Raw genomic sequence first — 111,469 nt, forward strand, 5'->3', positions numbered from 1 at the left:
CACACCAGGTACTGGCCCCACAGGTAGAGCCCGGTGGTGTAGCCCCAGCCGCCCAGCGTGCCGGGCGTGTGTCCGGCCATGGTCGAGTCGACCACGGCCCGCGACCAGTCGATGGCCGAGGTGCCGCTCTCGTCTGAGGTGGTGGCGGCGGGGGCGGAGGGAAGAAGAAGCGCCCCGGCGGCGACGACGGCGACCGCCCTGTGTCGGATTCTGAACGGCACGGTCTTCTCCTTCTGCCGAAGCGTGTCGAGCACAGGTCCGATCTCATTCCCCCTTATAGCCATACATCGGCGGCAAACATCTGTCCATCGCGGCTGTACATCCGATGTCTCTTCGCCATGTACCAGACCGACTCCGACGCGCGGCAGGACGGCGCGGCGTTCCGACGCCACCCGTGCTCACCGCTTGGGCGGCCTGCGGCAGATGATCGACTCGTCCCCCTTCCCGGAGAACGCCATGATCAGCAGACGTTGGCCGCCCTCGTGCTGTCCCTTCCATCTGAACCAGTCGTAGTGCACGCGGATCCGCTAGTGACCCGCTCGGCCGTCGAGTGACAGGTCGGGGAACTCCGTCCCGCTCCTGTCGTCCCTGAGCACGATCCCGCCGGTGCGGCTTTTGTGGCCGACCTCGGCGACGTGGTCCCAGCCCTTGGTCTCCACCGCCGGTCGGCCGGCTCAGCGGACCCGGTCGTACACCATGGCGATCTCGCCCAGCTCGCCGGTCTCGTGGTGGGTGAGCGTCCACTTCGAGGCCGGCAGGCCGTCGTCGAACAGGCGCTGACCGCCTCCGGTGATCTCGGGGCAGATCATGAGGTACAGCCGGTCGAGCAGGTCCGCCGACAGGAGCGGCTTGATGACGCTCGGGCTGCTGTTGACGAGGATGTCGCCCGTACCGGTGGCCTTGAGGTCGGTGACGACGTCCGCGGCGGGGGCGTTCACAACGCGGGTGTGTTCCCACGGGGCTTCGGTCAAGGTGGTCGAGAGGACCACCTTCTCCGTGTCGACCAGCCACTTGGCGTATCCGCGATCACGCGGATCGGCGTTCTCGTCCGCGGCGACCGACGGCCAGAACCCCATGAATCCCTCGGCATTGATCCGGCCGAGCAGCGCCGTCGTCGCGCCCTCCCAGATGCGGGTCATGTGGTTCCGCGCGACCTCGGTGACCACGTAGGGGGCGAACGCCCCGAAGTCGCTGGGCCCGCCGGGGCCGTGGTAGCGCCCGTCGAGGGAGAGGCTGAGGTTCGCGGTCACCCTGCGACCGGTCGGGTTCGTCATCTCGTGCTCCTTGTATCAGTGTCGTGCTCGGGGTCGTGCAGGTTCGCGGCGAGGGTCGCCGCGAGCTTGTCGAGGCTCTGGCCGAAGCCGATCTCGATGCCCGCGATGAAGTCCGCGGAGCCGACGGTGCTGTCGGTGATCCGCCAGTGGACGTCGAGGTCTGTGCCCGTGCCGGTGGGCCGGAGGCCGAGGTCGACGTGAGAGGTGAAGGCGAGGCTCCCGTCGGGAAGCAACGGGGAGAGCCGGTACGTGAGGCGCTCCCCCGGGCGTACGTCGTCGACGACGCCCTCCGCGCGGCCGGCGACCACGTCGGAGCCGTCGGCGTCCTCGGCGTCGCGGTACTCGTGGATGATCCGCCCACCTGGTCGAGCCTCGAACACGAGCTCGGAGACGCGCAGGTCGTCAGGCGTCCACCAGCGGACGAGCAGGGGCTCCTCGGTGAGGTGGCGCCAGACCAGCTCGGGGCGCCCCGGCAGCGACCGGGAGAACCTGAACGAGCGGCCGTCGGCCCACCCCGGCTCCTTCGCGGCGAACCGCTCCGCGTCGAGGCTGAGCCCGTAGCGGTCGTACGTCTCGCGTGGGCCGCCGGCCTGGTCGGCGGTGTCGGCGAGCCGTCCGAGTGCGGCTGCCAGGTCTCGCAGGGGGGCGGACTGCAGCGCGTAGACGCGGCGCTGGCCGGTGCGGTGGGAGGTGACGAGGCCGGCGCGCTCAAGGGTCTGCAGGTGCTTGGTCGTCTGCGGCTGGCGCGCCTGGGCGAGCTGGGCGAGGACGCCGACCGGCCGGGGTCGCTCGGCCAGCAGGCTCACGAGCCGCCAGCGGGCCGGATCGGCCAGTGCGGTGAGGAGTGCGTCCATGGAGAGAAGTATTCTCCACAACGAATATTCGTGTCAAGGAATATCTGTGGCCGTTCCTCCGCGGGGGGAGCGTGACCTCCACCGCCCTCGTCGGTCAGGCGCGGCCGGCCAGGTCGTCGGTGGGACGGGGGGCCACGAGCAGGGCGGCGACCAGGCAGGCCGCGGCCGCGGCGAGGGCGATGATCAGTCCGGTGCGTTCCGCCGGAGCGGTGAGCAGAAGCCAGCCGAAGACGGCGGTGCCGAGGGAGCCGCCGAGTTGGCGGGCGAAGGTCAGCGTGCCCATGGTGGCGCCGATCTGGTCCGGCCGGGCGCGCCCCTGGGCGATCAGCGTGTACGCCTGCATGGAAAGACCGAGCGCCGCACCGGCCAGAGCCATCCCCGCGGTGGCGACCACAAGACCGAGAGGGCGCGGAGCGCCGTGAAGCGCCGGCAGGACGGCCAGGGCCGTCATGCCGGCGGCGCCCATCGCGAGGGCGAGGTAGCCCCAGCGCGGCATGGCGGGACGGCGGCGGGCCAGCACCGAGAACGTGATCGTGGCGGCCAGTTGGCCGCCGGTGAGCGCCAGCAGCAACAGGCCGGTCGTGCCGCTGTCCGCTCCGGTCCCTTCCTGGACGGCCAGAGGGATGAACGGGAACGTGCCGAACAGCGCGATCCCAGCCAGGCCGGTCGAGGCGATGCTGCGGGCGACCCCGCGGTCACGGAAGAGCGAGGGCGGGATCAGTGGCGCGGCGGCGCGGCGCTCGACCCTGAGGAAGGCGCCCGCGCAACCCGCGACGGCCACGAGCACGGCCGCCGCGCCCGGGGCGTTGTGAGCCAGGGACTCGGAGGCGCCGAGGGCGACCACGCCGCTGCCCCCCGCGGTGATGAGCAGGGTGCCGGTCCGGTCGAAGGTGACGCCGGCCTGATGTCGCGGCTTTCCGGGGACTCCAGGCGAGAGGAGCGCGGCGGCGGCGCACAGCGGGAGGTTGACCAGGAAGATCCAGCGCCAGCCGGGACCGGCGGCCAGCAGGCCGCCGAGCGGAGGTCCGGCCAGTGCGGACAGCGCGAGGACGCCGGTCAGATATCCCTGGCGTCGCACCATCTCCTCGCGGGCGAACAGCTGCGCCAGGGCGCTGATCGCGGTGACCACCAGACCGCCCCCGCCGATGCCCTGGACCGCCCGGGCAGCGACGAGCATCGGCATGGACGGTGCCAGGGCGCAGCCCAGGGAGCCCAGGGCGAACAGCGCGAGAGTCCCGCGGAAGAGGGCGCGGCGGCCCAGCAGGTCGCCGAGCCTTCCGTGGACAGGGGTGGAGACGGTGACGGTGAGCAGGTAGACAGCGGTGACGCCGGCGACGGCACTGCCGGCTTCCAGGTCGGAGGTGATGCTCGGCAGCGCGGCGACCACGATGGTGGTGTCGAGCTGGGCCATGAGCATGCCCAGAAGCAGAGCGGCGAAGGCGAGCCGTGTTCCGCGCGACGGCCGGGCTGTGACCGTCCGAGTAGACGTGTGCATATCGCACACGTTAAAGTGCTTGCGTATCGCACGCAACTAGGAGTGGTCATGCCCGAACCCCCGGCCCAGGACGATCACGCCACCGACCCGGAAGATCCCTCCCGCGCCCACCTCGGCCGGTCGGCGAGAGTGACCAGGCGCGCGCTGAGCCGCGATGCCGCCTTTGGAACTGCCGGTGGCGGCAGTGCCTCGGAGCGTACGGCTGGGGGAGCCGGTGGGAGGTGGGGCAGCGGCGGCAGGTCCGGGAACAGATGGGCGCGGCGGGCAGGTCGAGGTAACGCTTCATCCGCGGCGGGTACGGCTGCTCTTTGCCCGGATAGATGCTATGCATATCGACCAGCTGGACCAGGCGATCGCCGACCCACAACGTGTCGTAGCCAAGCTCCTCGATCCCATGGCAGAACGCGCTCAGGCCAGCGGAGCTGCTGATAGCGGGCCCGACCATGGGAAGCGTGAAACCAAGCTTCATTGGCCAGATTTTCGGTGATCCGTCGACCGTCCGCTCAGACGGGAAGTCCGGTGATGCTGAGGGCGAAGTCCAAGTTCCCCACCCCATGGTTGGCGAGGCCCACCGTGACCACGCCCGCTCCTTCCAGCCAGTGCGCCATTTTCAGGCCACCGACGTCCAGCGGGCGCAGCCCGAGGCTCTCGATGAACGCCTCCACACTTGCCTTGGCCTGCGCATTGTCGCCGGCGATGAAGACGTCGGGCCGACCCTTCTCCAGGACATGACGGAAGATGGTGTTGAACGCCTTCACCACGCTGGCGCTGGCCGGGGCCGCCTTGGCGACTTCCTGCGCGATCGAGGTCTCCTCGCGGTGCGCCAGCCCGTCGAACGTGGAATTGAAGGGATTGCTGATGTCGACGATGACCTTGCCCGCGAGGGCGTCTCCGTACTGGGCGACGACCGGCACGACGCCGTCGTACAACAGGGCCACGATGACGATGTCCCCGGCCGGGGCGGTGCCCCATTCTCCCGTCGTGGCGCCGCCGCCGAGAGCCTTGGCCAGGTCAGCGGCCTTGGACTGATCGCGGCCCATGACCTCGACGGTGTTGCCGCCCGCTACCGCCCGCGCGCCGATGGTGCGGGCCATGTTCCGGTGCCGATGATGCTGATGTTGCTCATGAGATGTCCTGCCCTGGTGGTGGTTGTTCGGTTCAGATGGCGGTGGTGCCGCCGTCGGCGACGAGTTCCATGCCGTTGACGTAGCTGGAGTCGTCGGAGGCGAGGAAGAGGGCGGCGGTGGCGATTTCGTCGGGGCGGCCCATCTGGCCGCGGGGGATGAGGGACTCGAACTGACGCTTGGTGGCCTCGTCGAAGAGTTCTTCCTGCTTGGCGGTGGCGACCTGGCCGGGGGTCAGGACGTTGACGCGGATGCGGCGGTCCTTGAGCTCGTTGAGCCAGACGCGAGCCCAGGCCTGCTGGACGGCCTTGCTGCCGGCGTAGACGCTCCAGCCGGGGAAGGCGCCGAGGGAGGCGTTGGAGCCGGTCATGAGGATGGAGCCGCCGTCGTTGAAGAGCGGGAGGGCCTTCTGGACGGTGAACAGGGTGCCGCGGGCATTGAGCCCGAACCAGGTGTCGAACTGGGCCTCGGTGATCTCGCCGAGCGGGGCGGGCTCGCCCCCGCCTGCGCTGGCCCACAGCACGTCGAGGCTGCCCTTCTCCCGCTTGACGGTGTCGTACAGGCGGTCCAGGTCGTCCAGGTCGGCGGCGTCGCCCTGGACGCCGGTGACGTTGCGGCCGATCTGCTTCACGGCCTCGTCCAGGGCGTCCTGGCGGCGACCGGTGATGAAGACGTGCGCTCCCTCGTCGACGAACAGCTTCGCGCCGGCCAGCGCCATGCCGGTGGTGCCGCCGGTGATGACCGCCACCTTGCCGTCAAGCTTTCCCATGTTGCTCCTTCAGGTCGATGGTGCCGTGCGCACCTGGGATGACGGAGTTATGTACACCGTCCTGTGTGCTTACGGTACGGGGCGTGCGGCCGGAGCGCAAACTATGTACACCGATCGTTACCCAGATCGGATACCATGGACCCATGTCGGAGTTGGAGAAGGGCCCCCAGGGCCGCCGCCGCGGCCGGGGCGCCCGCGAGCGCATCCTCGGCGCGTCCCAGCAACTGTTCCGCGAGCAGGGCATCAACCGCACCGGCATGGACCAGCTCTGCGCGGCGGCCCAGGTGTCCAAGCGGACGGCCTACCAGCACTTCACCGGCAAGGACGAACTCGTCGCCGAGTACCTGCGCCGGTTCGACCCCTCCGTTCTGTCCGGCGTGTTCGACCGCACCGACCTCACTCCCCGCGAACGGCTCCTCGCCGCCTTCGACATACCCCCCACCACTCCCCTGTGCCCCTACATCGCCGCCGCCGTCGAACTCCACGACCCCCAGCACCCCGCATCCCAGTACGCACGCGACTACAAGAAAGCGGTCGCCGCGCGGCTCGCCGACACCGCCCGCGAAGCCGGCGCCGCCGACCCTGAACAGCTCGGCGAGCAGCTCGCACTGCTCATCGACGGCGCCGCGGCCCGCACCCGGGTCCTCAACGCCGACGCCTTCCCCACCGCCGCCGCCATCGCCGCCGTCCTCATCGACAACGCCATCCCCGCCACAGCCGGCGATGACCGGCGACGGGAGGAAGTGTCAAGTTGACTTGGCACTCCGCGACCGGGCTGGACGCGCTGCCGGTCGCGCGGCTGCACCCCTGGTACGCGACACCAGCCGCCAGGCACCCGGCCCGGACCCGCTGGGGCCGATCTGCTCGCTGATCGACGCCGGGTCCGAACGCCGGTTGCACGCGTTTCAGGCCGTCCTCGCCGACATGGGTCTAAACGTCTCGTCTGAGCTGTCCGGCAGAGCGCTGAGGCTGTTCAGTACGCTGACCCTTCTGCGCGACCCCGCCGGCGCCCGGGCCCGGCGGGGCTTCTTCTACCCCGAAACACGAGGACCGATGGTGGAGATGCCGATCGGAAGAGCAAGACCTCCGGGCCGTTCAACAAGCCCGTCGATCCCATCGTCGGCCAGCTCATCGAGGCGTGGAAGCTCGCCCGCCCACTCCAGCCTGACATCGAGGACTGCAAGACCCGGCGGCGCCGCCAGCACCCGTTCACCTACCGCGGCCGGCTGATCGGGTCTTCCTACCTCAACGAAAAGATCCTTCCCGCGCTGTGCCGCAAGGCCGGAATCCCGGAACAAGACTCCCGCGGAGCCCTCACCAGCCACCGTGCGCGAACCACCATCGCCACCCAACTGCTCGACGCACGCGAACCGCTGTCTCTAGCCGACGTGCGGCAGTGGCTCGGGCACAAACACCCCGCCACCACCCGGCGGAACGCCGCGATCCTGCAGCGCACCCTGGCCGCCGCCTAGCGACTACTTCGCCCGCAATGTCCGGACTATCGAAGTCCTCATCGACCGCGAGAGCATCCTGTGCGGCGCCGCCGACGCACCGCCTGGCCTGCGCCCGTTGTCACTTCTACCTGCCCAGGCAGTCCCACGCCGGGCAGTTGCTGGCGGTCAAGGAAGACATCGAGCAGATTCTGGAACAGCTCGACCTCACCGACGACGAACGCCAAGCCCTCGAGGGCGACCGCCCACCGGGGTGGCCTTCATCTCGCTGACGACTCCACGCGACAGTCTCCCCGGAGGATCGTCATGAGCCCCGTCGTGCGGAGGTTGCCTCAGTCATCCTGGCGAAAGATGATCGCGGCGCCCAGGGCGGCATCGGCGGGCACGAACATCTCTCCGGTACCGGTGTGGGTGACCGGGATGTCGTTGTCGCGCAGGAGCCGCTCGGTGGCGGCGATGTCGCGTACGGACACCGTGTAGGCGACGAACGCCGGCAGGGCCGCCGGGCGTTCACCTGGCAGCAGGCCGGCGAGCGCCGATGCGGCCACGATGGTGATGTTCGCCCGGTCGAAACGCGTCACCTGGCCGTCCCGTGCCTGGCCGAAGTAGGTGCCGTAGCGGTGCTCAAGCTCGGGCAACGCCGAGTCGGCGACGCACAGCACGCATTCGACCAGCCCGATGGCGCCGTTGGGATGGTCGGTGTGCTGCTCGCCCTCCAGTGCCTCGACCGGAGTGTTCTCGGCGAATCCGATCCTGCCTTCCGGCACCCGCCCAGCAGGCAGATGGGGATGGGAGATCTCCAGGTAGCGGGCGGGCTCCATCTTGGTCCCGGTGCTGGTCTCGACGGGTCGCTGGATGGCGTGCACGCCGCCGTGGCTGACGTCAGCGGCGGTCAGCCGCGCGGCGACGCTGTCGATGTCTGGCGTATCGGCGATCATGATGTGAATGCCCTGGAAACGCTGGAGCAAGAACGTGATGTTGGCGGCGGTGGCACGGATGGCCGCTGTCAGCCCCGGCAGTTTGTCATCGGGCACCTGCAACGGGATGGGTCGGGCTTCGTCGGGCATGCGGCCGGTGTCGTCGATGACGGCTACCAGTTCGATGAAGTTGCGGGGGAAATACACATGGGTGTTGGCCACGCCGAACGGTTCGGCGTGGCCTCCCGCGACGCGCGGGAGGACGGGATAGGCGGGTGCCGGCATGGTGAAGCCGAGCCGGCGGTACCGCTCCATCGCCTGGTCCATGTCTTGCACGATGTGCCCGACGTGATGCAGGCCGTTGATGTCGTCGCCCATGACGGGCCACCTCCGCACCTTAGATAATTTGAGAGATCACTATCTTCTGAGAGTACACCATCATTTGCGTGGGCGGTAAAATGATCGCTTTCCGCCTCTCGTCGAGGCTCTGGCCGCCCAGCCGCCAGGTTCGCCGTCCTGTCCGCCGAAGAGATCGCCGCAGGGCACGCACGAGAGGTGTTCGCGGTCACCGTGCCGGAACTGCTGGTGGCCAACCTGCGGAAGAGTCCGGGCGCGATCCGCGAGGTCGGCGAAATCGTGGCGGACAAGGCCGGATGGAGGCAGCTCTCGCCCAGGCCCTCGCATATCGAGCTCTACCCCGCCGAAGGGGCGCTGCCGCTGGCACTGGAAGAGGCCGCCTTCCGCCTCAACCCCACGCAGGGACTGGCCGGCATGAAACTTGCGGGGTGTGGTGTCGAGCGCGGCGAAGGCGAGCCGTGTTCCGCGCGACGGCCGGGCTGTGACAGTCTGAGTAGACGTGTGCATATCGCACGCGTTAAGCTGCTTGCGAATCGCACGCAACTAGGAGTGGTCATGCTTTCCGAACCCCCGGCCCAGGACGATTTCGCCACCGAGCCGGAAGATCCGTCCCGCGCCCACCTCGCCGGAGCGGGCCCGGCCCTCTTCCGGCTGGTCCGCTTCTGGTCGCGCCGATGGGTGGCGGCCACCGCGGGAGAGACGACCGGAGACATGTCCCGCGTCCAGGACATCCTCGTGCTGGAGGCGGTCGACGCCGCCTCGGCGCGGCTGGGCGAGGTGTCCGTCACCGATGTCGCGCACGAACTCGGCCTCGACCGCTCGGGCGCCAGCCGCATGATCAGCGCGGCCGTCGACCACGGCTACCTCGCACGCGCCTCCTCCGAGCAGGACGCACGCCGGGCGACGCTGACCGTCACCCCCGCCGGCGCGGAGGTTCTGACCGGGGCGCACGCCTTCCAGGAAGAAGTGTTCGCCCGCCTCACCGCCACCTGGGATCCCGACGAGGTCGCGAGCTTCGCGAGCGGCCTGCGCCGCCTGGCCGGCGAGACCGCCGCGACTTGAGCCGGACCGCCAGGCCGCGGCGACGCGGGGGCTGGCAGCTCCGCCACGCGGGTGGCGATCCGGCCGAACAAGTCACCGACCGTGGTCAGGGCGGCGGCGCGCAGCATGTCAGCCGGGATCGGCGTGCCGTCCGGGCCCACCAGGGGCACATCCGTTCCGCGAGCGGCTCGTCGGTGACGGGAAAGCCGTCGGCAGCCGGCCGCGCGCGCACGGCCGCTCCGCCGTCGCCGTCAGGCGTACTCCGCGGGGATGTCGAGGATGCGCAGGACGGCGCAGGCCAGGGTCTTGCCGGCACCCACCCCGATGAGCAGCACGTAGTCGCCGGGGGCCAGCGCCCCGTCGGCCAGCAGATGGTCGAGGGCGACGAACTGGTCGCTGACCCCGAGGTGCCCGATACCGGCACCGTAGTCCCAGGTGGTGTCGGCCAGGGTCAGCCCGAACCAGCTCGCCCGCTCCTCCACGTTGTCCCAGCGCCCGTGCGGGAACGCCACGCGCTCCACCTCGTCGAGGGTGATCCCCGCCTCCTTGAGGGTCCGCTCCACCAGCTCCACCAGCGTCCTCTGCATCGCCAGCATGACGCCGGCGCCGTCGCGGGCCAGCAGTCGCTCGCGGAACTCACGGTGGCGGGCGGCGAAGTCGAGCGGCCGGCCCACGGTCGCGTCGGGCGGGAACAACGGCACGCCGCCGTCGTTGACCGCGTCGGCCTCCGGCAGCACGGTCACGTTGACCGACCGCAACTGCGCGAAGCCCGGGTCCGTGGTGACCAGCAGCGCGCACCCGGCGTCACCCACCACGTAGCCCTCGATCATGCGCCACCGGTCCACCAGCGGGCTGCCGTGGTTGTCGGCCCCGACCAGCAGCGCCCTGCCGCCCGGCCGCAGGTACCCGGCGGCGAGCTGCAGCGCGCCGAACATCCCGCAGCATCCCTGCCGCAGCTCGGCGGCCAGGACGTCGCCGCCGACCAGGTGCTGTTGCAGGTAGTACTGCGGCTGCCAGCCCTCCGGCCCCTGGTGCCAGACGTCGGCGTACAGCATGAGGTCCAGGTCGCGCGGCGACATCCCGCCGGAGCGCTCGAACGCGTGCCGGGCCGCGCGCAGCGCGAGCTCCGGAGCCGGTACGTCACCGGCCACCGCCGCACCGCGCAGGCGGAAGTACTCCATCTCGCCGGCCGGATAGCGGCCCTCGGCGACGGCCGTCTCGATGCTGACCACCGGTGGCAGATGGACGCCGATACTGCGCAGGTAGATGTCGGATGTACGCATCCGTGCTCCTTCAGCGCGGCAGGCCGCGGCGCGGGACGTGGTGGAACGAACAAGCCTCTGGTGGGGAGGGGGAAAGAGCCTGCTGGAAGAGCTGTCGGGTTGCCGATCACAGGCCGGCGACACGTATGACGGCCTCGCAACCTGGACGTCGGAAGATGTGTCCGGGGCGGTCAGCGCCGATGGTAATCGGGAAGATCCATCCATGACTAGTGGTGTCATTCCTCGGACGAACCATGGATAATCTTCACCTCCGATGATCACCGGCGTGCCGACGCAGGGGTGCCACTTCTCGGCCCGGAAAGCAGCTCACCCCATGTCCCAGAACCAGGCTCCGGCCACCGGTCAGAAGCGCACCGGCCGGCTCATCCTCGTGCTCGCGGGCCTCACCGCGGTCGCTCCGCTGGCCGTCGACATGTACGTGCCCGGCTTCCCCGGCCTGGCCAGATCCTTCGGCACCGCGGCCTCCTCGGTCCAGCTGTCCCTGACGGCCTTTCTCGTCGGGCTCGCCGCGGGGCAGCTGCTCCTGGGCCCGGTCAGCGACGCGGTGGGCCGCCGCCGCGTCCTGCTGGCCGGCGCCGCGCTGTTCACGGTGCTGTCGCTGGCCTGCGCCGTCTCCCCCAGCATCGAGATCCTCGACGCCGCGCGGCTGTTACAGGGCGTCGCAGGGGCGGCGGGCATGGTGGTCGCCCGGGCCGTGCTCACCGACCGCTTCCACGGCACCCCGGAGGCGGGTCGTCACTTCGCGACCCTGTCCGCGATCGTGTTCATGGCCCCCGTGGCCGCGCCGGTGCTCGGCGGGGCCATCCTCGGCATCGGCTCCTGGCGCCTCGTCTTCACCGCGCTGGCGGGCTTCGGCGTCCTGCTGATCGCGGGACTCCTCGCCTGGGTGCCGGAGAGCCTGCCCGCCGCCCGCAGGCAGTCGGGCGGGGTGGCCGGCGTGGCCAAGGCCATCGCGATGCTCGCCCGGCGGCCCGCCCTCGTGGGGTACGTGCTCGCCGCGTCCTTCACCGGGGCCGCGCTCTTCACCTACATCGCCGGCTCGACGTTCGTCTTCCAGGACGTCTACGGCCTCTCGGCCACGCGGTACAGCCTCGTCTTCGCCGTCAACGCCCTCGGCATGCTGGCCTCCAGCGTCCTGTTCGGCCGCCTGTCCGCCCGCGTCCGGGCGGACACCCTGCTCGTCGCGGGGCTGACCGTGTCCGGCACCGGTACGGCGGCCCTCGTCGCGTCGCTGGCCACGACCGGCGGCTCCTTCGCCGCCACCTGGGCCTGCCTGTTCGTCACCGTCGCCGGCCTCGGCACGGCGCTGCCCGCCACCACGACCATCGTCCAGTCACTCGGCCACGACGCTCCAGGAGCGGCCTCCGGCCTGCTCGGCGGCAGCCAGTTCATCCTCGGCGCGGCCGCCTCACCCCTGTCGGGTCTCCTCGGCAACGGCCGCACGGTCTCCATGGCCGTCATCATGCTGGCCGCCTTCGGCCTCGCCGCGCTGTCCCTCGGCCTGGTGCGCCGGGCTGGGGGACGTGCGGCGGCTTGACACTTCTTTTGGAATGTGGGCGTAATGGCTGCCGCGTCGCGTGTCGCCGCCGGGAGGACGGACGGAGGCATGGAGGCGCCGAATCAAAGGGGATGACACCGTGGCCACTCACACCGTCGGTCGTGCCTGAGCACACCGCGCCCGCGCGTCGTCCCATGCCTCTTGCGGTGTCGTAGAACCCGCTCGCTTCGGCATGCCCGTGCGGGTTTCCCATGTCATCGACACCCGCCGCAAGGAGCCAGACCCAGCATGCCCATGAACTTCAACCAGCAGATCATCGACGAATACCGCGCCAACAAGGGCCAGGTCGGCGGCCCCTTCGAAGGAGCCCGGCTGCTCCTGCTGACCACCGTGGGCGCCAGGACCGGCGCCGAGCACACCACGCCGCTCGGCTGCCTGCCCGACGGCGACCGCATACTCGTCATCGCCTCGGCCGGCGGCGCGCCCCGGCATCCGGCCTGGTATCACAACCTGCTCGCCAACCCGCAGGTCACCGTGGAGGACGGCGTCTGGACGTACCAGGCCAAGGCGGTCGTGCTCGAGGGCGAGGAACGCGAGCGCCTGTTCGCCCGCGCCGTCGAGGCGGACCCGGGTTGGGGCAGGTACCAGGAACAGTCGGGCCGCGTCCTGCCGGTGGTGGCGCTGATGCCGATCGCGTTCCGGCCGCCCGCCGGCGCTCTCGGCGACGCGCTGGTCACCATGCACGACGGTTTCCGCCGCGAGCTTGCCCTCATCCGCGCGGAGGTGGCCCGGTCGGGGCCCCGCGTGGCCGCGCAGCTGCGGGTCAACTGCCTGACCATGTGCCAGGGCCTGCACGGTCACCACTCGAAGGAGGACACGTTCATGTTCCCGGAGCTGGAGAGCCGTCATCCGGAGCTGGCCGCGGTGATGGCACGGCTGCGGGCCGAGCACGAGGTGATCGCGCGGCTGCTCGACGAGCTCAAGACGCTGCTGGCCGCCGACGATGTCGCCCCCGAGACCCTGCTGAGCGAGGTGAACCGGCTCACCCAGGAGCTGGAGGCCCACCTCGACTATGAGGAGGAGCAGCTCGTACCGCTGCTGAACTGATCTGCCGCGGGAGGCCGACGGGTTCGGCTCGGCGATGCCGGCGATGGGGTCGAGACTCTCCACCTGGTGGACCGGAGAGTCTCCTCGCCGCTCCGGCAACGCACCCCTCACCGTCGCGCCATATCACTGTCAGTGACCATCAGGTTACGTTCGGCGTGCGACGCGGTGGTGATCTCCGTGGGAGGAGCGGACCGCGGCAGGGATCCGCACCGTTGGTGACCCCGGGACGACCCCCGGCATAGAGCGAAGGTGGGGTGGCCGAGATTCATCTGACTCCGCACGAACAGGAACGCCTGCTGATCCATGTGGCCGCGGATGTGGCCCGCAGGCGGAAGGAGCGGGGAGTTCTCCTCAACTACCCGGAGGCGGTCGCGCTGATCACGGCGCACGTGCTTGAGGCGGCCCGGGACGGCAAGTCCGTTCACGAGCTCATGACCGCCGAAGAGAAGATCCTCTCCCGTGACGACGTCATGGAGGGCGTCCCCGAGATGATCACCGACATCCAGGTCGAGGCGACGTTCCGCGACGGCACCAAGCTGGTCACCATCCGTGCCCCCTTCGCGGAACCGGAAGCGGAGACGCTGGTCGATCCGGGGAAGATCGACCATCCTGAGGGCGCCGCACAGGTGGCCTTCAACGAGGGCCGCGAGATCACGATGGTGACTGTCACCAACAGTGACGACCGTCCCATCCAGGTGGGCTCCCACTACCACTTCTACGAGGCCAATCCCCGCCTCAGCTTCGACCGCTCCGCCGCCTACGGCAAGCGCCTGCACATTCCCGCCGGCAGTTCCGTCCGGTTCGAGCCCCGGTGCACCCGGACGGTGGGGCTCGTGCCCATCGAGGGCAGGCGCATCGTCGCCGGCCTGCGCGGCGAGGTCGGAGGGCAGCTCGATGGATGAGTCCCTGACGGACACCCCGGCGGACCCGCCCGCCGAGCCGGTGGCGGAGGCGTCGTCACGGGATGGCGTGCCGGACCCGGAGATCCCGCCGGTCGAGCAGCCTCTCACCCGCACGCAGTACGCCGACCGGTTCGGCCCGACCGCCGGGGATCGCATCCGGCTGGCGGACACCAACCTGCGGATCGAGATCAGCGAGGACTGGTCGGGTGGTCCGGGACGCAGCGGCAACGAAGTCATCTTCGGCGGCGGCAAGGTGATCCGCGAGTCGATGGGGCAGTCGTGCGCGCCGCGCGACTCGGCGAAGTTCGGCGCCCCGCAGCCACCTGACACCGTCATCACCGGCGCGGTCGTCCTGGACCATTGGGGCGTCGTCAAGGCCGACGTCGCCATCCGCGACGGCCGGATCGTCGCGCTCGGCAAGGCCTACAACGACGAGACCATGGACCGGCTGCACGACGGGCACGAGCGGGCCACGGACTTCCTGATCGGTCCCGAGACCGAGGTCATCGCGGGCAACGGCAAGATCCTCACCGCGGGCGGAATCGACACCCACGTGCACTTCATCTGCCCCGAGCAGGTCCACGAGGCCCTCGCCGCGGGCGTCACCACCCTCATCGGCGGCGGCACGGGCCCCGCCGAAGGCAGCACCGCCACCACCGTCACGCCCGGCTCCTGGCACATCACCCGGCTGTTCGAGGCGCTGGACGCCTTCCCGGTCAACATCGGGCTGCTCGGCAAGGGCAGCACCATGTCCACCGAATCCCTCTACAACCAGGTGGAGGCGGGCGTCCTCGGGTTCAAGATCCACGAGGACTGGGGGGCCACCCCGGCCGTCCTGCGCCGCTGCCTGGAGGTATGCCGGGCGACCGGCGTCCAGCTGGCCCTGCACGCCGACTCGCTGAACGAGGCGGGCGCGGTCGCCGACACCATCGAGGCCATCGGCGACCACCCGATCCACGTCTTCCACGTCGAGGGCGCCGGCGGCGGCCACGCCCCCGACATGATCACCATGGCCGGCCTGCCGAACGTGCTGCCGGCCTCCACCAACCCCACCCGTCCCTTCACCGTCAACACGGTCAAGGAGCACATCGACATGGTGATAGTCTGCCATCACCTCAACCCGCTGGTGGAGGAGGACCTGGCCTTCGCCGAGTCGCGGATCCGGCCCTCCACGATGGCCGCCGAGGACATCCTGCACGACCTCGGCGCCATCTCGATCATGTCGTCGGACGCCCAGGCGATGGGCCGCATCGGCGAGATGATCATCCGGACGTGGCAGACCGCGCACGTGATGAAGGCCAGGCGCGGCCCGCTGGAGGGCGACCGGGCCGGCGACGCCGGGGCCGACAACCACCGGGCCCGCCGCTACGTCGCCAAGTACACGATCAACCCGGCCATCGCGCACGGCATCGATCACGAAGTCGGCTCGGTCGAGGTGGGCAAGCTCGCCGACCTGGTGCTGTGGGAGCCGAAGTTCTTCGGCGTCAAGCCGCATCGGGTCATCAAGGGCGGCCAGATCTCCTACGCGCAGGTGGGCGACGCCAACGCCTCCATCACCACCCCGCAGCCGGTCCTGCCCAGGCCCATGTGGGGGGCGACGGGGCGGGCGCCCGGCGCCAACGCGGTCAACTTCGTCACCGAACGCGCCATCAGGGCGGGCTTGGCCGAACGGGTCAAGGTGAGCAAGGAGTTCAGGGCCATCCGCGACACCCGCAAGGTCTTCAAGGCCGACATGCGGGAGAACAACGCCCGCCCGGCCATCCGCGTCGATCCCGACACCTTCGAGGTGGAGATCGGCGGAGCGGAGGCCAAGGACGTCAAGACGGAGATCGACGACCAGCTCGTCGACGGCAATCAGTTCGCCGACACACTGCCCATGGCTCAGCGGTACTTCCTCTTCTGATCGCCGCCACCTGATCGACCCGCCGTGACGGCCCCCCGGTGGCCGACCCACCAGGATCGACCGACGTGAACGACCGACGTGAACGAAAGGTGAGCCACGCACGATGAACCGTGCCGCCCTGCTCGTCCTGGCCGACGGCCGTTTCCCCGCCGGAGGGCACGCCCATTCCGGTGGGGCCGAGGCGGCCGTCACCGCGGGACGCGTGCGTGACGTGGCGAGCCTGGAGGAGTTCTGCCGCGGCCGGCTGCACACCAGCGGCCTGGTCGCGGCAGGGCTCGCGGCCGCGGCCGCCGCCGGGTACGACCCGCTGCTGCTGGAGGAGGCGGCCGACGCCCGCACCGCCGCCCCCGCCCTGCGGCGGACGTCGCGCAGGCTCGGGCGGCAACTGCTGCGGGCCTGCCGGGCCGCCTGGCCCTGCTCCGAGCTCGATGCCCTCGCCGCGGCGTGGCCGCGGGGCGCCCACCAGCCCGTGGTCCTCGGCGTGGCGGCCCGCCGCGCCGGGCTGACCCCGCTGGACGCCGCGTACGTGGCGGCGTACGAGAGCATCGGCGGCCCGGTCACCGCGACCGTCCGCCTGCTGCGGCTGGACCCCTTCGACGCCGCCGCCGTCCTGGCCCGCCTGGCCGCCGACCTCGACCACGTCGCGGCCCTGGCGGCCGACGCCGCACAGCGCGTCCACACCGACGGACCCGCCGCGCTGCCGGCCGTCTCGGCGCCGCTGCTCGACATCGCCGCCGAGCAGCACGCCGCCCGCCCCGTCCGTCTGTTCGCCTCCTGACCACGCCTTCGACCCTCCCGGGAGCAGCCATGCATCTCCACCACAGCGGTACCTTCCCCGAGGGCCACGTCCACGGCCCCGGCGGCTCCTTCGAGCGTCCCGGTGGCCGCCGTCGCGCCATGCGCATCGGCCTCGGCGGGCCGGTCGGCTCCGGCAAGACCGCCACCGTCGCCGCCCTGTGCCGGGCGCTGCGCGAGGAGTTGTCCATCGCCGTGGTGACCAACGACATCTACACCCGCGAGGACGCCGAGTTCCTGCTGCGCGAGGCCGTCCTGCCCGCCGAGCGCATCACCGCGGTCGAGACCGGCGCCTGCCCGCACACCGCCATCCGCGACGACATCTCCGCCAACCTCGAAGCCGTCGAGGACCTGGAGGACCATCTCGGCTCGCTCGATGTGATCCTCGTCGAATCGGGCGGCGACAACCTCACCGCGACCTTCTCCAAGGGCCTGGCCGACGCGCAGATCTTCGTCATCGACGTCGCCGGCGGCGACGACATTCCCCGCAAGGGCGGCCCCGGCCTCACCTCCTCCGACCTGCTCGTCATCAACAAGACCGACCTCGCCCCCCACGTCGGCGCGGACCTGGCGGCCATGGCCCGCGACGCCAAGGCCCAGCGCGGCGACCTGCCCACCGTCCTGACGGCGGTCAAGACCCCGGGCGGCATCACACCCGTGGCCGACTGGGTCCGCCGGCGCCTGGCCGACTGGACCGGCGGCCCCGCATGACCCTCGCGCCCTCTCCGGCCGGACCGGCCCGGCGCACCGGGCTCGGCGTGCGCGCCACCGCCCGCATCCGGGCGGCCCGCGCGCACAACGCCACCGTCCTGCCTGTCCTCGCCGGTGACGGCCCCTTCGACCTGCGCCGCGGCCGCCCGCACGGCGACCAGGCACGGGTGTGCATCGTCGGCGCCATGAGCGCCCCCCTCGGCGGCGACCGGCTGCGCATCGAGGCCATCGCCGAACACGACGCCCACCTGCGCATCACCACCGCCGCCGCCACCATCGCCCTGCGCGGCCCCACCACCGACCACGCCACCTACGACGTGCACCTGACCGCGGCCGAGCGGGCCGGCCTGCACTGGCTGCCCCAGCCGCTCATCTCCGCCGCCCGCAGCAACCTGCGCCAGAGCTGCACCATCGACCTCGCCCCGACCGCCCGACTCCTTCTGCGTGAAGAGATCGTCCTCGGCCGTGCCGGCGAGCCGCCGGGCCGGCTCGCCACCCGCCTCACCGTCCGCCGCGACGGACGGTCCCTCCTGGACCAGCAGACGATGTACGGCGCCGGCGCACCGGGCTGGGACGGTCCCGCCGTCGTCGCCGGCCACCGCGCCGTCGGCCAGATCCTCATCGTCGACCCGGCACTGGAACGGCAACCGGCCCACGCCCGGCTGCTCGGCGACGACCCGGCGACCGGCCAGGCCGTGCTGGCGCCCCTGGCGGGCCCCGCCATGCTCATCACGGCTCTGGCCCCCGACACCCTGCACCTGCGCCGCCTGCTGGACGCGGCGCAGCAGGTCGCAAGTCCACCGGCGCTCCCCGGACCGCCTGGCGCCGGGATGCGGCCTTCCTGACTCGGGTCCGGTCACGGAGCGGCGACGTCGATGTTCTTGGCTCGCATGTCCTTGTTGTCGAACATTCTGCGGCCCATGGCCCTGCCCACGCCCGGCATCCGCATCATGCGCATCATCCCCGCGCGCAGGAGATGCTCTTTGCGGTCGTGCGGAGTGAAGATGCGGCGTCCGGGCAGGGCGCTGTCCTGCTGGAGGTGGATGAAGGGCCTCATCCGTGTCTCCCAGGCCCGTAGCGCGCCGGGCACGTCGCCGGGGTGACGTTGCAGCATGGTGCCCAGCAGTTCGCCGCCGGCAAGGCCGCTGGAGGCGCCCATGCCCGCGTACAGGGTGACGCACCAGGCGGAGTCGCCGATCAGCACGACCCGGCCCCGGTGCCAGCGTGGCATCTTGACCTGCTGCACCGAGTCGAACAGCGCGTCGGGGGCCCGCTCGTAGCGCGTCAGCAGGTAGCCGCCTGAGCGGCGCGCGGGCGCCCGTTCCACCACCACCGGCTCCCATCCGGCCTGGCACAGCCGCAACGCGGTGGCGATGCCGGCGACCCCGAGCCCGACCACCAGCGCCCGCCCGCCCTTGCCCGCCTCTGTCATGACGGCTCCTCTCCTGGGCTCCCCGCCATGCTATCGACAAACTGACCGAAACGGTTCAATTGGTCAGTCAGCCCATGACTCGTACTATCGGGCATAGTTGTCAGGAGCGGATGCCTGTGACGGATGGTCGGTTTCTCGAACACCGGCAGTGGCGGCGGGAGGAGGGGCACATGGGCGGATGGGCCCGGCATCTACCTCGGAAGCTGGAGAAGGCCGAAGGCGCCGCCTTCGACAAGCAGTTCCTCCACATGATGATCCAGCACCACACCGGGGCGATCGAGATGGCACGCACCGAGCAGTCGCAGGGTTCCAACCCGGAGGCGAAGGAGCCCGCCAAGACCATCGAGACCGCCCAGCAGGCCGAAGTCGAGCAGATGAGGAAGATCCTCGACCGGCTCCAGGCGTGGATGTCGGCTGCCCGGGACTGCTCCCGGGCAGCCGATGGGCGTGTCGCCGCAGGAGAAGGAGCAGGTCAGAGCGTGAGCAGCGAATGGCAGTGATGGGCGAGGAAGGAGCTGAACCCGGGCACCAGCGCGACCATCGCCGGGCCTGCCAGCAGCATCGCCACCGTCAGCAGCCCGGCGACGCGCTGGCGGTGGTCGAGCGGCGCTTCGGGGTTCAGCATGCGGCGCACGCGTGTGAGCGCCGTCTCGCCGCCCGCGCCGAGCGTGGAGGCGGGCACCCGGCCGGTGGCCAGGCGGACCAGCGCGGCGGCGATCTGCGCGCGGGGATGACGGCGGGCGGCGACGTCGTCGGCCAGCAGCTCGATCAGCCGGGCGATCTCCGTCCTGCCCCGCTCGAACAGCGGCACGCCGGGAAACGCCCTGGCCAGGATCTCGGCACCGGCGAGCGCGAGATGATGGCGGCCACGCAGATGCGCCCGCTCGTGCTCCAGCACCGCGGCGACCTGCTCGGGCGCCAGCGTGCGCAGCGCACCGGTGGTGATGACCGCCTGGGCGCGCCTACCGGGCACGCAGTACGCCAGCCTCTCCTCGTGGTCGATCACGATCGCGCCGAGGCCGGCGTCGCGCCGGCCCAGCAGAGCGGGCAGCGCCGCGTGCTCGCGACGCTCCATCCCGGCTCTGAACAGGACAGCCGCTTCGCAGTAAGCCACCCTTGCCGGCGCCGCACCCGCCACGAGCAGGACCACGACGCCCGCCGCGCTCAGCCCGGAGCCGTCGTTCAGCATGGCGGCGCAGACCTCGAACAGCCCGGCCAAGCCGTGCCCCACGATGTCGGCGGGAACGGCGAACGCCAGCGCGGCGAGCACGGCGGACGCCACCACCGACGCGCCCGCCGCCTGCCACAACGAGATCGCCAGCCGCGGCGCCCGGTCGGCCCAGCTCGCGACCCAGCGCGGCCTGGGCAGCCAGATCGCGGCCACGATCGTGTAGAGCGTCAGGACGACGGCGGCGATCACGTCGGCCTCCCCTTGGGCGGGAAGACCTGCAGCGCCGCCTCCAGCGCCGCGGCCTCCTCGGGCGTGAGCCGTTCGAGGAAGTGCACGAGCGTGGCGGCCTGGTTGCCGCCGCCCGCCAGGACGGTGCGCATCAGGTCGGCGGTGTACGCCTCCTTGGAGGCGACCGGCTCATAGACGTAGGCCCGGCCGACCGGCCGGCGCTTGAGCAGCCCCTTGGTGTGCAGCTTGTCCATCACGGTCATCACGGTGGTGTACGCGATCGTCCGTTCCTGCTTGAGGTCCTCGAACACCTCCCGGACGGAGGCCGGCCGGCGTCGGGCCCACATCCGATCCATGATCGCGGACTCGAGCTCGCCAAGGCCTCGTATCATGCCGCCGATGCTACCGGGGATCGTAGACGGAGCGGTTCACGAGCGGCGATACCACACTTGAGCGTGATCAAGCCCCAGGGGCCGATGGTTGCCATGTTCGTCTCCTGGGTCGGCGCGGCGAGAAGGCCGGTCTCGGCCCCGACGCCGATGTGCGCCGCTACTACGCCCTATAGGAAATTCATACCCCGCACTCGTATAATCCTGGCTCCGCTACTAAGGAGCCTCATCGTGGACCACAGTGGTCACCATCATCCATCCCAGGAACCCGATCTCCCGGCGGAGCACGAACACGAGCACCACAGCCCGCCCATGGCCACCTGGGCGATGGCCGCGCAGGCGACGCTGCACTGCCTGACGGGTTGTGCCATCGGCGAGGTTCTGGGCATGGTCATCGGCACCGCCGCGAGCCTTTCCAATCTCGCCACCGTGGCTCTGTCCGTGGCGCTGGCCTTCGTGTTCGGCTACGCACTGACCATGCGCGGCGTGCTGCGGGCCGGAGTCGACTTCCGCAGCGCGTTGAAGGTGGCGCTGGCCGCGGACACCATCTCCATCGCGATGATGGAGATCCTGGACAACGCGGTGATGCTGATCGTGCCCGGGGCCATGGACGCGGGCCTTGCCAGCTGGCTGTTCTGGGTGGCACTGGCCGGGTCGTTGCTGGTGGCCTTCGTGCTGACCACACCGGTGAACAAGTGGCTGATCTCCCGCGGCAAGGGTCACGCGGTGACACACCAGTACCACCACGGCCACTGAGGACCGCCTCCGACACCGCGCCTTGGGTGACGGCGAGTCGGGTCGCCGTCACCCGGGCGTCGGGATGCTACGTGGGCGGCTGGAGGACGGTGACCACGTGGGTGGCGCTCGCAGACTCGATGGTCGAGTTGCCGAGCAAGTTGACGGTGTACGTGTGTTCGCCGGCCGTGGTCGGCGTATCGGAGAAACTGAACGACCCGTCGGCGGCGGCGGCCGACTTCACCAGGCCCTTCGAGGTGACAGTGCCATCCGGGCTGACGACCTTGCGCGAGACGGTGATGATCGTCCGCGGGAAGGTGATGCCGTCGGCGCCGAAGGTGCCGCTGAAGTCGAGTCGCTCGCCGACGTTGCCCGTCGCCGGTCCGGTCACGGTGAGCGCCGGCTCGTACAAGGCCACCGTGACGGTCACCGAGGAGCCGCTACCCCGGAACCATGAGTTGCCCGGCCAGTACACCTGATACTTGAACGCCCCGATGGACGGCGGGGCGTCGGTGAACTGGTAGGTCCCGTCCGCCGCCGTGGTGATCTCCTGGAACGGCCTGGAGGTGCCGTCAGGGAGCCAGCGGTACAGTTCGAGCGTCTGTACGCCGGGTGGCAGTCCGCTGCTCAGCGTGAGCCGTCCGCTGAGGGTCGACTGCTTGAGCGCGGTCATCCCGCCGCGTCGCCCGCGGAGGAGTTCCAGCCACCCACGACGTAGTCGTCGTTCGGGCTGGCCCACGCTCGCTGTCGACCGTCGGCAACCACGAGCGCTTCTGGGCTCCGCCACGTTGACGTGACCGATACAGCACCATGCCAGCGGTAGGCGGTGGGGCCGGACCGGGTGAGGGTGGTCGGGCCGGCCCCGGAAAGGTCAGCTGCGGCCGAGCATGTCGGCGGTGAGGATGTTGCCGCCCAGCCCCCAGCCGCCGTCCGGGACCTCCTCCAGGAGGACGAGGGTGGTGGCCCGAGCTCGTTCTCCGTAGACGTCGGCGTAGGCGTCGGTGACGGCGTCGATGAGCTTCTTCCTGGATTCCGGGGTCAGGGTGTCGGCGGGCACCTTGAGGTTGGCGAATGGCATGTTGACTTCCTGATCAGTTCCGGGAGTGAGCCATCCGGCAGACTCCTTGGTGGCGGCCGACGGCAGGTGAGCACTCCGGGTTCCTGGACGTCGAGTCCTGACGGAAGACCGTGTGCCGCCGTGGGCCGAGAGGTGATCGCTGAATGGGATGTCGTGCCTGCCCGGGTGGGCGTGAGCACTGACTGATGACAACCGCGGTGCGGTCCTCACCGGGGTCGATGTGGCCCGGGTGACACGGTGACCTGGCGCGGGGCGGGCATCAGATGATCCCGCCGTTCGCGCGTACGACCTGCCCGTTGATCCAGTGCCCGGCTGGGCTGGACAGGAAGGCGACGACCTCGGCGATGTCCTGTGGGGTGCCGAGCCGCTCCAGCGGCGGCTGCTTGGCGAGTCCTTCGATGGTGGCCTCGTCCTTGCCGTCGAGGAACAGCTCGGTGGCGGTCGGGCCGGGCGCGACCGCGTTGACCGTGATGTCCCGCCCGCGCAGCTCGCGGGCGAGCACCAGCGTCATCGCCTCGACGGCGCCCTTGCTCGCGGCGTACGCCCCGTAGGTGGGGAACTGCAGGCCGACCACCGAGGTGGACAGGCTGACGATCGCGCCCCCGTCGCGCACGCGGCGCGCGGCTTCGCGCGCCATGACGAAGGCGCCGCGGATGTTGGTGCGGTGCAGTGCGTCCAACTCGTCGAGGTCGAGGTCGGCGATCGGGGACAGCGACATCCGTCCCGCCGAGTTGACGACCACGTCGACGCCGCCGAAGGACTTCTCCGCCGTGTCGAACATCCTCGCCACGGCGCCCTCATCGGCCACGTCTGCCTGGACCGTAACAGCCCGGCCACCGGACGCCGTGATCTGCTCGACCACCTGCGCCGCGGCGGAGGCGCTCCCTTGGAACCCCACCGCGACCGCACAGCCCCGTGCCGCCAGCGCCACCGCGATCGCCTTGCCTATCCCGCGGGAACCGCCGCTGACGACGGCCACACGCTGATCAGTCATGGAAGGCTCCTTTGCTCTTAGCGTCGATACGGGTTGGCCATATCGGCGTTACGTCATGACGGTAGCACAGATTCGTATCGTCGCTAACTCCTAGCGGTATCATTGATTGCATGGCAGAGAACGACCCGCTTCGCGCGGCGATGATCGAGGCCGCGGAGCGGCAACTGGCGTCGTCCTCGGACCATGAGGTCGCCACGCGGGCGGTCTGCGAGGCGGTCGGCGTGAGCCAGCCCGTGCTCTATCGGTTGTTCGGTGACAAGCGCGGACTGCTGGACGCCGTCGCCGACCACGGGTACGAGCGCTACGCCGCACTCAAGGCCGCCCAGGAGCAGACCGACGACCCGGTCGCCGATCTGCACGCCGGCTGGGACGGCCACATGGCGTTCGCGAGGGCCAACCCGGCCCTCTACCAGCTTATGTTCACTCCGCGGCCGTGGTCACACTCGACGGCGCGAGATCGCGTGATGGACCTGCTGGTGGCGGCGCTCACGCGGTGCGCGGCGGCGGGCGCGTTGAGGGTCGAGCCGCGGACCGCCGCTCAGCTCATCCTGGCGGCGAACGTCGGGACCGCCCTTGACCACATCGCCAGACCGGCCCTGTTCGACGACCCCGCGCTGTCCCACCGCATGCGCGACGCCGTGTTCTCGCACGTACTGACCACGACGACCGCGCAGAACGACGCCGACCCGCTGCACACCGCCGCACTGCGCCTGCACGCGCAACTCGATCTCACCGGGACGGAGGCCCTCGAACCGGCCGAGACCGCCCTTCTGCGGCGATGGCTCGAACGCATCACGCAACCCGGCCGAGGCTGACAGCCGCCCGCGCCAGCCTGCGCTCGGCCCGATGGGCGGGCGAGCACGGCATGAAGGAACACGCCGGCAAGCGCCTGCCCCGCACCGCCACGCCCCAGGGACCGGCCCGCATGATGTTCGCGCCCGACATCGTCGGCAGCTCCGCCGAGATCGCCGAGCAGCTCTACGCGCACGCCGCCTTCCGGGAGATCGACGAGGTCGCGTTCGCGCTGCCGTTCACCTTCGACCACGAGGGCTACACCCAGATCCTCGCCGGCATCGCGACCAGGCTGGGGCCCGAGGGTGGCGCATCGGCATGGCTCCGGTTGACCGGACCCGAGCGCCAGGGAATGGCAGACTGTGAGCATGCGGCCACTCCGAGCGAGATACTTCAACACCACCGGCCCGTGCGGCCCCGAGCGCCACTACATGCTGCCCCCCACGCAACGGCTCCCCCAGGCGCGCGAGCTCATCGACATGGACCGCTACTTTGTGCTGCACGCGCCCCGGCAGACCGGCAAGACGACCGCGCTGCGCACCCTGGCCTCAGAGCTGACCGCCGAGGGCGACACCGCCGCCCTGATGTTCTCCTGCGAGCGTGCCAAATCGGCCGGCGACGACTACGCCGCCGCGGAGTCGCTTCTGCTGGATTCCCTCCGCCAAGCCGCCGAGTGGTCGGGCTGGCCACAGGAGCTGCTGCCACCGGATCCCTGGCCGCAGGTCACACCGGGCAGTCGATTCAGCGCGGCACTGACCGAATGGTGCCACCGCAGCCCACGCAGGATCGTGCTGTTCCTCGACGAGATCGATGCCCTGCAGGGCAACAGCATGGTCAGCATCCTCAGTCAGCTCCGCGACGGTCACAACACGCGGCCGGCGGGCCAACCGTTCCCCACGTCCGTGGTGCTGTGCGGGCTGCGTGACCTGCGTGACTACAAGGTCGCCTCAGGCGGCGAACCCGGCCGGTCCAACCCGGCCAGCCCGTTCAACATCGTCACCGAGTCGCTACGCCTGGGCGACTTCACCGCCGACGAGATCGCCGAGCTGTACGACCAGCACACGCAGGCGACCGGCCAGGAGTTCACCAAGGACGCGGTGGACCGGGTCTTCGAGCTGACCCAGGGACAACCGTGGCTGGTCAACGCCCTCGCCTTTGAGATCATCCTCCAGATGGGGGTGACCGATGCCATCACCGTCGGGCAGGTGGAAGACGCCAAGGAGCGGCTGATCCGGAAACGGGCCACCCATCTGGACGCGCTGGTTGCCCGGCTGCGCGAGCCCCGTGTGGAACGGGTGATCGAGCCGATCCTGGCGGGAACGTGGCCGGACACGGACACTTCCTTCGACGAAGATGTCTCCTACGTTCACGACCTGGGCCTCATCCGGGGAACCCGGGAGCTGGAGATCGCCAACCCGATCTACCGGGAGGTCCTCCTACGGGTCCTGGGCCGGCGCACGGAGCGGTTCGTGATGGCCGATCCGCACAGCTTCGTGCTGCCGGACGGCCGGTTCGACCTGCCGCGCCTGCTGGAGGAGTTCGTCGTGTTCTGGCGCGAGCACGGCGAGGTGCTCATCCGGCAGGAGGGCTACCACGAGGCCGCCTGTCAGATCATCCTCATGGCCTTCCTGCACCGCCTGGTCAACGGCGGAGGCCAGCTCGACCGGGAGTACGCCGCGGGCACCAAACGCCTGGACGTACTGGTCCGCTGGCCCTACACCGGCCCGGAGGGCGAGCGGCTGGTGCAGCGGGAGGCCATGGAGCTGAAGGTCTGGCGAGCAGGCGAAACCGACCCGACGCCCGACGGACTCGCCCAGCTCGACCGATACCTGGACCGCCTCACCCTGCACACCGGCGCGCTTGTGATCTTCGACCGGCGCCCCGAGGCCCCAACCTGGAAGGAACGAGGCGGCTTCGAGCGCGCGACCACCCCGTCCGGCCGCCAGGTCACCGTCCTGCGGGTGTGACGGGTGCCCTGGATCAGCAGGCTCGCCAGCAGGCCGACGAGCACGACATGAGTGATGCCATGCTGCTTGAGCTGGAAGTCGAGGTCGGTGTTGGCGAATCCGCTCTGCGCCCAGTGTTCCGGGCCACGACGTCGCCGGGCTGCGGCTGAAAGTCGGGGTGGAACTCTCCGCCCCAGGTCCCGCGGGCAAAACTGTGCCGCTGCATGATGGAGCGTTGGGTGGGATTGGGGTGCTCCCATGTCTCGTAGCCGCCCGGCTCCCAGCGACGGTGCGGGACGAACGCCACACGTACGCCGGCTTCTCGCGCGGATGCGATGACCGAGCGCAGGTGGCTGGACGGGTGGTCCGGTCGCTGCGATCTTGTCGTGCAGGCCCTTGAGCGCGGCGACGTAGATCTCCGAGAAGGTGGGGAACGGTGGGATGGTGTCGCGCAGCCTCATGACGGCAGTTCAGTTCCAGCCTGTTCGCGCACCATGTAGTCGGCGTACCAGTCCGGCCAGTTCGGGTCCTCGGCGCCGGTGCGCGCCTCGTGCTCGCCGTGTGCGGCGGCGGCGCGGCGCAGCGCGGCCGCGACGTCCGCGGTGGAGGCGAACGTGGTGACCGACGGGTCAAGCCGTCCCGGGAGCCGGGTGGTGACCTCCTGCAACACCCAGCCGTTGCCATCGGGGTCGCTGAACGACAGGTACGAGCCGTAGCTGGTGCGCCGCGGATCCGGTCCGGGCACCCTGGCGTCGGTCCCGGCGTGGTGGAAGACGCCGCCGGCGTCGTGGAACACCTGGCTCGGGTCGGCGCCGAGCCTCTTGAGCTCGTCGTGGGCGGCGGCGATGTCGTTGACGATCAGGTGCAGGCCCTGGGCCGAGCCCGGCGTCTGGGAGGTGACCGACGTACCGAAGATGACCGACGCCGGCGAACCGGGCGGGGTCACCTGCACCACCCGGAAGTCCTCCCCGGTGGCGACGTCGGCGTCGAGCCGCCAGCCCAGCGCCGTGTAGAAGTCCTTGGCACGGTCGACGTCCGCGACCGGCACCACGACGACTTCGAGTTTCATGTCCATGACCCTGCGCCTCCTGCGCTCGTACGACAGCGAACGCGAGGGGATCCGTGCAGTCTGCCCGTGGGTGGCTTCGGGCAAACTCGCTGGTCGCCCAAGGCTCGCGAGCCGAGTCGTCGGTCGCTCACGCCACCCGGCGCGCGTAAGGGGCACGAAGAGGTCGTGCCCGTCGTCAGGAGCCTACGCGCTGCCATTCCGGCCAGGCTCGGGCGAGCGTGGCCAGCCCCTCGGGGAACAGCGCCCTGCCCATGCCGAACCGCAGGTGCTGTCCGGCATGGTCGAACATCACGTCAGGAGCCAGCAGCACACCGTGACGGTCGACCAGCCACTCGGAGAACGCCCGCGCCTCCGTCGCCGTCAGCCACGGGTACGCGCAGGTCCCACCTGCCGGAGGCACCCATTCCCAGCCAGGCGTGGACTCCACGAACGAGGCCAGCGCACCTGCGTTGGCGCGGACCAGGCTGTTGGCGCGATCCAGGAGAGCGGGAGCCGCCTGCAGGCCCGCGACGGCGAGGACCTCGCTCGGCGCGCTCGTGGCCAGCGTTGTCCAGTAGCGGTAGTCCAGCAGGCGCGCCGTCACCGCTGCGTTCTGCGTGACCGTCCAGCCGATCCGGACCCCGGCCATGCCCAGTACCTTGGACACGCCCGTGACCGAGATCGCGTTCGGCGTCAGCGCCGCCGCGGACGGGAGCCGGCGCCGCGGCTCCAGTTCGATGCCTCGGTAGATCTCGTCGCTCACCAGGAGGGCCTCGGTGCCGTCCACCAGGCCCACAAGCTCCTCGAAGACCGGCCTTTCCGGCAACGCTCCTGTGGGGTTGTGGGGGAAGTTCGCCACGATCAGCCGGGTGTCCGGCCGCAGAGCGCGCCTGACCTCGTCCACGTCCAAGCGCCAACCGTCCTCCCGCCGGAGGCGGATCTCGGTCACCTCCGCCCCGATCGCACGGGGCACATCGATCAGCAGCTGGTATGTGGGGCCGATGACCACCACGTGGTCATCGGCGCTGAGGATGGCGTTGAGGAGTACGAACACCGCCTCGGTGGCGCCGGCGAAGACCTGCACCGCCGACCCCGACGGGAGACCGGAGGACTGGGCGGCCAGTTCCCTCAGCAGCGGGTGGCCCGGGGATTCGGTGTAGCCCAGTGTCAGGGACTCGTACCACTCGCGCGTGTCCTCGGGGGCGACCTCCCACAGCGCATCCAGCGACATTCCTTCGGTGTCTGACCCGGTCAGGTTCACCCGGCACGTGAACTCGTGCTCGGCGAACATGCGCTCGATCAAGAACGGAGGCAGTTGCACGTCGCGATCCCGTCTGCTGGTAGGTGTGTCGACCTGGCGGCTGGTCCTGGGCCGTTGCGATCGACGAGCTCAGCCCTTCCCTTGCGGCGCACGATGTCACCATGGGTGTAGCCGGCGTGACTCATGCGCCGGATGCGCGGTGGGACGCAACCTCCGCAGGCGCTTCCTCCACGCTCTGGACACAACGCCCGGCGCCTACCGCCGGGCGTTCCGGGCCGAGCCCCGACGACCACCCGCTGGTCCGACGACGCCCGCCCCGCCTCCCGCTCGGGGTCCGCTCCTGGTCGGTCAGGGTCGTACGTAGCGCCGGAACATGATTCCTGAGGCGAAGGAACGGTGCTCGACCAGGCGCAGCCGCAGTATTTCTCTCACGGGCAGGTACGGCTTGCCGCCCCCGACGATCACGGGGAACGCGTACACCCAGAACTCGTCGATGAGGTCCAGCAGGGAGACGGCCAGCTCGGAGCCGCCGAGCTGGAAGGTGCCGTCGCTCTCCTGCTTGAGTCGCGTCACCACGGACACGGCGTCCTTGCGGCGGACGATCGTGAGTCCTTCGGGGACGGTCTGGAGCGTGTCGGAGAAGACGTACCGCGGCGTCTCCTTGTAGAGCTGGGCGAACTCCCGCTCGACGGCCGGGGCGCCTTCCTTGCCGAGGTCCTGCGTCCAGGGCTTTTCCATCGCCTCGTACAGCCGCCGCCCGAACAGGAACGCCGCGGTCCGGCGAACATGGTCGTTGGCCGCCTGGTGAAAGTCCTCGCCCGGGTCCATAAAGTCCATGCCACCGTCGGGACCCTCGATGTAACCGTCGATCGAGGTGTTCATCCAGTAGATGACCTTGCCCATAGAACTCCTCCTTGGTGGTGGCGGTCGTCCGGAGTGGAGACCCGGTGGAGCGCCGGAACTCATCGCAGACGGGACGGCCGAACGGCGCTCTTCCGAATGGACCGATCAGCTGTTACCGCTGCTGAGTCGCGCGGCCTTCGGTCCGCTCCTCGGGCTCGCGCCCCGGACGGTGCTGTCGCTGCCGAGACCGGACTGTAGTGATCGTCGCGGTGGCGTCGTATTCACGTCCGGTGAACAGGCGGAGTGCGGTCTCGGCCCGGCTGGACGTTCGGGGCCGGCGACGGGCTCGGGGCCGGACCTCGGATCACTGAGGCGGTGCCCGTGCGTCGGCTCCTTCGTCATCGGCCGCGTGCTGTCGTGATCACCACTGGGACGACGGCCAGCGCCAGGATTCCGCCGCCCAAGGTCAGGAGAGGGTAGCCGGCGGTGGCCATGACGAGACCAGAGGCCATGCCGCCGGTCGCGCCCGCGACGGCGATGGAGACGTCGACCAGGCCCTGAGTCCTGGCGCGGGTGGCCGGCGGTACGGTCTCGGTGATGATCGCGGTGCCGGTGACGAGGCCGAGATTCCAGCCCAGGCCCAGCAGGGCCAGGGCGACCGCGTACGGGGCGACGGATTCGCCCGGGGCGGTGGCCGCGACGATTCCGGCGGCGAGCATGGCCAGCGCCGAGGCGGTGGCCGCCATGAGGCGGCCGTGACGGTCGACGAGCCAGCCCGTCATGGGTGAGGGCAGGTACATCGCGCCGATGTGGATGGCGATGACGAGGCCGGAGGCGGCGGCGCCGTGGCCGTTGCCGTGCATGTGCACGGGTGTCATCGTCATGATCGCGACCATGACGAGCTGGGTGAAGACCATGACCAGCGTGCCGGCCAGCACGCCGGAACCGCGCACTTCCGGGTGCGGCCGGTCCGGTTCCGCGGGCGGCGTGGCGGCGCGGGACAGGAGCAGCGGGTCGGGGCGCAGCCAGACGATCAGGATCAGGGCGGCGGTCGCGTATGCGGCGCCGGCGAGCAGGAAGGGCCCCGCCAGGTAGGGGATGCCGAGGAAGCGAGCGAGGTCGCCGGTGGCGGAGGCGAGGTTGGGGCCGGCCACCCCGCCCACAGTGGTGGCGACCAGCACGGTGGACACGGCACGGGCACGGTGGGCGGGGGCCGCCAGGTCGGCTCCGGCGTAGCGGGCCTGCAGGTTGGTGGCGGTGCCCGCGCCGTAGACGAACATCGCGGCGAACAGCAGTACGGGCTCGCCCGCGACGGCTGCGGCGATGACGCCCGCGCTGCCGACCGCGCCGGCCAGGTAGCCGGCGGCGAGGCCGGGGCGCCGGCCGCGCGCGTCGGAGAGGCGCCCCACGGCGACGGCCGCCAGCGCGGAGCCGACCGTGGACAGCGCGCTCAGCATGCCGGCGAGGCTGGTGGAGCCGAGCATGTCCTGCGCGAGCAGGGCGCCGACGGTCACGCCCGCCGCCAGCCCGGCCCCGCTGAGGACCTGGGCGGCGACCAGGACGGTCAGGACGCGGCGCTGCGGCTGAAGGCGCGGGGGGTCCGCGGTCCGGGCAGGCAGGCTGTTCCTCATGTGAGGTCGCCCAGGTCCAGGTGGCCGGCCAGGCCGGCGGCGGTGAAGGCGGCCACCAGCTCGTCCCGGCCCTCGGTGAAGTGGGCCCAGCCGTCGTAATGGACGGGGACGACGCGGCGGGCGCCGAGGATCGTGCACGCTTCGGCGGCCTGCGCGCTGTCGAGGACGATCAGCGCGCCGTCGAACAGGACGGAGAAGCGGGGAGCCCCGGCGAAGAGGATCGCGGTGTCGACCGGGCCGAAGCGTTCGGCGATCTGCCTGACCGCGTCGAGCGAGGCGTTGTCGCCGCTGACGTAGACCGTGGGCAGGCCCTCACCGGTCAGGACGAATCCGACGACCTGGCCGGTGATCTGCTCGACCTCCTCCCGGGCGCCGGGCCCGTGGACGGCGGGTACGCCGGTGACGGTGACCGTGCCGCCTCCTGGGCGGTCCACGGTGATCGGCTCCCAGTCGGCCAGGCCCCTGGCCCCGTTCCCCAGGCGTCGCCCGCCGCCGGGCGTGGTGAGGGTGAGGGGGATGTCGGCGAGCAGGGCCCGGCCGGAGCGGTCGAGGTTGTCGGGGTGCTCGTCGTGCGAGAGCAGGACCACATCGACGCGGCCGAGGTCGGCCGGCACGGCGGCGGGAGGCGCCGTCTTCGTCAGCCCGCCGCCGGGCACCTGGTAGTCGCCGGGGGCGTCGAAGGTCGGATCGGTCAGGAAGCGCAGCCCGCCGTACTCGAACAGGGCGGTCGGGCCGCCGAGGACGCGGACGGGGATGTGGGCGGCGGTGGTGCCGGGCATAGGAATGACCTCACGGATGAGAAGGGGTTTATCCGTGAATGACGGTAGTGGTGTCTCACGGATGAATGCAAGCCGTACCATGAGAGCTATGAGCGAGCCCCTGACCGTCGAGTCTGTGCTGCCGCCCGCGCCCGGCGCGGACGACTACCTCGCCCTCGACTTCGTCAACAGCGCGATCGCGCTGCCCGGAGGGCACTTCGTCGACCTCCTCGGCACACCGGGGGCGACCAACCGGTGGCTCACGGAGCGCGGCCTCGCCCCCGAGGATGCCGGGGTCCAGGAGATGTGCGCGGCGCAGTTGCGCTCGCTGCGCGAGCACCTCAGGGTCCTGTTCGCCGCCCGGGCCGGTGGCCTGCCCGTCTTGCCCGCGGCCTTGTCCGCCGTCAACGACGCGCTGAGCAGGGCTCCTTCCGCCGCCCTGCTGTACTGGGACGACAAACGCGGCCCCTATCGCACCGCGCCGTGCCCCACGAACGAGATCCTCGACCGCGCGCTCGCGACACTCGCGGCCAACGCGGCCGACCTGCTCACCGGCCCCGACGCCGACCGCCTGACCCCGTGCGGTTCCACCCCCTGCAACCGTTACCTGCTGCGCCACGGCCGCCGCCATTGGTGCTCCGTCCGCTGCGGCGACCGCGCCCGCGCCGCGCGCGCCTACGCCCGCCGCACCCGGCCGGAGGCGGACTGACCCGGCACGGGTGCGAGCCGTTCGTCGATCACGGCCTGGAAGTGCCGGCAGCCGGCGAGATCCTCGTGGTCGCACTCCAGCGCGCAGTCGATCAGCTCCAGCGACGCCTGTGCCTGGGCGATGCGTCTCACCAAATCGGCGCGCCGACGCCTGAAGACCTCCCGCCGGGCCGCCGCATCGCTCGTGGTCGTCATCTCCCTGATGTCCTCGAGGCTGAAGCCGGCCTCCTTGGCGCGCAGTATCACGGCGATCCGATAGAGGTCCGACCGGTCGTAACGACGGCGCTCACCCTCCACGCGGGCGGGCGACAGGAGCCCCATCGACTCCCAGTGCCTGAGGACATGCGTGGCCAGGCCGAACCGGGCCGCGACCGTCCCGATGGTCATCGACGCGCTTGACTTCATGCCGACATTAAGTCGGATGCTGGGCCGCATGTCGAACACCACCGAGCTCATCAGGCTGCTGGACGCCGCCGACACCCTTCCCGGAGCGCGTGCCCTGCGCTCCCGCTCGTACGACCTCCTGCGCGTCGAGCCGGGAGCCATCGCCGTCGACGTGGGATGCGGGGCCGGCCGGGCCGTCGCCGAGCTGATCGAGCGGAAGGCCGTAGCGATCGGCGTCGACATGGACCCCGAAATGGTCGCCGCGGCGCGAGATCGATGGCCAGGAGCGGACTTCCGGGTCGGAGACGCCTACGACCTGCCTCTGAAGGCGGGCGAAGTGGCCGCGTACCGGGCGGACAAGGTCTTCCACGACCTGGCCGATGCCGAACGCGCTCTACGCGAGGCCGCCCGCGTACTCGCCACCGGGGGCCGGATCGTCCTCGTCGGCCAGGACTGGGACACCTTCGTCATCGACTCGGACGATCCACAGCTGACCCGGACCATCGTGCGGACGCGTGCCGACCTGACGGCCAACCCCCGCGCCGCCCGCCGCTACCGCAACCTCCTGCTGGACACCGGCTACCAGGACGTCGAAGTCGAGGTGCACACCGGAGTCTTCACCGAAGGCACGATGCTTCCCATGCTCACGGGCATCGCCCATGCGGCCCGGACCGCGGGAGCCATCTCACCGGAGCAGCACGATGCCTGGGTGGCCGAGCAGTCGCAACGGGCCCGCCAGGGGCGGCTGTTTCTCGCCCTCCCCCTCTTCATGGCCTCGGCCACCTGGACCGGGAACAGCGTCGGCGGCTGACCCTGCTCAAGGACTACGGGCTGAACCTGGTCACCCGCGTCATGGGCCTGCTCGCCGCCGCCATGGCCGTACAGCGCGTCGCGGGCGCACTCCAGCACCGGGCTCACCGGGGCCTCGCCTGACCTCCTGTGCTGTGCGCTGTCGCGAGGGCGCGGCGTCTCCGAGGGAGACGAGGTGATCCGCCCGGGCATCGTCCACGGGCGTGGCGGCGGGATTTCGGCGCTTGCAGTGCCTGGCATCCCGGCGGAGCCGGTCCGCAGGGGGCGGCCCGGCTCCGGGGTTCGGGCGTCACATCGGGGTCAGACGCGGCTCCACTTCTGGTTGGCGCCGCCGTTGCACGTCCAGATCTGGACCTTGGTGCCGTTGGCCGTGCCGGCGCCGGCGACGTCCAGGCACTTGTTCGCCCCGAGAGCGGTGATGGTGCCGTCGGCGTTGAGACGCCACTTCTGGTTGTTCTGCCCGTTGCAGTCCCAGATGATCACCGCCGTGCCGTCCGCCGTACCGGCACCGTTCACGTCCAGGCACTTGCCGCCGTACACCCGCAGCTCACCGGCACCGGTCGACGTCCACTGCTGGCTGGACCGGCCGTCGCAGTCCCAGATCTGCGCCTGCGCGCCGTTCGCCTGGGAGGCACCGGTGACATTCAGACAGCGGCCCGATCCCACCCCGCGCAGCGCGCTCGTGCTGCCCGAGGGGCCGCCCTGCCCGACTCCCTTGCCCGCGAAGGTGAGGGAGTCGACGTCGAAGGCGTTCGCCGACGGCGCCTTGAAGACGACGAAGACGTCGCGGGTGCCACCGGGGTCGGTGACCCGCACCGCGGGCAGGGACACGTAGGTGTTCCATCCCCCGGTCGCCGGCACGGGGCTGGAGGCGATGAGCGCCCCGGTCGGCGAGCCGGCGCGCAGCTCGATGGACGCCCCGGTGTTGGACGGCGCCGAGACGCGGAAGGACACCGTGTCGATTCCGGACAGGTTGACCGGGGTGAAGGAGACCCAGTCGTTGTTCGAGATGTCACCGATCCGCCTGCCGCCCTCGGCACCGGGCTCGTCGACGACGCGGATCCCGGACGAGCCGGTGAAGTGCTCGGCCTGCTTGTGCTTGGGCTGCAGGGTGACGCCGGTGCTGCCCTTCAGGCCGCCCTGGTCGGTGTAGTCGGCGGACAGGACGTAATAGACGTTGGCGGCCTCGTCATGGCCGGACGCGGTGGTCGTGACCGTGCCGGAGCAACCGGTGTACTGACCGGTGTCATGGGCGTGCTGGTCGTGGCCGAGCGCGGTGATCACGTTGACCTTGGTGCAGTCGACGGCGCCGTCCTCGGGATCGGTGACGTTCACCGTGTAGGCCACCTGGTCGCCGAAGTCGATGAACCCGCCGTCGGGCGGAGCCGAGAAAACGACCTTGGGACGGGTGTTGCCGACGCTGACGGCCAGAGTGGTGCCGCCCGTCTTCCCGCCGGAGTCGCGTACGGTCAGCTTGACGGTGTAGGTGCCGTTGGCGGTGTAGGTGTGGGACGGGTTGGCGCTGGTGGAGGTGCCGCCGTCGCCGAAGTCCCACGCGTAGGTGATCGCGTCGCCGTCCGGGTCGGACGACCCCGCCGAGGAGAACGTCACGGCCAGCGGCGCGGCGCCCGAGTCGGGGGCGGCGCTCGCCCTGGCGACGGGAGCGCGGTTCCCGGCCACGTAGTCGACCCGGTAGACGCCGTCGTCGGTGTTGTCGTGGCCGAAGCCGTTGCCCCAGTCGGCGTAGTACAGGGCCCCGTCGGGGCCGAACTTCATGTCGATGGGCGCGTGCGGAGCCAGCTGCGCGACGAACGGATTGATCTTCAGGAGGTTGCCGGAGCCGTCGAGGCGGAACTCCTTGACGACGTTGCGGCTCCACTCGTAGAAGAACGGCGTCTTGTCGAAGTACTCCGGGAACCTGCGGTCCGAGGTGCCGGCCGCGTCGTAGTGGTAGAACGGCCCGCCCATCGGGGCCGCGCCGCCGCAGCAGTCGATCTCCGGGAACTCGGCCGAGGCGTGGTAGTTGTACCAGACCGTTGCGGGCTTGGCCGCGGGCAGGCTGGTCAGCCCGGTGTTGTTGGGCGAGTCGTTGACCGGCGCCGAGCAGCTGAACTTCGCGCCGGAGGTGTTGGTGGCGAAGTTGAAGTCGTTGAACGGGATGTTGTTGCCGACGCAGTACGGCCAGCCGTAGAAGCCCGGCTGCTTGATCAGGTTCCATTCCACGGTGCCCTCCGGGCCGCGGTTGGGGTTCGCGCCGCCCGCGTCGGGGCCGTAGTCACCCACCGAGATCCAGCCGGTGTCCTTGTCGACCGCGAAGCGGAACGGGTTGCGGAAGCCCATCGCGTAGATCTCGGGACGCGTCTTGGCGGTGCCGGACGGGAAGAGGTTGCCCGGCGGGATCGTGTAGGTACCGTCGGATTCGGGATGGATGCGGAGGATCTTGCCGCGCAGGTCGTTGGTGTTGGCCGCGGAACGCTGGGCGTCGTAGTGCTCCCTGCCGGGCCGTTCGTCGATCGGTGCGTAACCGCTGGAGCCGTTCGGATTGGTGTCGTCGCCGGGCCCGATGTACAGGTTGCCGCCCGGACCGAAGGCGAGATAACCGCCGGTGTGGCCCGGCTCGTCGACGTTGCGGTACGCCGGAACTTCGATGATCTTCTTCTCGCTGGCCAGGTCGAGGCCGGTGCCGTTGAAGGTGAACCGCGACACCCGGTTCACCTCACCCCCGTTGGACGGCGAGTAGTTGAGGTAGACCCAGCCGTTCGTGGCGAAGCCGGGATCCAGCGCCAGCCCGACCCCGCCGTCCTCGCCGCCGTCGTACACCGGCAGCGTGCCGATGACCCGCCTGGCCCCGCCGTTGGCGGGGATCATGTTCACCTTGCCCGACCGCGAGATGTAGAAGACCCTGCCGTCGGCGGCCACGTCCAGCTCCATCGGCTGGTCCGGCGCCCCGTCGAGCGTCACCTTCTGGAACCGGGCCGCGACCGTGCCGCCGCAGTCGCCCTGCGCCGCGCCCGCCGCCCACGTCACCGCGCCCAGCAGGTGCTGCTTGAACAGCGGCTCCGAATAGGAGGACGCCTGGTGGCCCATCGCGGTGGCCCACACCCGGCCGCCCTCCGGGTTGTGACACCAGGAGATCGGGTGGTCGGCGCCCATCCTGTTCGGCCCCGCGTCATAGGTCGTCTCGTCCGCGGTGACCAGCACGTGCACCGAGCCGCGCAGGTTCTTGTCGAAGTTGTACCACTCCTCCGTACGGACCCACCGATCCGGTAGCCCCTTCGTGGAGGGGTGCGCCTTGTCGGCCACCTTGGCGGTGCCCTGCAGCGTCGCCGAATGGGCGGTCATGTGCGCTCCGGCCAGCACGACCTGGTCCCACCAGGGGAACTGCGCCTCGATGTTCATGTCGGTGGCGTTGTGGACGGCGACGACGCCGTGGCCGCCGCGCACGTACGCCTGGAAGGCCTGACGCTGGGCGTCGTTGTCCCACACCATGCCGTTGGTCTGGAACATGATCACCGCGTCGTAGGTGTCGAGGGTGGCGGTCGTGAAGACGGCCGAGTCCTCGCTGCGGTCGAGCTGGAAGTCGTTGTCGGCCGCCAGCTGCTGGAACATCGCGACACCGGCGGCGATGGAGTCGTGCCGGTAGGCGCCGCCCGCGGTCTCGGTGAACAGCAGCACCTTGAACTGCGCGGCGGCGGCGTGCGCCGCCGGCGGTGGCGCACCGAGCCACGTCAGCCATAACAGGGCCGCGGCCAGGGCGGGGAGTAGACGTGATCTTCGCATGGAGGGTCTCCTGGGGGTTTACCGGTGACGGTCGGAGGTGGAGTGCGAAGGCGTGAGCCGTCTCGGCTCGGAGGGGAATCGGTCGGTCAGGTCATGAGGGCGCGGAGGAAGGCGAGACCATCGGTGGCGAGGGCGTCCTGGCTCGGGGCGAGGGGACGCCAGACGGACGCGGCGGTGGCGATGGTCGTGTTGTCGGCGGTGAAGGACTCGATCACGAGCGGGCCGCGGTAGCCCACGTCACGGACGGCCGCGGCGAAGCCCGGCCAGTCGAAGTGGTCGCCGCCGGGGGCGCCGCGGTCGGTCCCGCACACCTGCAGGTGCTCGATCCTGGCGCCCGCCAGCCGTACGGCCCTGAGCGGATCCTTCTCCTCGATGTTCAGGTGGTAGGTGTCGAGGGCGAGCCCGCAGTCCTCCGGAAGGGCTTCGAGCGCCTGCTCGACGGTGTTGATGACGCTGGTCTCGTACCGGTTGAGCGGTTCGACACCGATCCGGATCCCGCGTTCGGCCGCGTAGGCGACGACCGGTTTCAGGTTCTCCCTCAGTTCGGTGTAGACCGCGCGCCGCTCGTCCGGGCTCATCGGCCAGGCCCGGCCGACGGAGGCGTAGGCGGGTCCGCTGACCGCCGGCGCGCCGACGGTCGCCGCCACGTCCACGCAGTGCCGGAGGTACTCCTGGGTCTCCTGGACGAGCCGGGGCGAGGCGCCGACGAGCTCGCGTCCCGGTGGCATCGTGAGCACGACCGACGCGCCGAGGCCGAGCCCGTCCAGGAGGGCGGCCGCCCTGCCCGGGTCCCAGTCGCCGGGGTGCTCGACCGGCAGCTCCACGACGTCGAATCCCCAGGCCGCGATCCGCGGCGCGAGGTCCGCCAGGGACTCGTCGGTGAGCGGCGAGACCCAGACCCACGTGTTGACGCCGATCATGACGTGCCGCCCCACTTCCCGGGGTAGCCGGGCAGATCCTCACAGCCGCACAGGGCGTAGTGCAGGGGCGGCATGCCGGGCTTGAGGTAGGTGGCGAGGTTCTCCTGGGTGACCGTCGGTTGCGGAAGGTTCCAGGCTTTGGGCACCTGCTCACCCTTGAGGATCTTGAGCGCCGCGATGACGGGGGTGCGCCACTGGTACGTCGGGTAGGTCGGGGCGATCGCGGTCAGCTTCGCGTCGTTCCACTTCTTCAGGAAGTCCTGCTGGTCCTCGCCGTTGATCGGCGGCACGGGCAGGCCCGCGTCCTCGAACGCCTCGACGGCCGCGACCGCGGTGGCGCCCGCGTCCATCCAGACTCCGTCGATCCTGCCGTGACGCTGGATGTAGTCGCTGACGATGCTCTTGGTCTTGGCGGCGTCGCCGTCGGTGAACTCCACGCCGACGATGTCCAGGTCGCTCCTGTCGAACGCGACCTTCGCCGCCGACCACCGGGTCTCCAGCACGTCCACGCCGGGCAGGATGCGCAGCGCGAGGATCTTCCCGCCGGACGGCACCTTGTCGATGAGGAACTCGGCCGCCTCGGCGCCGAAGGCGTAGCCGCCGATCGGCTTGATGAAGGTGACCGGGCAGTCGGTCCGGACTCCCCGGTCGAACACGATGACGGGCACCTTCGCGCAGGCCGCGGACACCGCGGGGGTCAGCGTCGCGGTGGTGTTGGGCGAGACGATCAGCACGTCGCAGCCCTTGTCCTGCAGCTCGGCGATGTCGGAGATCTGCTTGTCGTCCTTGCCCTCGGCATCCAGCGCGGTGAAGCGCGTGATCTCCTTGTGCAGGGCGACCTCCGCCTGCATGGTCTTCCAGCCGACCTGCCGCCAGGGGTTGTCGACGGCGGCGTTGGAGAAGCACAGGTGGTACGGCGCGGCCTTCCTGTACCTGGCGGTGTCGACGAGCTGCGGGGCTATGCTCTGCTCCCACGGCCTGGCCGGCGAACCGGCCGGCTGCGCCCGGCGCATCGCCATCTGGGCGTCGAAGTCGGCCCGCACGAAAAACTTCGACTGCGCTCCGGTGCCGCTGTCCCGCGGACGGCTGGACCCAGCCGGCGCGGCGGAGGCGGAGGGTGGGGGCCGGTCGCTCGTGCACGCGGCCGCCGGCAGTGTCAGCACGGCCAGCGCGGCGGAGGCGAGGAGCCGCCGCGGAGATGAACGCATGGTCTTCCTTCCGTCATGAGGCGGCCACGGCTCTTCGGCGCGGGAGGCTCATGCCGCCCAGCGCCACCGCGGCGATGATGATCACACCCTGTACGGCCGGCTCCAGCGCCCCAGAGACGCCGTACAGATTGAGCAGGGTGAACAGCGCCTCCAGGGTGAAGGCGCCCGCCATCGCGGCGACGACGGAGCCGCGGCCTCCCCCGAGGGCCACGCCGCCCAGCACGACAGCGGTGATGGCCTGGAATTCCAGGCCCTGGCCGACCTGCGCGGACACCCCGGCGAAGCCACCGAGCAGGATCGCGGCGACCGCCGCGGACACTCCGGAGACCATGAACGCCACCGTCCGCACCCGGGCGACGCGGACGCCGGACAGAGCCGCGGCCCGATCGTTGTCACCGGCCGCGATCAGCGTGTGACCGAAGCCGGCCCGCATCGCGCGGATCGCGCAGGCCGCCACCGCGACAAGGACCAGGACCGACCAGGGCACCGGGCCGAGACTCCCCCGGCCCAGCTCCCGGAACTGCGGGGAAAGGGCGCCCCGGGGCGCGCCGCCCGTCCACAGGAAGATCGCCCCGGACAGGATCAGCAGCATGCCGAGTGTCGAGATGAACGACGGGACCCGGAGCAGCGTGGTGACGACCCCGTTGACCAGCCCGACGAGCAGCCCGAGCACGACCAGCAGGACCAGCACGGGCCAGGTCGCCTCCGCCGACCCGTCGAGCAGCCGGGCGGCGATCACCACCTCGGCCGTGACGAGCGAGCCGACCGACAGGTCGAACTCGCCGGACACGATGACGAAGTACTGCCCGGCGGCGAGGATCACCAGCGGCGCGGCCCTCTTGACGAAGGCGAGGAGGGCGGGCGGCTCCAGGAAATACGGGTGGGCCACCGCGATCGCCCCCAGCAGCCCGGCCAGCACCACGAAGATCGGCAGCGCGCGTCTCATGCGGTCCGCCTCCTGAGCGCGTGGATGGCCAAGGCCGCCACCAGGACCACGCCCCGCACGACGTCCTTGGCGAAGGAGTTGACCTCGAGCTGGTTGAAGATGCTGTCGAGGACGGCCAGGAGCAGGACCCCGCCGACGGTCCCGGCGACCCCGCCGCGGCCTCCGGCCAGAGCCGTCCCGCCGATCACGACCGCGGCGATCGACTCCAGGTCGTATCCGCCGTCGGTCCCGACGGTCGGCGCGCCGGCTCCGAGCCGGGAGGAGAGCAGCAGCCCCGCGATCCCGGCGCAGAGCGAGCAGAGCACGTGGGCGGCGACCACCACCCGCTCGGTACGGACTCCCGACTGCCGCGCGACCTCGGCGTCCCCGCCCACCGCGTAGATCCGGTACCCCAGGCGCGTCCGGCTGAGCAGGAACCAGGCCGACGCCGCCACCGCGGCCCACAGCAGCGCCGACACCGGCAGCGGCCCGATGCGGTCGTACCCGAGATGCTGGAAGGACTCGGGCACGCTGCCCGCCGGCCCGTCGTACCGACTGTCCAGCGCCCCTCTGATGATCAGCGCGACGCCGAGCGTGGCGATGAAGGCATGCACCCGGAGCCGCGTGACGATCAGGCCGTTCACCAGTCCGGCCGTCGCGCTGACCACCAGCACCGCGGCGACCGCGACCGGAACGCCCGCGTCGGCGCCCCCCATGGTCTCGGCGGCGACGAGTGAGGTCAGGCTGATCAGGTAGGCCACCGAGAGGTCCAGGCTCCCGGCCAGGATCACCAGGGTCTGACCGACCGCGACGATGCCCAGGGCCGCCGATCGCTGCTGGATGCCGACGATGTTCTCCTGGCTGAGGAACCGGCCGCCGTCCAGGGCGAACAGCAGCCAGCCCAGCACGATGAGCAGGGCCAGCGCCACGTAGACGGCACGCGCGGGCCGGTCTGCCGACAGGCGCCGCAGGAACGAGCCGCCGGCCGGGACACGCCGCAGCTTCAGCTGCTGGGTCATGACGCGGCCGCCAGCCGCATGACGGCCTCCTCGGTGGAGCCGGCGGGCAGCTCTCCGGCGATGCGGCCGTCCCGCAGCACCACGATGCGATCGCTCATGCCGATGAGCTCGGGGAGCTCGGAAGAGATCATCAGGACGGCCGTCCCGCCGCGGGCGAGTTCGCGGGTCAGTTCGTGGATGGCGGCCTTGGCGCCGACGTCGACGCCACGGGTGGGCTCGTCCAGCAGCAGGACGCGCGGCGCGACCGCCACCCATTTGGCCAGCACGACCTTCTGCTGGTTGCCCCCGGACAGCAGCCGGACCTCCTGCGTGGGCCGGGGCGGACTGAGCCGTACCCGCTCCAGCAGCCGCTCGATCCCAGGCCGGCGCATCCGGGTGGCCCTGGTGACGAGCAGGGCGTTGTCGCGCACCGGCTGGTTCAGCAGCAGCCCTTCGGCCTTGCGGTCCTCGGTGACCAGGCCGATCCCCGCGGCGATCCCCTCGCGGACCGAGCGGGGACGGCAGGGCGTCATCCGGCCGCTGGTGAAGGGCTCCGCGCCGAACAGCGCCTTGGCCAGCTCGGTGCGGCCCGAGCCCTGCAGCCCGGCCACCCCGACGATCTCCCCCGCCCGCAGGTCGAGTTCGATGCCGCGCAGCCTGGCGTTGCCGCCGCCGCGCACGCTCACCATCACCTCTCCGGGCGGTTCCGCCGCACGCGGAGGGTAGTAGGCGTCCAGCTCCCTGCCGACCATCAGGCGGACCAGCGTCGGGCCGTCCACGCTCGAGGCGTCCACGGTGGTGACCCGGGCGCCGTCCTTCAGCACGGTGATCCGGTCGGCGAGATCGAGGATCTCGCGGAGCCGGTGCGAGACGTACAGGACCGCGATGCCGCGCGCGGTGAGCCGCCGCACCAGTGCGTGGAGCAGCTCCGCCTCGTGGTCCGCCAGGGCGGCTGTCGGCTCGTCCATCACCACGATGCGGGCGTTCAGCGACAGCGCCTTGGCGACCTCGACGACCTGCTGTCGCGCGACCGAGAGCCGCCGGACGAGCTCGCGCGGCCCGAACGACTCCTCTCCGAGGGAGTCCAGCAGCTCAGCGGTCGCCGACTCCATCGCGGCCCGGTCGACGAGCCCCCGTCGGACGGGTTCGCGCCCGAGGAGGACGTTCTCGGCGACCGTCCGCTCCGGCAGCAGGCTGAGCTCCTGGTGGATGATCGCCACCCCGGCCCGCTGCGCCTGGCTGGGGTGCCCGAAGACCACGTTGCGACCGTCGATCTCCATGCTCCCCTCGTCCGGCGCGTGCACGCCGGCGAGGATCTTCATGAGCGTCGACTTGCCCGCGCCGTTCTCCCCCACCACCGCGTGCACCTCGCCGGCGGACGCCTCCAGGTCGACTCCGTCGAGGACGCGGACGCCCAGGAAGCTCTTGCCGATGCCGGTCATCTTCAGCACGCGGCCCGCCGGTCGAGAGGTGAGCCCGAGGCTGGGACGGCGGGCGGCATCTCGGTGGTGGAGCCGGCCCGGACGAGTCCGCGCGCCGTCGGAGGTGAGAAGTCGTGCACGGGATCTCCTGACAGGTGGTTGGAGCCCTGATTCGCGCAACGAATCGAATCGATTCGCCATGAAACTAGGTCTGCCCGGCATGGCTGTCAAGCCTGCTTATCGAGGCACATGGGCGACGGCTCTTGCGACTCAGCGGATGGCCTTCTCGCCCGCTTCTCGCAGGAAAGTGCGTCTCCTGGTGCTGGTTATAGAGCTCTCGCCGCTTCGAGCCGGCCAGAATCAGCCGGTCTCGTCTTATGGTCGTGGCAAGAATGAGTATGAAACTTTCAGGCGGGGCGCCGGACGCGGCGGGCACGGCGACGCGCGGCGCGGCACCGATCGGACCGCGCCGCGCGTCACGCCTCAGACGCGGGTCCACCTCTGGTTGTTCTGGCCGTTGCACGTCCAGATCTGGACCCTGGTGCCGTTGGCCGTGCCGGCGCCGGCCACGTCCAGGCACTTGTTCGCCCCCACCGCCGTGACCGTGCCGTCGGCGTTGAGACGCCACTTCTGGTTGTTCTGCCCGTTGCAGTCCCAGATGATCACCGCCGTGCCGTCCGCCGTACCGGCACCGTTCACGTCCAGGCACTTGCCGCCGTACACCCGCAGCTCACCGGTACTGGTGGACGTCCACTGCTGGCTGGGCTGCCCGTTGCAGTCCCAGATCCGCACCTGCGCGCCGTTCGACGGGGAAGCCCCGCTGACGTCCAGGCACCGCCCCGACCCCACACCCTTCACCGCGCCGGCGGGCGGTGTGCCGGTCAGCTCCCTGATACGGACGTTGCGGAACGACACCACGTCGCCGGACCCGTGGTTCTGGATGCCGACGTAGCCCTGCTGGAGCGAGCGGACCGGGTCGGTGTTGGTGAAATCGTTGATCTTGGTGCCGTTCAGGAACACCTGGAGCCGCTCACCCTCCACCAGCAGCTCATAGGTGTTCCACTGACCCGGCGGATTCAGCGCCGCGTCCCGTGCGGCGATGTCCGCCGTCTTGAACCCGTAGATGGCCCCCGTCGTCCTGTCCGGGGTGTCGGTCGCGTCGATCTGCACCTCGTACCCGGTGTCGAGGGCCGCGTTCGGGTCGCTCGTGGCCGGGAACCCGACGATCACCCCTGAGTTGGAGTCGCCGGTCAGCTTCCAGTCGAGCTTCAGCGAGTAGGAACGCAGCTCCTTGGCGCTGTACCACAGCATGCCCATGCCGCCCTGGGAGGTCAGCGTGGCCTCGCTGTTGACGAACGACCCCGGCCCCGCCTGCGACCAGCCCGTCGTCGTCCCGTTGTACAACGTCGTGTACCCGGTCTCCGGGCGGCAGTCGGCGTTGACCGCCTTGGCCGCGTACCGGATGCCGCCCAGCAGCATGGTGCGGAAGTTCGGGTCGGCGTACGACTCCTGGGTGTGCCCCAGGCCGGTGTAGAAGGCGCGCCCGGAGGACTGGGGATGGCACCAGGTGATCGGATGGTCCCCCATGCCCCCGCCGCTGTAGCTGCTCTCGTCCAGGCTCTGCAGCACCCGCACGTTGGAGCGCGGGTTGGTGCGGTAGTTGTACCACTCGTCGACGCGTGGCCAGGTGGCCCCCAGATGGGCGGTCGCGGCGTGCGCCCTGTCCTCGTTCCGCACGGTGGCCTGCTGGATCGCCGGGTGGTTGTTGAACCAGGCTCCCATCAGCTGCCCGTAATAGGGCCAGCCGTACTCGGTGTCGGCGGCCGAATGCACCCCGACGTAACCGCCCCCGCCGTCCACGTACGTCTGGAAGGCAGACTGCTGGGTGTCGTTCAGCACGTCACCGGTGGTGCTGAGGAACACCACCGCCTTGTACTGGGCGAGGTTGGCCGTGGTGAAGGCGTTCGCGTCCTCGGTGGCGTCGACGGCGAAGTCGTTGGCGGCCCCCAGGTCGCGGACGGCCTGGATTCCGCTGGGGATCGAGTCGTGCCGGAACCCGGCGGTCTTGGAGAACACCAGCACCTTGAAGGAGGCGGCCTGGGCGGGAATGGCGGGGATCATCGTCGCGGCGGCGGTGATCGCCGCCACCGTCACTGACAGGCGTCGCAGCATGGGTGTCCTTTCAGACCCGGGTCCAGCGCTGGTTGGTTTCTCCGGTGCAGGTCCAGATGCGCAGCTTGGTGCCGTTGGCCGTGCCGGAGCCGGTGACGTCCAGGCACTTGTTCGCCCCGACCGCCGTGATCGTGCCGTCGGCGTTGAGGCGCCACTTCTGATTGCTCTGGCCGTTGCAGTCCCAGATGATCACCGCGGTGCCGTCCGCCGTCCCGGCCCCGTTCACGTCCAGGCACTTGCCGCCGTAGACCCGCAGCTCTCCTGTGGCGGTCGAAGTCCACTGCTGGTTGGACTGGCCGTTGCAGTCCCAGATCTGCGCCTGCGCGCCGTTGGCCTGCGAGGCGCCGCTGATGTCCAGGCACCGACCAGATCCCACACCCTTGAAGGCACTCGTGCTACCCGGGGGCGACGTGCCGGTGTCGAGGGTGAAGGCGTCGACGTCGAACAGGTAGCCCTGTCCGGTCGGTCCGCGGAAGACGAGGTACAGCGTCGTGGCGCCGGACGGCGCGCCGGCGAGGTTCGCCGAGACGTCGGTGAAGGTGTCCCACCCGCCGGTGCTCGTGACGTTCACCGTTCCCAGCAGCGTGCCCGTGGCCGAGCCCGCCCGCACCTCGATCCGGCCGCCCGCGCCCGCCGACGACACCCGAGCGGTGATCCTCGTCGCGTCGCCCAGGCTGTACGGCTGGAAGGAGATCCAGTCGCCGTCGTCGGTGAAGCCGACCGTCCTGCCGCCTTCGGCCGTGCCGTGGTCGGCCGTCTGTACGCCCTGCTGGGCGCCGAAGTGCTCGGCCTGCCGGTGACGCGGCTGGAGCGTACGGGCGCTGGTGGAGGTCAGGCCGCCCTCGTCGGTGTAGGAGGCCTCGAAGACGCCGTAGATGTTGGCCGCGGCGTCGTGCTCACCGTCGACCGGCACCGAGAGGGAGCCCGAGCAGCCGGTCGTGGAGGTGATCTGGTGACGGTGGCTGTCATGGCCGAGGTAGTAGGCGACGGTGACCTTGGTGCAGTCGATCGTGCCGTCCTCCGGGTCGCTGACGGTGACCTGGAAGGGCACGGTGTCTCCGAAGGAGAACAGTCGCCCGTCGGCCGGGGAGGTCAGCGTCACCGCCGGGGCGGTGTTGCCGACGGTCACGATCACGCTCGCGCTTCCGGTGAGCCCCTGCGGGTCGCGAACGGTGAGGGTGGCGGTGTAGGTGCCGTTCGCGGTGTAGGTCCTGCTCGGGTTCGCCGCGGTGGACGTGGTGCCGTCGCCGAAGTTCCAGGAGTACGTCAGGGCGCCGCCCTCGGGGTCGGAGCTGCCCGCGGACGAGAAGGTCACCGTCAGCGGAGCCGGTCCCGAGGTCCTGTCGGCGGAGGCCTTGGCGATCGGGTTGCGGTTGGCCTTGCCGATGTACTCGATCCGGTACAGCGCCTGGTTGTTGTTCCCGTCGCCGTAGTCGAGGACGTAGAGGGCTCCGTCAGGGCCGAAGGCCATGTCCATCACCTGGGTGCCGGTCCAGGGGAACGCGGAGATCTCCCCGTGGTTCCCGTCGGCCTTGACCTCGACGGCCTTGATCCAGCGGCGGCCGTACTCACCGGCGAAGTAACGCCCGTCCAGGACCTGCGGGAACTTGACGGCCGAGTTCAGGTCGGGGTCGTAGCGGTAGACCGGGCCGCCCATCGGCGACTCCGACCCGGAGCCGAACTCCGGCGGGGATCCGGCGTCCCCGGCGTATCGGATCCACGCCGGCCTGGCCTGAGGCAGCGTGGCCTGGCCGGTGTTGCGGAAGGAGTTGTTGGTCGGACCGCCCCCGCAGCTGTACTTCGGGCCGGTGCTGTTGGAGGCGAAGTTCCACTCGTTGTAGGTCTCGCCGGCGGTGTTCGTTCCGGTGCAGTACGGCCAGCCGTAGTTGCCCGCACCGGTGACGCGGTCGAACTCCACCTGCCCGCTGGGGCCCCGGTTGGGGTCGGTCACGCCCGCGTCCGGCCCGTAGTCGCCCAGGTAGACGATGCCGGTCGCCTTGTCCACGCTCATCCGGAACGGGTTGCGGAACCCCATCGCGTAGATCTCCGGCCTCGTCCTCGCCGTGCCGGGCGGGAACAGGTTGCCGGTGGGGACCGTGTAGGTGCCGTCCGGCTGCGGCTTGATCCGCAGGACCTTGCCGCGCAGGTCGTTGGTGTTGGCGGCGGAGCGCTGGGCGTCGTACTGCGGGTTGCGGTTGGTCCGCTCGTCCAGCGGGGAGTAGCCGCCCGACTCGAAGGGGTTGCTGTCGTCGCCGGTCGTCAGATACAGGTTGCCGGCCGCGTCGAAGTCGATGTCGCCGCCGACGTGGCAGCACATCCCCCGGTCGTTCGGCACCTCCAGCACGATTTTCTCACTGGCCAGGTCGAGCGTGTCGTCGGGTTTCAAGGTGAAGCGGGACAGGTTCAGGTGCCCCTTCCACTGGTCGAACTGGGCCTGCGTGCCGTTGCTCGGCGCGTCACCGTTCGGGGTGCTCAGCCGGGGCGAGTAGTAGAGCCAGACGTACCGGTTCGACGCGAAGCCCGGGTCGACCGCCACGCCCTGCAGGCCCTCCTCGTCGTGCGTGTAGACGTTGAGCCTGCCGGCCACCTTCGTGCTGCCGTTGGCATCGGTGACGCGCACCGTGCCGTCGCGCGCCGTGTGCAGCACCGACCGGTTCGGCATCACGGCCAGCGACATCGCCTCACCCAGCTCCGCGCCGCCCGAGGCGAGCGACACCTGCTGGTAGTCGGACGCCGGGATGGTCAGCGCGCTCGCCGGGGACGCGGTGAGCGCGAGGGCCCCGGGAGTGATCAGCGCCATCGTGGTCAGCAAGGTGAGCCACGGACGTCGGGACATGGGTATTCCTTCCTGACACATGACGATCAGGGCAAAGGGCGCGCCATCGCGCCGTTGTCAGAGCCGTGTTCGCGCGGGAGAGGAGCCGCGGCGTCAGGCGTGGGTCCACTTCTGGTTGGCGCCGCCGTGGCAGGTCCAGATCTGGACCTTGGTGCCGTTGGCGGTGCCCGATCCGCTGACGTCCAGGCACTTGTTCGCCCCGACGGCGGTGATGGTGCCGTCGTTGTTGAGGCGCCATTTCTGGTTGTTCTGGCCGTTGCAGTCCCAGATGATCACGGTTGTGCCGTCGGCGGTGCCGGCGCCGTTGACGTCCAGGCACTTGCCGCCGTACACGCGCAGCTCACCGGAGCCGGTCGGCGTCCACTGCTGGTTGGGCCGGCCGTTGCAGTCCCAGATCTGCGCCTGCGCGCCGTTGGCCTGGGAGGCTCCGCTGACGTCCAGGCACCGGCCCGACCCCACACCCTTGAACGCGCTCGCGCTCCCCGAAGGCTGACCCTGCGGACCGGCGGACGCCATCACGGCCTGGGCGCCCGCCGGCCAGGAGCCGTTGGTGACGGTGACATTGTTGTTCACCACATTGCCGCGGTCGCCGTTGGTCACGTTGGTGCTGCCGTTGGTCGACCAGTTGCCGGTGACGGTGAAGTTCCCCATGTTCTCGCCACCCCAGTAGTTGGCGGTGGCCCAGGTGCCGGTGTTCGAGAGCACGTTATCGGTGACGGTGTAGTACTTGGAGCCCTCGTCGAAGTAGATCCCGAACCAGCCGTTGGTCCGCAGGCAGTAGTTGCCGCTGATCACCGCGTTCGGGTTCCACGACAGCGTGTAGATACAGCCCCCGTCGGTCGTCTGCTGCATGACGTCATGCACGTAGTTGCCGATGAGCTTGTTGCCGGACGCGGTGGTGGGAGTGGTGTAGCGCGGCTGGTAGTCGTACAGGCCGCGGTTGGCGTAGTTGTTGCTGCCGCCCGGCTCGTTGGCGCCCCAGCCGTACCCGATCGACATGCCGGTGTACGGCAGGTTGTAGACCTCGTTGTGTGACACGTCGGTGTTGGTGACGTAGGTGGTCAGGACCGAGACGATGCCCCGGTAGTCCAGGCCGAGGTCGTGGATGCGGTTGTTGCTGACGGTGATGTTCCGGTTGACCATCCGCTGGTCACTGGGGTGGTGCGCGTCGGCGCGCACGCCGCCGACCACGATGCCGCCGGCCGAGCTCTGGGCGATCTCGGACCGGGTGACCGTGATGTCGCCGGCGCCCAGGCCGACACCGCCGGCGTGCGCGTTGGCGTCGTTGCCGATGCCCACGGCCGTCTGACCGAGGTTGACGAACCGGGAGTCGGTGAAGGTGATGTTGTTGGCCGCGGACACCTGTACGGCTGCCGGCATCTGGTACCAGTGCGGCCGCACGGCCTCGAACTGCCGGCAGCCCTCCTGGCAGGAGGTCAGCCTGTCGGCGGGCCAGTTCCAGGTGCCCGCGATGTAGGCGCCGGTCTGCTGGTCCGCGTAGCCCTGCGCGCTGCTGGGCCCGAGCCAGCTCGTGCCGGTGAAGGTGATCCCGCTGAAGGTGATGTGGTGCGCGGGCGCGTCGTAGGTGCCCCCGACGTTCACCAGAGACTGCAGCACGGGCAGCTCGACGCTGACGTCGCCCATGTTCTGACCGGCCGTCGGGATGTAGGACAGGACGCCGGTCCCGGGGTTGATGTGCCACTCACCCGGCGTGTCGAGGAACTCGTAGGCGTTCTCGAGGTACAGCGGCCCCGCCCGGTGCGGCTGCGTGAAGGTGTCGTACCCGAAGGTGTTGTTGTTCCAGCCGGGCTGCTGCATCGTGATGGCGTTGCCGCTGATGCTCTGCACCCTCACGTACCGGTCGGTGAAGGAGCCGACGCTCTCCATCTCGACCCGGTCCTGGTCGGCCAGGTTGTTCAGGTAGCTCAGCGCGCCGCTGCCGAACCTCAGACCGGTGCTGGTCGCGGTGAAGTCCGCCCGGTTGACCTGGGTGCGGGCCCGCGTGGCGACAGCGCCGTCGACGTACAGCTGGCGGGTGTCGATCCCGGTGCCGACAGCGGCGCGCCAGATGTTCTTCCCGGGGTCGGCCAGTGACCAGCCGGTGACCGCCCGGGCTCCGCTGATGACGGGACGGGCGCCCGCCGCCGCCTGCCACCTGACTGTGTAGCCGTTGTTTCCGGAGTCGGCGGCGGTCAGCCGGAGCGGCGCCGAGAGCCGGTACACCCCATCGGCCAGCTCGACGACGATGTCGCCGGACATGGCGCCGTTCAGCGACCGCACCGCTGTCTGCGCCGCGGACAGCGAGCACGGCTGGGCGGAGGTGCAGGCGTTGCCGGTGCCGGAGGGTGACGCGTACAGGGTCGTGGTGGCCGCGAGGGCCGGGGCGGCCGGGACGACGAGGGCGAACGCCGCGGCCAGCACCGCGGCGACGACGCCGGTCAGGACCGGTCTCAGCGCCCGGACGGGCGAGGATGATGGCACGGTGGTTCCTCTGGGGGGTGGAGGGGTGCTCAGGTCACGATCCAGCCGTGGAGGTTCCGGAAGGGAGCGCGTCCCCGGACCTCGCTCCTTATTACGATCTGGGGGCTGATGTCCGTCAAGTCCTTAAGCCCACTTATTTCGCCTTGCGCACCCCGGAAATGTCCCCATGGTGATGCTGGGCGTTCGCTTGACCAGCGAAAATCCATGCCTTTTGTGGCGATACAGGTCGATCTTTTTCGCATGAATCATTCAGATGAGTCCTACTGATCGAGCGTCGCTCCATCTTCCGGCCCGGCGACCACGATCAGTCATACTCTTGCAGGGGAACGGCAAGGAGGGAGCACGGTGACCGACACCCCGCGGGAGAGCGGATACCGGCCGGGCTACGAAGTGGCCGCGGAGCAGTTGCTCGAGTTGATCGTCCGGATGCGCCTGCGCCCGGGAGATCGCCTGCCGACCGAGAACGAGCTCGCCCGGCAGCTGGGCACCAGCCGCACCGTCGTCCGCGAGGCGGTGAAGATCCTCTCCGCGCTGGGCCGGGTGCGCGCCCAGAAGGGCCGCGGCCTGTACGTGGCCGACGACGAGGGGATGCTCGGCACCGGGCGCTGGGCGTCCTTCTTCCTCCCCACCGACCTGGACCACGTCTACATGCTGTTCGAGTTCCGCCGGGCGCAGGAGATGGAGACCAGCCGGCTGGCCGCCCGACGCGCCACCCCCACGGAGCTGAGGGCCATCGAGGAGGCGGCCGCCATGTGCCGCCATGGCTTCGAGACCGGACGCGAAGACCTGTTCAACGAGGGCGACGACACGTTCCACACCGCCATCGCCACCGCCGCGCACAACATGTTCCTCCAGATCGCCGTGCGGGAGGCCCGGCGGCTGCAGGCGCAGTCCAGCCTCATCGGGCTGCGCGGCTCGGTGGGCGGGCACGCCGCCGAGGCCGTCGAGGAACACGAGGCGATCTACCAGGCCATCCGCGCCGGTGACCCCGAAGCGGCCGCCCAGGCCGCCGCCACGCACATCGACAACACTCTCGACGACTACCGCCGGGAGATCCAGCAGCGCCTGTTCTCATCCCATTGACCCCCCGGGTGAACCGGTCGTGCGGATGAACGTTTCATCGGAGGTCTCCCCGGGCGGAGCGCGCGCCGGGCCGATGAGCGCCACCGGGCGAGCCTCCCGCGGACCACGGACAGGGCGGAGCCTTGACAGGGGCCCGCCGGTCGTATGTGCTTCGCCGTACACCGCCGTCTTCCCCTCCTCGGCCGGCCCCGTGCCCTTGTCGAATCGATTCGCACGAGTGGCCCCCACCCTCCAAGGAGTACGCCCATGCAACTCCCTTCCGTTCCCTTACCGGACCGTGCGCCGCGGGTGCGGCGCCGTCGGGCGGCCGTCGTCGCGACTGTCGCGGCGGCGCTCCTGGCCATAGCCGTGACATGGTCGGTGCCGGCCTCGGCGGCGACCACGCCCCTGGTGGGCGTGGGGTCGGGCCGGTGCCTGGACGTCGCCGGCGCCTCCCAGGCGAACGGCGCGCAGGCGCAGATCTGGGACTGCAACGGCCGGCCCAACCAGCAGTGGACCTCGACCGGCTCCGGTGAGCTGCGGGTGTACGGCGGCAAGTGCCTGGACGTCAACGGCGCCGGCACCGCCGACGGCACAACCGTGATCATCTGGGACTGCAACGGCCAGAACAACCAGAAATGGCGCCTCAACAACGACGGCACCATCACCGCCGCCGGGGCGAACAAGTGCCTCGACGTTTCAGGCGCCGGCACCGCCAACGGCACCAAGGTCCAGATCTGGACCTGCCACGGCGGCGCCAACCAGAAGTGGACCGCCGGAGCCGGGCCCGGCCCGACGCCGACCCCGCCGCCGCCCGGCGCGCGCCCGTGCGACATCTACGCCTCGGGCGGTACGCCGTGCGTGGCCGCGCACAGCACGACCCGGGCGCTCCTCGGCTCGTACAGCGGCAACCTGTACCAGGTCAGGCGCTCCTCCGACAGCACCACCCGCAACATCGGCGTCCTGACCGCGGGCGGCGTCGCCGACGCCGCGGCGCAGGACTCCTTCTGCACCGGCACCACGTGCGTCATCACGGTCGTCTACGACCAGTCCGGGCGGGGCAACGACCTGTGGTACCAGGGCTCCAGCATGGTCCCCGGCTCCCCTCAGAGCAGGCCCGCGATCGCGACGACCGAGTCGCTCACCGTCGGCGGCAACAAGGCATACTCCCTCTACATCAATCCCGGAAACAGCTACTGGCGGGACGGTCACCTGACCGGCGTCCCCACGGGCAGCGCGCCGGAGGGCATGTACATGGTGACCAGCGGCACCCACGTCAACGGCGGCTGCTGCTTCGACTACGGCAACAGCGAAACCAGCAGGAAGGCCGACGCCGCCGGGGCCATGGACGCCATCAACTTCAGCACCCAATGCTGGTTCGGCGGCTGCCAGGGAGGCGGCCCCTGGGTCCAGGCCGACCTCGAATGGGGGCTCTACCCCGGCGGCAGCCAGTCGTGGAACCCCAACCAGCGGGCCCTCCCCCACAAGTTCGTCACGGCCACGCTGAAGAACAACGGCACGACCCGGTTCGCCATCAAGGGCAGCAACGCCCAGTCCGGCAGCCTGTACACCCTGTACGACGGCCCGCTCCCCAACGGCTACAGCCCGATGAAGAAGCAGGGGGCCATCATCCTGGGCAGCGGCGGCGACTGCTGCAAGCCCGACGGCGGCGCCAACCTCAGCGCGGGCACCTTCTACGAGGGGGCCATGATCGCCGGCTACCCGACCGACGCCGTGGAGAACGCCGTCCAGGCCGAGGTCATCGCCGCCGGCTACCGGTGACCCGGTCCCAGGACGCGACCCTCACCGGACCACGGAACGCCGTCGGGCCGGGAGGCGCTCACCTGCATCATCCCTGTTCAGTCGCCGACCTGTCCGGTCAGTCGCGTGCCGTCCAGTCCGGCGAGCAGTTCGCGCAGCAGGTCGGCGAGCTGGTCGCGGCGTTCGGGTGCGAGATGGCCGATGAGGCGGTCCTCGGCGGTGAGCAGGCCCGCGACGACGCGGTCGAGCAGGGCGTTTCCCGCGTCGGTGAGGGTGACGGCGCGCGCGTGGTAGCCCGACCCGGCGGTGGTCCGTTCAACCAGCCCGGCGTTGGCCGCTCGCTCCACACGCTGGGTGATCGCGCCGCGCGTCACCATGCAGGCGTCGGCCAGCTCGCCGGGGCTCATCCGGTACGGCGGGCCGGAGCGCCGCAGCGTGGAGAGCAGATCGAGTGTCGCCACGTCCACGCCCAGCTTCGCCAGGAGGCGGCGGCGCTCGTCGCCGAAGGCCTTGGCGGCCCACCAGATCCGGGTGATGACTCCGATCGACTCCACCGGGACGCCGGGCAGCTCGTGCCGCCAGGCGTCCTGGATGGCGTCGGCGCCGTCGCGCGGCGGGTCAGCGGCCACGTTCGGCGCCGCCGTTCACCTGGATGATCTGCGCCGTGATGTGACCGCTGTCGGGCGAGGCGAGCCAGTGCACGGTGTCGGCGACGTCCCGCGGCGTCCCGGCGCGTCCGGTGTGGGTCTGCGCGACGAGCGTCGCGCGGCGTTCGTCGTCCAGCGTGTCGCCGAAGAACTCGGTGTCCTCGATGAACCCCGGGGCGACCACGTTCACCGTGATGCCGCGCGGTCCGAGGGCGGCCGCGAGGTCGAACGCGTACGGATGCAGGGCCGCCTTCATCGGGCCGTACGAGGTGCCGCCCGAGCCCCGGAAGGCCGCGATCGAGCTGATGAACACGATCCGTCCGGATGGGTTCAGCAGCTCGCGGAACGCCTCGGTCGGCAGTACCGCGGTCAGCACGTTGGCCCGGAAGTTGCTCGTCCACCGTTCCGCGACGCCGGCGGAGCCGCCGTGCATGTCGACGTTGCCGCCCGCGTTGTTGACCAGCACGTCTATGGCGCCGAAGCGCTCGGCCAGCGCGGCGCGAACGCGCTCGACCTCGGCGGGCTCGCTCAGGTCGGCCGGCAGCGCGATTCCGCCGATCTCCCGGGCCGCCTTCTCCAGCGTGTCGGCACGGCGGCCGATGATCACCACCCGGCCACCGTGGGCCGCGAAGCGCGCCGCCACCGCCTTGCCGATGCCGGTGCCACCGCCAGTGACCACTGTCGTGCGCGTCATGTTCACCCTCCTTGAGTTTAGGCCTAAAGTCAGGCTACCCCGGAGAGCCGGATGGTGTTGACGTGCGGCCGCGGGGCGGCCCGGCCGGGGAGGCGCGCACCTCCACCACCACGCTTCAGTCGCGGAAGGCGCCGTCCTGTCCCGATGACCGCTCGGGATGGAATCCGTCGGCCACTGCCAGCAGCCGTCGTCCGGCGTGCTCCGGCCGGATGTGGGGCCCCTCGGCCGGCCTGGCGTCCGGCCGCCGGGTGCAGGTGTTGATCACGTGCTCGTCGAGGGCGATGCCGAGGCCCGGCGTGTCGCCGAGAACGAAGGCACCGTCCTCGACGTACAGGTCGAGCGACATCCCGAGCGGCGGGCGCAGGTCCTGCAGCTCGCTGGCCATGTGGTTCGGCACCGACGTCGCGGCGTGCAGCAGCGCGACGGGCGTGGTGCCGATCGGGCTCACCGGCAGGTCATGGGCGTGCGCCAGGGCGGACACCCGGAGGAAGTGGGACACCCCCCACACCACGGCCGTCTGCACGACGTCGACGGCCCCCGCGGCCAGCAGCGGACGGAACTGCTCGAGCCCGGTGAGGTTCTCCCCGGTGGCGACCGAGGCGCGGACACCACGGCCGACGGCGGCCAGGCCTTCGGCGTCCCACCGCCGGACCGGCTCCTCGATCCAGGTGAGATCCAGGGTGCGCTCCAGCTCGCAGACGTGCCGGACCGCCTGCTTGCGCGTCCATGCCTCGTTCACGTCGAGCATGAGTCCCGGCCGCGATCCGTGCCCGGCCTCGGTCAGGACATCGCGTACCAGCGTCAGCCGGTGCCGGTCGCGTTCGATGTCGAGGCCGCCCTTGAGCTTGGCCGCGCGCAGGCCGTGCTGGGCATAGTCCTGGTACACGAAGACGAGTTCGTCGTCGGTCAGGGCGATGTCCAGGCCCGAGGCGTAGGCGGGAACTCTTCTGTCGCGTCCGCCCAGCAGGCGCCAGAGCGGTTCGCCGGCCGCCTGTGCCTTGATGTCCCAGAGGGCGGTGTCGAGTGCGCCGATCGTGCCGAACACGGCGCCGACGTGGCCCGCCTTGAAGGTCTGCCGCAGCATGCGGTCGTAGAGCGCCGTCACGCCGCGTGGATCCTCGCCCTCGATCGCGGCGAACACGGCGTCGATCTCCACGTGCGGCCCGAGGCCGACGCCGGTGATCCCCTCGTCGGTGTCCACCATGACGATCGGCACCGGGACGGCCCCGTCGGCGAAGACGCCGTTGGCGTCGCCCACCGGGCGGCCCCATTCCTGGACCGTCGTCGTGGTCCGATACCCCGTGATCCGCATGTCAGCCCTTCGTGGAACCAGCGGTGACGCCTTCGGCGATCTGGCGCTGGAGGAACAGATAGATCATCAGCACGGGCACCGCCGCGATCAGGACTCCCGAGGCGAAGGTGGGGATGTCGTCGGAGTACTGTCCGCGCAGCGAGTTGACCCCGATCATGAGGGTGCGATGCTCGGGCGACGGCATCACCAGCAGGGGGATGAGCACGTCGTTCCAGCAGAACAGCATGTCGAGGATGCCGACCGACAGCAGCGCCGGCACGCCCAGCGGCACCATGATCCGCCGGTACACGCCGTACACCGTGTTCCCGTCGATCCTGGCCGCGTCGACGATCTCCGACGGGATGGTCCTGTAGTGGCTCGTCATCAGGAAGACGGTGAACGGGAGGAACTGCGCCACGTAGGCCAGGACCAGACCCGGATAGGTGTCGACGAGACCGCTGTCCGCCATGATCCTGGTGAGCGGCACCATGATCACCTGGAACGGGACGAACAGCCCGGCGAGACAGCCCAGGAAGATCGCAGAAGAACCGCGGAACCGCAACTGGCTCAGCGCGAAGCCCGCCATCGAGCCCAGCAGGAGCAGCAGGGCCACGGCGAACGCCACGACGACGAAGGAGTTGGCGAAGTACCGTGCCATTCCGGCACCGGCCCACGCCTCCGCGAGGTTGTCCCAGCGCAGGGAACCCGCCGGGGAGAACCGGTCGAGGACGTAGTCGCGCCTGGTCTTCATCGCGACGTTGGCGGTGAACACGAGCGGATAGATCGTCACCAGCGCGAGAACGGCCATCGGAACGGCGGCCACCCACCTGGCCAGACGCATGCCCGGCATCAGTCCTGCCTCCCCGTGCGGCGCAGCAGGGTGATCTGCAGGAGCCCGACCACCAGCATGACGACGAAGAGAACCGTCGAGGCGGCAGAGGCGAGCGCCGGCCGGTTCATCTGTCCCTGCTGGTGCCAGATGTAGTACTCCGGCAGGTAGGTCGCCCCTTCCGGCCCCCCGCTGGTCATGACGAAGAGCAGGCCGAACATGGACGTCAGCATCCCGATCATCGTGGTCACGAAGACGAACTGAATGGTGCGCGTCAGACTCGGGATGATCACATGTCCGATCACCTGGCGGAGCGACGCGCCGTCCACGCGGGCGGCGTCCAGCAGCGACGCGTCCAGGGTGCTGAATCCGGCGAGGAACACCACGAGGGCCATCCCGAACGTCGCCCATATGTGCACGCCGACAACCGTGAACATGGCGATGCCCGGATCGCCGAGCCAGTCGACCGGGCCGAGGCCGATCGTCCCGAGGACGGCGTTCACCGGACCGTCGAACCCGAGCATGAGGTTGACGATCGCGCCGACGATCACCGGTGAGAGCACAGCCGGGAAGAAGTAGACGCTGCGGTAGACCCGGTGTCCCGGCACGCGCAGGTAGATGAAGGTCGCGAGCAGGCCGGGAATCGCCACCGCCACGGGGAGCAGCAGAACCAGCAGCCCGACGTTGCGCAGCGAGGTGCGGAACAACGGGTCGCCGGCCAGCTCCAGGTAGTTGCTCAGCCCGACCGCGGTCCCGTTGGACGCGCCGTCACCCGTGAAGGAGTAGTTGACTCCCAGGACGAGCGGCCACAGCCGCAGCGTCACGAGGATCAGTACGGCCGGGGCCACCAGGACGTAGGGCGCGAGGCGTTCGGCGCGCGCCCCGCGGGAGGCCGCCCGGGTGGCCGTGCGGCCGTCCGGGCGGCGTCCCCCCGGCTTCGTCGTCGCGCCATCGGCTCGTCCGGAGCCGGCTGGGCGGACCGACGGCGACGAACCTCGGAGCGGCACGCGATCAGCCCGCCCGGTCGGAGGCGGCCAGCTGCTCCACGGCCTTGTCCACGGTGGCCGACCCGCTCAGGAGCTGCTGGGACAGTCTTCCCATCAGGTCCAGGGTCTTGGAGGACAGCGCGACGTGCAGGGCGGGCCTGCCGGTCCTGATCTCGGGCACGATCGCGGCGACGACCGGGCCCGCCCGCGAGACGTCGACCGTCGTGTCGGAGGCGATCGCGCCGGCCCCGGAGGAGAACGCGGTCAGGGCGTCGGTCGAGGTCAGGGAGCGCACCAGATCGGCGGCCAGCTTCGGATCCTTCGTCCACCTCGCGACCGCGTAGCCGATGCCGCCGTCGTACGGGAGGCTCGGGGTGGCCCCGTCGGTCACGACGGGGGCCCGCATGACGCCGATCTTGTCGGGCGGCAGGAACTCGCCGAAGTCCTTCCAGTGCCCGATGTCCGACATCAGGCCGATGATGTGGGCGGCCTTGCCGCTCTCGAAGACCCTGAAGACATCCGTGAACATCGCGGTGGAGTTGGCGCCGTCGCTGTTCAGCCCTTTGTCGCCGGCGTCCTTCCACAATTCGAAGATCCGCCGCACGTGGGGAGAGGTCCAGTCGCGCTTCCCGGCGATCCAGTCGTCGTACTCCTGCGGCGTCAGGATGCCGGACCCGAGGCCCGACATGAAGAACTGGATTCCGATGCCTTCCTTGTTGCCGAGCGCGAAGCACGCGGCCCCGGTCGCCTTCTTGACGGCGGAGCAGGTGCGGACCAGCTCGTCCCATGTCCTGGGCGGGTTCGCGGGGTCGAGCCCGGCCTTCTCGTAGAGCGTCTTGTTGTAGTAGATCGGGTGTCCCTGCAGGGTCACCGGCGCGGCGTAGACCTTGCCGTCCTTGGTGAACGCGTCCCAGCCCGCCAACCGGCTCCTGTCCTGTGCCACGTACTGGTCCAGCGCAAGGAGCGCGTCGACCCGGTCGCGGATCTGCCCGCCGCCGTTGAACAGCATGACGTCGGGCCCCTTCCCTGACTGGGCGGCCGTGCCGAGCAAGGTGTAGTACTGGTCGAACGGCTGGGCGACGAACTCGACGGTGACGCCGGGATGCCGCTCGGCGAAGTCGGCCTTCACCTTCTCGACGTACGTGGCGGCCGCCGATTCACCGGACTTCCAGTCCCAGACCACGAGCTTCTGCTGTCTCTGCTGGAAGTCTCCGGACGGGGACCCCGTCCGTGACGCGCTCCCGCAGCCGGCCAGGACCAGTCCCGCGACCATCACCGCCGACCACAACACTCGCTGCTGCATAGCTGCTCACCTTCCGAGAGCGGCCGAAGGGCCCGCCAATCACCGGCGAAACGTAACTCGTATGACGTCTTACGTCAACAAGAGGCACGTATACTGACGCGGTGGCGCTGTCCTCGCAGGCCACCGGAGGGGAACATGACGGCATCGCAGGAAACGGCCGCCGGCGTCCCGGCACCGCCGGCCTGGGCACGACGCCCGGCCACTCTTGCGCGAGCGGTGACGGCCGAGCTGGTGGAGCGCATCGTCCGCGGCGTGCACCCGCCGGGGACGCCGCTGCCCCCCGAGCCCGCGCTCTGCGAAGCCTTCTCCGTGAGCCGCACCGTCGTCCGGGAAGCCGTGAAAGTCCTGCAGGAGAAGGGGCTGGTCCAGGTCCGCCAAGGCGCCGGCACCATGGTGAACCCCCCGGCGAGGTGGGACATGCTCGACGAGCTCGTCCTCGCCGCGACGATCGCCGAGGACGAGAGCCTGGCGATCCTCGACGACCTCGTCGTCACGCGGCGCGTGCTGGAGTCCGACATGGCCAACGTCGCCGCCCGCCTGGCCGGCCCGGACACGGTGGAGCGGCTGCGCGAGCTGGTGGACCGCATGGACGAGCTGGTGGACGATCCCGTCACGTACGCCGACAGCGACCGCGCCTTCCACGACACGATCATGCAGACGTCGGGGAACCGTATCGCTCGTGGCGTCGTACGGGCCCTGGAGAGCCAGGTCATCAACACCGCGCGGTACATGGGCCGGACCGAGCGGGCCCTGTGCGTGGCGTCGAACCTCGGCCACCGCCGCATCTACGAACGCATCGCCGCCCACGACCCCGACGGCGCCGCCGAGGCGATGTTCCATCACATCACCGAGGCCTGGCTGGTCCGCCGCACAGGACCGGCCGACCCCGTACGGCTGAGGCGCTGACCTCGGACAGATCCGCACAGTCGGTGCACCCCGCCGCCCCACGGCAAGGGCCACCGGCCGGCTCGATCACAGCGAAACGATTCGACCCGCGGGCGATGAAAGTTTCATCGCGGCGCGTCAACGGTGACCACGGCGCCTCCCCTGGCCGGGCGTGGCAGCGGCGGGCCGTCTCGGGCGAGGGCCGGTGAACCTCGCAAGGGCGGCGGCTTGACAGGTCCGGTCACGGTCATATTTGCTCCGCTGCACCGTCGCCCCCGCCGGCCACGAGAAAGGAGACATCCGATCATCGCGGCGTTGTGAGCGCTAACAAAAGCTGATCGATACGCCTTGCGCCGGCAAAGGTCCCGGCACTCGAACGCCTCGCGCCGCGGCACACCGGCATTCATCCGTCAGCGACCAGAAATGCCGACCGGCCCACGCCACCATCCCCCGAAAAGGCGGCAGAAATGGCTTCTCCATCGACCTGCGTCACCATGAGGACGACAAAGGAACGCGCGTGATGTCGCGGCACAAAGCGCTCTTCGCCGCTGTCGCGACCGCGGCACTGCTCGTCCTGGGCGCGACACAGGCTGCGCTGGGCGACAGCGCGACCACGTCACCCGCCGGAACGAGCGCAGCCGCGGGCACCGCGGGATGCGGCAAGTCTCCGACGTTGAGAAGCGGTCCCCAGTCGATCACGACGAGCGGTAAGAACCGCAACTTCATCCTGCGAATCCCCGACAACTACACCAACACCACCCCCTACCGGTTGGTCTTCGGGTTCCACTGGAACGGCGGCACCGCCAACGACGTCGACTCGGGCGGGACCAGTGGATATCCGTGGTCCTACTACGGGCTCAGGGCCTTGTCGAACAACACCGCGATCTTCGTCGCGCCTCAAGGCGTCAACAACGGCTGGGCCAACTCCGGCGGTGAGGACCTCACCTTCGTCGACGACATGATCCGGCGGATCGAGGCGGACCTCTGCGTCGACACCTCCCAGCGCTTCGCCATGGGCTTCAGTTACGGCGGCGGCATGAGCTACGCGCTCGCGTGTGCCCGGGCGACGGTCTTCCGCGCGGTGGCGGTCTACTCCGGCGGGCAGCTCAGCGGGTGCAGCGGCGGCACCGAGCCCATCGCGTACATCGGGCTGCACGGCCTCAGGGACCCGGTGCTCAACATCTCCGCGGGTCGATCGCTGCGTGACAGGTTCGTCAGGAACAACGGCTGCACCCCGCAGAGCCCGCCGGAGCCGGCGCAGGGCAGCCTGACGCACGTCGTCACCTCCTACTCCGGGTGCCGGGCCGGGTACCCGGTCGCATGGGCGGCGTTCGACGCGGGTCACACCCCCAATCCGGTGGACGGGAAGCCCGGCGACTACGAGCCCGGCGAGAACTCCTGGACCAGGGCGGTGGTGTGGAACTTCTTCGCGCAGTTCGGAGGCACCGATCCGACGCCGACTCCGACGCCTCCTGGAGACACGAGTGCGCTGAAGGCTGTGGGGTCGGGCCGATGCCTGGACGTCAGCGGCGCCTCCCAGGCCAACGGCGCGCAGGCGCAGATCTGGGACTGCAACGGCCGGCCCAACCAGCAGTGGACGCCGACCGGCTCCGGTGAGCTGCGCGTGTACGGCGGCAAGTGCCTGGACGTCAACGGCGCCGGCACCGCCGACGGCACAACCGTGATCACCTGGGACTGCAACGGCCAGAACAACCAGAAATGGCGCCTCAACAACGACGGCACCATCACCGCCGTCGGAGCGAACAAGTGCCTCGACGTTTCAGGCGCCGGCACCGCCAACGGCACCAAAGTCCAGATCTGGACCTGCCACGCCGGCGCCAACCAGAAGTGGACCCGCGCCTGACGCTGACGATCCGCACCCTCGTGATCGCCTGAAAGAATACGACTTATTTTCATTCACCGTCGCACTCCCGGGCACGCATGCGCACGCCTCAGTCCAGGGAATGCGACGGTGACGTCAGGCGAATAGTGAGGTCACGGCCTCGGACGGAGAGCCGGCAGCCGACCAGCATGCGAAGCGTCGTGCGTGGAGCCTGAATAAGCCCACTCATATCTTGACAGCTCCCGCTGACTGAGTCGTAATCAAAGACTCCCACCCCTGATCGTCCGGACACCGAAGGAAGCTGCGTGACGTGAAGCACAAAACCTTATGCACCGCCATCGTCGTGGCGGCGCTCATCGTCCTGGGAGCGGCGGGTACGGCCTTCGGCGGAGCGAGGTCCGCCACGCGCGGCCCCGTCGCCGCCGCGGCGACCGCGGGCTGCGGGAAGGCCCCGGCGCTGGCGAGCGGTACGCATTCACTGGTGAGCAGTGGCCAGAACCGCAGCTACATCCTGCGCGTTCCCGCCAACTACGACAGCAACCACGCCTACCGGTTGATCTTCGGGTTCCACTGGGTGGGCGGCACCGCCAACGATGTCGACTCCGGCGGAACCGACGGATACAACTGGTCGTACTACGGACTCCGGCGGCTGGCGGACAGCGCGAACAACAGCACGATCTTCGTCGCGCCCCAGGGCGTCAACAACGGCTGGGCCAACTCCGGCGGCCAGGACGTCACCTTCGTCGACGACATGATCAGGCAGATCGAGGCGGGGCTGTGCGTCGACACGACGCAGATCTTCTCCTCGGGATTCAGCTACGGCGGGGCGATGACGTACGCGCTCGCCTGTGCCCGGCCGACGGTCTTCCGCGCGGTCGCGGTCTATTCCGGCGCGAACCTCAGCGGGTGCGGCGGCGGCACACAGCCCGTCGCCTACATGGGACTCCACGGCATCAGGGACAACGTGCTGTCCGTCTCATCCGGACGGTCGCTGCGTGACACGTTCGTCAGGAACAACGGCTGCACCCCGCAGAGCCCGCCGGAGCCGGCGCAGGGCAGCCTGACGCACGTCGTCACCTCCTACTCGGGGTGCCGGGCCGGCTATCCGGTGGTCTGGGCCGCGTTCGACGGCGGTCACGACCCCGGTCCGATCGACGGGTGTACCTGTGGCGGCTGGAGGACCTGGACCTCCGGGGAGGTGTGGAGGTTCTTCACCCAGTTCGACGGCAACCCCTCCCCCTCGCCGACCCCGACCACCTCGCCCACACCCGAGCCCACGAGCGCGATCCGGGGTGCGGCGTCGGGCCGGTGCCTCGACGTCGCCGGCGCCTCCCAGGCGAACGGCGCGCAGGCGCAGATCTGGGACTGCAACGGCCGGCCCAACCAGCAGTGGACCTCGACCGGCTCCGGTGAGCTGCGGGTGTACGGCGGCAAGTGCCTGGACGTCAACGGCGCCGGCACCGCCGACGGCACAACCGTGATCACCTGGGACTGCAACGGCCAGAACAACCAGAAATGGCGCCTCAACAACGACGGCACCATCACCGCCCTCGGGGCGAACAAGTGCCTGGACGTCAGCGGATCGGGCACCGCCAACGGCACCAAGGTCCAGATCTGGACCTGCCACGGCGGCGCCAACCAGAAGTGGACCCGCGCCTGAGGAACCGATCCCCGAGACCGCCCTGTCCGGCAATGTCCGAATCCGTACGATGGCCAGCATCAGGAGACAGCATGCCCCCCATCAAGCTGTCAGCACTCCGCAGACGCGCCGCCCTCGCCGGCGCCGCCCTCGCCGGCGCCCCCCTGCTCGCCGGAGCCCTCCTCACGGCGCCCGCCCTGGCCGGCACCGCCACGGCCGCCCCCTCGGTGTACGAGCCCACGTGGGCGTCGGTGGACCAGCACCCGGCCGCGCCGGAATGGTTCCAGGACGCGAAGTTCGGCATCTACTTCCACTGGGGCGCCTTCGCCACGCCCGCCTTCGGCAGCGAGTGGTACCCGCGCAACATGTACGTCGGCGGCTCCGCGGAGAACAACCGTCACCGGAGCGTATACGGCGACCCCTCGGCGTGGCCGTACCACAACTTCATCGACGGCTCGCGCGACAAGGCCGGCAACTGGGTCCAGTTCGCGCCCAAGCTCAAGTCCGCGGGCGGCAACTTCGACCCCGACGAGTGGGCGCAGCTGTTCGCCGACTCAGGGGCCAGGTTCGCCGGCCCGGTCGCCGAACACCACGACGGCTTCTCCATGTGGGACAGCCAGGTCAACGAGTGGAACTCGGCCGGCCGAGGTCCCAAGCTCGACCTGCTGCGGCTCTTCGCCGACGCGATCCGCGCCAAGAACATGAAGCTGCTGGTCGCGATGCACCACGCGTACAACTTCACCGGCTACTACGACCACGTGCCGACGCAGCCCACCACCTCGCTGAAGAAGCTCTATGGACAGCTCGGCCCGGCCGCGCAGAACCAACTCTGGTACGACAAGCTGAAGGAGGTCGTCGACAAGGCCCAGCCCGACATCCTCTGGCAGGACTTCAACCTCACCCGCGTCGACGAGTCCAGGCGGCTCGCCTTCCTGTCGTACTACTACAACCAGGCCAACGCGTGGGGCAAGGAGGTCGTGGCCACCTACAAGGACGGCTTCAACAACAAGGGCGAGGTCTTCGACTACGAGCGCGGCGGCCCCGCCGACATCCAGCACCCCTACTGGCTGACCGACGACGCCATCAGCAGCTCGAGCTGGTCCTACACCAACGGGATCGGCTACTACAGCGCCCCCGCGATGCTCCACTCGCTGATCGACCGGGTGAGCAAGAACGGCAACATGCTGCTCAACATCTCCCCCATGATCGACGGCACCATCCCGCAGGGGCAGAAGGACATCCTGAACGCCCTCGGGACCCACCTCAAGCGCAACGGCGAGTCGATCTACTCCACCCGCGCCTGGACCACCTACGGCGAAGGTCCCACCAAGATGGGCGGCGGCTCGTTCACCACCCCGCGTGCCGGAACGGCGCAGGACATCCGCTACACCCGCAGCAAGGACAACACCGTCCTGTACGCGACCGTGCTCGGCTGGCCCGGCAACGGCGCCGCCCTCAACCTCGCGTCGCTGGCGAGCGGCAGGGTCGACCTGTCCAACCTGAGCAAGGCCGAGATGATCGGCGACACCGCCGGCACGTACATCGACCTGCCGACGCGCAGCCAGGACTCCAACGGCCTGCACATCACCCTGCCCGGTCAGCCGTACTCCGCGCTCGCGTACGTGGTGAAGCTGACCTTCAGCGGGCCGATCAAGACCACCCCCGGGGCGAACGGCGCCCTACGTAACGTCAACGCCGGCAGGTGCCTGGACGTCCCATCTCTTTCCCAGACGAACGGCACCCAGGTGGCGCTGTGGGACTGCAACGGCGGCGCCAACCAGCAGTGGACGCCGACCCCCGCCGGGGAGCTCCGGGTCTACGGCACCAAGTGTCTGGACGTCAACGGCGCCGGCACCGCCGACGGCGCCGCAGTGATCATCTGGGACTGCAACGGCCAGAACAACCAGAAGTGGCGCCTCAACACCGACGGCACCATCACCGCGGTCGGGGCCAACAAGTGCCTGGACGTCAGCGGATCGGGCACCGCCAACGGCACCAAGGTCCAGATCTGGACCTGTCACGGCGGCGCCAACCAGAAGTGGACCCGCGCCTGATCCCACCCGGAGTCCGTGCCCGTCTCCCTGAGCCCCCACCATCACGTTCCCGAAACCGAACACCGACGCGAGGAGGATCGGGCGATGACGCCACCGATCATGATGTCCACCGGTCAACGCCACCGCCCCACCCGCCGCCTCCCGCTCCACCGGCGGCTGAGGAGCTGCGGATGACGACCGGAGTATGGCTCGTCGGAGGCCGCGGCTCGGTCGCGGTGACCGGTGTCGTCGGCGCGCTGGCCATCCGGGCCGGGCTGGCCGAGCCGACCGGCTGCGTCACCGAACTGCCCCGGCTCGCCGGAGCGCCCCTGCCCGCCCTGGGCGAGCTGACCTTCGGCGGGCACGACGTCGCCTCGGTGCCGCTGGTGAAGAAGGCGCAGGAGCTGGCCGATACGGGTGTGCTCCCGGCCGGACCGGTGCGGGCGCTGGAGGAGGAGCTGGCGGCGGTCGAGCGGGAGGTACGGCCGCTGCCCTCGGCGCGCGACCTGGCCGAGGCGGCGGCGCTGATGGCGGCCGACCTGGCGGCCTTCCGGGAGCGTCACCGTCTCCGGCGGGTCGTCGTCGTCAACGTCGCGACGACCGAACCGGCGCCCGCCCCGCATCCCGCGCACGCCGACCTGGAAGCGCTGGAGGAGGCGTTGCGGGAGCCGCTCCGCGCGGCCTGGCCGGAGCCGCGGCCGGGCGGCGGCCGGGCGGTGCTGCCGCCCAGCTCACTGGCCGCCTACGCCGCGTTCCGTGCGGGCTGCCCGTTCGTCGACTTCACCCCCTCCACCGGCGCCCGGCTGCCCGCGCTGCACCAACTGGCGGAGCGGCAGGGCGTGCCGTACGGCGGGCACGACGGCAAGACCGGCGAGACGCTGGTGAAGTCGGTGCTGGCGCCCATGTTCGCGATGCGCAACCTGCGGGTGCGCACCTGGTCGGGAACCAACCTGCTCGGCGGCGGTGACGGCGCCAACCTGGCGCGTCCGGGCCCGAACGCCGCCAAGGCGGCCAGCAAGAGCAAGGTGCTGGGCGAGACGCTCGGATACGTTCCCCAGGGCGAGACCCGCATCGACTACCTGGAGGATGCCGGCGACTTCAAGACGGCCTGGGATCTGGTGACGTTCGAGGGTTTCCTGAGGCGGCGCATGCGCGTGGACTTCACCTGGCACGGATGCGACTCGGCGCTGGCCGCGCCGCTGGTCCTCGACCTGGCCCGGCTCACCGCCGCCGCGCACGAGCACGGCCGCCGCGGCGCGCTGACCGAGCTGGCGTTCTTCTTCAAGGATCCGCTCGGGCCGGCACCCCACGGCCTGGCCGACCAGTGGCGCCTGCTGTGCGACTTCGCCGACGGCCTGCGCTCAGGACCCGGGCCGGTCACCGGCGGGCCACGATGAGCGCCGTGATCCGCCGGGCGGCGCGGCCCTTGCGATCGAGACGCCCCGCGATCCGGGATCTCGTCGAGCTGGTGCGGATGCCCGCGGCGCTGTCGGTGCCCGGCGACGTGGTCGCCGGTGCCGCGGCGGCCGGCGTGCTCGACCGCCGTACGGCCGGGCTGGCCTGCGCGTCGGTCTGCCTGTACTGGGCGGGGATGGCCGCCAACGACTGGGCCGACCGCCATGTGGACGCCGTCGAACGCCCGGAGCGCCCCATCCCGTCCGGCCGCGTCTCCCCCGGCGTGGCGCTGACCGTCGCCGCCGGGCTCACCGCGGGCGGCGTGTCGGCGGCGGCACTGATCGGGGGACCGCGAGCGGGTGCGCTCGCGACGGCGCTGGCGGCGGCGGTGTGGGCCTACGACGTCACGGCCAAGGACACTCCGGCCGGTCCGGCGGCGATGGCCCTGTGCCGGGTGCTCGACGTGCTGCTCGGCGCCGGCCCGCGCGGGCGGGCGGGCGGAGCCCTCCCCGAGGCGCTGCCCGCCGCCCTGACGGTGGGCGCTCACACCTACCTGCTCACCCTGCTGTCCCGGCGCGAGGTGTCGGGCGCCGGCCCGCACCTGCCCGCCGGGACCCTGGTCGCCACCCTCGCCCTGGCCGCGACCGTCTGCCGCCGCGCCGGACGGACGCAGAACGCGCTCGCCGCCTGGTACGCAGCACGCTTCGGCCTCGCCCAGGCCCGCGCCGCCGCCGACCCCTCCGCCGCCGGCATCCGGTCAGCCGTCGGCAGCGGGATCACCGCGCTGCCCGCGCTGCAGGGTGCGCTCACCGCACACGCCGGCGCGCGGGGCGCCGGACTGGCCGTGGCCGCGGCCGCGCCGCTGGGCAGGGTCCTCGCCACGAAGGTCGCACCGACATGACGGGCACCCCCGCGGGCGACGCGACCGCGCCGCCGGGGCTCCGGTTCGGGTACGGCACCAACGGGTTCGCCGACCACCGGCTCCAGGACGCGCTGGACGTCATCGCCGGGCTCGGGTACGACGGCGTTGCCCTGACCCTCGACCACGACCGCCTGGACCCGTACGCGCCCGGAGCGGCCCGGCGGGTCGCGGCCGTCGCCGACCGGCTGCGCGACCTCCGGCTCGGCGTGGTCGTCGAGACCGGCGCCCGCTACCTGCTCGACCCCTGGCACAAGCACGCCCCGACCCTGCTGCACGACGACGGCCGGATGCGGCTGGACTTCCTGCGACGGGCCGCCGCCATCGCCGCCGACCTCGGCGCCGAGGCGCTCTCGCTGTGGGCCGGGGTACGGCCCGCCTCCGTCCCGCATCACCTGGCCTGGGAACGGCTCGTGGACGGCTGCGCGCGCCTGCTGGACGCGGCGACGGTACCGCTCGGCTTCGAGCCGGAGCCCGGGATGCTGGTGGCGACCATCGCGGACTGGCGAGCGCTGCGCGACGCGCTCGGCCGCCCCCGGGGATTCAGGCTCACCCTCGACATCGGGCACTGCCGCTGCCTGGAGCCGGACCCCGTGCCGGACTGTGTGGAGTCCGTCGCCGAGCACCTGGTGAACGTGCAGATCGACGACATGCGCCGAGGTGTGCACGAGCATCTGGAGTTCGGCACGGGCGAGATCGACTTCCCGCCCGTCCTGGCCGCTCTCGCCGCCCGCGGCTACACCGGGCTGGTGGCGGTCGAACTGCCTCGGCACTCGCACGCGGCGCCTGAGGTCGCCGCCCGCTCCATCGCGTTCCTCCGTTCGGCGGAACGCGCCGCTGTGGGAGGGAGCCGGTGATGGACGCTCAGGAGCTGCTGACCGTCCTCGATCACGACTGGGTCGTGGCGGCCTGCGCGGAGGTGAGGCGGCGGCCGGAGGCGGTCGGGCGGCGGTTCGCGTCCGCCGGGCGCCGCGTGGGCCGGGCACCGCTGGCCGGGGCGCCGGGCTGGCGGGCCGACGAGGCGGCCCGGGCGCTGCTGCTGGCCGCCCTGCCCCCGGAGGAGCTGTCCGAACGGCTCTCCGTCCTGTACGCCGAGGGAACCACCGCCGAGAAGCTGGCCGTGCTCAAGGCGCTGCCGCTGCTGCCGGTCGGGGCGAAGGCCGTTCCACTGCTGGAGGACGCGATCCGCGCCAACGACGTCCGGCTTCTCGCCGCCGCGCTCGGTCCGTCCGCCCGGCACCTGGACCAGGCGAGCTGGCGGCAGGCCGTGCTCAAGTGCGTGTTCACCGGGGTGCCGCTCGACGGCGTGGACGATCTCGGCGGGCGGGCCGACGCGGGACTGGCCGCCATGCTCGCCGGGCTCGCCGCCGAACGCGCCGCCGCGGGCCGCACCATGCCCGCCGACGCCACCGCCCTCCTCGACCGCCTCACCCCTTCCACCGCAGGCCGTCCGATCCGGCAGGAGGAGGCGTGATGCGCGTCTTCGACCCGCACATCCACATGACGTCGCGCACCACCGACGACTACCGGAGGATGGCGGCGGCGGGCGTCCGAGCCGTGGTCGAGCCGGCCTTCTGGCTGGGCCAGCCGCGCACGAATCCCGGCTCGTTCGTCGACTACTTCGACTCCCTGCTCGGCTGGGAGCCGTACCGGGCCGGGTTGTTCGGCATCCGCCACCACGCCGCGATCGCGCTGAACCCCAAGGAGGCCGGCGATCCCCGCTGCCGGCCGGTGCTCGACCTGCTCCCCCGCTACCTGGACAAGGACGGTGTGGTCGCGGTCGGCGAGATCGGCTACGACTCGATGACACCCGAAGAGGACGACGCGTTCGCCCGGCAGCTCGCCCTCGCCGTCGAGCACGGCCTGCCGGCCCTCGTGCACACCCCCCACCGCGACAAGGCCCGGGGCACCCGGCGGACCCTGGACGTGGTGGCCGCCTCCGGCATCCCGCCGGGCCGGGTGCTCGTCGACCACCTCAACGAGCTCACCGTCGGCCCGGTGCAGGACTCCGGCTGCTGGATGGGGTTCTCCCTCTACCCCGAGACCAAGATGTCGCCGCCCCGGATGGTCGAGATCCTGCGTCGGCACGGGCTGGAGCGGATGCTGGTCAACTCCGCGGCCGACTGGGGCAACTCCGACCCGCTGCTCACGGTGGAGACCGCGCACGCCATGGTGGCGGCGGGCTTTGACGAGGACGACGTCGACAAGGTGATGTGGCGCAACCCCGTGGAGTTCTTCGGCCAGTCGGGACGGCTCGTCCTGTCCGGGACCGGCCAGGACGAGCCGGCGTTCCGGGGCAACTCGATCCTGCGCGGAGGAAGCTGATGCGCCTGCGCGATCCGGCCGGGCGCGTCCTGCATCTCGGCTACTGCACCAACGTCCACCCCGCCGAGGACGTCCATGGCGTCGTCGCGCAACTGGACGAGTTCGCCGTGCCCGTCCGCGAACGGCTGGACGCGCCCGTGCTCGGGCTGGGCCTGTGGCTGGCGGCGCCCATGGCGGCCGGGCTGGCCGCCGATCCCGCGGGCCGCCGGCGGCTGCGCCGCGAGCTGGACGCCCGGGGGCTGGAGGTCGTGACGCTCAACGGCTTCCCCTACCGGTCGTTCCAGGACCCGGTCGTCAAGCACGCGGTCTACCGGCCGGACTGGACCACCCGGGAGCGGCTGTCGTACACGCTCGACCTGGCCCGCGTCCTGGCCGACCTGCTGCCCGACGACGCCGTGCGCGGCTCGATCTCGACGCTGCCGCTGGCCTGGCGCGAGCCGTGGGACGCCGGCATGGCCGAGCGGGCCGCCCGGAGGCTCGACGAGCTGGCCGAGCGGCTGGCCGGGGTCGAGGCGGCGACCGGGCGCGTCATCAGGGTGGGGTTCGAGCCGGAGCCCGGCTGTGTCGTGGAGACGACGGCGCAGGCGGCGGCCCGCCTCGCCGGCGTGGACACCGACCGGCTCGGGATCTGCCTCGACCTGGCCCACCTGGCGTGTGCCTGGGAGCGGCCGGCCGATGCCCTCCGCACGCTGCGGCAGGCGGGGCTGCCGGTGGTGAAGGTCCAGCTCTCGGCCGCCCTGGAGACCGCCGAGCCCGCGGCGCTGCGGGAGTACGCCGAGCCGCGCTTCCTGCACCAGACCCGCAACCCGGGCGGCGGGACGGCCGACGACCTCGCCGAGGCGCTGGCGGCCGGCCTCCCGGCTCCCTGGCGGGTGCACTACCACGTGCCCCTGCACCTGCGGCCCGAGCCGCCGCTGTCGGCCACGACATGCGTTCTCCGCGAAGCCTTGGCCGAGCTGGTCGCCCACGGGGCGTGCGACCACTACGACGTGGAGACCTACACCTGGAACGTGCTGCCGCCGGCGCACCGTCCCCGCACCTCGCAGGAGCTCGCGGCGGGGATCGCCGCCGAGCTGGCCTTCGCCCGCGACCAACTCCACCGTCTGGGAGCCCGGCCATGACCTCACCACGGGGAAGCACGCGCACTACCTCGCACCTCGTCCTCGACGTCGTCGGGCTCACCCCCCGCCTGCTGGCCCACATGCCCCGCCTGCGGGCCATGGCCGGCACGGGCTTCCAGGCCCGGCTCGGCACCGTCCTGCCCGCCGTCACCTGCCCCGTCCAGTCGACGTTCCTGACCGGCCTGCCCCCCTCCGCGCACGGCATCGTGGGCAACGGCTGGTACTTCCGCGACCTGGGCGAGGTGCTGCTGTGGCGCCAGCACAACGCCCTCGTCCGGGGCGAGAAGGTCTGGCAGGCCGCCCGCCGGCACAAGCCCGGCTTCACCGTGGCCAACATCTGCTGGTGGTACGCCATGGGCGCCGACGTGGACTGGACCGTCACCCCTCGGCCGATCTACCACGCCGACGGCCGCAAGGAACCCGACTGCTACACCCACCCGCCGGAACTGCACGACGAGCTGACCGCGCGACTCGGCCCGTTCCCGCTGTTCTCCTACTGGGGGCCGAGGGCGGGCATCGCCTCCTCCGCCTGGATCTGCGCGGCCACCCTGCACGTCATGACGACCCGCGACCCCGACCTGACCCTCGCCTACGTGCCGCACCTCGACTACGATCTCCAGCGGTACGGGCCCGGCGAACCCCGTTCCGCCGCGGCCGCGGCCGAGCTGGACCGGGTGCTGGCGCCGCTGCTGGACGCCGCCCTCGACCGGGGCGCGACGGTGACCGTGCTGTCGGAGTACGGCATCACCGACGTGTCCCGGCCGGTCGACGTCAACCGGCTGCTGCGCGCCGAGGGACTGCTCCATGTCCACACGCAGGCCGGCATGGAGTACCTGGACCCGTGGACCTCCCGCGCCTTCGCCGTGGCCGACCACCAGGTGGCCCACGTCTACGTACGGGACCCGGCCGACGTGCCGGCCGTGGCGAAGCTCTGCGCCGCCCTGCCCGGGGTCGCGGAGGTGCTCGACGAGGAGGGCAAGGCGGCCCGCGGCCTCGGCCACCCGCGCGCGGGCGAGCTGGTGCTGCTGGCCGACCCCCACGCCTGGTTCACCTATTACTACTGGCTCGACGGCGCCCGGGCGCCGGACTTCGCCCGCCTGGTCGAGATCCACCGCAAGCCCGGCTACGATCCGGCCGAGTTGTTCTTCGACCCGGCCGACCCGGGAGGGGCCAGGCGGCGGGCGGCCCTGGCGCTGCTCAGGAAGAAGGCCGGCATGCGCTACCTGATGGACGTCGTCGGCCTCGACGCCGGCGCGGGCGCCGTCCGCGGCTCCCACGGTCTGCTCCCCCGCGATCCGGAGGACGGGCCCGTGCTGTTGTGCTCCGACCGGTCCGCCGCCCGCGACCACCTCGCGGCGACGGAGGTGAAGGACTTCCTTCTCGGCCGCACACCTTGAGACCCGGCCGCCGGTCACCGGGTCAGCTCCTGGTCCATCTCTGGCTGCTCGTGCCGGTGCAGGACCACAGCTGCACCTTGGTTCCGTTGCCGGTCCCGAAGTTGCTCGCCTCCATGCACAGGCCGGACTGCACGCCGGTGACGGTGCCGTCGCCGTTGACGTTCCACTGCTGGTTGGTCTGGCCGTTGCAGTCCCAGATGATCACCTGGGTGCCGTTGGCGGTGCCCTGTCCGCTGGCGTCCAGGCACTTGTCGCCGTACACCTGCAGTTGCTTGGAGGAGGTCAGGGTCCACCGCTGGTTGTCGCCGGTGCCGCAGTCCCAGAGCTGGAGCTGCGTGCCGTTGGTGGTGGTCGCGTTCGGGACGTCCAGGCACCGGCCGGCGTTGACGTTGCGCAACACCGACGTCGACCCGTTGCCGGGGTCGGAGGAGGGGGGCAGCAGCGTGATGGTGTAGGAGTCGTCGATGGCGGTGTGCGGGAGGTTGACCGTCGTGCCATTGCCGGACAGGGTCACCACGGAGTTCTGGACGGTGACCGGGCCCTGGACGGCGCCGCCGCCGTTGTAGGGGATGCGCTCGGCGACGACTCTCACCTGGTTGTTCTGCACGAGACCGCTCGTGGTGTCCAGGCGCCGCAGGTTGACGGCGATGTTGCCGGTCGTGGTGCCGCCGCCGACCAGGATCCTGGCCGCCCCGGCTGTCTTGGTGGCGAACGCGTCGTACGAGGAGCTGGGGGTGACGGACACGATCTGGCCGGTCTGAGAGCCGTAGAAGCGGTAGGCCCACCATTCGCCCTTCGGCTGGTACTGGCCGGAAGAGTTGCGGATGAGCAGGTTGCCGAGATCGTTGTGCAGGTTTCCGCCGCCCGCCCAGTTGGCGCGCAGGCCGTCGGCGCCGGCCCGCTCGAGGCGTGCGATGTACCAGGCGCCGTCCGCGGGGTTCTGCTCGTTGGACGCCCCGTACTCGTTGATCTGGTATGGACGCGTGTGCGGAATGCCGCGGGAGTTCAGCGTGGCGTCGGCCGCCGCCACGTTGGCGACCGGGTCGCCGGGCAGGGAGTGCCAGCTGACGATGTCGGGGGCCACGTTGTTGGCCTTGACGTAGTCCAGGTACTGGTTCCAGAACGAGTTCGTGGTCGAAGGTACGCACGCGCAGCTCGGTCCGACGATGAGATGGGCCGGGAACGCGGCCCGGATGCGCTGGTAGGTGCGTCGCCACAGCTCGAAGTACTGGGACTGGGGGCGGTTCCAGAACAACGTGATGTTGGGCTCGTTCCACAGGTCCCACTGCACCGGGGCGCCGGTGGCCCGCACGTCGTTGATCAGGCGGGTGAGGAAGGCGTCGTAGTCCGTCCAGTTGCCGTTGTCGCCGGGAAAGCGCGAGATCGGATAGCCGTCGGCGCCCCAGAGATCATGGACGAGCAGGATGAACTCCCCGCCCAGTGACCGGGTGCGCAGCAGTTGGGCGCGGGTGGCGTTCCACCGGCGGTCGTACTTGCCCGACACCCAGCCGCCCGGACTGTCGAGCTGTGCCCCACCGGCCCGCATGTACCGGAACTTCACGTCGGTGAAGAACTGATCCGGCGGGCCCGACGCGTTCTCGGTCATGCCGTAGATCCAGCCGGAGGCCCGGTAGGTCGGAGTGCCCCCGCCTGCGGAGAAGTCCACGGCGATGGACTGGTCCGCGGCCTGGGCCGGCGTGGCCGACGTCACGACGGGACCCGCGACGAGTGCGCAGACGGCGAGAAAGGCGATCGTGTGGCGGCTCCTGCGCCGCCTGCCGGGCGCGATGCCCGCACCTGACTCCTCGGACGCCCGGGGGCCGGGCGGGTGGGCCGGGAGCGATGCTGTGGGACGCCACAGTCGGACTCGGCGGACGAGGTCTCCAACGTTCATCGTGGACCCTCCTCACTCGTGGGCGCTGTGCGCACATGCGAGCGGAACGACTTCGGGGGAGGTGGCGCGAAAACCAGAAGGCCTATATCGAATCGATTCGACCGCAGCCTAGATCTCGCTATCAGCGATGTCAACAAGGTGTGGAGCGGAGGTGAACGAATGGTTTCGAGTGCTTGCTCGCATCTCGGGCTCCACCGGTGGTTGGCCTGGCCGTTGCCAGGCGCAACGTCGAGGCCGGCGCCTTCGCCGGCCTCGACCCGTTCTGGGCCCGCCCGCCCCCGCGAGGTTTTCTCTACCCTGCTTCCAGGATCGGCTCGCCGGCGTCGGAGAGCTTCTGCAGCGCGGCGAAATGGTCGTCGGGCAGGTTGAGCGACTCCACTGCGATGAGACGTCTTCCCTGGTAGAGCTGATGAGAGAAGACGCCGCCGGCTGATTCGTGCAGTTCCGACGCGGTGTGGCCGTCCGGATGGCCGGCGATCTGCAGGGTCCAGTCGAACTGTTCGGTCCAGAACCAAGGGATCTTGCCGTACGGCTGGCGCGACCCGGTCAACCGTGCCGCGACGAGACCCGCGTGGTCGAGGGCGTTCTGGACCGACTCCCGCCGGATGCGCCGCCCCTCGTGCGGGAACGCGGCACAGTCGCCGATCGCCGAGATGTGCGGGTCGGAGGTGAGGAGGTACTCGTCCACGACGACCCCGTCGGCCACGTCGAGTCCGGCGGCGCGGGCCAGCCCGGTCTCGGGCGTGACGCCGACCGCGACGAGCACCAGATCGGCGGGCAGCCGGGTGCCATCGTCGAGTTCCACGGCGCGGACCCGCCCTTCGGGATCGCCGTGGAGGCGGACCACGCCGTTCCCGAAGATCAGGCGGTTGCCGTTCAGCTCGTGCAGGGTGGTGAAGCGCCGTCCGGACTGCGGCGACACGAGCCTGGCCATGGGGCGGTCGAGCGTCTCGACGATGGTGACGCGGTGCCCGAGCCTGTTGGCGGTGGACGCGAACTCCATCCCGATGAAGCCGGCGCCCACGACGACGATGTCCTTCGCGGTGGCGAGGGCGCCCCGTAGCGCGGCGGCCTCCTGCCGGGTCCGCAGGGACAGTACCCCGCGCAGGTCGTCTCCGGCCACACCGAGCCTGCGGTTGCGTGCCCCGGTGGCCAGGACGAGGTGGTCGTAGCCGAGCGCCTGGCCATCGGCGAGGCGGACGGCACGGCCGGCCCGGTCGATCCCCGCGACGCGCTGGTTGATCAACTCGATGCCGTTGTCACGGTAGAACGTGGCCGGGTGGAAGTGCAGCTCGTCCTCTTCGAGCTCTCCCCCGAGGTAGTTCTTGGTCAGCGGCGGATGGCGGTAGGGCAGGCCGGGCTCCTCCCCGGCCAGGACGAGCCTGGCGGAGTACCCGCTTTCCCGTAGTGCGGCGGCGAGCCGGGTGCCGGCATGACCGGCCCCGGCGACAACGATCGTGTCCATGGCTCACGACCATATGAACGACAAGTTCATGCCGTCCAAGACCAGTGAGGCAATGATCTGATGCCACCTAGGCTATGAATGACGCCATCAGGTGGTCGCGGAAGAGGCGCGCGGCCGCCGACAGGTAGGCCCGTTCCCGCCAGACGAGCCGCAGCACCCGTTCGCAGTCCGGGGCGTCCAGATGGAGCCAGGAGATGGGCGCGCGGGTCTCGGCGAGCGGCGAGGAGACATACCAGGCCGGCACGAATCCCACGCCGAGCCCGGCGCTGACCAGCTCGATGGCGACGGTGGCCTCGTCGGTCTCGCAGGCGATGATCAGCTCCAGCCCGGCATCGGTGAACAGCCGCTGGGTCAGGCTGCGCTGCCATGTGCCGGGCCGGGTGGTGACCACGGCTTCGCCGGCGAGATCGGCCACGGTCGCTCGTTCCTGGCGGGCCAGCCGGTGGGTGAGCGGCACGGCCAGCAGCACCTCTTCCCGCGCGAGCTCGACGTGGCGCAGGCCTGGCCCGTCGAGCGGCTGCGACGCCAGACACAGGTCGACCTCTCCCTTACGGAGGCGCTCGGCCATCCCGTCCGAGATGTCCTGATAGAGCCGCACGCCGACGCCCGGATGCTCGATGATGAAGGCCTTCACGGGCTCGGTGAGGGTGAGCAGGGTCTCCGAGGCGATCGACACGCTGCCGTGCTGGAGCCCGGCGGCGTCGGCGAGCTCGCGCCGCGCGTCGTCCAGCTCGCCGAGCGCCCGGTTCACCCGAGCCAGGAACGCGGCTCCGAACCGGTTGAGCCGCACCCGGCGGCCCTGGCGATCGAACAGGGGGACACCGAGATCGGACTCGAGCCGGGCGATCGTCCGGCTGAGAGAGGGCTGGGCGATGCGGAGCTCGTCGGCGGCCCGGCTGATGTGCTCATGCCTGGCCACGACTTGGAAATAGCGGAGCGGCAGCAGATCCATTATGCCCCGGAAGCTATGAGTTGATGGATGAATCGGACTTGGACATCATAAGCTCGTGGTGTCTACGGTCGGCGCCGTGAACACTTTGGATCTGGCTCGCCTGCAGTTCGCCGTCACCACCGGGGTGCACTGGCTGTTCGTCATCCTCACCCTGGGCCTTGTCCCGCTCATTGCGATCATGCACACTCAGGCGGCACGGACCCGCGACCACGACCGACTGCGGATGTCCCGCTTCTGGGGCCGGCTGTATGTGATCAATTACGCGCTCGGGATCGTGACCGGCATGGTGATGGAGTTCCAGTTCGGTCTGTCCTGGAGCGGGTTGAGCAAGGTCACAGGCAACGTCTTCGGCGCGCCACTCGCCCTGGAGACGCTCATCGCCTTCTTCGCCGAGTCCACGTTCCTCGGCATGTGGATCTTCGGGTGGGGCAAGCTGCGGCCCTGGCTGCACGTCACCCTGATCTGGCTGGTGGCCCTCACCGCGTACGCCTCGGCGTACTGGGTGCTGGTCACCAACGGCTTCATGCAGGCGCCCGTCGGATATGTGATGCGGGACGGCGTCGCCTACCTCACCGACTTCGCCGCGATCATGACCAATCCCAGCGCCCTGGTCGCTCTCGGCCACATCGTGATGGCGGCGATGCTCACCGGCGGCCTGTTCGTCGCCGGGGTAGCCGCCTACCACCTGCTGCGGGGCCGGGAGGAGTTCCGCGCCTCGATGCGGACCGGCGTGCTGCTCGCCGCGCTGGCCACCTTCCCCGTCTACCTGATGGGCGGCCTGCAGTACCCGCTCATCGCACAGACGCAGCCGATGAAGATGGCGGTGATCTCCGGCGGCGCCGGCGTCCCCGAACTGCAGAAGGCGATGGTGGCCGCGCATGGCCCCGGCGATTACGTCCCGCCGGACTGGATGCTCCGGGGCCAGTACCTGATGCTCGGGCTCGGTTACCTCCTCGGCGTCATCGCCTTGGCGGCCTTCCTGATCACCTTCAGGGAGCGCCTGATGCGGCGCAAGCTCGCCGCCGCCCTGGCGGTCCTGTTGGTCGCCTTTCCGGCCGGCGAGTTCACCGGCGCCTTCCTCTTCAACGAGGCGGGCCCTTACCGCGGCGCGCTCTACGTGGCCTGGGTGGCGGCCATGGCGGCGATCATGCTCGCCGGAGATCGGCTCGCCCGACCGCTCCGTCATCTGCTGACCGTGGTGATCCCGCTGCCGTTCCTGGCATCGGTGGGTGGCTGGGTGTCCCGCGAGGTCGGCCGCCAGCCGTGGGTCGTCTACGGCGAGCTCACTACCGGCCAGGCGCTCTCCGCCGGGGTGAGCCAGGCCACGATGCTCGCCTCACTGCTGAGCTTCGCCGCCGTCCTCGGCGCACTGGCCGTCGCCAACTGGACATTGATCATCCGCACCGCGCGCCGCGGACTCGAACCCGCCCAGCCGGGTGTGCCGGCCGAGCCGCTGCCGACATTCTGAGAGGAAGCTCAATGACCAGGTCAAGCGGCAAGCGCCGTGACCCGCTGCGGCGCGCATCTGCCGCCGGCTGTCAGCGACCTTGACCCCCTTCGCACAGGACCCATGGACGACCCCGTCAGCAGGTCCCTGAACAGCGACGATTCGCATCAGATCTCAATCAGCGGCCAGGGCGACGAGGCGGCTGTTCCTCCCACGCCACAACCGCGGCGACACACCATCAGCCACACCCCGTCGCTCTGGGCATCCAGAGCGACCGAACTCCAGACATTTCGATCTTAGGGAACGCTCCATGGAGATCCTCTGGCTTGCCGTCCTCGGCTTCCTGCTCACCGGGTACTTCGTGCTCGGCGGCTACGACTACGGCGTGCAGATGCTGTTTCCGCTGGCAGGGCGGGACAGGCGCGTTCTTGCGGCGCTCGGCCCCTTCTTCTTCGGCAACGAGGTCTGGCTGATCGCCTTCGGCGGCGTCCTGTTCGGCGCGTTCCCCTTCCTCGAGGGAACGCTGCTGTCCGGCCTGTATCCGCTCATCGTCACGTTGCTGCTCGGGCTGGCCGCCGGAAAGGCCGCCGTCCAGCTCCGCGGCCGGACGCAGAGCCGGACCGGCCGCGCGATCTGGGGCGTCCTCATCGCCTCCGGCGGCCTGATCCCCGCGCTCGTACTGGGCTCGCTGATCGCGCTGCTGCTGACAGGGGTGCGGCTGCGCGGCGGCCACACCTTCGACCTGCCGCCGGCCGACCTGTTCCACCCCTTCGTGTTGCTGTCGGGACTCACCATGGTCCTGGTCCTGGCCGGCCACGGCGGCGCCTTCCTCGCCCTGCGCGCCACCGGCGACCTGGCCGCCTTCGCCCGCACCGCCACCGGCCGGGCACTCGCGGGGGCAGCGGCGGGCGTGGCCGTCACGTACGCCGCCGGAGTGCTGCTGGGCATCCGGCCGCCGAATCCAGGACCGGCGTCCGTGACGGCGGCACTCATGGCGGCACTGTTGCTGGCAGGACGCTCGGCGCTGCGCGCCGGCCGATCCGGACTCGCCTTCGCCGCCACCTCGGCGGCTGCCGGGGCGCCTGTGCTGCTCGCCGGGCTGGCAACCCATCCGTACGTGCTCGCCTCCAGCATCGCCGACCACCACGGCATCACGGTGACCGAGGCGGCTGCTGACGGCGCCACCCTCCAGGTGCTGACCGCATTCGGCATCGTGATCATCCCGGTCATGCTCGCCTACCAGGCCTTCGGCTGGTGGATCTTCCGGGGGCACGTCGACGCACCGGACTACTTCTGACGCGCCGGCTGCACGAGCGAGCTGCCGGCCTCAGGCCTGGACGGCTGCCCCGTGCCGCTGTTCGTGGCCGCCGAAGGCCGGCACGCCACCTACCACGGCACTGTCCGTCCCGGTGAGGCCGACGGCCGCATCTCGGGAGCGGGGGGCGGCGGCTGCGTCGGCGAAGCGGGCCCGCTGCCGGGCCATGGATGGGACGCCTTACGAAAGTAAGCGCACAAGCTGGTCTTCCGGCAATGACCGGCAGTGGGGGGTCTTTCCTACGCTCCTGCCCATGATCAGAACTCACCGCAACGCCGCAGCCGCCCTCCTCGCCCTGACCCTGCCCCTGTCGGTCGCGACGGCCGCCTCGATGTCGTTCCCGGCCGCTGCGGCCTCCTCTGAGGCCACTTCTGACGTGCGCCTCACGATCCCCCACCCCAACGGTCGGTACGAGGTCGGGCGCGACACCCTGCATCTCGTCGACGGCACGCGTCGCGATCCGTGGGTGCCGACAGCGGGCGCGCGTGAGCTGATGGTGTCGATGTACTACCCCGCCCGCACCGGCGGGAGCGCCGCTCCCTACATGACCGGCGACGAGGCCCGGCTCCTTCTCAAGGGACAGAAGCTCGACACCCTCTTCAAGGCCGAACTGCTCGCCGACACGCGCACGAACGCACGCGTCGGCGCCCGCCCCGTCGCCGGCAGGCACCCCCTGGTGGTGCTCTCCCCGGGCTTCACCCTCAACCGCGCCACCCTGACCACGCTCGCCGAGGAACTCGCCTCCCAGGGCAACGTCGTCGCACTCGTCGATCACGCCTACGAGTCGTACGGCACCACTTTCCCCGGCGGCCGCACCCTGACCTGCGTCGCATGCGAGACGGTGGAGAAGGCCCCCTCCGATGAGGAGGAGAAGAAGCTGATGGGCAAGGCCGCCTCCGGCCGGGCAGCCGACATCTCCTTCGTCATCGATCAGCTGACCCACACTGCCGGGCACGCGCCCGCCTGGAAGCGGTGGAAGATGATCGACCCGTGGCGGATCGGCGCCGCCGGCCACTCGCTCGGCGGCAACGCCGCCGCGAGCGTCATGGCCACCGACCGCCGCGTGCGCGCCGGGGTGAACATGGACGGCTCGTTCTTCGCCCCGGTCCCGGTCTCCGGCCTCGGCAAGCGGCCGTTCCTCATGCTCGGCACCCAGGTCCAGCACACGCCCGACTCCAAGGACACGACCTGGCTGCGGGACTGGCGACGTCTGGACGGCTGGAAGCGCTGGCTGACCGTGGCCGACTCCGGCCACTTCACCTTCATCGACCTGCCCATCCTGGGCGGACAGGCCGGGATGACCGACCCCGCCGCGCCGCTTTCCGGAAAGCGGTCGGGCGAGGTCACCACGGCGTACGTGGGCGCCTTCTTCGACCAGCACCTGGGCGGCGAACACCAGCAACTGCTGGACGGCCCGTCCACCGCCAACCCCGAAGTCACCTTCCAGAACCCCTGAGAAACCGCGTTGAGGACATCGGCCGCCGGTTCAGAGACCGACGGCCATCCGATCGAGGGCCGCCGAGTGACTTCCTTCTCCGGGCGGGGATGCCTCCGCCCGGAGAAGGCTCAGTCGTCGTGGCGGGGGATGCCGGACACCTCGTGATCGGCATGGAAGAGGGCCTCCGCGATGAGCGCCCGCACGTGCGCGTCCCGGGCGCGGTAGAGGACGCGGCGGCCCTCCCTGCGTGTACGCACCAGACCGGCCAGACGGAGTTTGGCCAGGTGCTGGGAGACGGAGGGCCGGGCCACGCCGATCGTCTCCGCCAGGGAGTTGACGTCGTACTCGGCGGAGGAGAGCACCCACATCAGGCGGAGCCGGGTGGCGTCGCTGAGCATGCGGAACGCGTCCACGGCCGCGTCCACCTGCGCGGAAGTGGGTTGCTCCTGCGTCTGGCTCGCACCTGAGTCGTTGTCGCGTGCGTACATGACTACATATACTCGCGTGAGAGGTTGCTGACCGCAAGCGAGGATGCGATGTCTGACCATCACGACCACCACCCTTTGCCGTCCGATGAGCACGGCCATGGACACGGCCACGGCCACGGGGACGGACATGAGCGTCGGGCGAGCGGATTCAAGCGCCTTGCCCATCAGGTCGGGCACGCGTTCACGCCGCACAGCCACGACAGCGCGGACAAGACCGACGCGGCGCTGGAGTCGAGCGCGCGTGGCATGCGGGTGCTGGCCATCTCGTTCGTCGCGCTCATGGTCACGGCGGTGATCCAGGCGGTGATCGTGGCGTTCTCGGGCTCGGTCGCGCTGCTGGGCGACACGCTGCACAACTTCGCCGACGCCCTGACCGCCGTCCCGCTCGCGATCGCCTTCTCGCTCGGCCGCCGGGCGGCCACGCGCCGCTTCACCTACGGGTACGGCCGGGCGGAGGACCTCGCCGGGATCGCCATCGTCCTGGTGATCGCCGCCTCGGCCGGCCTGGCCGGGTACGAGGCCGTCAAGCGGCTGGTCAACCCGCAGGACGTGCAGGCGCTGTGGTGGGTGGCCGCAGCCGGAGTGGTCGGCTTCCTCGGCAACGAGTGGGTCGCCCGCTACCGGATCAAGGTCGGCCGGGAGATCGGCTCGGCCGCCCTGGTCGCCGACGGGCTGCACGCCCGGACCGACGGGTTCACCTCGCTGGCCGTGCTGCTCGGGGCCGGTGGCGCGGCACTCGGCTTCCCGCTCGCGGACCCGATCGTCGGCCTGCTCATCACCGCCGCCATCTGCTTCGTCCTGCGTGACGCGGCCAGGGAGATCTACCACCGGCTCATGGACGCTGTGGACCCGAAGCTCGTCGACCAGGCCGAACGGATCCTCGCCGGCACCGGCGGCGTGCGGCAGGTGGGCTCGGTACGGCTGCGCTGGGTCGGCCATGCCCTGCACGCCGAGGTGGACATCATCGTCGGCCATGAGCTGTCGCTGGTCGAGGCGCATGCCGTCGCCGTGGAGGCGGAGCACCGGCTCATTCACGACCTGCCGCGCCTGCGGGCGGCCACGGTCCACGCGGACCCCGACGGTCCTCATGACGTCGACCACCACGCTGTGCTGACGAGCCACCGCTAGCCGGCGCCTCAGGTTCAGAGGACGGCCGCAGGTTCAGGGGACGGGCGCCGCGCGAGCAACGGCCTGATGGCCAGTTGCGCGGCGGCCAGCGCCAGACAGACACACGCCGCGGCGGCCCACATGCCTGCCGTGCCCGCGCGTTCGAGGAGCTGCGTGCCGGTGAGAGGGGCGGCGACGGCGGCGATGCCCCAACTGATCCCATAGACGGCGAGGTAGCTGCCTCGGGCATCCTCCGGGGCGAGTCCGGCCACGACCGCGTACGCGCGTCCGACCATGAACAGGTCGCCCAGGCTCCAGACCACGGTGGCGACCAGCAGAGTCGGCAGGGTGTGGGCGACGGCGTATCCGGCCAGGCCCACCGCCATGAGAACGGAGCCGAGGGCCAGAGCCGCGGGCGCCGCCAACGCCGCCACCGGCCTCAGGCGGAGCAGTGGCTGCCCGGCGACGGTCGTGACGGCCGAGACGGTGAACAGAATGCCCGCGTCCGCGCTCCGCAGGCCATGGTGCGGCAGGGCAAGCGGCAACACGACCATGATCCCCATGTGGACGGTCGCGAAAAGGGTGCCGTAGGAGAGCATGGCCACCAGTGCGGGATCCCTCCATGGCCTGGCCCGGCCGGACCCCGCGTCCGGAAGGCGCCGACGACCGGCGGGGTCGGCCGGCAGGGCCAGGCGCACGACGATCGCGCAGGCCAGGCACGTCAACGCGTCGATGACGAACAGCCAGCGCAGGTCCCAGCGCCCCACACCCGCCGCGATCAGCCCGGCCCCCATGCCGCCGGCGGCCAGGGCGGCGTTGAGCAGGCTGTAGGCCCGGGTCCGGTCAGCCGGGCCGACGGAGTCCGCGATCATCGCCTGGCTCGGCGGCTCGTACAGCTCGAAGACCAGGCCGAGCAGCACGGCGAGCACCGCGAGGACGACCAGCGATCCGGCCGCCGCGACACCCAGTTGCGTCACGGCGCAACCGAGGAGTCCGAGGACGATCGTGCGGCGCCGGCCCAGGCGATCCGCCAGGAAACCGCCGAGAAGTCGCGAGGGAATGGTCGCCAGTCCGAACGCGGACGAGACGAGTCCGGCCGTCGCAGGGCTCGCGCCGAACTCCGTGGTGATGAGAACGGTCAGGAACGAGATGGAGAACGCTCCGAGCCGGTTCACGGCGCGTGCCACGATGAGCAGCCACACGGTTCGGGGCAGCCGCTGGCCGCGGGCCGGGAAACGCATACACTGACCTCCGTGACCGACCAAAGGGTTGTCGTCGGTCATGGACCATAGGACTCGAAGGAGTGACCAGTCAAGTGATGTTCGATGGTCACGTGGCCACTCTGCTGGACGCGGCCGTCTCCCTCGTCAACGTCTTGACGGACGGTTCCGCACGCGGCAGGCCCTACAGCGCACCACGAGCCGACCTGCTGCCCGCGGCGGTCGACGCGGCCCTGCCCCCGACCGGGCCTCGTACCGTCACCATGGAGCAGGCCGAGCACCTCGCCGGCACCGCCGAGCGGATGCGCCGCGTGTTCGAGGCGGTCCACGCGCAACGCATCGGCGAGGCGGCGGCCATCGTCAACGCGCTCCTGCTGTCCACCGGAGCCAGGCCACAGCTGGACCAGGTACCCGGTGAGCCATGGCAGGTTCACTTCCACGGCCCGGACGACACCCTGGCGGTGGGCTGGAGCGCGGGTTGCGCATCCGCGCTCGCGCTCGCGATCGGGAGCAATCTCGGCGGCCGGCTGGGCGTCTGCCAGGCCGTCGCGTGCGACCGGGTCTATGTGGACGCCTCCCGGAACGGCGTGCGCCACTTCTGCTGCTCAGCTTGCCGCAGCCGTACGAAGGCCGCCGCCTACCGGGAGCGGCAGCAGGATCAGCCGGGGCGTCGCGCTGCCGCAGAACAGATCTGACTCGTGTGGTCTACGGCAGCAATACGGTGCCCAGCATCGGCCATTTCAGCGCGAACGTCATGACGAGCGCGGCCCCGGTGATCGTCAGTGCGCCAGGGCTGACCGTGCCGAGCTCGGGGAACTGGACGCTGAACGGGCCCCAGGACCAGGCGAAGGTGCGGGCGGATAGACAGCCCGTTGCGGGCGTCCTCGCTGATCAGGAAGCGGGCCGTGAGCCTCGTACGTAATAGAGCAAGGTCGGAAGATCGCCCTCGTCCTCGACCTCGAAGCCGGCCTCGGGGAGAAGGTTCGCGAGCAGATCCTGCGGGCGGTGGCGCATCGCCGGACCGGACAGCATCCCGACGAGATGAGCCAGTACAGGATTGGCCGGCGGGCGGCACTCTGCGATCAGCAGGCGCCCACCCGGCCGCAGCACGCGGAACATCTCGCGTACGGCGTTGCCGCGTTCGGCGGACGGCATGTGATGGACGGCGAGACTGGAGACCACCACGTCGAAGGACGCGTCGGGCAGGTCGAGCGACTGTCCCTCCCCCACCAGGTACGAGCAGTTGCCGGGCGCCTTCTTCCGTGCGTGTTCGATCATCGGCGCAGAGGGATCGACGCCGGTGACGTGCCCGTTCGGGCCGGCGACCGGGGCCAGGACACGCGTCAGGTAACCGGTGCCGCAACCGACGTCGAGAACCCGATGCCCTTGCCGGACTCCCGACAGTGCGGCGAGGCGCGTGAAGATCTCCCGCCGCCGTCCGAGGAAACCGATGTTCGCCACGACGTCGTAGGCGCGGGGGTGATCGATCGTCCCGCCGGCGTCGGCGTGCTCGGCATGGTTGTGCAGCAGACTGCCCAGTCCCATGATCTCTCCTCTCGAACAACCGGTTCAGTTACGAATGGTCCGTTCGCTAACTGGCGGAGTCAACAACCACACCGGCATCACCGCCTGGCGTTGATGTCCTCAGTGAACACGAGCGCGACACTGGAGACCGCTTCCTTCACGATCGCACCGTCCTTGGGGTCATTGGACTTGAGCCCCGCGTGGACGAAGGCCGGAGCGTCCACACCCGCGGCGGCTGCGAGTCTGTGGGGACGGGAACGCGGCCAGCGAAGCGTACGCGTCCCGCCCAGCGCGAGGGATCTCGAGGACATGCCCCGGCCCGTGATCGACCTGTGCGTATTGCTACAGTCCGTAACTGACTATGTACGCCAGGTGTTCGCTTGGAGGACGACCGCGCTGGGTGGCGTGGTTCTCCGTGCTGCTCGGAGCGCTCGTGATCGCGCATCTGTGGGCGCATGCCGTCGCCGTGGACGAGCATCAGGCGATGCCTGATTCGGGCGGGTGGGTGATCTGCCTGCACGGCACGGATCATGATCACCACCTCGACCATCCCGACAGTGACGGATTCGTACTTCTCGCCCCGAAGCGCGCACCCTGCAAACCGGTCATGCACAGGGCGACGCTGTCGCTGGAGCCGGCCATGCCGGCTGCGCAGTACGAGGGGAGCCTGCCGGAGCACGTCCCGGAACGGGGCCACCGCGAGAGAGCCGCGCGCCATCACACGCTTGAGGTCTACCGGCCTTGAGGACAGGCCTGCACCACGTCTGGCCTTTGTCCTTGTCGGTAGCGTCCCGCCGGTGTGCGGGAGAAAAGCGTGGGATCAACATGTCAGTGATCTCGTCACCTTCCCGGCCCTCGTCCGCCTTGGCGCAGCTGGCCGGGGATACACCCGTGTGCTGGATCGGCGAGCCGTTCGCCCCGCCCGGGCGTGGTTTCTGGGCCAAGCTCGAAGGAGCCAATCCCGGCGGGCTGAAGGACCGGCCCGCCCTTCACATCATCGAGCGCGCCCGGGAAAGAGGAGAGCTCGCCCCCGGCGCGATGATCGTCGAGTCCACGTCCGGCACGTTCGGCCTGGGACTGGCGCTGGCCGGCATCGTCCACGGCCATCCGGTGACCGTGGTCACCGACCCGGGGATGGAGGCCATCGTCCACCGACTCCTGTGCTCCTACGGAGCGCGCGTGGAGACCGTACGGCGGCCGCATCCGGCCGGCGGGTGGCAGCGCGCCCGGCTGGACCGGGTCGCCGAGTTGCTCGCCGCCCATCCGGGCGCCTACTGCCCGCGACAGTACGACAACCCCGACAACGTGGCCGCCTACGCCGGCCTGGCCCACGAGCTGCTCGCCCAACTCGACCGGATCGACGTACTGGTGTGCAGCGTCGGCACCGGCGGCCACTCCGCCGGGGTGGCGCGGAAGCTCCGCGAGCACAACCCCGGGCTCCGTCTCGTGGGGGTGGACGCCACCGGCTCGACGATCTTCGGCCAGCCCGCGAGGCCACGGCTCATGCGCGGCCTGGGAAGCAGCATCCATCCGCGCAACGTGGACCACGACGCGTTCGACGAGGTGCACTGGGTCGCGCCGCACGAGGCGGTGTGGGCCTGCCGCACACTCGCGGCCACCCACTACACCACCGGCGGCTGGAGCGTCGGCGCCGTCACCGTGGCGGCCGCGTGGCTCGCCAGATCGGAGGCGGCCGGCTGCCGGATCGCGGCCGTCTTCCCCGACGGCCCCGCCAGGTACTACACCACGGTCTACGACGACGACTACTGCACCGAACACGATCTGCTCGGCCGGCCGCCGGCCGACGAGCCTGACGAGATCGGACATCCCGCCGAGACCGAGGTCGTTCGCTGGACCCGGATGGTGATGCGCTGATGTGGCGGCGTTTCCGGTCCTTCGACCCCAGTGTGCGGCTGCTCATGGTCAACCAGCTCGCCATCAACACCGGCTTCTACATGCTCATGCCGTACCTGGCCGGGCACCTTTCCGACGGCCTGGGCATGGCGGCATGGACGATCGGGCTCGTGCTCGGGGTACGGAACCTCAGCCAGCAGGGCCTCTTCCTCCTGGGCGGCACGCTGGCCGACCGGCTCGGCTACCGGCCTGTCATCATCGCGGGCTGCCTGCTGCGCACGGTCGCCTTCGCCCTGCTGGGGTTCGCGGACGCGCTCCCCGCGCTGGTGGCCGCCTCGGCGATGACGGGCTTCGCGGGCGCCCTGTTCAACCCCGCGGTACGCGCCTACCTCGCGCACGGCTCGGGCGATCGCCGGGTGGAGGCGTTCGCGCTGTTCAACGTCTTCTACCAGACCGGCATCCTGGCCGGCCCGGTGATCGGGCTCGCCCTGGTCACCGTGGACTTCCGGCTGGTCTGCGCCGTGGCCGCGGCCGTGTTCGGGCTGCTGACGCTGCTCCAGCTCTTCGCCCTTCCGCCGTGCCGCACCGAGACCGTGAGCAGGGCGGGGGTGCTGGCCGAGTGGCGCACCGTCGTCGCCAATCGGCCGTTCCTGCTGTTCTCACTGGCCATGGCCGGTTCGTACGTCCTGTCGTTCCAGGTGTACCTGGCGCTGCCGCTGGCGCTCGGTGACACCGGCGCGGTCAGTTTGCTGTTCGTGGTGTCGGCGCTCGTGGCGATCGCCGGTCAGCTCAGGATCACCGACTGGGCGCGCCGCCGCTGGAGCGGACCGCAGGCCATCGTGCGCGGGCTCGCGCTCATGGCGATGGCCTTCGCTCCGCTGCTGCTGGCCGGCGCGACGCCGCCCGCCGCTGTGCGGGTCACGGCGGTCCTGTTGTGTACGGTGCTGCTGGCCGCGGGGACCGCCCTGACGTACCCGTTCGAGATGGACACCGTGGTGACCATGTCCGGGGAGCGGCTGGTCGCCACCCACTACGGGCTCTACAACACGGTCGCCGGGATCGGCATCACCCTGGGCAACCTGCTGGTGGGGGCACTTCTCGACGCCGGTTCAGCTGTTCTGCCGTGGACGGCGCTGCTCTTGCTGGGCACGGGATGCGCGCTGGCGGTCGGCATGCTGAACCGTACGGGAAGGCTCACGGCCGCCGCTCTACCGGAGGCTCGTGCCGGTCAGCGGTGATCAGCGATCAACGAGCGCACCGCCCGCCGAGCCGCCTCCCGCTCGGCAGGCGGGAGAAGGTCCGCCCCGCGCCCACCTGCTTCGTCATCCTGACCACCGAGACGCGATCGTCGGCGCGCATCACGAGCAGCGTGGTGGTCGATGCGCCACCGAAGGTCAGCAATACAGCCAGCGCCGCGAGCCCTGGCCTCCGTTGGGGAGCCACAGCGGGGAGACCTCGCGCCACGGCATTCGTCAAGGCCTCGCGCGCCGGCCCATCAACCGGAGCAGCCGGATCGATGCGGTGAGACTTGCGCGACATCCACACAACCGAACAGTGCCGGAAGCCGTGACCTATCTGGGCTCAAGTGACTCCCGGGGTCCCAGGGACTTCACCCACGGATATGAAGACTTCCGCCGGACGATTCGAAAGGCCATGCAACCGTGACTGGCACCGGGGAACTTGGGGATCTTAAAAGACGAAATATAGCTAGCTATATCCAATACGGGGGTAATGTCGGAATTTGGGTTACCTAGCCTACGGGGGAGGAAATATGGCTAGGCAGATGTCTCATGTCGACTTCACGCACCGTTGGCCCCGTCGCCGCTGGTGGGGCGGCGGCTGCCGCCGTCGCTGGTGGGGCGGCGGAGGCTGGGGCTGGGGCGGAGGCTGGTGGTAGACCAGCCGCACCAGAAGCTCTAGCCGTGCAGTCGGCAAATCGGCCTCCGGCCCTCATCTGAGGGCCGGAGGCTTATGTAGGGCCGGAGGCTTATGTAGGGCCGCGGGTAGGGCGAACAGGCGGTCAAGGTCGAGCAGGCGGCGGCCCGCCGGGTTGGTGATTGCTCTTATGAGCTACGGGTCTTTGGCGCTATTCGCCGGACGCGAACTGGAAGGTGGCCGGCGGAGTGAAGAGGCGTTGGATGTCCCGTAGACCAAGGCGATCTGCAGGTGGGGCTTGAGTACGATCGCGGCGGGGTCCCGCCTCGGGCCCCTGCCGGACGGCCTCGCCGCATCAGATGGCGATGGTGCCGCGCGCATGGATGGATGGCTTGGCCGAGCGTGAGCAGCCGCTGCCCGTTCTGGACGGCCGTATCGTCAGCGCTCTTGACGCGCTCGGCTCACAGCCCGATGTTGGACTTGGCGCCCATGTAGGAGCCGGCTCCGGGGAATCCGGCCTGGGCGAGCTCGGTGAAGCGGCGGCTGAAGCCCAGCGACGGCAGGTCGCCGATGGGCACGAACCGCACGCCCCGGATCGGTACGGCGTCCGCGCCCTCGCCGATGGCGCCGAGGCTGCCGCCGTTCCGCGTCGCCTCGAAGGCGATGTGAACAACGTGGGTGTCACCGCCAGGCAGGTGGTCGCACAGGTACAGCAGCCGGCCGACGCTCACCTCGACGCCGGTCTCCTCTCGCATCTCCCGCGCCAGCGCCTCGCTGAGAGGCTCGCCGTGCTCGACCTTCCCGCCCGGCAGCGACCAGGTGCGGCCGGTGTCGGTGTCCTGGTCCAGCAGCAGAATCCGCTCGTCCTCGATCAGGACGCCGGTGACGCGTACCTTCAGCACCCCGGCAACGTACCGCAGCCCACCGTGGCAGAGCCGGCCAATCGCCGGGCCCGCGTCGTGGTCGCCGCCGGAGGGCTGGGAACGCGGGTCTCCTCCTGGGCGCGCTACCTGCCCAAGGAGTGGCTTCCTGTCGCCGGGCGGCCGGGCATCGTGCATGTTCTGCGGGGACCGCTGAGATCGGTCCGGCGCGCGTCGTCATGGTCTACCACCCGTATTACAGGCAGTTCGTGTCGTGGCCCGCCGAGCGCTGGAACCGGACGGGCATACCGCCTACGCGCGTTCGGCGGGCAACCCGGTTGCCGTCGATGCGTCGCCGCAGGGACCAGTGATCGACTGGGTGGCACAGCAGGGCTGTTACGCCGATCTCACCTCACTGCTCAACGGCGCCAACAGCCTCGCCGGCCATTCCGACACCGCCGGAGACGATGCAACGTACGTGGTGTTCGCCGACTACCTCTACCTCTCGTGCAACCCTGACTGCGCTGCAGCGGGCGCCCGAAGGCCGGGCACGCCTCGATGACGCCTTCAGCGCCTTCACCCGTGACCGACACGCGGGCGCTCGGCCCGTCACGGAGCCGAAGCTCGCCTCGCACTGGGCCCCTACGCCCGCACCCGACCTGTCTGGATGGTGCGCGCCAGCGCCGACCTGGGCGCTACGGCGAATCATGCAGCGCGCGAACCATCTGCTGAGCACCAACTGGACCTGGCATAACCTACGGCACACCGCGGCGATCCGGATGGCCAACAGCGGCCAGCTCACCCTTCCCGAGGTGCAGGCATGATCAGCACCCGCGAGGACGGCAAGCCCCGCGGCGGCGCGGACGGCATCGTCATCATCGTCCGCAGCTTCTACTACGACCTGCACACCTGGGCGGCCGACGAGCCCGAGCTCTGGGGGCCCTGGGTCGCGCCATGCCCGGTCCCTCCCAGCGAGCTCCGCGGCCTGGGCAAGCGCCGTCGCAGGATCAACGAACGCAGCGCCGACCGCACACGCCAGCGCCAACCGCTTCTGCCAGTGCTGGTCCAGCACATCGAGGACCGCTACGAACACGCCCGCGCGCTCCTGGAGCGGGCCAGCACCGCCGCCGAGGGCGACGACTTCGTCCTAAACGGGCGCACCTACCGGCGTGTCACCACCGCCCACGACCGGCACCGCCAACGCAGCCGCGGCTATCTGCCCGTCCGAGTCGTCGATGAGAAAACCGGGCAGATCATCCAAACCGAGGCACACGAAGAGCAGGCGTTCTGGGAGTGGGCCTGCATCGAAACCCTGCGCCACTCTGGCGTCCGCATCGAGCGCCAGAGTTTGTATCGGAGTCCGCCGAACAAACCGTTTCGGCCGAACGCCGACCGGCTCAGTGATGCCCTGTGGACAGCTCCACTCTGACCTGGGAGAAGTCGCCCGCACGGAGCGCTTCCTCGTCGATCAGGAAGTGCACGTACCCTCCGTCGTCCCACGCCCAACGGTCTTCGGGTGTGTCGAGCGTGAGCAGACTGAGCGTGAGCAGATGCCGGTAAGGGCGCTCGGTGGCCTCCCTGTTCAGCCATGGCCAGCCGAACGCCTGACAGAGACCCAGGGACACGAAGTCCCCGTCATCGTCCTCCTTGCAATACAGGCCCTGGTCCATGGTGAAGCCCTCCCAGTCGAACCGCTCGCACACGATGTGACCGGGCGAACGGGCGGCTTCCGCGCCGACGTCGAGTGTGTCGAGGATCCGGTCGTAGTTGTACCAATGGCTGGACATCGGGAGCGTGACGGCGCGGACGGCCTGCAAGGGGATCTGGTCATGAACCGTGGCAGGCTCCGGGGCCTCCACTTCGACGGCGCGAGCGGCGTCCGCGGGGACGACATGGCAGACCTGCAGGTCGTCCATGGTGTCTCGGCGGCCACCGGTAGCTGCCCGGTACTCGTCATTCGGATCAAGACAGAAGAAGTTGAGCAGCCCGACGTCGGCGGGCAACTCGTCACCGAGCCATGCAGGCATCGATGCGATGTCCAGGACGGCGTACAGGCTCAGCGGCAGCCCTTCGTGCTCTGGCCAGGGTGTACCGGGGTCTAGGAAGGCGGGGCCGCCAAACGTTGTCCGGCTTTCGCGGGGAAGACAGTCCTCGACCTCGAATCCGTGGTCGTACAGCCCGAACCCCGGCCGGGCGAGGGCGGCGAGCTGTCGCCCCAGGTGTTCGCCGAGCTGCTCCACGCACAGCGCCTCGACCTTCGCCAAGCTTTCCTGGTAATCCATCGGCCAAGACAACCACAGGACCACGACATTTCGGGGTGCTTTGGGAGGGTTGCCGGACAGTGGCGAAGAAGGCGTCCCGAGCAATGAATCCGTCGTTGTCCAGCGCGATCATCCAAGTGGTGTCCTGCTCAGTCAGCCCACGCTGATCGACAAAATCAGCCGTCCAACGGGAAAGGGGTCCAGCCAAGGTAAGCCCAAAAACCACATGGCAGGCTGGTGAGCTCCGCGATGGCGTCCGGGGAGGGCTTGAAGTAGCTCCGATGGTTTTCCGGCTTTTGTGCCGGGATTTGGCCATCAGCATCGGCAGGCTCGCGCCGGCCTCGCCCAGATGGGTCAGCGCCGAATGGCGGAATTCGTGCAGGTCCCACCCCGTGCCGGGACCGTTCAGCGCGGTGTACTCGTCCAGCAGGGCGCGGGCCTGGCCATAGGACAGGCGGGCCAGGCCGGTGTCGGGGCAGACGTCGCGGGGGCCGATGACCTTTCCGGGGCCAGGGCGGCGGTGGGTGACGAAGAGTGGGCCGCGGGTTCGGCCTTTGAGCAGGCGGGATAGCAGGCGGGCGGCGCCGGCGTCCCAGTAGACGGCTCCAGCACGAAATCCTCGCGCGCCTGGCCGCGGGGCGGGTCTTGGCACGGGCGCCCTTGGCCTTGACCTGCGCCTGGCGGGCGGTCAGGTCCAGGTCCTCGATGTTGAGGGCGAGGATTTCCTCGGCCCGGGCGGCGGTCTCGAACAGGAGGCGGTAGAGGGTCTTCTCCCGAAGGCCGACGTCGCGGCGGGGTAATCAGCCGGTCGATCGCGGTCTTGGATCGGGCGGGAGTCTGGCTGTCAGGTGCGGGCTGACGGTGCTCGCCGAGCCGGAGCGCGATCTTGCCTGGCGTTCGTGGCGTAGGCGCGCACGGTGTTGAGGTTGGGCAGGGTGTCGAGGAAGGCGTCGGCCGCGGCGCGGACCGTCAGGCGCTGGGCGGCCGACAGCGGCGTCACGGCGGGCACGGCGTCCTCCTTGCCGCAGATAACAGGGCCGCTTCACGTAGCGGTCCGCCTTCGCTACCGCAGGTCGTGATCAGCGGTGCCACAGATAATAGAGCGTTATCTGTGGAAGTACCGTTGCGCCGCTTGTGGCGTGCGAACCTGTGTCGCGGCCAACAGCCCTGGCAGGGTTGGCGACGTCAGTGCTACGGGCGAGATGATATGGGTGCCCGGCGGCCACTGACTGTGGCGCCTATGGCCGGTAGGGTTCGGCGAACAGCTGCGCGACGAGTTCACCGCGGCTGGAGATCCCCGACTTGGCGAAGACGGCCTTGAGGTGCCCGCGAACGGTGTGGGGCGAGATGAACAGGGCCGTGGCGATCTCGGCGGTGGGCAGGCCCCGCGCCACGAGCTGAGCGACCTCGAACTCCCGGGGCGTCAGCCCGTATGCCTGAGCGACGATGACCGCAAGGTCGGCGGGGGACGCGGGCTCGATGACGAGCGCTGTCGGACCTGGCCTTCCGCCGGGACCGCTCAGGCATGAGGCGCGGCAGGTCAGCCACTGTTTGTCGCGGGTTCGGATGCGAATCCTGGCACTGCCTCGATCGTGGCCTTGGGCGATGGCGCGCGCCTGCAGCGTCGTGCCGATCAGCCAGATAGGCAGCCTCAGCCCGAGCGCCGTGGGCATGGATGGCCCGTCCGGCATCAGCGCGAGATAGCGCCGGGCCTCCTCGTTGATCGACGTGGCCTCGCCGTGCTCGTCGACCAGCAGCAGACCGGGGGCGGAGGCGCCGGGCTCGCCGTCCGATCTGGACGGATGGGCGAACCGGCGCAGCCGGTCGGCGAGTGGTCCGGACAGATCGGCGAGCAACGCGATCTCGTGCGTGCCGAACGCGGGGCCGCCCCGCATGCGGAACAGGCTCACCGCGCCCCACGGCCGGTCGCCGATCCGCAGCACGGCCCGTAGCTCGTCGTCCACGCCCTGGTCGCCGAGCAGGCGGCGGAAGCGGGCGCTGCGCGCGGGCAGGTCGCCGGTGGCTGCGCGAAGACCGGCCACGGGGACGGCGGCGCGGGCGAGGTCACGGAACGGCAGGACGTTCTCCTCCAGGAGCTCGCTCTCCCAGTAGGCGGCGCATCCTTCGCCGGAGCCGAGATTTTCCACCAGCATGGGCGCGGTGACCAGGCCCGTTTCCGGGTCGGTGGCCGTCCACACCGCGGCGTCGAACGGCATGTGCCGTCGCAGCCTGGCCGAGGCACGGCTGAAGAGCTCCAGCGCGTCGGCGGCCCGCTCGGCAGCCGAGAGGATCTCGGCGTAGCGGTGCGGGTAGGTCACTAGGGCTTCCTTCAGGCGCTGCCACTTGCGAGGGGTTCGACGCGGGTCAGCTTGCCTGTTCTCCTTGCCTTCGCCAACCCCTCATTTGAGGGGGTCATTTCTTGCCGGTCCCCCGCAAGCGGGGAATGGAGCGTGGTCATGGCGTCCACGAGGCTCGGAAGGACCTTTTGGACGAACAGGGGAGAAACGTCGTGCGTATCGCGATCATCGGAGCCGGCGCCGCCGCGGTCGGCCTGCTGGACTCGCTGGCCGTCAGCGAGGCGGGGATGGGAGAGGTCACCGTGTTCGAGCCGTCCGCGTACCTGTGGCGGGGACGCCCGTACGGGCCGGATCTGGACAGTGTTCTGGTCAACGCCCCGCCCGCCATCATGTCGATCCGCCATCTGGACTCGGGGCACTACGCCTCCTGGCTGGGGTCGGAGCGTGCCGCCGCCCACCTGGATGACCTGTTGGGACAGCCGCTGGTACCGCGCGCGCTCTACGGGGCGTACCTGGCCGACACCGCCGAGGCCGCCCTGGCCGCGCTGCGCGAGCGCGGGTGGCGGACGCGGGTCGTCGCCGCGCGGGTCGTCGCGGTGGCCCGCTCCGACGGAGGCCTCCGGCTGGCGCTGCGCACCGAGGACGGGCACGACCATCCGGCCGACCGGGTGGTTTTGTGCGTGGGCGGGGGGAGGCCGCAGGACCACTACGGGCTGGGCGGCGCTCCAGGGTTCGTGGGTGATCCGTATCCGCTGGCGTACACGCTCGGCCAAGTCCCGGCCGCGGCCGGCGTCGTGGTGATCGGTAGCGGGCTGACCGCCGTGGACGTGGTGGTGTCGCTCGCCGCGCGCGGTCATGTCGGGCGGATCACGCTGGTGTCGCGGAGCGGCATGCTGCCCCACGTCTGGCAGCGTCCCGTCGGCCACCGGCCCGTGCACGTGACCATTGAGCGGGTGGAGGCGCTGTGCCGCGAGGACGGCGGCGTCACCCTCGACGACCTGGCTGGGCTGCTCCGCGCCGAACTGGCCGAGACGGGCGAGGACTTCGCGCACTTCACGGCTGAGTTGCTGGCGGCGGGGTCGGAGGAGCCGGTGCGGCGGTTGCGGCGGCAACTGGCCGCCGTCGACGACCCGCGGATCGGGCGGCGGGTGCTGCAGGAGACCGCCCACACCGTCGGCCCGTACGCTTGGCGGCTGCTGCCTGAGCCCGACCGCGAACGGCTGCGCAGGCACTTCCGTCTGGCCACCAGCATGGCTTCGCCCATGGTGCCGGTGAACGCCGCCGCCCTGCTGCGGCTGTTCGACTCCGGGCAGCTCACCATGGTGGCAGGCGTAAGCAAGATCGAGGCTGTGAAGGGAGGGTTCCGGGTTCGGGGCGACGGTGGCGACCTGAACGCCGACGTTGTCGTCAACGCCGTGAACCCGCCGCCCCAGGCGGTGCCCCACGCGGCCGAGCCGCTGGTCACGTCCCTGCTCACCGATGGGCTGGCCGCCCTGCACCCGTCGGGAGGGCTGATCCCCGCCGACCCGCGCCTGCACGTGGTGGGCGACCTGGCCGGCGGCGGTCCCTTCATCACCTCGGGCATCCCCGGAGTCGCCGCAGCGGGCGCCCGTACCGTCCGCGGACTGCTGGCCACACATACCGGCTGATCAGTCGCGGGCGGGGGCGCGTCGTCCCCTGAGGGGCGCGCCGAGGGCGTGGAGTGCGGGCACGGCGGCCGTCAGGGCGCTGCGTTCGCCAGGGGGCAGCCTGGCCAGGGCATCTGCGAACATCTCCGCCCAGGCGTCCTCGATCAGGGCCATGCCGTGCTGGGCGCTCATGGTCGGGTACAGGCGTACGGCGCGGCGGTCGTGCGGATCGGGTTCGCGGCGGATGAGACCGCGGCCGAGCAGGCCGCGCACGGCCGTGCTGACGTTGCTGCTGTGCAGGCCCAGGTCGTGGGCGAGCGTCTTGGTGCCCGTGCCGGGCGAGTCCAGCACGTAGCGCAGCACGTCCAGCTCCGACGGAGGCAGGGGCGGCAGGCCTGCCTCCGTTATCCCACCCCACCGCAGAACGCGTGCGAGCGCATAAAGCGCCGGGGCGAGCTGTCTGGCCTCGCGCAGCAGGTCGTCGCGGTCGGGAGCGGCATCGGTCTTGCGCACTCCTGGATCCTACCAGTAGATATAGATATAGATATAAATTCATACCTAACTTTCTGTGGAGTGATGATGACCTTTCGTGCCGAACGACTGATGGCTCCATCGGGTGGGCTCACGGCAACCCTCGCGTTGTTGTCGTTCGTGGTACCGCTGTCCACCGACATGTACCTGCCGGGCTTCCCCGCCATGGCGCGCGAGCTGAACACGGACGCCGCCGGCGTGCAATTCACGCTCACAGCCTTCCTCGTGGGGCTCGCGGCAGGTCAACTCGTACTCGGCCCGCTCTCCGACCGCTACGGGCGGCGCAAGCCGATCCTGATCGGCGCCGGCGTCTGCATGCTGGCCACGGCGTTGTGCGCCGTCGCTTCCACGCTGAGCATGCTGATCGCGCTGCGCTTCGTCATGGGATTCGCCGGCGCGGCAGGAGTCGTCGTAGGCCGTGCCGTGGTGACCGACCTCGCGACCGGTGCGGTCGCGGCCAGACTGTTCGGCCTGCTCATGGCGCTCGGCGGTATCGCACCCATCCTGGCTCCACTGGCGGGCGGAGTCGTGGTGGGCGGGGCAGGAAACTGGCGCGCGGTGTTCTGGGTGCTGGCGGGCGCATCGGCACTCATGTTCGTGGCCGCACTGGCCCGCGTACCCGAAACCCTGCCCGCTGAGCGGCGTCACACCGATGGTCTAGGCGCTCTGGCGAAGGCAGCCGTCACGGTCCTCACCGACCGCCCTTACCTCGGCTACACGCTCGCCTTCTGCCTCGCCACCGCCACGCTCTTCTGCTACATCTCCGCCTCCCCCTTCCTCCTGCAGAACGTCTTGGGCTTCAGCGTCGGCGCGGCATCGACCGTCTTCTCCGTCGGCGCCCTCACCGCCACTGTGTCCACCCTGGCCGGCAGCCGTCTCGTCGGCCGCCGCAGCCCTCGGCTCCTGCTCCGCGCCGGGCTGGCCCTCATGCTTGCCTCCAGCATCGCCGCCCTCCTCCTCACCCTCACCGGACACCTCACCCGAGCCTGGGCCCTGGGCCTCATCGGCGCCGCCTTCCTCGGGCTCGGCCAGGTCTTCGCCACCGCCACCGGGCTCGCCCTCGAACGAGTTCCGCACGCTGCCGGAACGGGCTCGGCGGTGCTGGGTATGCTGCAGAACGCCCTCGGTGCGGCTGTGGCCCCCTTGATGGGAGTCGCCGGCGAGCACACCGCCATACCCCTGTTCGCCGGAATGACCCTTTGCACCCTGCTCGCCTCGGCCGCACTCCTGCTGACGAGGCAAAAGGACGGCAGATCCCGAGCAGTCCGATCTGACGGCCAAGCATCGGCGCCGGATCGAGAAGGAATCGTCGATACAGCCTGATGCGCGCCCTACAGAGACCACTTTCGGCGACCGATGACCTCTCCTCGATCACCCCTTACGGTGCGCCCAGACACTAGATGGACACCCACGGGCCGGCCGAGGTGGCCTGCCCGTACGTGGGATCCCTCGTCGTCCCCGCCCCCGCGCTGACCGCCGCCTACGCCGCCATCCCCGACCGCGCCCGCCCCGTCCTGGACATCCTCGTCGGCCTCGAAACAACCGTCGTCCTCCCCATCGACCAGGGCAACGCCGCCGCCATCGCCGACACCCTGCGCACCGCCGGCATCTCGGCGCCCGAAGCGGTCACCGCGCGGCCAGCGTCGTGGACGCCGCACTCCGCCGCCGCGTCCCCATCGTCACCGGCCAGCCCTTCCCGCTCCGCTCGATCAGCGGCGACGTGGAACTCGACCTCATCCCCTGAGGGTCACCGTGGCCACCAGCCGGTAGACGGGACTTCCTGCGGGGGCCACTGTGCGGCATGGCCAGCGACAGGTCATGCGTGGTCAGGTGGCCGGTCATGGCCGCTGCGGCCGGTGACCGGATCCACCTCCAGCGTCACCGAGCTTGATCATCTTCCAGTCAGGTAGCGGAGGATCGACTCGGCGTGGGTCCACAGCACCGCGCCACCGATCCCTGGCACGAGGTGCCGGACGGCCCCGGGGATCCGGGCAGCAAGTGTCGCTCCGTTGTCCGGTGAGTGGCTGATGTCCTGCTCGCCGTACCAGACATCGACCGGAACGGCGATCTTCTCAAGGTCGAACGGCCATCGCCCCATGGCCAAGACGGTGTCACGGGCATAGCCGCCCGCCCCCTGGGCGAACCCTTCGTTCAGGGCCCGGCGGTAGGCGGCCTCGAACGCAGGACTCAGATATACCTCCAGGTCAGACTCTGGACTCCCGCCCATGACCATGTCCCACATCGCGGCCGCGCCGAAGCCGGTGAAGAACTTCTCTGCCCCGGTCGGGTCACAGGCGACCTTGTCGACGAGCTCGCGCAGCTCGGTAGGCAGTGCCCCGGCGAACTCCGGCGCGGCGACCTCGTCCGCGGCGGACACGATGGCCAACCTGGCAGCGACGCCCTCCGCGGCGCACGCGAGCGCGAACGGCGCGCCTTGCGAATTGCCGATCAACGCCGGCGATCCCAACCCGCGCAGCGCGGCGAGATGGCGAATGTCGTCGACGAAGTCGGCGAACGTCCGGCCGGGCGCGGGTGTCGAGGTGCCAAGTCCAGGGCGATCCACGGAGACGAGGCGCACCCCGAGCGCATCGACGGCATCAGCGCCGAAGCCGAGCCACCGGCTCGTGGCCGCGCCTGGGCACAGCAACACCGGAATGCCGTCCGGCGGCCCCCACTCGGCCCAGCCAAGCAGCCGTCCGTCTGGGAGCCGGCTCTCCCCGAGCCGGGCGGGATCGTCAATGCGCACGCTCATGATCCTCATCATGGCCGCGAACGAGCGACGCCTGCACCGGATTTTCACGCTGAACGATCTGAAGCCCGAGCAGCATGAGCTGCGGAGGAACGCTCTCGCTGCGCAGATACACCTCAACCGGGCCGGTCTCGGCGCGATGAAATCGCGGCCGAGTGACGTCGGTCACCAGATACTGATCGCCATCACACGCCCCCGCGACCGCCGCTCGCAGGTCGAGCCGCTCCAGGGTGTACTTCACCAGATCGGCGAGGCGGCCGAGTTCGGCACCGTCGGCGGCGAACAAGACATGATCAATGGTGAGCTCGACCATGCGAGGCTGCCCGTCGACCTCTAAGGTGCCGCGGACGGCCACCAGCCGCTCGTAGGTGACATCACGAAACTCCACCCTCGGATCCCCGAGCCTGGCCAGGGACCGTCCTCCGCGATCGGCTGACCAGGCGTGACCGCCTCGATGCCATAGTGGCGCGCCTTGGCGACCGCCGAGACCAGCACCAAACGATCAGTAGGCAGGTCATCGTGCTTGGCCCGTATCTCCTCCACCCAGGACACAGCGTCCTTCCTGGAGCGCCCCCAGCACTCGATACCGATCTCCACGCGGTGGCCAGCTACGTGAGCGGTGATCAGCACGTCCACTTCACGCATCTGGGTGTTGGCCACGGCGATGAGCAGGAGCATGCCGCCCCGGGCCAGGTCCGGTGCCGGCACCCGCGCGCCGCGGGCGGCTTCGGTGACGGTCATGCGGGCGTGCCCTGACGGCCGTCGCCGAGGTCGAGGTCGAATCCGTCGGCGGCCAGCTCGGTCAGGAAGGCAGCGGGATCCACGAGTTGCTCGACGTGGTGTGCGCCGGCCGGCAGGCCGGGCAGGTGGCGGATGAGCAGGGCGGCCATTCGCCCGGTGGCGCGGCTTTGCCGCCGTCCGCTGAAGGAGGCCCGGACCGTGCCGCAGCGCACCGTCACGGCGAAGCCGTCCCCGCCGACATGGACCGCGCCGAGCGCGGGCAGCAGCAGGCGGCGAACCTCGGGACGGCGCAGCAGGCGGGCGACGGCCGGCCGCCTGGCCACCGACAGCAGCCGGGTGAGCAGGCGAGAGTCCAGGCACAATCCCGTACGGGCCGCGCCCACCCCGAGGGTGGTGGGCAGGGTGTACTGGTCGGAGAACGGGAAGCGGTGCACGGTGCGCTCGCCATACGGCTCCGGGAACCGCATCGTCCATGAGCCCTCCAACTGCCCGAGCCCGTCCAGCGTCCAGGCGAGCGCGGCGGGCCCGTGCGCTTCACCTGAGCCGAGCAACGCGCCGATGAGCAGGCCGTCCGCCGCCGAGTGCTCGGCGCAGAAGCGCGCCAGCAGGTTGGTGACACCGGGGATGAGGCCGACGCTGAGCGCAAGTGTGGCGCCGTGTTCCCTGGCCGGCCCGTCCAACTGCCGCAGGCCGGTGAGCAGCGGGTGGGAGGCCGTCACGTCCACGTAGCTGATGCCGCGCTCCACGCAGGCGCGGGCGACGCGGACGTTGTCGATCTCTGCGCACATGAGAACGGTGCCGGCCCCGTCCAACGCCCGGGACAGATCGGCCGGGTCGGCGGCGTCCACGCGCATCGCCGTGGCCCCGGGGACGGGCGAGGTCTTGCCCGGGTTGCGCCCGGCCACGATGACGTTCGTGCCGGGACGGCTGACGAGCGCGGCGGCGGCCTCGCGGCCGACCGCGCCGTAGCCGCCCAGGATGAGGACGGTCTTCATCGGCGGTTTACTCCTTGCGTTCGCGGGGTGGTGGCCGGGTCAACGTTCCGGCGGGTGAACATGACCAGGCCGCAGATGATCCCGAGGACCGCCAGGCCGGCGGCGATGGCGAAGCCGACCCTGAGGCCGCCGGCGACGTCTCCTGACGAGCCCGTCCACGCCGCCGCGGCCAGCAGCACGCCGGTCAGGCCGAGCGCGGCGCCCACCCGCTGAGCGGTGTTGAGCAGGCCGGAGGCGGCCCCTTGCTGGTCGGCGGGCGCGGCGCGCACGGCTGAGGCGGTGGAGCCGATGAAGACCGCCGGCAGTCCCATGGCGAAGACGATGCTGAAGGGCAGCACCACGGTGAGGAAACCGGCACTGGGGTGCAGGAAAATCGCGTATCCGGTCAGTCCGGACCCGAGCAGGCCCATGCCCGCCGCAAGCACCAGGCGCGTCCCGAAACGCCCCACCGCCCAGGGCAGCACCGTCCTGGCGGTCACCATGTTGACCGCCGCGATCGGCAGCACGGCGAACCCGGCGGCGATCGCCGAATATCCCATGACCTCTTGCAGCATCAACGACAGCAGCACAAACGCCGGTACGTGCGCGGCGCCCACCAGCGCATTGGCCACGGTGCCCGCGCGCACCTCGCGCTCGCGCAGCAGGCCGTGGGGCAGGATCGGCTGCGGGCAGCGCCGCTGGTTGACCGCGAACACGCCGGCGAACGCCACGGTGACCGCGGTCGCGGCGAGGGTGAGGGCGTCCCAGCCACGTGCGGGGAGCTCGGAGGCCACGAACACCATCGCCAGCAGGCATCCGGTGCCGGTGAGTGCGCCCACCAGATCCAGGCGCGGCAGGGTGGTGGTTCGCGGCGGGTCCGCGGGGAGCAGGCGCGGGCTCGCGATGAGCGCCACCATGCCGATGGGAATGTTGATCAGGAAGATCCACGGCCAGCCGAGCGTCTGGGTGAGGATCCCACCCAGCGCCACGCCGGAGCCGGCGCCGGCGGCCGCCATGGCGCTCCACACCCCGAACGCCCGCCGGTAGGCCGCGGGCTCGGTGAAGATCGCGGCGAGCAGCGCCAGTTCGGCAGGGACCACGATCGCCGCGCCGACGCCCTGCGCCGCCCGGCCGGCGAGCAGTGAGCCGGCGTCGGGCGCGAGCCCGCACACCAGCGACCCCACCGTGAACAGCGCGATGCCGGCCTGGAACATCCGGCGGCGGCCGAGCAGGTCGGCGGCCCGGCCGGCGACGAGCTGAAAACCGCCGAAGGTCAGCTGATAGGCGTTGACGACCCAGGCCAGGCCGGTTTCGGTGAACGCCAGCGCCACGCCCAGTGTCGGGAGCGCGACGTTGACGATCGACACCTCGAGGAACACCACGAGCTCGACCGAGGTCAGCAGCAGCAATGCCGCGAGCCCACCCCGGCCCCATGTTTTTGTAGTCACGCTATAAGAATGTTTCTATAGTGACGCTATAGTCAAGTCGTGAGCGAAACACGACGACACCAGGCCGGACGCGGACCCGAGAAGGAAGACGGGCGCACCGCGCGAGCCCGATCCACCCGCGCCCGCATCACCACTGCCGCCACCGACCTGTTCACCACGGCGGGCTACACCACCACCAGCATCACCGCCATTGCCGACAAGGCCGGGGTGAGCGAGCAGACCGTCTACTACGCCTTCGGCACCAAACGGGCCATCCTCACCACCGCCCTCGACCTGGCCATCGCCGGCGACGACGAACCCATCCCCACCCTGGAACGCCCCTGGGTCCGCGACGCGCTCGCCGACCCAGACCCACTCCGGCAGCTGCGCCGCCAGGTCGCCGGCGCCGGAGACATCTACCTGCGTGCCGCACCCCTGCTCGACGTCGTGCGCAGCGCCGCCACCACCGACCCCGACCTCGCCGAGGTCTGGACCACGAACCTCCAGCAACGGCTCACCGTCCAGCGCGTCTTCGCCGACGCCCTGGCCCGCAAGGCGGCCCTGCGCGACGGGCTCACCACCGAAGCCGCCACCGACATCGCCCTGGCGCTGCTCTCGCCGGAGACCTACAACCTGCTCGTCAACGACCGCGGATGGACCCACCAGCGGTGGCACGACTGGGCCACCGACGCGCTCGCCCGCCTGCTCACCACGCCGGACCTCCACGCCTGAATCCCGCCCCGCCGAACCCAGGAAAGACACGCTGCATGCCCTGCGTACTCGTTGACCGCCTCCGCCCGCACTACCAGCGCAGCGGGCACGGACAGCCCATGATCCTCGTACACGGGTCCTGGGACACCCACCACGGCTGGGACAGGCTCCTCCCACGCCTCACGCCCCATCACCACGTCGTGCGCTACGACCGGCGCGGCCACGGAGCCAGCGACTGCCCTCCCGGGCAGGGACGCGTCGGCGAGGACGTCGACGACCTCGCCCGCCTCATCGCCGCCCTCGATCCCGCCCCCGCCCACGTCGTCGGCCACTCCTACGGTGCCACGCCGCCCTGCTGCTCGCCCTCCACCACCCCCGGCTGTGCCAGACCGTGACCGTCCACGAACCAGGGGTCCCGGTAACAATCGGGGAAGATTCAACGAACCTATCTCTGACCTGCGATTACGTGGCTTTCGGGATGTGAGGCGCCGTGGCGTACTACTGAGGCTGTCTGGTACACACCTCTGCGTGAGTCAGGCCAGAGCATCGCGGCCTGGTGCTGGCTGAGGAGTTCCCGTGAGGTTAGCCGGTGCGACGGCGCCGTTTGGCAGGGTCATGCTCGGCGGTGATGCGGGCGGAGGTCTCCTCACCGAGACGGATGTAGCGGCCGAGGCTGGCCAGGTGCCGGTGGCGGCTCTTGGCCTGAAGTTCGGGCGCGGTGCGGCCGTCTTCACGATGCGGACCGTGGGGCGGAAACCCATCGCGACGATCGCGTCATGCATCTGCTCGCGATCAGCGATCTCGGTCTCGTGCTCCACTTCAACGTGAACAGATGCCGGCCCTGCTGCGTCCGCAACCGCAGGAACGTCACCCCGATCTTCGACTGGCCGTAGGCCCAGCCGCCCGGGCGTATGCCTGATCATCTTGATGGACCGGGGCTGACAGCACCGCTCCCCAAGAGGTCAGCGCCTCCTCCAGCGCACTGAGGTCAGGACAAGGGGCGTACACAAGCTTCAGTCGAGCCAGCCCAGCCGGGCCGCGCGGACCCCGGCCTGGAAGCGGCTGGTCGCGCCGAGCATCGCGGTCAGCTCGCCCACCACCCGGGTGACCGTACGGGTGGAAACGCCCAGGCCGCGAGCGATGGCGGAGTCCTTGGCGCCGGCGGCCAGCATCCGGAGAACGGCGCGCTGCTGGTCGGTGAGCGCGCCGAAGTCGGATGAGTGGGGCACGTCGCTGAGCTCCGAGGCGGTCATCCAGCAGTAGTCGTAGATCGCCGCCAGCGATCGCACCACCGCGCCGCCACGGATCAGCACGGCTCCGGCCTCCAGGTCGTCCGGGTCCGCCTGAATGATCGCCGTGTGCCTGTCGTAGATGAGCATCCGCGTCGGGATCACCGGAGCCCCTCGCACCTCGATGCCCGTCTGCAGCCACCTCTTCGCGAAGTCCCGAAGCAGCGGGTCGCCGAAGGCACGTTGGGCGTGGAGGCTGCGGACCCGGACACCTTTGGCGATCGTCAGCTCGTTGCGTGCCAGGCCTTCCTCCAGGGACTCACGCGTCCAGCCGGCGACCGGGTGCATGCCCACGATCTCGTCCCTGGCCAGCTCACTCAGCTCGAACATCCGTCGGCCGAGCCGTCCGCGCGGGTCATGGCGGGGGAAGAACTCGACGTGCGCGTTCTCGTCCAGCCGGCCGGGCAGGGTCAAGTATCCGCCTGCCAGCGCGGCTGCCTTGACCTGCTGCTCCACCAGGCGGTCCAGCAGGCGATGGCTTTCCTGGAGACTGCGTCCGAGCGCCGCGACGGCCTCTACGGAGGTGCCGGTCTCCGTGTGCAGGAGGTGGAGCCGGTCGAGCACGTCACGAGCACGGGCCGCCTCGGCAGCGGTCAGGTCCATGGCCGCGGCCGCCTCGGGCAGCGACTCGTCACGCTCGCGCATGCGGGCGTAGAGCGTCCTGGCGACTTCGTCGTCGGCTTCGTACGGCACCTATTCCCCACTTCCTGCCGGTTTCTCCGAACGATGGCAGACGCCTGTCCCCCGCCCGGCGCCGGGGCTTCCGGTTCGCGCCATGGCGTGCTGTGGACACCGCTCACGCATTCCGTCCGGCCCCACGCTCCACGACGATCGTGGATGAGCGACTCACGCTGTCGAAGGGAGACCTCTCATGATCACTGTTGCCTACAGTCTTGTCGCGTACCAGGTCACCGGCCTCCTCCCGGACGCCTGCGATCACTGTGTGGCCGACATCAAGGCGGAGCTCATCCAGGTGCCCGGTGTCGTCGGGGTGGATGTCACACCGGCCACATCACGGATCAGCATCCTCACCGACGGCCCCGTTGACGAGGCGGCGATCCGTACGGCGATGGAGGCGGCGGGCTGCGGGGTGATCCCGCGGTAGGAGGGCACGCTTCCAGAACTCGAGAGGGTCGTGCCCACGCACGCGGCCGCAGCCATCCGGCTGCGGCCCGCGGTGCTTCCGGCCCTGTCCGCGCCGGCCCGCTGTTCAATGGTGGTGGGCGTGGACGACCGCGTGTCCGCCGATGGCGCATCCGGTGAGACAGTGCGGGGTCGCGGACACCGCCGTACCCCAGGACACGTTGCCCGGGCCGCCGGAGTGCGCGGAGTGCCGGTGCCCATGGTGCTCCGCGCGTGGCCGTGGACGCATCCCATCAGGACGAGCGCCGCGGCGGCGGCTCCAACCTCGGGGTCCAAACAGTGACGCCGCCGCCGCGGTGGCTGATGTGGTGAGCGCACGCGTGTCAGGCTGTGTTGAACCTGGTCGGCCTGTTTCACGCTGATCAGGCGCCTCCCCTTGGATGTGCCCCCCGTGCGCCCTCGTTACACCTAAGCGTCTTAGGCGAATCGAGGAAGTTCACAGCGTTCGGGGCTCGATGGCAAATGCCTCAGCGCGTGGGACAGCAATCGATACCGATCGTCGCCACGGCAGGCACGACCGCGGCCACCAGAGGTGCCGCCATCGCCGTCCAGGCCAGGAGAGCGATGACCAGGGTGACGGCCGGGCGCAGCGGTGGTGTGCGCTGCAGCAGCCGGCGGACCCGCCGCCCTGTCTCATGAGTGGCGACCCCCAGAGCGTGCCCCGGCATCACATGGTCATCAGCCAGCGTGAGCAGGGCATCGACGACGGTCAGCCGGTCGGATGCGCGGACGGCGGCGTCGTCGGCCGCCAGCTCGGCCAGCCGGTCGATCTCCCGTTCGGCCGTGGCGAACAGAGTGATGAACGGAAAGGCTCGTCTGAGTCCCCGAGCGGTGGTGGTGAACAGATGATGACGGCCGCGTAGGTGAGCCCGTTCGTGGGCGAGCACCGCCGCCAGCCGCCGGTCGCCGAGAGCGGACAGGGCGGAGCTGCTCAGAACGATGGAGCCATGACGCCCCGGCAGGCAATACGCGATGGCCTCGCGGTGATGAACGACCAGGACCCCGAGCCGGACATCGCGGCGGGCCACCATCCGCAGCACGGCCATGTGCCGGCGCCGCTCCCACCATGCACGACCCAGCTCCACGCCGATGCCGTACGTCACCCGCGTGATGATCGCGGCCGACAACAGCAGGAAGGCCATGATGGTCAACACCCTTTGCGGGGTGGCGTACGCCTCGTTCAACATCATCACGCAGCCGTTGAGCGCACGGGTCAGCTCGACGCCCAACGGGCTGAAGGGCACCACCATCGTCAACCCGGCCAGCAACGCCGCGCCGAGCACCGCGACCGCCAGGGAGCGCCAGGCGGCCATCGCCAGCCGCGGCGCCCGATCCACCCACGAAGCCCGCCGGAGCATCGCCGGTACCACCGTCCCCAGCACGACCGCATAGGTCAGCAGCAGCATCGCCGTGTTCATGGCGGCGGCTCCCCTGCCCGAGCGTCCCCCAGGGCGGCGCGCAGCTCCTCGATCTCGGTCTGGTTCATCCGCTCGACGAACCGTGCGAGCGCGGCGGCACGGTCCGGGCTCGACTTCAGCGCGCTGGACATCAGACCGGCCACGTAGTCCTCCCTGCCGGCCGTGGCCCAGTAGCGGTAGCCACGCCCCTCGAGTCGGCGGTCCACCCACCCTTTGCGGTAAAGGATGTCCATGACCGTCTGGACCGTGGTGAACGCCGGCTCGCGGTCGGGGCGCAGCCGATTCAGGACCTCTCGCACGGGCAGCGCCGCTTCGGCTGCCCACATCACGTCCATGATCGCGGCCTCCAGTTCGCCGAATCCGCGCACCGCGACTCTCCTTACGACTCCAGGTCCACCTTGCGCTGCAGGAACTCTTCGCGCTCGATCTGACCGGCCACGTACCGGCGGCGCAGTTCCTCGTGCGCGGCGTCGACCGGCGGTTGCTGCGGGGCCGAGCCACCCGTGGCCAAGGTGCGAAGCAGCCACCACGTGACCGCCCCTGCCAGGGCAAGCACCGCCAGAGCACCTACGGTCCAGGAGAGCATGGCTGCTCCCATCACGCCCATGTCGCACATCACGACCACCCCCGAGGGCGGCACCGCACTTCCAGCGAAGCCCCAAAGGCCAATCTATCTCTCAGGTTTCCGCCTGCCCGGGTCGAAGGTGCCACCGAGCCACCTTGCGCGGGCCGGCTGCGCGCTGCTCGCCCTCATCGCCCTCGACCTGCTCAAGGCCGACTGCGCCCGGGACCGCGCGAAGGCGGAGAGCGGCGCGGTGGCGGTGGGGCTCGCCATGGCGGCCGCGCTGGTCCTCACCTGGCCCTCGCGCAGCCGGTGCCGACGCCTTGAACAGCTTCGCCCGAGCGATGCGCTCTCCCGCGTTGATCTCTGGTCACTCGCGTGGCACCGATCAGGACTCAACCAGCGCAGCCCGCAGTTCTACTACGTTCCCTAGTTAGCGGGTTCCGGCGAAGGGCAGGGGCGGGCAGAGGCAACCTCAACGGAGGAAGCGAGGAAGCGGCATGACCCTTCAGGTCGCGGAGATGCTCTCCGCTTATCCCAAGGACCTGGGAAACGTCGACCGGGCCCGGCTCACCGCCTGCATCGAGGAGTGCCTGCGGTGCGCCCAGGCGTGTACGGCCTGCGCCGACGCCTGCCTGAGCGAGGACATGGTGGCGGAGCTCGCCACATGCATCCGCACCGACCTCGACTGTGCGGACATCTGCGAGACGACCGCCCGCGTGCTGTCACGGCACACCGGCTACGACGCCACCCTCACCCGCGCCGTCCTCCAGGCGTGCGCGCAGGCGTGCAAGGCCTGCGGCGACGAGTGCGAGCAGCACGGCAAGCAGCACGAACACTGCGCGGTCTGCGCCCAGGCGTGCCGCGACTGCGAGCGTGCCTGCCGCGAGCTCATCAGCACGCTTGGCTGACCGACCAGCGAGGTGCGGGGCTGCGGTTGACGCCGCGCGAAGCGCGCCCCTGAGAGCCGATGCTCTCAGGGTCCCCGGCGGATGCCGTTTCTCAGCCGTTCACCGACCTGAAGACCGTGGCGAAGGTCTCACCCCCGTCCTTCGACTCCAGGACCGTGCCGTCCTCGGTCGCGGCCAGCAGGCGCTTGGTGTCGATCGCGGTGAAGGCCACAGCGGAGCCGGGGAGTTTGCCGCCGTTCCGCCACGACTTGCCGCCGTCGCCGCTGGTGTGCAGCGCGCCGTCCGCACCGGTGCCCACGAGGAAGCCCTTCGCCGGCTGGTCAACGTGGCTCAGGAGCGGCGCATCGGCCACCGGGTCGAACTCCATGCCGCCGTTTCCGCTGACCTTCAACCCCTCTGGCGTGGTGGCGTAGACGGTCGTGGGCTCGTCAGGACCGGCCGCGAGGTCGATGACTTTTTCATCGGCACCTTGCGTCCACGTCTGCCCTCCGTCTGCGCTCCGGCGGAGCCTGCCGGACTGGCTGTCGTAGGCATAGAGGGTCTCTCCGGCCGGTTGCAGCGCGTGAAAGTCCGCCGTCCCTCCCTCGGACACCGTGGTCCAGGTCTGACCCGCGTCGGTGGTACGGATCAGTCCCAGATGCGGTGCGGCATCGGCGGCCGCCTCGCCCGGGTGACCGCTGGCCAGAAAGGTCCGGGGGCCTGTCACCGTGAATCCCATGTGATCTTGAACGCGGCCGGCGACCCGCTCGGCAAGCGTGCCGCTTTTGACCTTGAACAGCCCGTAGTGGCCGGCGACATGAACAGCTCCATCGGCCGGATCGACGCCCAGGCCATGGATGTGCCCGATGCCCGGATCCGCGCCATGGGCACTGTTCTGCGGCTGGTCGCCGCAACCGGCCACGGCTGCTGACATCGCCGCCGCGACCAGCAGCGCCCCCGCCGCCCGGACCCCGCAATGGTTGACGCGCATGGACATGACCTCGTTGTAGGAGACGGATAGGCCAAGACTATCCCTAACTACTACGTAGCGTCGTTGACCGCGCTCAGGCGAAGAGGAGCTCGTGGCAGTGGTGCGCCAGCAACGACGCGAAGCCCGGCACGAGGGCCACCATGGCCGGTCCTGCGAGCAGGAGCCCTACCGCCAGCGCCCCGGCGAGGCGTCCCCGGCGGTCGAGAGGCGGCTCCGGGGTGAGCATGCGTCGTACGCGGATCAGTGCGGTCTCGCCGCCGGCCCCGAGGGTGAAGGCGGGCGCACGGCCGGTGGCCAGGCGCACCAGCGCGGCGGCGATGACGATGCGGGGATGACGGCGGGCGGCCAGGTCGTCGGCCAGCAGCTCGACCAGGCGAGCCAGCTCCGTCCTGGCCCGCTCGAACAGCGGGACCGCCGGAAACGCCCGGGCAAGGACCTCGCCGAAGGCCAGCACGAGATGATGACGGCCGCGCAGGTGCGCCCGCTCGTGCGCGATCACGGCCGAGGCTTCCTCCTCGCTGAGATCGCGCAGCGCGGCCGTGGTGATCACCGCTCTGCCGCGCCGGCCGGGCACGCAGTACGCGAGCCGCTCGTCGAAGTCCACGACGATCGCGTCCAGCGCGCCGTCGTGCCGGCCGAGCAGGGCGAGCGCCTCGGCATGGCGGCGCCGCTCGGCACGGGCACCGGTCAGCACAGAGACGGCGCACCAGGCGACACGAAGGATCAGCGCGCCGGCGACGGCGGCGGAGGAGCCCATGGTCGCCATGGCCAGGTCGGGGCCGTCCGTCAGCATCTCCGCGCACGCCGCGAAGAACTCGGCCAGGCCATGACCCACGACCGTCGCGGGGACGGCGAGCACGAACACGGCGAGCAGCACGGACACGATCACCGACGCACACGCCGCCTGCCACATCACGATCGCCAGCCGGGGCGCCCGATCGGCCCACCTCGCCTCGCCCAGCAGCCGGGGCAGCACGACCGCGGCGATGATCGCATAGATCGTCAGCACAGCGGCGGGCACGATCGCCGTGATCATGCGCGGTCCCTCGGCGGGAACACCTTCAGAGCCGCCTCCAGGGCGTCGGCCTCCTCGGGCGTCAAGCGCTCCAGGAAGTGGACCAGGGTGGCGGCCTGGTTGCCGCTGCGGGCCAGCGACTCGCGCATCAGATCGGCGGTGTGGGCCTCCTTGGAGGAGACCGGCCGGTAGATGTACGCCTTGCCGACAGCCTCCCGCTTGAGCAGGCCCTTCGTGTGCAGCTTGTCCATCACGGTCATCACCGTCGTGTAGGCGATCTCCCGCTCGCGGCGGAGGTCCTCCAGCACGTCGCGCACGGACGCCGGCCGGCGGTAGGCCCACATGCGGTCCATGATCGTAGATTCAAGCTCTCCGAGACCGCGCACCACGTCAACCCTTCTGAACAGCAGGACCATGTTCATGCTACTGGCGGTCGTAGACACCTGGCTTGCCATGATGCGGCACGACATCACTAGTTGCCGCAGGCCAGGGTATCGACCTCCGTGCAGGGGGACGGATGAGCGACAGCACGGACGGTCGGCCACGCCGGTATGTGCGGTGGACGGGCGTCGTCATGCCCGTGATCGATGTCCTCGGCTCGCGTCCACTTGTCCGTCCTCGCTGCAGGCACAGGTCGTCCACGGGGGTCAACCATGTCCATCAACCGATCGATCATCAAGCGCGTCTCATCCGCCACGGCCGCGGGAGCCGGCGCACTCGTCCTGCTCACGGCATGCAACGGTGGCTCACCTCCAAGGCACGCCACGCCGGCCGTCGGCGATGTCGCGAACATGGCCACCACGCACCCTGGAGCGTCGTTCAATGACGCGGACGTGATGTTCG

General features: G+C 70.4%; 105 protein-coding genes and 1 pseudogene (2 of these 106 cut by a window edge). 47 read left to right on the forward strand and 59 right to left on the reverse strand.

What is annotated here, in order from left to right:
• The 6 genes from AB0H64_RS02075 to AB0H64_RS02100 all read right to left on the reverse strand — a co-directional run.
• Positions 1-221, reverse strand: partial view of a glycoside hydrolase family 88 protein gene (locus tag AB0H64_RS02075; protein ID WP_357619025.1) — the 5' portion only. Its footprint begins 967 nt before the window's first position; the window shows 221 of its 1,188 coding nt (coding positions 1-221); it begins with the start codon at positions 219-221; its stop codon lies off the left edge, out of view.
• 453 nt (positions 222-674) lie between these two features.
• Positions 675-1,274, reverse strand: coding sequence for a dihydrofolate reductase family protein (locus tag AB0H64_RS02080; protein WP_357619029.1), 600 nt, complete (start codon positions 1,272-1,274; stop codon positions 675-677).
• Positions 1,271-2,128 carry a metalloregulator ArsR/SmtB family transcription factor gene (locus tag AB0H64_RS02085; protein ID WP_357619032.1) on the reverse strand — a complete coding sequence of 286 codons (858 nt, stop codon included), beginning with the start codon at positions 2,126-2,128 and terminating at the stop codon, positions 1,271-1,273. The genes AB0H64_RS02080 and AB0H64_RS02085 overlap by 4 nt, the downstream gene beginning before the upstream one ends.
• Positions 2,129-2,222: 94 nt before the next feature.
• Complete coding sequence (locus AB0H64_RS02090; protein WP_357619035.1) at positions 2,223-3,623, reverse strand: MFS transporter; 1,401 nt, start codon at positions 3,621-3,623, stop codon at positions 2,223-2,225.
• A gap of 503 nt (positions 3,624-4,126) precedes the next feature.
• Positions 4,127-4,717 carry an NAD(P)-binding domain-containing protein gene (locus AB0H64_RS02095; RefSeq protein ID WP_357619038.1) on the reverse strand — a complete coding sequence of 197 codons (591 nt, stop codon included), beginning with the start codon at positions 4,715-4,717 and terminating at the stop codon, positions 4,127-4,129.
• Positions 4,718-4,781: 64 nt separating this feature from the next.
• Positions 4,782-5,516 carry an SDR family oxidoreductase gene (locus AB0H64_RS02100; protein WP_031067588.1) on the reverse strand — a complete coding sequence of 245 codons (735 nt, stop codon included), beginning with the start codon at positions 5,514-5,516 and terminating at the stop codon, positions 4,782-4,784.
• Positions 5,517-5,659: 143 nt separating this feature from the next.
• Between AB0H64_RS02100 and AB0H64_RS02105 the strand changes: the two genes are divergently transcribed.
• Entirely contained in the window at positions 5,660-6,271 is a 612-nt protein-coding gene (locus tag AB0H64_RS02105; protein WP_357619042.1) for a helix-turn-helix domain-containing protein, read from the forward strand.
• Between the two features lie 1,028 nt (positions 6,272-7,299).
• Here the strand turns inward: AB0H64_RS02105 and AB0H64_RS02110 are convergent.
• The gene (locus AB0H64_RS02110; RefSeq protein ID WP_357619045.1) at positions 7,300-8,262 is read right to left on the reverse strand and encodes a VOC family protein; all 963 of its coding nucleotides are present in this window, start codon (positions 8,260-8,262) and stop codon (positions 7,300-7,302) included.
• A 177-nt stretch (positions 8,263-8,439) separates the two neighbouring features.
• Here AB0H64_RS02110 and AB0H64_RS02115 point away from each other — a divergent pair, with 177 nt between their 5' ends.
• Positions 8,440-9,303, forward strand: a complete 864-nt coding sequence (locus AB0H64_RS02115) for a MarR family winged helix-turn-helix transcriptional regulator (protein WP_357619048.1) — start codon at positions 8,440-8,442, stop codon at positions 9,301-9,303.
• A gap of 230 nt (positions 9,304-9,533) precedes the next feature.
• Here AB0H64_RS02115 and AB0H64_RS02120 read toward each other — a convergent pair whose 3' ends face one another.
• Positions 9,534-10,565 carry a ketoacyl-ACP synthase III family protein gene (locus tag AB0H64_RS02120; RefSeq protein ID WP_357619051.1) on the reverse strand — a complete coding sequence of 344 codons (1,032 nt, stop codon included), beginning with the start codon at positions 10,563-10,565 and terminating at the stop codon, positions 9,534-9,536.
• A gap of 313 nt (positions 10,566-10,878) precedes the next feature.
• On the opposite strand from AB0H64_RS02120, the gene AB0H64_RS02125 reads away from it, so the two are divergent.
• From AB0H64_RS02125 to AB0H64_RS02155, 7 genes are all read left to right on the forward strand, one after another.
• Positions 10,879-12,102 (forward strand): multidrug effflux MFS transporter, encoded by a 1,224-nt coding sequence (locus AB0H64_RS02125; protein WP_357619054.1) that lies wholly within the window; start codon positions 10,879-10,881, stop codon positions 12,100-12,102.
• Between the two features lie 249 nt (positions 12,103-12,351).
• A complete protein-coding gene (locus AB0H64_RS02130) occupies positions 12,352-13,170 on the forward strand; it encodes a nitroreductase/quinone reductase family protein (protein ID WP_357619057.1) in 819 nt (272 codons plus the stop codon).
• Positions 13,171-13,424: 254 nt separating this feature from the next.
• Positions 13,425-14,072 (forward strand): urease subunit gamma, encoded by a 648-nt coding sequence (locus AB0H64_RS02135; RefSeq protein WP_357619060.1) that lies wholly within the window; start codon positions 13,425-13,427, stop codon positions 14,070-14,072.
• Positions 14,065-15,975 carry an urease subunit alpha gene (locus AB0H64_RS02140; protein WP_357619062.1) on the forward strand — a complete coding sequence of 637 codons (1,911 nt, stop codon included), beginning with the start codon at positions 14,065-14,067 and terminating at the stop codon, positions 15,973-15,975. The genes AB0H64_RS02135 and AB0H64_RS02140 overlap by 8 nt, the downstream gene beginning before the upstream one ends.
• Positions 15,976-16,078: 103 nt before the next feature.
• Entirely contained in the window at positions 16,079-16,753 is a 675-nt protein-coding gene (locus AB0H64_RS02145) for an urease accessory UreF family protein (protein ID WP_357619065.1), read from the forward strand.
• 119 nt (positions 16,754-16,872) lie between these two features.
• Positions 16,873-17,481, forward strand: coding sequence for an urease accessory protein UreG (gene ureG / locus AB0H64_RS02150; protein WP_357619698.1), 609 nt, complete (start codon positions 16,873-16,875; stop codon positions 17,479-17,481).
• Positions 17,478-18,326, forward strand: coding sequence for an urease accessory protein UreD (locus AB0H64_RS02155; RefSeq protein WP_357619068.1), 849 nt, complete (start codon positions 17,478-17,480; stop codon positions 18,324-18,326). The genes ureG and AB0H64_RS02155 overlap by 4 nt, the downstream gene beginning before the upstream one ends.
• Positions 18,327-18,337: 11 nt before the next feature.
• Here AB0H64_RS02155 and AB0H64_RS02160 read toward each other — a convergent pair whose 3' ends face one another.
• On the reverse strand, positions 18,338-18,913 hold the full coding sequence (locus tag AB0H64_RS02160; protein WP_357619071.1) for a hypothetical protein: 576 nt from the start codon (positions 18,911-18,913) through the stop codon (positions 18,338-18,340).
• Positions 18,914-19,023: 110 nt separating this feature from the next.
• On the opposite strand from AB0H64_RS02160, the gene AB0H64_RS02165 reads away from it, so the two are divergent.
• Positions 19,024-19,413, forward strand: coding sequence for a DUF305 domain-containing protein (locus tag AB0H64_RS02165; RefSeq protein WP_357619074.1), 390 nt, complete (start codon positions 19,024-19,026; stop codon positions 19,411-19,413).
• Here AB0H64_RS02165 and AB0H64_RS02170 read toward each other — a convergent pair.
• Positions 19,386-20,333: a M56 family metallopeptidase gene (locus AB0H64_RS02170; protein ID WP_357619077.1), complete on the reverse strand. Its 948-nt coding sequence runs from the start codon at positions 20,331-20,333 to the stop codon at positions 19,386-19,388. The genes AB0H64_RS02165 and AB0H64_RS02170 overlap by 28 nt on opposite strands.
• Positions 20,330-20,704, reverse strand: coding sequence for a BlaI/MecI/CopY family transcriptional regulator (locus AB0H64_RS02175; protein ID WP_357619080.1), 375 nt, complete (start codon positions 20,702-20,704; stop codon positions 20,330-20,332). Before AB0H64_RS02175 ends, AB0H64_RS02170 begins: the two co-directional genes overlap by 4 nt.
• 309 nt (positions 20,705-21,013) lie before the next feature.
• On the opposite strand from AB0H64_RS02175, the gene AB0H64_RS02180 reads away from it, so the two are divergent.
• Complete coding sequence (locus AB0H64_RS02180; RefSeq protein ID WP_357619083.1) at positions 21,014-21,457, forward strand: DUF4396 domain-containing protein; 444 nt, start codon at positions 21,014-21,016, stop codon at positions 21,455-21,457.
• 67 nt (positions 21,458-21,524) lie between these two features.
• Here the strand turns inward: AB0H64_RS02180 and AB0H64_RS02185 are convergent, their stop codons facing one another.
• The 3 genes from AB0H64_RS02185 to AB0H64_RS02195 all read right to left on the reverse strand — a co-directional run bounded on the left by AB0H64_RS02185 (position 21,525) and on the right by AB0H64_RS02195 (position 23,508).
• A complete protein-coding gene (locus tag AB0H64_RS02185) occupies positions 21,525-22,109 on the reverse strand; it encodes a hypothetical protein (RefSeq protein ID WP_357619086.1) in 585 nt (194 codons plus the stop codon).
• A 198-nt stretch (positions 22,110-22,307) separates the two neighbouring features.
• Entirely contained in the window at positions 22,308-22,514 is a 207-nt protein-coding gene (locus tag AB0H64_RS02190; protein WP_357619089.1) for a 4-oxalocrotonate tautomerase family protein, read from the reverse strand.
• A 259-nt stretch (positions 22,515-22,773) separates the two neighbouring features.
• Entirely contained in the window at positions 22,774-23,508 is a 735-nt protein-coding gene (locus tag AB0H64_RS02195; protein WP_357619092.1) for an SDR family oxidoreductase, read from the reverse strand.
• Between the two features lie 110 nt (positions 23,509-23,618).
• On the opposite strand from AB0H64_RS02195, the gene AB0H64_RS02200 reads away from it, so the two are divergent.
• The 3 genes from AB0H64_RS02200 (at position 23,619) to AB0H64_RS02210 (ending at position 26,416) form a co-directional block, all read left to right on the forward strand.
• Complete coding sequence (locus tag AB0H64_RS02200) at positions 23,619-24,323, forward strand: TetR/AcrR family transcriptional regulator (protein ID WP_357619095.1); 705 nt, start codon at positions 23,619-23,621, stop codon at positions 24,321-24,323.
• Positions 24,324-24,668: 345 nt separating this feature from the next.
• Positions 24,669-26,267 (forward strand): AAA family ATPase, encoded by a 1,599-nt coding sequence (locus AB0H64_RS02205; RefSeq protein WP_357619098.1) that lies wholly within the window; start codon positions 24,669-24,671, stop codon positions 26,265-26,267.
• Complete coding sequence (locus AB0H64_RS02210) at positions 26,264-26,416, forward strand: hypothetical protein (RefSeq protein WP_357619101.1); 153 nt, start codon at positions 26,264-26,266, stop codon at positions 26,414-26,416. Before AB0H64_RS02205 ends, AB0H64_RS02210 begins: the two co-directional genes overlap by 4 nt.
• 287 nt (positions 26,417-26,703) lie before the next feature.
• On the opposite strand, the gene AB0H64_RS02215 is transcribed toward AB0H64_RS02210, so the two are convergent.
• The 5 genes from AB0H64_RS02215 to AB0H64_RS02235 all read right to left on the reverse strand — a co-directional run bounded on the left by AB0H64_RS02215 (position 26,704) and on the right by AB0H64_RS02235 (position 31,808).
• Positions 26,704-27,315: a VOC family protein gene (locus AB0H64_RS02215; RefSeq protein WP_357619104.1), complete on the reverse strand. Its 612-nt coding sequence runs from the start codon at positions 27,313-27,315 to the stop codon at positions 26,704-26,706.
• A gap of 175 nt (positions 27,316-27,490) precedes the next feature.
• Positions 27,491-28,615: an aminotransferase class I/II-fold pyridoxal phosphate-dependent enzyme gene (locus AB0H64_RS02220; protein ID WP_357619107.1), complete on the reverse strand. Its 1,125-nt coding sequence runs from the start codon at positions 28,613-28,615 to the stop codon at positions 27,491-27,493.
• Between the two features lie 288 nt (positions 28,616-28,903).
• The gene (locus AB0H64_RS02225) at positions 28,904-29,458 is read right to left on the reverse strand and encodes a dihydrofolate reductase family protein (RefSeq protein WP_357619109.1); all 555 of its coding nucleotides are present in this window, start codon (positions 29,456-29,458) and stop codon (positions 28,904-28,906) included.
• Between the two features lie 338 nt (positions 29,459-29,796).
• Entirely contained in the window at positions 29,797-31,029 is a 1,233-nt protein-coding gene (locus AB0H64_RS02230) for an MFS transporter (RefSeq protein WP_357619112.1), read from the reverse strand.
• Complete coding sequence (locus AB0H64_RS02235; RefSeq protein WP_357619115.1) at positions 31,026-31,808, reverse strand: MBL fold metallo-hydrolase; 783 nt, start codon at positions 31,806-31,808, stop codon at positions 31,026-31,028. The genes AB0H64_RS02230 and AB0H64_RS02235 overlap by 4 nt, the downstream gene beginning before the upstream one ends.
• A gap of 88 nt (positions 31,809-31,896) precedes the next feature.
• Between AB0H64_RS02235 and AB0H64_RS02240 the strand changes: the two genes are divergently transcribed.
• Complete coding sequence (locus AB0H64_RS02240; protein WP_357619118.1) at positions 31,897-32,496, forward strand: ABATE domain-containing protein; 600 nt, start codon at positions 31,897-31,899, stop codon at positions 32,494-32,496.
• On the opposite strand, the gene AB0H64_RS02245 is transcribed toward AB0H64_RS02240, so the two are convergent.
• Complete coding sequence (locus AB0H64_RS02245) at positions 32,463-32,900, reverse strand: MerR family transcriptional regulator (protein WP_357619121.1); 438 nt, start codon at positions 32,898-32,900, stop codon at positions 32,463-32,465. The genes AB0H64_RS02240 and AB0H64_RS02245 overlap by 34 nt on opposite strands.
• A 28-nt stretch (positions 32,901-32,928) precedes the next feature.
• Here AB0H64_RS02245 and AB0H64_RS02250 point away from each other — a divergent pair, with 28 nt between their 5' ends.
• Positions 32,929-33,690 (forward strand): methyltransferase domain-containing protein, encoded by a 762-nt coding sequence (locus AB0H64_RS02250; RefSeq protein ID WP_357619124.1) that lies wholly within the window; start codon positions 32,929-32,931, stop codon positions 33,688-33,690.
• 299 nt (positions 33,691-33,989) lie between these two features.
• Here the strand turns inward: AB0H64_RS02250 and AB0H64_RS02255 are convergent, their stop codons facing one another.
• The 9 genes from AB0H64_RS02255 to AB0H64_RS02295 form a co-directional block, all read right to left on the reverse strand.
• Positions 33,990-37,469 carry a ThuA domain-containing protein gene (locus AB0H64_RS02255; protein ID WP_357619126.1) on the reverse strand — a complete coding sequence of 1,160 codons (3,480 nt, stop codon included), beginning with the start codon at positions 37,467-37,469 and terminating at the stop codon, positions 33,990-33,992.
• A gap of 86 nt (positions 37,470-37,555) precedes the next feature.
• Complete coding sequence (locus AB0H64_RS02260) at positions 37,556-38,389, reverse strand: sugar phosphate isomerase/epimerase family protein (protein WP_357619129.1); 834 nt, start codon at positions 38,387-38,389, stop codon at positions 37,556-37,558.
• The gene (locus AB0H64_RS02265) at positions 38,386-39,597 is read right to left on the reverse strand and encodes a substrate-binding domain-containing protein (protein WP_357619133.1); all 1,212 of its coding nucleotides are present in this window, start codon (positions 39,595-39,597) and stop codon (positions 38,386-38,388) included. The genes AB0H64_RS02260 and AB0H64_RS02265 overlap by 4 nt, the downstream gene beginning before the upstream one ends.
• A gap of 13 nt (positions 39,598-39,610) precedes the next feature.
• The gene (locus AB0H64_RS02270) at positions 39,611-40,543 is read right to left on the reverse strand and encodes an ABC transporter permease (RefSeq protein ID WP_357619136.1); all 933 of its coding nucleotides are present in this window, start codon (positions 40,541-40,543) and stop codon (positions 39,611-39,613) included.
• Complete coding sequence (locus AB0H64_RS02275) at positions 40,540-41,541, reverse strand: ABC transporter permease (RefSeq protein ID WP_357619139.1); 1,002 nt, start codon at positions 41,539-41,541, stop codon at positions 40,540-40,542. Before AB0H64_RS02275 ends, AB0H64_RS02270 begins: the two co-directional genes overlap by 4 nt.
• Positions 41,538-42,962 (reverse strand): sugar ABC transporter ATP-binding protein, encoded by a 1,425-nt coding sequence (locus AB0H64_RS02280; RefSeq protein ID WP_357619700.1) that lies wholly within the window; start codon positions 42,960-42,962, stop codon positions 41,538-41,540. The genes AB0H64_RS02275 and AB0H64_RS02280 overlap by 4 nt, the downstream gene beginning before the upstream one ends.
• A gap of 462 nt (positions 42,963-43,424) precedes the next feature.
• Positions 43,425-45,113: a ThuA domain-containing protein gene (locus tag AB0H64_RS02285; RefSeq protein WP_357619142.1), complete on the reverse strand. Its 1,689-nt coding sequence runs from the start codon at positions 45,111-45,113 to the stop codon at positions 43,425-43,427.
• A 10-nt stretch (positions 45,114-45,123) separates the two neighbouring features.
• A complete protein-coding gene (locus AB0H64_RS02290) occupies positions 45,124-47,949 on the reverse strand; it encodes an RICIN domain-containing protein (protein WP_357619145.1) in 2,826 nt (941 codons plus the stop codon).
• 93 nt (positions 47,950-48,042) lie between these two features.
• The gene (locus AB0H64_RS02295) at positions 48,043-50,430 is read right to left on the reverse strand and encodes a ricin-type beta-trefoil lectin domain protein (RefSeq protein WP_357619148.1); all 2,388 of its coding nucleotides are present in this window, start codon (positions 50,428-50,430) and stop codon (positions 48,043-48,045) included.
• Positions 50,431-50,775: 345 nt separating this feature from the next.
• On the opposite strand from AB0H64_RS02295, the gene AB0H64_RS02300 reads away from it, so the two are divergent.
• Entirely contained in the window at positions 50,776-51,513 is a 738-nt protein-coding gene (locus tag AB0H64_RS02300) for an FCD domain-containing protein (protein ID WP_357619152.1), read from the forward strand.
• A 246-nt stretch (positions 51,514-51,759) separates the two neighbouring features.
• Entirely contained in the window at positions 51,760-53,274 is a 1,515-nt protein-coding gene (locus AB0H64_RS02305; RefSeq protein WP_357619155.1) for an arabinofuranosidase catalytic domain-containing protein, read from the forward strand.
• Between the two features lie 77 nt (positions 53,275-53,351).
• On the opposite strand, the gene AB0H64_RS02310 is transcribed toward AB0H64_RS02305, so the two are convergent.
• The 6 genes from AB0H64_RS02310 to AB0H64_RS02335 form a co-directional block, all read right to left on the reverse strand.
• Entirely contained in the window at positions 53,352-53,882 is a 531-nt protein-coding gene (locus AB0H64_RS02310; RefSeq protein WP_357619157.1) for a MarR family winged helix-turn-helix transcriptional regulator, read from the reverse strand.
• On the reverse strand, positions 53,872-54,594 hold the full coding sequence (locus tag AB0H64_RS02315) for an SDR family oxidoreductase (protein WP_357619160.1): 723 nt from the start codon (positions 54,592-54,594) through the stop codon (positions 53,872-53,874). The genes AB0H64_RS02310 and AB0H64_RS02315 overlap by 11 nt, the downstream gene beginning before the upstream one ends.
• A gap of 115 nt (positions 54,595-54,709) precedes the next feature.
• The gene (locus AB0H64_RS02320; protein WP_357619163.1) at positions 54,710-55,906 is read right to left on the reverse strand and encodes a mandelate racemase/muconate lactonizing enzyme family protein; all 1,197 of its coding nucleotides are present in this window, start codon (positions 55,904-55,906) and stop codon (positions 54,710-54,712) included.
• A gap of 1 nt (position 55,907) precedes the next feature.
• The gene (locus AB0H64_RS02325) at positions 55,908-56,735 is read right to left on the reverse strand and encodes a carbohydrate ABC transporter permease (RefSeq protein ID WP_357619166.1); all 828 of its coding nucleotides are present in this window, start codon (positions 56,733-56,735) and stop codon (positions 55,908-55,910) included.
• A complete protein-coding gene (locus AB0H64_RS02330) occupies positions 56,735-57,721 on the reverse strand; it encodes a sugar ABC transporter permease (protein ID WP_357619169.1) in 987 nt (328 codons plus the stop codon). The genes AB0H64_RS02325 and AB0H64_RS02330 overlap by 1 nt, the downstream gene beginning before the upstream one ends.
• A gap of 4 nt (positions 57,722-57,725) precedes the next feature.
• On the reverse strand, positions 57,726-59,003 hold the full coding sequence (locus AB0H64_RS02335) for an extracellular solute-binding protein (RefSeq protein ID WP_357619172.1): 1,278 nt from the start codon (positions 59,001-59,003) through the stop codon (positions 57,726-57,728).
• 135 nt (positions 59,004-59,138) lie between these two features.
• Between AB0H64_RS02335 and AB0H64_RS02340 the strand changes: the two genes are divergently transcribed.
• From AB0H64_RS02340 to AB0H64_RS02390, 11 genes are all read left to right on the forward strand, one after another.
• Positions 59,139-59,909, forward strand: a complete 771-nt coding sequence (locus AB0H64_RS02340) for an FCD domain-containing protein (RefSeq protein ID WP_357619175.1) — start codon at positions 59,139-59,141, stop codon at positions 59,907-59,909.
• Between the two features lie 499 nt (positions 59,910-60,408).
• Complete coding sequence (locus AB0H64_RS02345) at positions 60,409-61,752, forward strand: ricin-type beta-trefoil lectin domain protein (RefSeq protein ID WP_357619178.1); 1,344 nt, start codon at positions 60,409-60,411, stop codon at positions 61,750-61,752.
• A gap of 289 nt (positions 61,753-62,041) precedes the next feature.
• Positions 62,042-63,391 (forward strand): lectin, encoded by a 1,350-nt coding sequence (locus AB0H64_RS02350; RefSeq protein WP_357619181.1) that lies wholly within the window; start codon positions 62,042-62,044, stop codon positions 63,389-63,391.
• 71 nt (positions 63,392-63,462) lie between these two features.
• A complete protein-coding gene (locus tag AB0H64_RS02355) occupies positions 63,463-65,424 on the forward strand; it encodes an alpha-L-fucosidase (protein ID WP_357619184.1) in 1,962 nt (653 codons plus the stop codon).
• 170 nt (positions 65,425-65,594) lie between these two features.
• Entirely contained in the window at positions 65,595-66,800 is a 1,206-nt protein-coding gene (locus AB0H64_RS02360; protein ID WP_357619187.1) for an inositol-3-phosphate synthase, read from the forward strand.
• Positions 66,801-66,805: 5 nt separating this feature from the next.
• Positions 66,806-67,699, forward strand: coding sequence for an SCO3242 family prenyltransferase (locus AB0H64_RS02365; RefSeq protein WP_357619190.1), 894 nt, complete (start codon positions 66,806-66,808; stop codon positions 67,697-67,699).
• Positions 67,696-68,574, forward strand: coding sequence for a sugar phosphate isomerase/epimerase family protein (locus AB0H64_RS02370; protein WP_357619193.1), 879 nt, complete (start codon positions 67,696-67,698; stop codon positions 68,572-68,574). Before AB0H64_RS02365 ends, AB0H64_RS02370 begins: the two co-directional genes overlap by 4 nt.
• Positions 68,574-69,191, forward strand: coding sequence for an EboA domain-containing protein (locus AB0H64_RS02375; RefSeq protein ID WP_357619196.1), 618 nt, complete (start codon positions 68,574-68,576; stop codon positions 69,189-69,191). The genes AB0H64_RS02370 and AB0H64_RS02375 overlap by 1 nt, the downstream gene beginning before the upstream one ends.
• A complete protein-coding gene (locus AB0H64_RS02380) occupies positions 69,191-70,042 on the forward strand; it encodes a TatD family hydrolase (RefSeq protein ID WP_357619199.1) in 852 nt (283 codons plus the stop codon). The genes AB0H64_RS02375 and AB0H64_RS02380 overlap by 1 nt, the downstream gene beginning before the upstream one ends.
• Positions 70,042-71,163 (forward strand): metabolite traffic protein EboE, encoded by a 1,122-nt coding sequence (eboE, locus tag AB0H64_RS02385; protein WP_357619202.1) that lies wholly within the window; start codon positions 70,042-70,044, stop codon positions 71,161-71,163. Before AB0H64_RS02380 ends, eboE begins: the two co-directional genes overlap by 1 nt.
• Positions 71,160-72,560, forward strand: a complete 1,401-nt coding sequence (locus AB0H64_RS02390) for a nucleotide pyrophosphatase/phosphodiesterase family protein (RefSeq protein ID WP_357619205.1) — start codon at positions 71,160-71,162, stop codon at positions 72,558-72,560. The genes eboE and AB0H64_RS02390 overlap by 4 nt, the downstream gene beginning before the upstream one ends.
• A 22-nt stretch (positions 72,561-72,582) precedes the next feature.
• Here the strand turns inward: AB0H64_RS02390 and AB0H64_RS02395 are convergent, their stop codons facing one another.
• From AB0H64_RS02395 to AB0H64_RS02405, 3 genes are all read right to left on the reverse strand, one after another.
• Positions 72,583-74,454: an RICIN domain-containing protein gene (locus AB0H64_RS02395; protein WP_357619207.1), complete on the reverse strand. Its 1,872-nt coding sequence runs from the start codon at positions 74,452-74,454 to the stop codon at positions 72,583-72,585.
• Between the two features lie 292 nt (positions 74,455-74,746).
• The gene (locus tag AB0H64_RS02400; protein WP_357619210.1) at positions 74,747-75,919 is read right to left on the reverse strand and encodes an FAD-dependent oxidoreductase; all 1,173 of its coding nucleotides are present in this window, start codon (positions 75,917-75,919) and stop codon (positions 74,747-74,749) included.
• A 67-nt stretch (positions 75,920-75,986) separates the two neighbouring features.
• On the reverse strand, positions 75,987-76,871 hold the full coding sequence (locus tag AB0H64_RS02405) for a LysR substrate-binding domain-containing protein (protein WP_357619213.1): 885 nt from the start codon (positions 76,869-76,871) through the stop codon (positions 75,987-75,989).
• A 76-nt stretch (positions 76,872-76,947) separates the two neighbouring features.
• Here AB0H64_RS02405 and AB0H64_RS02410 point away from each other — a divergent pair, with 76 nt between their 5' ends.
• The 3 genes from AB0H64_RS02410 (at position 76,948) to AB0H64_RS02420 (ending at position 81,089) form a co-directional block, all read left to right on the forward strand.
• Positions 76,948-78,339 (forward strand): cytochrome ubiquinol oxidase subunit I, encoded by a 1,392-nt coding sequence (locus AB0H64_RS02410; protein WP_357619216.1) that lies wholly within the window; start codon positions 76,948-76,950, stop codon positions 78,337-78,339.
• Between the two features lie 289 nt (positions 78,340-78,628).
• Positions 78,629-79,615 carry a cytochrome d ubiquinol oxidase subunit II gene (locus tag AB0H64_RS02415; RefSeq protein WP_357619218.1) on the forward strand — a complete coding sequence of 329 codons (987 nt, stop codon included), beginning with the start codon at positions 78,629-78,631 and terminating at the stop codon, positions 79,613-79,615.
• Between the two features lie 271 nt (positions 79,616-79,886).
• Positions 79,887-81,089 (forward strand): alpha/beta hydrolase, encoded by a 1,203-nt coding sequence (locus AB0H64_RS02420; protein ID WP_357619221.1) that lies wholly within the window; start codon positions 79,887-79,889, stop codon positions 81,087-81,089.
• Positions 81,090-81,199: 110 nt separating this feature from the next.
• Here the strand turns inward: AB0H64_RS02420 and AB0H64_RS02425 are convergent, their stop codons facing one another.
• Positions 81,200-81,559: a metalloregulator ArsR/SmtB family transcription factor gene (locus tag AB0H64_RS02425; protein WP_357619224.1), complete on the reverse strand. Its 360-nt coding sequence runs from the start codon at positions 81,557-81,559 to the stop codon at positions 81,200-81,202.
• A gap of 48 nt (positions 81,560-81,607) precedes the next feature.
• Between AB0H64_RS02425 and AB0H64_RS02430 the strand changes: the two genes are divergently transcribed.
• Positions 81,608-82,687 (forward strand): cation diffusion facilitator family transporter, encoded by a 1,080-nt coding sequence (locus AB0H64_RS02430; protein WP_357619227.1) that lies wholly within the window; start codon positions 81,608-81,610, stop codon positions 82,685-82,687.
• Between the two features lie 14 nt (positions 82,688-82,701).
• On the opposite strand, the gene AB0H64_RS02435 is transcribed toward AB0H64_RS02430, so the two are convergent.
• A complete protein-coding gene (locus AB0H64_RS02435; protein WP_357619230.1) occupies positions 82,702-83,907 on the reverse strand; it encodes an MFS transporter in 1,206 nt (401 codons plus the stop codon).
• A gap of 92 nt (positions 83,908-83,999) precedes the next feature.
• On the opposite strand from AB0H64_RS02435, the gene AB0H64_RS02440 reads away from it, so the two are divergent.
• On the forward strand, positions 84,000-84,581 hold the full coding sequence (locus tag AB0H64_RS02440) for a CGNR zinc finger domain-containing protein (protein WP_357619232.1): 582 nt from the start codon (positions 84,000-84,002) through the stop codon (positions 84,579-84,581).
• Positions 84,582-84,777: 196 nt separating this feature from the next.
• On the opposite strand, the gene AB0H64_RS02445 is transcribed toward AB0H64_RS02440, so the two are convergent.
• Positions 84,778-85,431 (reverse strand): class I SAM-dependent methyltransferase, encoded by a 654-nt coding sequence (locus AB0H64_RS02445; RefSeq protein WP_357619235.1) that lies wholly within the window; start codon positions 85,429-85,431, stop codon positions 84,778-84,780.
• A gap of 379 nt (positions 85,432-85,810) precedes the next feature.
• On the opposite strand from AB0H64_RS02445, the gene AB0H64_RS02450 reads away from it, so the two are divergent.
• From AB0H64_RS02450 to AB0H64_RS02460, 3 genes are all read left to right on the forward strand, one after another.
• Positions 85,811-86,155: a hypothetical protein gene (locus tag AB0H64_RS02450; RefSeq protein ID WP_357619238.1), complete on the forward strand. Its 345-nt coding sequence runs from the start codon at positions 85,811-85,813 to the stop codon at positions 86,153-86,155.
• An 80-nt stretch (positions 86,156-86,235) separates the two neighbouring features.
• Positions 86,236-87,285 (forward strand): PLP-dependent cysteine synthase family protein, encoded by a 1,050-nt coding sequence (locus tag AB0H64_RS02455; protein WP_357619241.1) that lies wholly within the window; start codon positions 86,236-86,238, stop codon positions 87,283-87,285.
• Complete coding sequence (locus AB0H64_RS02460; RefSeq protein ID WP_357619244.1) at positions 87,285-88,502, forward strand: MFS transporter; 1,218 nt, start codon at positions 87,285-87,287, stop codon at positions 88,500-88,502. Before AB0H64_RS02455 ends, AB0H64_RS02460 begins: the two co-directional genes overlap by 1 nt.
• Before the next feature lie 7 nt (positions 88,503-88,509).
• Here AB0H64_RS02460 and AB0H64_RS02465 read toward each other — a convergent pair whose 3' ends face one another.
• Together AB0H64_RS02465 and AB0H64_RS02470 are read right to left on the reverse strand one after the other, a co-directional pair.
• Positions 88,510-88,803, reverse strand: a complete 294-nt coding sequence (locus AB0H64_RS02465) for a hypothetical protein (protein WP_357619246.1) — start codon at positions 88,801-88,803, stop codon at positions 88,510-88,512.
• A 797-nt stretch (positions 88,804-89,600) separates the two neighbouring features.
• The gene (locus tag AB0H64_RS02470; protein WP_357619249.1) at positions 89,601-90,041 is read right to left on the reverse strand and encodes an NUDIX hydrolase; all 441 of its coding nucleotides are present in this window, start codon (positions 90,039-90,041) and stop codon (positions 89,601-89,603) included.
• 232 nt (positions 90,042-90,273) lie between these two features.
• On the opposite strand from AB0H64_RS02470, the gene AB0H64_RS02475 reads away from it, so the two are divergent.
• A complete protein-coding gene (locus AB0H64_RS02475; protein WP_357619252.1) occupies positions 90,274-90,561 on the forward strand; it encodes a hypothetical protein in 288 nt (95 codons plus the stop codon).
• 258 nt (positions 90,562-90,819) lie between these two features.
• Positions 90,820-91,428 (forward strand): hypothetical protein, encoded by a 609-nt coding sequence (locus AB0H64_RS02480; protein WP_357619255.1) that lies wholly within the window; start codon positions 90,820-90,822, stop codon positions 91,426-91,428.
• Here AB0H64_RS02480 and AB0H64_RS02485 read toward each other — a convergent pair.
• The 3 genes from AB0H64_RS02485 to AB0H64_RS02495 all read right to left on the reverse strand — a co-directional run bounded on the left by AB0H64_RS02485 (position 91,397) and on the right by AB0H64_RS02495 (position 94,578).
• The gene (locus tag AB0H64_RS02485; RefSeq protein WP_357619258.1) at positions 91,397-92,281 is read right to left on the reverse strand and encodes a DUF1963 domain-containing protein; all 885 of its coding nucleotides are present in this window, start codon (positions 92,279-92,281) and stop codon (positions 91,397-91,399) included. The two genes, AB0H64_RS02480 and AB0H64_RS02485, sit on opposite strands and share 32 nt — an antisense overlap.
• An 823-nt stretch (positions 92,282-93,104) precedes the next feature.
• Positions 93,105-93,269, reverse strand: coding sequence for a hypothetical protein (locus AB0H64_RS02490; RefSeq protein WP_357619261.1), 165 nt, complete (start codon positions 93,267-93,269; stop codon positions 93,105-93,107).
• 229 nt (positions 93,270-93,498) lie between these two features.
• Positions 93,499-94,578, reverse strand: coding sequence for a helix-turn-helix transcriptional regulator (locus AB0H64_RS02495; protein WP_357619264.1), 1,080 nt, complete (start codon positions 94,576-94,578; stop codon positions 93,499-93,501).
• A gap of 191 nt (positions 94,579-94,769) precedes the next feature.
• On the opposite strand from AB0H64_RS02495, the gene AB0H64_RS02500 reads away from it, so the two are divergent.
• The gene (locus AB0H64_RS02500; protein ID WP_357619267.1) at positions 94,770-96,206 is read left to right on the forward strand and encodes an FAD/NAD(P)-binding protein; all 1,437 of its coding nucleotides are present in this window, start codon (positions 94,770-94,772) and stop codon (positions 96,204-96,206) included.
• Here the strand turns inward: AB0H64_RS02500 and AB0H64_RS02505 are convergent, their stop codons facing one another.
• Complete coding sequence (locus AB0H64_RS02505; RefSeq protein WP_357619269.1) at positions 96,207-96,698, reverse strand: MarR family winged helix-turn-helix transcriptional regulator; 492 nt, start codon at positions 96,696-96,698, stop codon at positions 96,207-96,209.
• Between the two features lie 63 nt (positions 96,699-96,761).
• Between AB0H64_RS02505 and AB0H64_RS02510 the strand changes: the two genes are divergently transcribed.
• Positions 96,762-98,039 carry a multidrug effflux MFS transporter gene (locus AB0H64_RS02510; RefSeq protein ID WP_357619271.1) on the forward strand — a complete coding sequence of 426 codons (1,278 nt, stop codon included), beginning with the start codon at positions 96,762-96,764 and terminating at the stop codon, positions 98,037-98,039.
• Between the two features lie 568 nt (positions 98,040-98,607).
• Here the strand turns inward: AB0H64_RS02510 and AB0H64_RS02515 are convergent.
• Genes AB0H64_RS02515 through AB0H64_RS02535 form a run of 5 tightly spaced genes read right to left on the reverse strand, consistent with a single transcriptional unit; the run spans position 98,608 to position 102,628 of the window.
• Positions 98,608-99,468, reverse strand: a complete 861-nt coding sequence (locus tag AB0H64_RS02515) for an alpha/beta hydrolase (protein ID WP_357619273.1) — start codon at positions 99,466-99,468, stop codon at positions 98,608-98,610.
• The gene (locus AB0H64_RS02520) at positions 99,452-99,853 is read right to left on the reverse strand and encodes a hypothetical protein (protein WP_357619275.1); all 402 of its coding nucleotides are present in this window, start codon (positions 99,851-99,853) and stop codon (positions 99,452-99,454) included. Before AB0H64_RS02520 ends, AB0H64_RS02515 begins: the two co-directional genes overlap by 17 nt.
• Positions 99,799-100,206 (reverse strand): hypothetical protein, encoded by a 408-nt coding sequence (locus AB0H64_RS02525; protein WP_357619277.1) that lies wholly within the window; start codon positions 100,204-100,206, stop codon positions 99,799-99,801. The genes AB0H64_RS02520 and AB0H64_RS02525 overlap by 55 nt, the downstream gene beginning before the upstream one ends.
• On the reverse strand, positions 100,203-101,201 hold the full coding sequence (locus tag AB0H64_RS02530; RefSeq protein WP_357619279.1) for a saccharopine dehydrogenase NADP-binding domain-containing protein: 999 nt from the start codon (positions 101,199-101,201) through the stop codon (positions 100,203-100,205). The genes AB0H64_RS02525 and AB0H64_RS02530 overlap by 4 nt, the downstream gene beginning before the upstream one ends.
• Positions 101,198-102,628: an MFS transporter gene (locus AB0H64_RS02535; RefSeq protein ID WP_357619281.1), complete on the reverse strand. Its 1,431-nt coding sequence runs from the start codon at positions 102,626-102,628 to the stop codon at positions 101,198-101,200. Before AB0H64_RS02535 ends, AB0H64_RS02530 begins: the two co-directional genes overlap by 4 nt.
• A 39-nt stretch (positions 102,629-102,667) precedes the next feature.
• Here AB0H64_RS02535 and AB0H64_RS02540 point away from each other — a divergent pair, with 39 nt between their 5' ends.
• Complete coding sequence (locus AB0H64_RS02540) at positions 102,668-103,339, forward strand: TetR/AcrR family transcriptional regulator (RefSeq protein ID WP_357619283.1); 672 nt, start codon at positions 102,668-102,670, stop codon at positions 103,337-103,339.
• A 98-nt stretch (positions 103,340-103,437) separates the two neighbouring features.
• Positions 103,438-103,713: an alpha/beta fold hydrolase gene (locus AB0H64_RS02545; protein ID WP_357619285.1), complete on the forward strand. Its 276-nt coding sequence runs from the start codon at positions 103,438-103,440 to the stop codon at positions 103,711-103,713.
• Between the two features lie 618 nt (positions 103,714-104,331).
• On the opposite strand, the gene AB0H64_RS02550 is transcribed toward AB0H64_RS02545, so the two are convergent.
• The gene (locus AB0H64_RS02550; protein WP_357619287.1) at positions 104,332-105,300 is read right to left on the reverse strand and encodes a helix-turn-helix transcriptional regulator; all 969 of its coding nucleotides are present in this window, start codon (positions 105,298-105,300) and stop codon (positions 104,332-104,334) included.
• A 178-nt stretch (positions 105,301-105,478) separates the two neighbouring features.
• Here AB0H64_RS02550 and AB0H64_RS02555 point away from each other — a divergent pair, with 178 nt between their 5' ends.
• On the forward strand, positions 105,479-105,712 hold the full coding sequence (locus AB0H64_RS02555) for a heavy-metal-associated domain-containing protein (RefSeq protein ID WP_357619289.1): 234 nt from the start codon (positions 105,479-105,481) through the stop codon (positions 105,710-105,712).
• 505 nt (positions 105,713-106,217) lie between these two features.
• Here the strand turns inward: AB0H64_RS02555 and AB0H64_RS02560 are convergent.
• From AB0H64_RS02560 to AB0H64_RS02570, 3 genes and pseudogenes are all read right to left on the reverse strand, one after another.
• The gene (locus AB0H64_RS02560; RefSeq protein WP_357619291.1) at positions 106,218-107,168 is read right to left on the reverse strand and encodes a M56 family metallopeptidase; all 951 of its coding nucleotides are present in this window, start codon (positions 107,166-107,168) and stop codon (positions 106,218-106,220) included.
• Positions 107,165-107,536: a BlaI/MecI/CopY family transcriptional regulator gene (locus AB0H64_RS02565; RefSeq protein ID WP_357619293.1), complete on the reverse strand. Its 372-nt coding sequence runs from the start codon at positions 107,534-107,536 to the stop codon at positions 107,165-107,167. Before AB0H64_RS02565 ends, AB0H64_RS02560 begins: the two co-directional genes overlap by 4 nt.
• An 11-nt stretch (positions 107,537-107,547) precedes the next feature.
• Positions 107,548-107,643: pseudogene (locus AB0H64_RS02570) on the reverse strand (SHOCT domain-containing protein); the annotation flags it as partial.
• A gap of 130 nt (positions 107,644-107,773) precedes the next feature.
• Between AB0H64_RS02570 and AB0H64_RS02575 the strand changes: the two are divergent.
• Both AB0H64_RS02575 and AB0H64_RS02580 read left to right on the forward strand, forming a co-directional pair.
• Complete coding sequence (locus AB0H64_RS02575) at positions 107,774-108,163, forward strand: hypothetical protein (protein WP_357619295.1); 390 nt, start codon at positions 107,774-107,776, stop codon at positions 108,161-108,163.
• A 67-nt stretch (positions 108,164-108,230) separates the two neighbouring features.
• Positions 108,231-108,641 (forward strand): four-helix bundle copper-binding protein, encoded by a 411-nt coding sequence (locus AB0H64_RS02580; RefSeq protein WP_357619297.1) that lies wholly within the window; start codon positions 108,231-108,233, stop codon positions 108,639-108,641.
• A gap of 91 nt (positions 108,642-108,732) precedes the next feature.
• Here AB0H64_RS02580 and AB0H64_RS02585 read toward each other — a convergent pair whose 3' ends face one another.
• The 3 genes from AB0H64_RS02585 to AB0H64_RS02595 form a co-directional block, all read right to left on the reverse strand.
• Positions 108,733-109,617 (reverse strand): F510_1955 family glycosylhydrolase, encoded by an 885-nt coding sequence (locus AB0H64_RS02585; protein WP_357619299.1) that lies wholly within the window; start codon positions 109,615-109,617, stop codon positions 108,733-108,735.
• A 67-nt stretch (positions 109,618-109,684) separates the two neighbouring features.
• On the reverse strand, positions 109,685-110,647 hold the full coding sequence (locus AB0H64_RS02590) for a M56 family metallopeptidase (RefSeq protein ID WP_357619301.1): 963 nt from the start codon (positions 110,645-110,647) through the stop codon (positions 109,685-109,687).
• Positions 110,644-111,048 carry a BlaI/MecI/CopY family transcriptional regulator gene (locus tag AB0H64_RS02595; RefSeq protein WP_357619303.1) on the reverse strand — a complete coding sequence of 135 codons (405 nt, stop codon included), beginning with the start codon at positions 111,046-111,048 and terminating at the stop codon, positions 110,644-110,646. Before AB0H64_RS02595 ends, AB0H64_RS02590 begins: the two co-directional genes overlap by 4 nt.
• A gap of 231 nt (positions 111,049-111,279) precedes the next feature.
• Here AB0H64_RS02595 and AB0H64_RS02600 point away from each other — a divergent pair, with 231 nt between their 5' ends.
• Positions 111,280-111,469, forward strand: the start of a protein-coding gene (locus AB0H64_RS02600; RefSeq protein WP_357619305.1) for a DUF305 domain-containing protein. Its footprint extends 431 nt past the window's final position; 190 of the gene's 621 nt are visible here — the first part of the coding sequence; its start codon is at positions 111,280-111,282; its stop codon lies off the right edge, out of view.

The organism is Nonomuraea sp. NPDC050733 (assembly GCF_040654215.1).
Classification (GTDB): Bacteria; Actinomycetota; Actinomycetes; order Streptosporangiales; family Streptosporangiaceae; genus Nonomuraea.

What these genes read in the sequence shown, in the direction of transcription:
- AB0H64_RS02080 (WP_357619029.1), bottom strand. Translation starts at nt 1,274, where the DNA reads ATGACGAACCCGACCGGTCGCAGGGTGACCGCGAACCTCAGCCTCTCC.
- AB0H64_RS02085 (WP_357619032.1), bottom strand. Translation starts at nt 2,128, where the DNA reads ATGGACGCACTCCTCACCGCACTGGCCGATCCGGCCCGCTGGCGGCTC.
- AB0H64_RS02090 (WP_357619035.1), bottom strand. Translation starts at nt 3,623, where the DNA reads ATGCACACGTCTACTCGGACGGTCACAGCCCGGCCGTCGCGCGGAACA.
- AB0H64_RS02095 (WP_357619038.1), bottom strand. Translation starts at nt 4,717, where the DNA reads ATGGCCCGCACCATCGGCGCGCGGGCGGTAGCGGGCGGCAACACCGTC.
- AB0H64_RS02100 (WP_031067588.1), bottom strand. Translation starts at nt 5,516, where the DNA reads ATGGGAAAGCTTGACGGCAAGGTGGCGGTCATCACCGGCGGCACCACC.
- AB0H64_RS02105 (WP_357619042.1), top strand. Translation starts at nt 5,660, where the DNA reads ATGTCGGAGTTGGAGAAGGGCCCCCAGGGCCGCCGCCGCGGCCGGGGC.
- AB0H64_RS02110 (WP_357619045.1), bottom strand. Translation starts at nt 8,262, where the DNA reads ATGGGCGACGACATCAACGGCCTGCATCACGTCGGGCACATCGTGCAA.
- AB0H64_RS02120 (WP_357619051.1), bottom strand. Translation starts at nt 10,565, where the DNA reads ATGCGTACATCCGACATCTACCTGCGCAGTATCGGCGTCCATCTGCCA.
- AB0H64_RS02125 (WP_357619054.1), top strand. Translation starts at nt 10,879, where the DNA reads ATGTCCCAGAACCAGGCTCCGGCCACCGGTCAGAAGCGCACCGGCCGG.
- AB0H64_RS02130 (WP_357619057.1), top strand. Translation starts at nt 12,352, where the DNA reads ATGCCCATGAACTTCAACCAGCAGATCATCGACGAATACCGCGCCAAC.
- AB0H64_RS02140 (WP_357619062.1), top strand. Translation starts at nt 14,065, where the DNA reads ATGGATGAGTCCCTGACGGACACCCCGGCGGACCCGCCCGCCGAGCCG.
- AB0H64_RS02145 (WP_357619065.1), top strand. Translation starts at nt 16,079, where the DNA reads ATGAACCGTGCCGCCCTGCTCGTCCTGGCCGACGGCCGTTTCCCCGCC.
- ureG (WP_357619698.1), top strand. Translation starts at nt 16,873, where the DNA reads ATGCGCATCGGCCTCGGCGGGCCGGTCGGCTCCGGCAAGACCGCCACC.
- AB0H64_RS02155 (WP_357619068.1), top strand. Translation starts at nt 17,478, where the DNA reads ATGACCCTCGCGCCCTCTCCGGCCGGACCGGCCCGGCGCACCGGGCTC.
- AB0H64_RS02160 (WP_357619071.1), bottom strand. Translation starts at nt 18,913, where the DNA reads ATGACAGAGGCGGGCAAGGGCGGGCGGGCGCTGGTGGTCGGGCTCGGG.
- AB0H64_RS02165 (WP_357619074.1), top strand. Translation starts at nt 19,024, where the DNA reads ATGCCTGTGACGGATGGTCGGTTTCTCGAACACCGGCAGTGGCGGCGG.
- AB0H64_RS02175 (WP_357619080.1), bottom strand. Translation starts at nt 20,704, where the DNA reads ATGATACGAGGCCTTGGCGAGCTCGAGTCCGCGATCATGGATCGGATG.
- AB0H64_RS02180 (WP_357619083.1), top strand. Translation starts at nt 21,014, where the DNA reads ATGGCCACCTGGGCGATGGCCGCGCAGGCGACGCTGCACTGCCTGACG.
- AB0H64_RS02185 (WP_357619086.1), bottom strand. Translation starts at nt 22,109, where the DNA reads ATGACCGCGCTCAAGCAGTCGACCCTCAGCGGACGGCTCACGCTGAGC.
- AB0H64_RS02190 (WP_357619089.1), bottom strand. Translation starts at nt 22,514, where the DNA reads ATGCCATTCGCCAACCTCAAGGTGCCCGCCGACACCCTGACCCCGGAA.
- AB0H64_RS02195 (WP_357619092.1), bottom strand. Translation starts at nt 23,508, where the DNA reads ATGACTGATCAGCGTGTGGCCGTCGTCAGCGGCGGTTCCCGCGGGATA.
- AB0H64_RS02200 (WP_357619095.1), top strand. Translation starts at nt 23,619, where the DNA reads ATGGCAGAGAACGACCCGCTTCGCGCGGCGATGATCGAGGCCGCGGAG.
- AB0H64_RS02205 (WP_357619098.1), top strand. Translation starts at nt 24,669, where the DNA reads ATGCGGCCACTCCGAGCGAGATACTTCAACACCACCGGCCCGTGCGGC.
- AB0H64_RS02215 (WP_357619104.1), bottom strand. Translation starts at nt 27,315, where the DNA reads ATGAAACTCGAAGTCGTCGTGGTGCCGGTCGCGGACGTCGACCGTGCC.
- AB0H64_RS02225 (WP_357619109.1), bottom strand. Translation starts at nt 29,458, where the DNA reads ATGGGCAAGGTCATCTACTGGATGAACACCTCGATCGACGGTTACATC.
- AB0H64_RS02230 (WP_357619112.1), bottom strand. Translation starts at nt 31,029, where the DNA reads ATGAGGAACAGCCTGCCTGCCCGGACCGCGGACCCCCCGCGCCTTCAG.
- AB0H64_RS02235 (WP_357619115.1), bottom strand. Translation starts at nt 31,808, where the DNA reads ATGCCCGGCACCACCGCCGCCCACATCCCCGTCCGCGTCCTCGGCGGC.
- AB0H64_RS02240 (WP_357619118.1), top strand. Translation starts at nt 31,897, where the DNA reads ATGAGCGAGCCCCTGACCGTCGAGTCTGTGCTGCCGCCCGCGCCCGGC.
- AB0H64_RS02245 (WP_357619121.1), bottom strand. Translation starts at nt 32,900, where the DNA reads ATGAAGTCAAGCGCGTCGATGACCATCGGGACGGTCGCGGCCCGGTTC.
- AB0H64_RS02250 (WP_357619124.1), top strand. Translation starts at nt 32,929, where the DNA reads ATGTCGAACACCACCGAGCTCATCAGGCTGCTGGACGCCGCCGACACC.
- AB0H64_RS02255 (WP_357619126.1), bottom strand. Translation starts at nt 37,469, where the DNA reads ATGCGAAGATCACGTCTACTCCCCGCCCTGGCCGCGGCCCTGTTATGG.
- AB0H64_RS02260 (WP_357619129.1), bottom strand. Translation starts at nt 38,389, where the DNA reads ATGATCGGCGTCAACACGTGGGTCTGGGTCTCGCCGCTCACCGACGAG.
- AB0H64_RS02265 (WP_357619133.1), bottom strand. Translation starts at nt 39,597, where the DNA reads ATGCGTTCATCTCCGCGGCGGCTCCTCGCCTCCGCCGCGCTGGCCGTG.
- AB0H64_RS02270 (WP_357619136.1), bottom strand. Translation starts at nt 40,543, where the DNA reads ATGAGACGCGCGCTGCCGATCTTCGTGGTGCTGGCCGGGCTGCTGGGG.
- AB0H64_RS02275 (WP_357619139.1), bottom strand. Translation starts at nt 41,541, where the DNA reads ATGACCCAGCAGCTGAAGCTGCGGCGTGTCCCGGCCGGCGGCTCGTTC.
- AB0H64_RS02280 (WP_357619700.1), bottom strand. Translation starts at nt 42,962, where the DNA reads ATGACCGGCATCGGCAAGAGCTTCCTGGGCGTCCGCGTCCTCGACGGA.
- AB0H64_RS02285 (WP_357619142.1), bottom strand. Translation starts at nt 45,113, where the DNA reads ATGCTGCGACGCCTGTCAGTGACGGTGGCGGCGATCACCGCCGCCGCG.
- AB0H64_RS02290 (WP_357619145.1), bottom strand. Translation starts at nt 47,949, where the DNA reads ATGTCCCGACGTCCGTGGCTCACCTTGCTGACCACGATGGCGCTGATC.
- AB0H64_RS02305 (WP_357619155.1), top strand. Translation starts at nt 51,760, where the DNA reads ATGCAACTCCCTTCCGTTCCCTTACCGGACCGTGCGCCGCGGGTGCGG.
- AB0H64_RS02315 (WP_357619160.1), bottom strand. Translation starts at nt 54,594, where the DNA reads ATGACGCGCACGACAGTGGTCACTGGCGGTGGCACCGGCATCGGCAAG.
- AB0H64_RS02320 (WP_357619163.1), bottom strand. Translation starts at nt 55,906, where the DNA reads ATGCGGATCACGGGGTATCGGACCACGACGACGGTCCAGGAATGGGGC.
- AB0H64_RS02325 (WP_357619166.1), bottom strand. Translation starts at nt 56,735, where the DNA reads ATGCCGGGCATGCGTCTGGCCAGGTGGGTGGCCGCCGTTCCGATGGCC.
- AB0H64_RS02335 (WP_357619172.1), bottom strand. Translation starts at nt 59,003, where the DNA reads ATGCAGCAGCGAGTGTTGTGGTCGGCGGTGATGGTCGCGGGACTGGTC.
- AB0H64_RS02340 (WP_357619175.1), top strand. Translation starts at nt 59,139, where the DNA reads ATGACGGCATCGCAGGAAACGGCCGCCGGCGTCCCGGCACCGCCGGCC.
- AB0H64_RS02345 (WP_357619178.1), top strand. Translation starts at nt 60,409, where the DNA reads ATGTCGCGGCACAAAGCGCTCTTCGCCGCTGTCGCGACCGCGGCACTG.
- AB0H64_RS02355 (WP_357619184.1), top strand. Translation starts at nt 63,463, where the DNA reads ATGCCCCCCATCAAGCTGTCAGCACTCCGCAGACGCGCCGCCCTCGCC.
- AB0H64_RS02360 (WP_357619187.1), top strand. Translation starts at nt 65,595, where the DNA reads ATGACGACCGGAGTATGGCTCGTCGGAGGCCGCGGCTCGGTCGCGGTG.
- AB0H64_RS02370 (WP_357619193.1), top strand. Translation starts at nt 67,696, where the DNA reads ATGACGGGCACCCCCGCGGGCGACGCGACCGCGCCGCCGGGGCTCCGG.
- AB0H64_RS02375 (WP_357619196.1), top strand. Translation starts at nt 68,574, where the DNA reads ATGGACGCTCAGGAGCTGCTGACCGTCCTCGATCACGACTGGGTCGTG.
- AB0H64_RS02380 (WP_357619199.1), top strand. Translation starts at nt 69,191, where the DNA reads ATGCGCGTCTTCGACCCGCACATCCACATGACGTCGCGCACCACCGAC.
- eboE (WP_357619202.1), top strand. Translation starts at nt 70,042, where the DNA reads ATGCGCCTGCGCGATCCGGCCGGGCGCGTCCTGCATCTCGGCTACTGC.
- AB0H64_RS02390 (WP_357619205.1), top strand. Translation starts at nt 71,160, where the DNA reads ATGACCTCACCACGGGGAAGCACGCGCACTACCTCGCACCTCGTCCTC.
- AB0H64_RS02395 (WP_357619207.1), bottom strand. Translation starts at nt 74,454, where the DNA reads ATGAACGTTGGAGACCTCGTCCGCCGAGTCCGACTGTGGCGTCCCACA.
- AB0H64_RS02400 (WP_357619210.1), bottom strand. Translation starts at nt 75,919, where the DNA reads ATGGACACGATCGTTGTCGCCGGGGCCGGTCATGCCGGCACCCGGCTC.
- AB0H64_RS02405 (WP_357619213.1), bottom strand. Translation starts at nt 76,871, where the DNA reads ATGGATCTGCTGCCGCTCCGCTATTTCCAAGTCGTGGCCAGGCATGAG.
- AB0H64_RS02415 (WP_357619218.1), top strand. Translation starts at nt 78,629, where the DNA reads ATGGAGATCCTCTGGCTTGCCGTCCTCGGCTTCCTGCTCACCGGGTAC.
- AB0H64_RS02420 (WP_357619221.1), top strand. Translation starts at nt 79,887, where the DNA reads ATGATCAGAACTCACCGCAACGCCGCAGCCGCCCTCCTCGCCCTGACC.
- AB0H64_RS02425 (WP_357619224.1), bottom strand. Translation starts at nt 81,559, where the DNA reads ATGTACGCACGCGACAACGACTCAGGTGCGAGCCAGACGCAGGAGCAA.
- AB0H64_RS02430 (WP_357619227.1), top strand. Translation starts at nt 81,608, where the DNA reads ATGTCTGACCATCACGACCACCACCCTTTGCCGTCCGATGAGCACGGC.
- AB0H64_RS02435 (WP_357619230.1), bottom strand. Translation starts at nt 83,907, where the DNA reads ATGCGTTTCCCGGCCCGCGGCCAGCGGCTGCCCCGAACCGTGTGGCTG.
- AB0H64_RS02445 (WP_357619235.1), bottom strand. Translation starts at nt 85,431, where the DNA reads ATGGGACTGGGCAGTCTGCTGCACAACCATGCCGAGCACGCCGACGCC.
- AB0H64_RS02455 (WP_357619241.1), top strand. Translation starts at nt 86,236, where the DNA reads ATGTCAGTGATCTCGTCACCTTCCCGGCCCTCGTCCGCCTTGGCGCAG.
- AB0H64_RS02460 (WP_357619244.1), top strand. Translation starts at nt 87,285, where the DNA reads ATGTGGCGGCGTTTCCGGTCCTTCGACCCCAGTGTGCGGCTGCTCATG.
- AB0H64_RS02465 (WP_357619246.1), bottom strand. Translation starts at nt 88,803, where the DNA reads ATGTCGCGCAAGTCTCACCGCATCGATCCGGCTGCTCCGGTTGATGGG.
- AB0H64_RS02480 (WP_357619255.1), top strand. Translation starts at nt 90,820, where the DNA reads ATGATCAGCACCCGCGAGGACGGCAAGCCCCGCGGCGGCGCGGACGGC.
- AB0H64_RS02485 (WP_357619258.1), bottom strand. Translation starts at nt 92,281, where the DNA reads ATGGATTACCAGGAAAGCTTGGCGAAGGTCGAGGCGCTGTGCGTGGAG.
- AB0H64_RS02510 (WP_357619271.1), top strand. Translation starts at nt 96,762, where the DNA reads ATGATGACCTTTCGTGCCGAACGACTGATGGCTCCATCGGGTGGGCTC.
- AB0H64_RS02515 (WP_357619273.1), bottom strand. Translation starts at nt 99,468, where the DNA reads ATGAGCGTGCGCATTGACGATCCCGCCCGGCTCGGGGAGAGCCGGCTC.
- AB0H64_RS02525 (WP_357619277.1), bottom strand. Translation starts at nt 100,206, where the DNA reads ATGACCGTCACCGAAGCCGCCCGCGGCGCGCGGGTGCCGGCACCGGAC.
- AB0H64_RS02530 (WP_357619279.1), bottom strand. Translation starts at nt 101,201, where the DNA reads ATGAAGACCGTCCTCATCCTGGGCGGCTACGGCGCGGTCGGCCGCGAG.
- AB0H64_RS02545 (WP_357619285.1), top strand. Translation starts at nt 103,438, where the DNA reads ATGATCCTCGTACACGGGTCCTGGGACACCCACCACGGCTGGGACAGG.
- AB0H64_RS02555 (WP_357619289.1), top strand. Translation starts at nt 105,479, where the DNA reads ATGATCACTGTTGCCTACAGTCTTGTCGCGTACCAGGTCACCGGCCTC.
- AB0H64_RS02560 (WP_357619291.1), bottom strand. Translation starts at nt 107,168, where the DNA reads ATGAACACGGCGATGCTGCTGCTGACCTATGCGGTCGTGCTGGGGACG.
- AB0H64_RS02575 (WP_357619295.1), top strand. Translation starts at nt 107,774, where the DNA reads ATGTCGCACATCACGACCACCCCCGAGGGCGGCACCGCACTTCCAGCG.
- AB0H64_RS02580 (WP_357619297.1), top strand. Translation starts at nt 108,231, where the DNA reads ATGACCCTTCAGGTCGCGGAGATGCTCTCCGCTTATCCCAAGGACCTG.
- AB0H64_RS02585 (WP_357619299.1), bottom strand. Translation starts at nt 109,617, where the DNA reads ATGTCCATGCGCGTCAACCATTGCGGGGTCCGGGCGGCGGGGGCGCTG.
- AB0H64_RS02590 (WP_357619301.1), bottom strand. Translation starts at nt 110,647, where the DNA reads ATGATCACGGCGATCGTGCCCGCCGCTGTGCTGACGATCTATGCGATC.
- AB0H64_RS02595 (WP_357619303.1), bottom strand. Translation starts at nt 111,048, where the DNA reads ATGAACATGGTCCTGCTGTTCAGAAGGGTTGACGTGGTGCGCGGTCTC.